Here is a 115,343-nt window from a genome sequence, read left to right as displayed (position 1 = left end):
GGTCCGGGCCAACGAGGACGGCGTGGAGATCCGCAACATCGTGGGCACCCGCTTCTACCCGTGGACCGTGATCTACGGCCTGTCCTTCCCGAAGGGCTCGCGCATGGCCCGCCTGGAGCTGCCGGAGTTCGAGTACGTGCCCATGTGGGCCATCCAGGCCGGCGACGGCCGGGACGCCATCACCGCGGTCGATGACTTCCGGGCCCTCGAGGCCAAGTACATGCCGCAGGACTGAGCGCATGGCCGACCCCATCAGCTACCGCCCGGCCGCCGGATCCATCCCGACGGAACCGGGTGTGTACAAGTTCCGGGACGACAACCGCCGGGTGGTCTACGTGGGCAAGGCCAAGAACCTCCGTGCCCGGCTGTCCAACTATTTCCAGGACGTCACGGCGCTGCACCCGCGGACCCGCCAGATGGTGTTCACCGCCTCCTCGGTGGAGTGGACGGTGGTGGCCAGTGAGGTCGAGGCGCTCCAGCTCGAGTACACGTGGATCAAGAAGTTCGATCCGCGGTTCAACGTCAAGTACCGCGACGACAAGACCTACCCCATGCTGGCCGTGTCCACCGGTGAGGACATTCCGCGGGCCTTCTTCTACCGTGGCCCACGCCGTCGCGGGGTGCGCTACTTCGGTCCGTACTCCCACGCCTGGGCGGTCCGGGAGACCCTCGACCTGCTGCTGCGCGTGTTCCCGGTGCGCACCTGCTCGAAGGGCGTGTACAACCGGCACGAGAAGCTGGGCCGTCCGTGTCTGCTCGGCTACATCGACAAGTGTTCCGCCCCGTGCGTCGGCCGGGTGAGCCCGGTGGAGCACCGGGAGATCGTCGACGGTTTTCTGTCCTTTATGTCCGGTCACACCACGCAGGTGGAACGCCAGCTGACCCGGGAGATGGAACAGGCCGCCGAGGAGCTGGAGTTCGAGCGGGCGGCGCGCCTGCGCGATGATCTCGGTGCCATCCACAAGGTCATGGAGCGGCAGGCCGTGGTCCTCGGTGACGGAACCGATGCCGATCTCGTCGCCTTCCACACCGACGAGCTCGAGGCCGCAGTCCAGATCTTCCATGTCCGTGGTGGGCGCATCCGCGGCCAGCGCGGTTGGGTGGTGGAGAAGGCCGGTGACCAGGCCAGCGACCACACCTCGCGGGACGGGGAACCGGATCCGGCGCTGCCGATGCTGCTGCAGAACTTTCTCGTGCAGTTCTACGGCGACGCGGTGGAACGCGCCCGTGCCGAGGACCGGGACGAACAGGACCGGGTGCGGCGTCGGGGCGTCGACCAGCTCTCGCACCGCCCGCCCAAGCCGGGGGATGTCGTGCCCCGGGAGATCCTGGTGCAGGTGATGCCGGATGAGGCTGATGAGGTCACCGAGGTGCTTGCGGAGATGCGCGGCGCCGGCGTCGACCTGCGCGTGCCGCAGCGCGGCGACAAACGGGCCCTCATGGAGACCGTCGAACGCAACGCGAAAGACGCCCTGCGGCAGCACAAGCTCAAGCGCGTCGGCGACCTCACCGCGCGTTCCGCCGCCCTGCAGGACATTCAGGAGGCCCTGGGGCTTGACGACGCCCCCCTGCGCATCGAGTGCACCGACATCTCCCACATCCAGGGCACCGACGTCGTCGCCTCCCTCGTCGTGTTCGAGGACGGCCTGCCACGCAAGGCCGACTACCGCCGCTACCGGGTCAAGGAGGCCGCCGGCGACGGCCGCTCCGACGACGTGGCCAGCATCGCCGAGATCACCCGCCGCCGATTCCTGCGTCACAACCAGGACAAGCTCGCCGTCCCCGACGAGACGGAGTTTCCCGACGAGCAGGTCGAGGAGATGAGCACCGACCACCGGCGCTTCGCCTACCCGCCGAACCTCTTCATTGTCGACGGCGGCCTGCCCCAGGTCAACGCCGCCCAGAAGGTGTTCGACGAGCTCGGCATCGTCGACGTCACCCTCGTCGGTCTGGCGAAACGCCTCGAGGAGATCTGGGTGCCGGGTGAGGAGGACCCCGTCATCCTCCCGCGCAACTCCCAGGGGCTGTTCCTGCTCCAGCAGATCCGCGACGAGGCGCACCGCTTCGCCATCACCTACCACCGCCAGCAGCGGTCGAAGCGGATGCGGGTCTCCGAACTCGACGCCATCCCGGGCCTCGGCGCGACGCGGCGGAACGAGCTGGTCAAGCACTTCGGTTCCGTGAAGAAGCTCAGACAGGCCAGCGTCGAGGAGATCGCCGAGGTCAGAGGATTCGGCCCGAAGCTCGCGGCCACCGTGCACAAGGGCCTGCACCCCGATTCCCCCGACGTCTAGGATGGTGGGCATGACCGAGACCGCGCCTCGCTTTTCGACGCCCCCCGTGCTCATCACCGGCATGTCCGGCGGCGGGCTGAGCACCGCCGCCCGCGTGTTCGAGGACAAGGGATTCTTCGTCGCCCACAACCTGCCGCCGCAGCTCATCGGCGACTACCTGGAACTGTGCGCCGCCGAGGAGTCACCGGTGGACAAGGTCGCCTTCGTCACCGATGTCCGCAGCCGGAAGTTCGAGGGCCGGCTCATGGACACCCTCCGCGACCTGGAGAAGCGCGGCATGCGCCCGGCGGTCCTGTACATGGACGCCCGCGATGACGTGCTCATCCGCCGCTTCGACAGCGTCCGTCGCACCCATCCGCTGCAGGCGGGCGACACCCTCCAGATCGGCATCCAGCGGGAACGGGACATCACCTCGACGCTCAAGCAGAACGCCGACATCGTCATCGACACCTCCAACCTGTCCGTCCACGACCTGCGGCGTGCCATCGAGGCCGCCTTCGGTTCGATGGCCTTCGACCAGCAGCACGTCACCCTGCAGTCCTTCGGGTTCAAGCACGGCGCCCCCCGCGACGCCGACCTCATGATCGACGTCCGTTTCCTGCCCAACCCGTTCTGGATCCCCGAGCTCCGCGGCTTCCGCGGCACGGATCAACCGGTGTCGGATTACGTCCTGTCCCGCGACGGGGCGGAGGACTTCCTGGACAAGTTCGTCGACATGTTCGACGCCATGCTCGACGGCTACCGGCACGAGGGCAAGAACTTCATCAACGTCGCCGTCGGCTGCACCGGCGGGCACCACCGTTCAGTGGCGGTGTCGGAGGAACTCGGCCGGCGCCTCGCCGCCCGCGGAGACCTCGACGTCAACGTCATCCACCGCGACATCAACCGCGACTGACCCCAGGAAAGTCACCATGAAGATCACCTCACTGGGTGGCGGCCACGGTCTGTACCAGACTCTCGTCGGCGCCCGTCTCTGCGAACCCGAGTCCATCACCGCGATCGTCACCGTCGCCGACGACGGCGGCTCCTCCGGCCGCATCCGCCGCGAACTGGGCATCATCCCGCCCGGCGACCTGCGCATGGCACTGGCCGCCCTCGCCGCCGACGACGCCCACGGCACCATGTGGGCCGAGACGCTGCAGCACCGCTTCGGCGGCAACGGGGCCCTGGCCGGCCACGCGGTGGGCAACCTCCTCATCGCCGGACTCACCAGCGTCCTCGGCAGCGAGCAGGCGGCCCTCGACGCCGTCGCCGACCTCACCCGCTCCCACGGCCGGGTCCTGCCGATGTGCAACGAACCGCTGGAGATCGAGGCCGACGTCTCCGGGCTCGACGACGACCCGCGCATCATCCGCCCCGTCCGCGGCCAGGTCGCCGTCGCCACCACCCCCGGCACCGTCCGCCGTGTCCGGCTCATCCCGGACCGCCCCGAGGCCAGCCCCGCCGCCGTCGAGGCGATTCTCGACGCCGACCTGGTCACCATCGGTCCCGGCTCCTGGTTCTCCTCGGTCATCCCGCACCTGCTCGTCCCCGGCATCGTCGACGCCCTCAACCAGACCTCCGCCCTCAAGGCCGTGCTGCTCAACCTCTCCGCCGAGCCGGGGGAGACCCAGGGATTCTCCTCCGAGCGGCACCTCCACATGCTCAGCCAGCACGCGCCGTCGCTGACCATCGACCGCATCCTCGTCGATGTCCACACCATCCCCACCGCCTCGGAACGTGCCTACCTCGACCGCGCCGCCTGCACCCTGGGCGCCAGCGTCGAACTCGTGGACGTCCGCCTCGAGGACGCCGAGGGCCGCATGACCAACCGGCACGACCCCGCCAAACTGTGTGCCACCCTCCGTCAGATCCACCGCGTCGCACGGACCCCAGGGGCAGATGACTAGACTGACCCGGACCAGCTGGACGTAGAAAGGCAGTCATACCTGTGGCGCTGACCGCAAAAGTCAAGGACGAACTCTCCCGCGTGGCCGCCGGCCGACAGTCGGCCCGCGCCGCGGAGACCGCCGCTCTCCTGCGTTTCGCCGGGCAGATGCAGGCCGTCGCCGGACGCCTGGTCATCGAGGTGGAACTCGACTCGGCCGGTGTCGCCCAACGCCTGCGGGACTCGCTCACCGAGCTCTACGGCGTCGACGTCCACGCCCACACCATCGGGCCGGGCGGGACGAGCAAGAACACCCGCCACCTGCTGCGCGTGACCGAGGGGGCGGAGGACCTCACCCGTCGCCTCGGCCTGGTCACCCGCTCGGGCCACCCCGTCGTCGGCCTGCCCCCGCAGGTCATCAGCGGCACCGTCGCCGACAGTGAGGCCGCGTGGCGGGGCGCCTTCCTCGCCCACGGCACCCTCACCGAGCCGGGCCGGTCCTCCTCCCTCGAGGTGGCCTGCCCCTGCCAGGAGGCGGCCCTCGCCCTCGTCGGCTGTGCCCGCCGGCTGGGTATCACCGCCAAGACCAAGGAGACCCGCGGCACCGACCGGGTGGTCATCCGCGACGGTGACGCCATCGGGGCACTGCTGTCCCGCATGGGCGCCCAGCAGGTCCGCCTGGAATGGGAGGACAAGCGGATGCGCCGCGAGGTCCGCTCCACCGCCAACCGGCTGGCCAACTTCGACGACGCCAACCTCCGGCGCTCGGCACGGGCCGCCGTGGCCGCCGCCGCCCGCGTGGAACGGGCCATGCAGATCCTCGGCGACGACGTGCCGGAGCATCTCGCCGAGGCCGGGCAGCTGCGCGTCCAGCACCGGCAGGCATCCCTCGAGGAGCTCGGCCGACTGGCGGACCCGCAGATGACCAAGGACGCGGTGGCCGGACGGATCCGGCGCCTGCTGTCCATGGCGGACAAGCGGGCCGAGGAGCTCGGCCTGCCCGACACCAACGAGGCCGTGACCGACGATCTCCTCGACGATGCCTGAGCGCTGCCTGACGTGACCTACTCCACACTCACCGTTCGGGGGTGAGCGTGGCGACGTTCCGGCAGGTGCAATGGTCGGGCACTACCGGTTTTCCCGCCCCGCACGGCACGGTCCACCCTGAAGGCGGGGACTTTCGGGCGGTGCCGGTTCCGCCGCGGGTGGGGGCGGGGGCGTCGATAAGCGCACGCTGCAGGAATGTGCCCTGCACGTGTCGGTGAGTGTCGCTAAACTCGGTAACGATCGACCGCGGAGAAACGCGGTCGCATCGGGACACATGAATTCAATCCGAGGAGATTATTGTGACAACCCGCGTTGGCATCAACGGCTTCGGCCGCATTGGTCGTAACTTCTACCGCGCCGTGCTCGACCGCAGCCAGGACATCGAGGTCGTCGCCGTCAATGACCTGACCGACAACAAGACCCTGTCCACGCTGCTCAAGTACGACTCCATCCTGGGCAAGATCGATGGCGAGGTCGAGTTCGACGACGAGTCGATCACCGTCGGTGGCAAGCGCATCGCCGTCTCCGCCGAGCGCGACCCGAAGAACCTCGACTGGGCCGCCCACGACGTCGACATCGTCATCGAGTCCACCGGCTTCTTCACCGACGCCGAGGCAGCCAAGGCCCACATCGACGCCGGCGCCAAGAAGGTCATCATCTCCGCCCCGGCGAAGAACGAGGACGCCACCTTCGTCTACGGCGTCAACCACCAGGACTACGACCCGGAGAACCACAACGTCATCTCCGCCGCGTCCTGCACCACCAACTGCCTCGCCCCGATGGCGAAGGTCCTGGACGAGAAGCTGGGCATCGAGAAGGGTCTCATGACCACGATCCACGCCTACACCGGTGACCAGCGTCTGCACGACGCCCCGCACAAGGACCTGCGTCGCGCCCGCGCCGCCGCCGTCAACATCGTGCCCACCTCCACCGGCGCCGCCAAGGCCGTCTCCCTGGTCCTGCCGCAGCTCAAGGGCAAGCTCGACGGCTACGCCCTCCGCGTCCCGGTGATCACCGGTTCCGCCACCGACCTCACCTTCACCGCCTCCCGCGAGACCACCGTGGAGGAGGTCAACGCCTTCATCAAGGAGGCCGCCACCGGTGAGTACGGCGAGACCCTGGCCTACACCGAGGACCCGATCGTCTCCACCGACATCGTCACCGACCCGCACGGCTCCATCTTCGACGCCGGCCTGACCAAGGTCATCGGCGACCAGGTCAAGGTCGTCGCCTGGTACGACAACGAGTGGGGCTACACCTGCCAGCTGCTGCGCCTGACCGAGCTGGTCGCCAACAAGCTCTAGGTTCCACCACCGCATTCCTCCCCGCCACGGCGACGGGGGAGTGCACCCCATGCGGCCCGGGGTGTGCCTCGGCACACACCGGGCCCCATGTCTATCCGCACCATCTCCCGAAGACCATCCCGCTGACACGCTAGGAGTCCCCATGACCGTCAAGACCCTGCAGGATCTGCTCGACGAGGGCGTCGAGGGCCGCCACATCCTCGTCCGCTCCGACTTCAACGTCCCGCTCAACGACGCCGGTGAGATCACCGACGCCGGCCGCATCACCGCCTCCCTGCCCACCCTCCAGGCACTGGTCGAGGGCGGCGCCAAGGTCATCGTCATGGCCCACCTCGGCCGCCCGAAGGGTGAGGTCAACTCCAGGTACTCCCTCGCCCCGGTCGCCGAGGCCCTGTCCGAGGCCCTCGGCCAGTACGTCGCCCTGGCCGGCGACGTCGTCGGCGAGGACGCCCACGAGCGCGCCAACGGCCTCACCGACGGTGATGTCCTCCTCCTGGAGAACGTCCGCTTCGACCCGCGCGAGACCTCCAAGGACGAGGCCGAGCGCGGCGAGTTCGCCGACCAGCTCGCCGAGCTGGCCGCCGACAACGGTGCCTTCGTCTCCGACGGCTTCGGCGTCGTCCACCGCGCCCAGGCCTCGGTCTACGACGTGGCCAAGCGCCTCCCGGCCTACGCCGGCACCCTGGTGGAGAAGGAGATCTCCGTCCTGGAGAAGACCGCCACGCAGCCGGAGCAGCCCTACGTCGTCGTCCTCGGCGGCTCCAAGGTCTCCGACAAGCTCGGCGTCATCGAGGCACTGGCCGGCAAGGCCGACAAGATCGTCATCGGCGGCGGCATGTGCTACACCTTCCTCGCCGCCCAGGGCCACAACACCCAGAAGTCGCTCCTCCAGGAGGAGATGATCGACACCTGCAAGGACCTCCTCGAGCGCTTCGGTGACAAGATCGTCCTCCCGGTCGACCTCGTCGCCGCCGCGGAATTCTCCGCAGACGCCGAGCACAAGGTCGTCGGCCTCGACGAGATCCCCGAGGGCTGGCTGTCCCCGGACATCGGCCCGGAGTCCGTGAAGAAGTTCGCCGACGTCCTCGCCACCTCCAAGACCGTGTTCTGGAACGGCCCCATGGGTGTGTTCGAGATGGAGCCCTTCTCCAAGGGCACCGAGGGTGTCGCCCGGGCCATCATCGACGCCACCGCTGACAACGGCTCCTTCTCCGTCGTCGGCGGCGGCGACTCTGCCGCCTCCGTCCGGGTCCTCGGCCTCGACGAGGACGGGTTCTCCCACATCTCCACCGGTGGCGGCGCCTCCCTCGAGTTCCTCGAGGGCAAGGAACTGCCGGGCGTCTCCGTCCTCGACCGCTAACCACACCCTCCTTCCCGAAAGGAGTGCCCCTCACATGGCACGCACCCCCCTCATCGCTGGCAACTGGAAGATGAACCTGGACTTCAAGCAGTCCATCGCCACCGTCCAGAAGCTCGACTTCGCCCTGCCGAAGGAGTACTACGAGAAGGTCGACGTCGCCGTCACCGTCCCGTTCACCAGCATCCGCTCCGTGCAGACCATCGTCGACGGCGACAAGATGAAGATCACCTACGGCGCCCAGGACGTCTCCGAGCACGCCTCCGGCGCCTACACCGGTGAGGTCTCCGCCGAGATGCTCGCCGCCCTCGGCTGCACCTGGGTGGTCGTCGGACACTCCGAGCGCCGCCAGTACCACAACGAGACCGACGAGCAAGTCGCCGCCAAGGCGGCCGCCGCCCTCGGACAGGGCATCAGCCCGATCGTCTGTGTCGGCGAGCCCCTGGAAATCCGCGAAGCCGGCACCCACGTCGACTACGTCGTGGACCAGACCCGCGCGTCACTGGCCGGCCTCGACGCCGATCAGCTGGGCAGGACCGTCATCGCCTACGAGCCCGTGTGGGCCATCGGCACCGGCAAGGTCGCCTCCGCGGCCGACGCCCAGGAGGTCTGCGCCGCCATCCGTGGCCTCGTCCGCGAGCTCGCCGGTGACGAGGTCGCCGACGGCATCCGCATCCTCTACGGCGGTTCCGTCAAGACCGACTCCGTGGCCGAGATCGTCGGCCAGCCCGACGTCGACGGCGGCCTCGTGGGCGGTGCCTCGCTCGATGGCGAGGACTTCGCCAAGCTCGCCGCCAACGCCGCTTCCACGGTCAACTAACCCGGCTCCGACCAGCAAAGGACACCCCCTCACGTGACTGACCGCGATCATCTGCAGGAAGACATCCGCTACCTCGGCCGGATCCTCGGCGAGGTGATCGCCGAGCAGGAGGGTGAGGAGGTGTTCAACCTCGTCGAGCACGCCCGCCAGCAGGCCTTCGAGGTGGCCAAGGGGAATGCGGAACTCGAGGTCCTGGTGGACCTGTTCCGCAACATCGAACCCGCCCGGGCGACCCCGGTCATCCGGGCGTTCAGCCACTTCGCCCTCATGGCCAACCTCGCCGAGGACATCCACGACGACGCGAACCGCGAGGCCATCCTCGACGAAGGTGGCCCCGCCCCTGACTCGACCCTCGCGGCGACGTGGGACAAGCTGGCGGAGGCGGGGGTCTCGGCCCACGAGGTGCGACGCGCCCTCGACGGAGCGCTCGTCGCCCCGGTCCTCACCGCCCATCCGACGGAGACCCGCCGGCGCACCGTGTTCGACGCCCAGAAGCACATCACCGACCAGATGCGTGCCCGCCACGTCATCCTCGACGCACCCGAGACCGCCCGGACACCCGCCCACCTTGCTGCCATCGAGCAGGACATCCGTCGGCGCATGACCATCCTGTGGCAGACCGCCCTCATCCGCGTCGCCCGGCCCCGCATCGAGGACGAGATCGAGGTCGGCCTGCGCTACTACGCGCTGTCCCTGCTCAAGGAGATCCCGGCCATCAACCGGGACGTCCGGGACCGGCTGCAGTCCGACTTCGGGGCTGACCCGACCCGGGCCATCGTCCGCCCCGGATCCTGGATCGGCGGCGATCACGACGGCAACCCCTTCGTCACCGCCGACACCCTCGACTACGCCTCCCGCCGTGCGTCCCAGACGGTGCTGCGGTACTACGCCACCCAGCTCCACGCCCTCGAACACGAGCTCAGCCTCTCCGACCGGATGACCGGGGTGACCGTGGAACTGGTCGCCCTGGCCAAGAAGGGCCGCAACGACGTGCCCAGCCGCGTCGACGAGCCCTACCGCCGTGCCGTCCACGGCGTCCGCGGCCGCATCCTGTCCACCACCGCCGCGCTGGTCGGAGAGGACGCCGTCGAAGGCAGCTGGCACCGCGACCACGCCCCCTACGATGACCCCGCCGCCTTTGACGCGGACCTGGCCATCATCGACGCCTCCCTGCGCGCCTCCCACGACGAGATCATCGCCGACGACCGTCTGGCACAGATCCGTTCCGCCGTGGACAGCTTCGGTTTCCACCTGTACTCCATCGACCTGCGCCAGAACTCCGAGAGCTTCGAGGCGGTCCTCGACGAGGTGTTCGCCACCGCCTACGTGCACCCCCACTACTCGGCGCTGACCGAGGAGGAGAAAGTCGAGCTGCTCACCGCCGAACTGCGCACGCCGCGTCCCCTGGTGCCACGCGGCTACCGGGACTTCAGCGAAGCCACCCAGCGCGAGCTCGACCTGTTCACCCAGGCGGCGCAGTCGGTGCGGCATTTCGGCGAGGAGATGATCCCGCACCAGATCATCTCCATGGCCACCTCCGTCAGCGACATCCTCGAGCCGATGGTCCTGCTCAAGGAGGTGGGCCTCATCCGCGCCGCCGGCGACACCCCGACCGGCAGCGTGGACATCATCCCGTTGTTCGAGACGATCGACGACCTCGAGGCCGGCGCCGGGATCCTCCGCGAACTCTGGGACCTGCCCCTCTACCGCGCCTACCTGGCGCAACGGGGTGACATCCAGGAGGTCATGCTCGGCTACTCCGACTCCAACAAGGACGGCGGTTACTTCGCCGCCAACTGGGCGCTCTACGCCGCCGAGATCGAGCTCGTCGACACCGGCCGGGACCGCGGGGTCCGGCTGCGCCTGTTCCACGGCCGCGGCGGCACCGTCGGCCGCGGTGGCGGACCCTCCTATGAGGCGATCCTCGCCCAGCCCAAGGGAGCGGTCGACGGCTCCGTCCGCATCACCGAGCAGGGCGAGATCATCTCCGCCAAGTACGGCTCCCCGCGCAGTGCCCGCCGGAACCTCGAGGCGCTTGTCTCGGCGACGCTGGAGGCGAGCCTGCTGCCCGTCGATGACCTCACAGACCGGGACCGGGCCGTGGAGATCATGACCCACCTGGCCCGTTGCAGCCGGGAGAAGTACGCCTCCCTCGTCCACGACGACCCCGGCTTCATCGAGTTCTTCACCCAGTCCACACCGCTGGGGGAGATCGGGTCGCTCAACATCGGCTCCCGCCCGTCGGCCCGCAAGCAGACCTCCGCCGTCGACGATCTACGCGCCATCCCCTGGGTGCTCGCCTGGTCCCAGTCCCGCGTCCTGCTGCCGGGCTGGTTCGGCGTCGGCACCGCACTGGCGGACTTCATCGGCGAGGGCGAGGACGCCGAACAGCGCTGCGCCGAACTGCGCAGCCTCTACGAGAACTGGCCGTTCTTCGCCTCCGTCATGTCGAACATGGCGCAGGTGATGAGCAAGGCCGGCATGGAACTCGCCGAACTCTACGCCCGGCTTGTCGACGACCGCGACATCGCCGACCGTATCCATCGCACCATCGCGGACGAGTTCGCCCTCACCCGCGCCATGTTCGCCCGCATCACCGGCAGCGAGGACCTCCTCGCCGACAACCCGATGCTCGCCCGCTCCGTGCGCCGCCGCTTCCCCTACCTGCTGCCCCTCAACATCATCCAGCTGGAGCTGCTGCGACGTCACCGGGCCGGTGACAGCCGCGACGCGGTCGCCCGTGGCATCCAGCTGACCATGAACGGACTGGCCACCGCGCTGCGCAATTCCGGCTAGGTGCTGGTGTACACTGGTCCGAGGTTTCACGCCGTCAACATCGAAGGATCTCCATGCTGCTCGCCCTCCAGATCATCCTCGTGATCACCGCCGTCCTCATGACGGTGTTCGTCCTGCTCCACAAGGGCAAGGGTGGCGGCCTGTCGAGCCTCTTCGGCGGCGGCGTCCAGTCGAATCTCTCCGGCTCCACCATCGTGGAGAAGAACCTCGACCGGTACACGATCCTCATGGCCGTCATCTGGATCGCCTGCATCGTCGCGCTCAACCTGCTGCAGGCCTACGGCGGATAACTCCCGTAACCGCAGAACAACGTCCCCCCGACATTCCCGTGTCCGGGGGACGTTCCCGTGTTGAGGGTAGGCGGTATGAGCACCTCACACCGGGACTTCCTCCGCTCGCTCCCGTCCCTGACCGCGCACGCACCCGCACTGCCGACGGTGCTGCCGGATGATCCCGTCGACCTGTTCATCGACTGGCTCCGCCGGGCGGTGGCCGCGGGCGTGCCAGAACCCCACGCCGCGACCCTGTCCACCGTGGGCGAGGGCGGGGTGCCGGACGGCCGGGTGCTCATCCTCAAGGACGTCGACGAGCGCGGGTGGGCCTTCGCCGGCACCGCGGGCAGCCGGAAGGGGCGGCAGCTCGCCGTGCACCCGGTGGCGGCGATGACGTTCTGGTGGCCGGCCCAGGTCCGGTCGGTGCGGGTCAGCGGTCGGGTGGTCGAGGCGTCGGCGGCGGAGACCGCGGCTGACCTCGCCGCCCGGAGTGAGGCCGCGCGCAGCGGGGTCGATGCGGGGGACTGGCGTCTGTGGCGCCTCGTCCCGGTCCGCATCGAGTTCTGGCAGGGCTCAGCGGATCGCCGTCACCACCGGATCATCTATGAACGGTAGGCTACAGCCGGGTGGCGGCGTCGTCCGTGACGTAGAGGACGGTCTCCTCCGAACCCTCAGCACCCGCGGCGGGCCAGACCTCCGGGTTGGCGCGGGCGACGATCTGGGCGGCGGCCTCGGCCTTGTCGGCACCGGAGACGAGCAGCCACACGCGGCGGGCGCGCGCGACGGCCGGCAGGGTGAGGGTGACGCGTCCCGGCGGGGGCTTGGGGGAGTCGTCGACACTGAGGACCAGGCGCTCGGTCTCCCGGACAGCCGGGGTGTGGGGGAACAGGGAGTTGATGTGTCCCTCATGTCCCATGCCCAACAGGTGCAGGTCGAAACCGTCCGGGGCGACGTCGCGGACGGTCTGCTCGTAGGCGGTCGCCGCCTCCGCCATGTCCACCGATCCCAGGCCGTAACCGTGGATGTGGTCGGCGGGGATGTCCACGTGGTCGAGCAGAGCCTCGCGGGCCTGGCGTTCGTTGGAGTCCTCATGGTCGAGGGGGACGTTGCGTTCGTCGCCGAAGAAGACGTGGATGCGGGACCAGTCGATCTCCTCGGCGCGTTCCCGGATCTTCTCCAGCAGGCCGATGCCGGCTCCGCCGCCGGTGAGGACCACCCGGGCGGAGGCGGTCCCGTCGGACTGGACGTCGCGGACCAGGTCGATGAAGGCTGCGGCGGCCTCGTCAAGCAGGGAGGTGAGGTTCTCGGTGCGGGCGACGGTGACCATGAGGTGTCAGTCCCTTTCGTCGGTGACGGTGACGCGCGGGAGGCCGCGCAGTGCGTTGGCGTAGGCGAGATCGGGGTCGAGGTGACGCAGTTCCTCGGAGAGGCAGTCGGCATCGGAACGGATGACCATGGACACCAGTGACTCCGGGCGACCCGGGAGGGCGACCCGGACGGTGCGGTGGTCGAGGACGTCGACGGTGAGCGGGCCGGAGGCCCGGTCGAAGCGGAGGTGGCGGACGGGGAACACGCGGTCGTCGTCAAGCGGGGCGGTGATGACGCGGGTGACGGGGACCCCGAGGCGGTCGGCGAGCCAGCCGGCGGCGATGTCCACTGACGGGGTCCCGGCGGGCCCGGAGAGGGTGACCGCCTCGACGGGCTCGTGCGGGTGGCGGTCGAGGGTGGAGGCGACGATGCCGCGCCAGCCGGTGATCTTCGACCACATCATGTCGGAGTCGCCCGGGGCGTAGGTGTCGCGCAGGCGGGTGAGGATGTCGGCGGTGACGTCGTGCGCTGCGTTGGTGATGCGACGCTGCGCCAGCTCACCGATGGGGTGCTCGGAGGGGTTGTCGGGGGCGGTGGTCGGCCACCACGCGACGACCGGGGTGTCCGGCAGCAGGAGGGGAGTGACCACCGACTCGAGGTGGTGGGTCAGCTCACCCGTGAGCCGCATGACCACCATCTCGGAGGCGCCGGCGTGGCCGCCGACACGCACCTCGGCGTCGAGGTGGGTGTCCTCGTCCGCGTCGCCGGTGAGCAGCACGATGACACGGGCGGGGTGCTCGTGGGAGGCGTCCCGGGTGACGGAGTTGATGTGGTCGACGTCGTCCTCGGCCGAGGCGACGACGATGAGGGTGAGCACACGCCCGGTGATCTGGGAGTTGGACTCCCGGGCCTCGAGGAGGCTGGCGGCGATCTTCCGGGTGGTGGTGTGCGGCAGGTTGATGATCATGGTGGCCTTTCTGCCTGATTAGGGACGGCGCCAGGTGCGGCCGGTGCGTTCGAGCATGCGGTCGGCGCTGGCCGGCCCCCAGGTGCCCGCGCGGTACCCGTCGGGGCGGCCCTGCGCGGCCCAGTAGTCGAGGATGGGGTCGAGGATCTCCCAGGAGAGCTCGACCTCCTCGTTGGTGGGGAACAGGCTGGGCTCGTCGAGGAGCACATCGAGGATGAGCCGCTCATAGGCCTCCGGGGATTCCTCGGTGAAGGCCTCCGCGTAGGAGAAGTCCATGTTGACGTCGCGGACCTCCATGGCGGAACCGGGCACCTTGGACCCGAAGCGCATGAGCACGCCCTCGTCCGGCTGGACGCGGATGACCACGGCGTTCTGGCCGAGCGAGGTGCGCTGGCTCTGGGTGAACGGCTGGTGCGGCGCCTCCTTGAACACCACGGCGATCTCGGTGACGCGGCGGCCGAGGCGCTTGCCGGTGCGCAGGTAGAACGGCACGCCCGCCCAGCGGCGGGAATGGATCTGCAGGGTGCAGGCGGCGTAGGTCTCGGTGGTGGACTCCGGGTCGAAGCCCTCCTCCTCCCGCAGGCCGATGACCGGCTGCGAGCCCTGCCAGCCGGCGGTGTACTGGCCGCGGGCGGTGGTCTTGTTCAGCGGGTACACCGGGGAGGTGGCGCGCAGGACCTTGACCTTCTCCGCCTGCAGCTCGGTCGGCTCGAAGGCGACCGGCTCCTCCATGGCGATCAGCGCCAGGAGCTGGATGAGGTGGTTCTGGATGACGTCCCGGGCGGCGCCGATGCCGTCGTAGTAGCCGGCGCGGCCACCGAGACCGATGTCCTCGGCCATGGTGATCTGTACGTGGTCGACGTAGTGGGAGTTCCACAGCGGGTCGAACAGCTGGTTGGCGAAGCGCAGCGCCAGGATGTTCTGCACCGTCTCCTTGCCCAGGTAGTGGTCGATCCGGAAGACGGCCTTCTCGGGGAAGACCGCGTTGACCACCTGGTTGAGTTCCCGGGCCGTCTCCTGGTCGTGGCCGAAGGGCTTCTCGATGATCACCCGCCGCCACGAGTCCTCGCCCGCCTCCGCGAGACCGGAACGCTGCAGCTGGTGACACACGTCGGAGAAGTAGTCCGGCGGGACCGAGAGGTAGAACGCCCAGTTCCCGGCGGTGCCGCGGGTGGTGTCCATCTCCGCGAGGGTGGCCGCCAGCCGGTCGAACCCGGCCTCGTCGAAGTTGCCCTCGACGAAGTGGGCACCCTCCGCCAGCCGCTCCCACACGTGCTCCCGGAACTTCGTGCGCGCCCCGGCCTCGACGGCCTCGCGGACGTAGTCCTCGAAGTCCTGCTTCGACCAGGTGCGGCGGCCGAAGCCGACGAGGGTGAACCCGGCGGGCAGCAGGCCGCGGTTGGCCAGGTCATAGATGGCGGGCAGCAGTTTCCGGCGCGCGAGGTCACCGGTGACGCCGAAGATGACCATGCCCGACGGGCCGGCGATCTGTGGCAGCCGTTTGTCGTCCGCGGCGCGGAGCGGGTTGACCCAGTCGGGAGTGGTGGCGGTCATCAATCAACGTCCTTGCGGTCGGGGCTGGCGGGGTGGTTACTGGAGCTGGGTGGCCATGGAGTCGAGCAGTTCCTGCCATGCGGACACGAACTTGTCGACGCCCTCCCGCTCCAGCACCGCGAACACGTCCTCCAGGTCGACGCCGACGGCCACGAGATCCTCGAAGACCTGCTGGGCCTCATCGACGGTGCCGTTGAGGGTGTCGCCGTGGAGGCCACCCTGCTCGAGCACGGCGTCGATGGTCGCCTCCGGCATGGTGTTGACGGTGTCGGGTCCGGCGAGCTCGGTGACGTACATCGTCGCCGGGTACTCGGGGTTCTTCACACCGGTGGAGGCCCACAGGGGACGCTGCACGTTGGCGCCCTCCGGCAGGTCGCTGCGGCCGATGTCCTGGAACACGGCGTAGGCGCGACGGGCGTTGGCGACACCGGCCTTGCCACGCAGGGCCAGGGCCTGCTCGGTGCCGATCTCCTCGAGGCGGCGGTCCACCTCGGTGTCGAGGCGGGAGACGAAGAAGGACGCCACGGAGTGGATGCCGGAGACGTCGTGGCCGTTCTCCTGCGCGCGGCGGACGCCCTCGCGGTAGGCGGCGATGACCTCCCGGTAGCGGGCGACGGAGAAGATGAGGGTGACGTTGACGGAGATGCCCTCGGCCAGGGCGTCGGTGATCGCCGGCAGGGAGTCCTGGGTGGCCGGGATCTTGATCATCACGTTGGGGCGGTCGACCTTCTTCCACAGCTCCTTGGCCTGGGAGAGGGTGGCGTCACGGTCGGCGGAGATACGCGGATCAACCTCGATGGAGACGCGGCCGTCACGGCCGTCGGTGTCCCGGTAGATGTCGGTGAACAGGTCGCAGGCCTCGCGCACGTCGTCGATGGTCATGGCGTAGACGGCCTCGTCGAGGGCGGCCTTGTCGGCCTTGAGGGCGGCGATCTGCTCGTCGTAGGCGGTGCCCTTGCTCATGGCGGCGGCGAAGATCGCCGGGTTGGTGGTGACACCGACGATGGACTTGGTGTCGATGACCTCCTGCAGGTTGCCGGTGCGGATGCGGTCGCGGGAGAGGTCGTCGAGCCAGGTGGAGGTGCCCAGCGAGGCGAGCTCGTCAATGTGGGTCATGGGGATGTCCTTTACAGGTGCGGGTGGGGTGTCGGGGTGGGTGCGGACAGGTTACTTCGAGGCGGCGATGGAGTCCCTGGCAGCGGTGACGACGGCGTCGTCGGTGATGCCGAACTCGCTGAACAGGGTCTCGAACGGGGCGGAGGCGCCGAAGTGCTCGAGGGAGACGTTGCGGCCGGTGGTGCCGGTCCACAGGTGCCACGGCATGGCGATGCCGGCTTCGACGGACACGCGGGCGGTGACGGCCGAGGGCAGGACCGACTCGATGTAGTCGGCGTCCTGCTCCTGGAACCACTCCATGCACGGCATGGACACGACGCGGGCGGCGATGCCCTCGTTCTCCAGGGTGGCGGCGGCGCGGACGGCCAGCTGCAGCTCGGAGCCGGTGGCCATGAGGATGACGTCCGGGGTCTCCTTCGAGCCCTCGACGAGGACGTAGGCGCCACGACGCACACCCTCGGCGGCCTTCTCCTTCGTGCCCTCCAGGACCGGGATGTTCTGGCGGGTCAGGGCCAGGCCCTTCGGGGACTCCTTGTACTCGAGGGCGGCGGCCCAGGCCTGGACGGTCTCGTTGGCGTCACCCGGGCGGATGACGGACAGGCCCGGGATGGCGCGCAGGGCGGCCAGGGTCTCCACCGGCTGGTGGGTCGGGCCGTCCTCGCCGAGGCCGATGGAGTCGTGGGTCCACACGTAGTAGACGTCGGACTCCATGAGCGAACCGAGCCGGACGGCCGGGCGCATGTAGTCGGAGAAGATGAGGAAGGTGCCGCCGTAGGGGCGAGTCGGGCCGTGCAGGGCAATGCCGTTGAGGATGGAACCCATGGCGTGCTCACGGATGCCGAAGTGCAGGTTGCGGCCGTAGGGCTCCGCGGACCAGGTCTCGGTGGAGATCTCCTCCGGGCCGAAGGACGGTGACCCCTTGATCACGGTGTTGTTGGAGCCGGCGAGGTCGGCGGAGCCGCCCCACAGCTCGGGCAGCACGGCACCGAGGGCCTGGAGGGCGGCCTCGGAGGCCTTGCGGGTGGCCAGGCCCTTCTCGTCGGCGTCCCAGGTCGGCAGCTCGTCGCGCCAGCCCTCGGGCAGCGTCCGGGCGACGAGGCGGTCGAACAGTTCCTTACGCTCCGGGTTGGCCGTCGCCCAGGCGTCGAACTTCTCCTGCCAGGCGGCGTGCTTCTCGGCGCCACGGTCGACGAGCTTGCGGGTGTGGGCCAGGACCTCGTCGTCGATGTGGAAGTGCTGCTCGGGATCGAAGCCGAGGACCTCCTTGGTGGCGGCGACCTCCTCGGCGCCGAGGGCGGCACCGTGGGAGGCGCCGGTGTTCTGCGCGTTGGGTGCCGGGTGGGCGATGACGGTGCGCACGCGGATGAAGGTCGGGCGGGTGGTGTCCGCCTTGGCGGCGACGACGGCGGCCTCGATGGCGGCGACGTCCTCACCGCCCTCGATGGTGATGGTCTGCCAGCCGTAGGCGTCGTAGCGGGCGGTGACGTCCTCGCTGAAGGCGATGTCGGTGTTGTCCTCGATGGAGATGTTGTTGTCGTCGTAGAAGACGATGAGGTTGCCCAGCTGCTGGGTGCCGGCTAGGGAACTGGCCTCGGAGGTCACGCCCTCCTGGAGGTCACCGTCGGAGGCGATGACGTAGATGAAGTGGTCGAAGGGGGACTCGCCGGCCGGGGTCTCCGTGTCGAAGAGGCCGCGCTCGCGGCGGGCGGCCATGGCCATGCCCACGGCGGAGGCCAGGCCCTGGCCGAGCGGGCCGGTGGTGATCTCGACGCCGCGGGTGTGGTGGACCTCCGGGTGGCCCGGGGTCAGGGAGCCCCAGGAGCGCAGCTCCTTGAGGTCCTTCATCTCCAGTCCGAAGCCGCCGAGGAACAGCTGCAGGTACTGGGTCAGCGAGGTGTGGCCGCAGGAGAGGACGAAACGGTCGCGTCCGACCCAGTCGACGTCGTTGGGATCGAGGTCCATGACGCGCTGGTAGAGGGTGTAGGCCAGCGGAGCCAGCGACATGGCGGTGCCCGGGTGGCCGGAGCCGCAGTTCTCGACGGCGTCGGCGGCGAGGATGCGGGTGGTGTCCACCGCGCGGGTGTCGACGTCGGTCCAGTCGGTGGGGTAGCGACGCTCGGTCAGAGCCTGCAGGTCGGGCGACAGAGTCACGGGAGTGTCCTCACTATGGGGTCGGGATCAGGGTGTTTGTGGCTACCGCACGTCGGCTCGACCCGGTGGGCGAGTGACGGCGGTTCGCGTCATCGTCCACCTTAGTGCGGATCGGCCGCCGGTTGTGTTCCACCCGGCACAATCGGAACGCAATGGTAGTACGAATCACGGTGTCAGGATGCTGCCACGGTCCTTGGGGCGGGGGATTGCGGGCCCGTGCAACCCGGGCGGTAGGATGACGGCGCTGGACCACGTCCATCGAAAGAATGATGTGGAGCGTCGGGAACTATCGGTTCGCCGCGCCCGACCAGTCTGGAGTGGCCGGGCCGCCGAGAGTGGCCCCCGCATCCTGTCGTATCGCCAAACCCCGCTGTTGGAGGAAGCTTCCTTGGAGACAATCAAGGCTTACGTTGCACTGACGAAGCCGAGGGTCATTGAGCTGCTCCTCGTCGCCACGATCCCCGCCATGCTGCAGGCCGATCGTGGAGAGAACAACATCGTCCTCATCCTGCTCACCGTCGTGGGTGGCTGGATGGGTGCGGCCGCCGCCAACACCTTCAACATGGTCGCCGACTCCGACATCGACCAGAAGATGGGACGCACCCGGGCCCGCCCGCTGGTGCGCAACAAAGTGTCCAACCGCAACGCCACCATCTTCGCGTGGACGATGCTCATCATCTCCGTCCTGTGGCTGGGCCTGTTGTGCGGATCCTGGCTCGCGGCGTTCTTCATCGTCCTGACCAACTGGTTCTACATCTTCGTCTACACCAAGTGGCTCAAGCGCAGGACCTGGCAGAACATCATCTGGGGCGGGGCCGCCGGCTGTATGCCGGTCATGGTCGGCTGGGCCGTCATCGTCGACAACCTTCCCGAGGGAGTTCCCGCCCAGTGGTGGCAGGCGATCGTGCTGTGGCTCATCGTCTTCTTCTGGACCCCGCCGCACACCTGGGCGCTGGCCATGAAGTACCGGGACGACTACGAGCGCGCGGGTGTGCCGATGCTGCCCGTCGTCCGCAAGCCGGTCGAGGTCACCCGGCAGATCGTCTGGTACACCGTCGCCACCGTCGTGGTCAGCCTGCTGATCGTGCCCGCCGCCTCCTGGATCTACCTCGGCGGCGCGCTCGTCGGCGGCCTGTACTTCCTGTGGATGGCGATCGTGCTGCACCGCGGCGTCGTCCGGGGCGAGGCCGTCAAGCCACTCAAGCTGTTCATCCTCTCGAACAACTACCTCGCGCTCGTCTTCGTCGCCCTGTCCATCGACGCCGTCCTCGGGTGGGAGACCATCGGCGAGATGCTCGGCTGGACCACCACCTTCTTCTAGCTTCTCCCGGTCACTCGCGTACCCGGAGGACGATCGAGCCGGTTGTCTTGCGGTCCTGCAGGTCCCGGTGCGCCTGTGCCGCCTCGGCCAGCGGGTAGGAGCTGGAGATCCGGAACGACAGGGTGCCGTCGACGACGGCCTGGGTCACCGCCTGCGCCCGCATGCGGAACTCGCCTTCCCCGGAGGTCCAGGCGCCTATCGACGGCCGCGTGAGAAAGATCGACCCGTGCGTGTTTAGCAGCTGCGGGTCGAACGGCAGCACCGCGCCGGAGGCCGCCCCGAACAGACACACCGTGCCCCGGGGACGGACCGCCTCCAGCGACTCGTTGAAGGTGTCCTTACCCACCCCGTCATACACCACGTCCACGCCCTGGCCGTTGTTCCGACGGCGCACGACCTCAGCGAGATTGTCTCGAGTAGCGGAACACCTCCGTCGCGCCGGCCTCGAGGGCAAGCTGCTCCTTCTCATCGGTGGAGACGACGGAGAACACCCGGGCGCCCTTCGCGGCCGCCATCTGGGTGACCAGCAGACCGACGCCGCCGGCGCCGGCGGTGATGAGACAGGAGTCCCCCTCCTGCAGGTCGTACACGCCGTGGGTGAGGTAGTGGGCGGTGATGCCCTGCAGCAGCATGGAGGCCGCCACCTCCGGGCGCACCCCCTCGGGCACCGCGACGAGTCGGTCACGGGGGACGCAGACCTGTTCCGCATAGGAGCCGAAGGCGTCGCACCAGGCGACGACGGTGCCCTCGGCGATCTCGCCGCGGGGGTCATGCACCACCCGGCCCGTGCCCTCCATGCCGGGGACGAACGGCGTCGTCGCGTGGTAGACGCCCTCGCGGTAGTACGTGTCGATGTAGTTGACGCCGGCCACCTCGACGTCGACAAGCACCTCGCTCTCGGAGGGGACAGGCGCGTCGATGTCGCGCAGCGTCAGGACCTCAGGGCCCCCGGTCTCAGTGATCTGGATTGCCTTCATGGCATCCAGGCTAGCTACCTCTCGGCGGTGACGACGGAGTTTTCCTCCGCCGGGGTGAGCCGACGCTGGCCGTGGGCGTAGAGGAACGCGGAGAAGGCGACGACGACGGACGACATCGCGATGTGGGCCGGAATGGTCCAGCGGGGGATACCCAGGTTGAACTGGATGATGCCGATGGCCCACTGGACCATGATCATGAAGACGAGCACCCAGGCGGTCCGCTTCGCCGCCTGCGACGCCGCGCCCTTGTACAGCAGCCACATCACGGCCAGGGTGGCGGCGAGATAGACGTACATCGTGCCGGCGTGGATGTAGGCCATGAGCTCGATGTCCACGTCCAGGCGGCCCTCCATGCCCACCCCGTCATCACCGGCGTGGACACCGGCACCGGTGACCATCGTGCCGGTGACCAGCACGACGGACAGGCAGACCGCGGCGACGACGGTGAGGGTGCGGATGACCGGAGCGAACATCCGCACCGGCTCCTCATGGTCCGGCTCCGCCAGCCGCATGTACAGCAGCGCGGCGATCCACACGAGGATCATCGACGGCAGGAAGTGGATGGCCACGGCCCACCACTTGAGGTCGAGCAGGACCGAGATGCCGCCGATGACGGCCTGGATCGCCACGCCGATACCGGAGACGAAGGAGTAGATGATGATCTCCCGGCGCCGGCCGGCCCGAGCACCGCCACGAACACCGCGATGGCGATGGCGGCGAGCACGAAGGTGAGCAGGCGGTTGCCGAACTCGATCGCCTGGTGCAGGGCAGGTGCCGCGCCCTGGACCGGAACGAGAGAGCCCTCGTGGCAGTTGGGCCACGTGTCGCAACCGAGACCGGAGCCGGTCACGCGGACGATGGAGCCGGTGACGGTGATCGCACCCTGGGCAAACAGCAGGATCATCGCGAGGATGCGCTGGACCTTCAGCGACGGGCCCTTCGTGCGGTCAGGGGTGGAGTTCGTGGCGGTCGAGGCGGTGGAAGTCACGGCCCTCACCCTACCTGTCAGGCCAGCGTAGGGGCCAATTCCTGGGGTGTCCCGGAGGTGGTGTATGCCACTGCCCGATCAGGAGGAGAAGCGGAACCATTTCACGGCCGCAGCCGACGCCACCACGGCCCAGCCGGTGAGGACGACGAGTTCACGCCAGGGGACGCTCCCGTCGAAGGCGAGGGTGAGCCCGGAGGCCAGCGCGACGGAGGGGATGAGGGTGTACCAGCCGGCGTCGTCCAGGCCCTGGGAGTAGAGTACCCAGCCGACGGTGCCGACCAGGATCACCCAGATGAGGTTGGCCAACGCCAGGACGAGTTCCGCCGGCAGCGTCCCGCCCATGAGCAGCCCGAGGGCGGTGAATGCGGCGACGCCGACCAGAAGCACCACCACGCCGAGCAGAAGACCGGCCGGGCTCACCCGCCACCCCAGCAGCAGGGCGGTGCCGCCGAGCAGCACGGCCTGCAGGGCCGCCATGACGGTGACGGCGATGACCTTCCCGGCGATGATCGTCGCAGCCGGAACTCCCGAGGCGCCGGTGCGCTTCAGGGCGCCGTAGCGGCGGTCGAAGGCCAACGCGATGGCCTGGCCGGTGAACCCCGAGCTGGTGGTGGCGATCGCCAGCATCATCGGGAAGATTTCGGTGACCCCGCGGTCCTCACCGAGCAACGGGATCCGGGCGGCGATGACGAGCATGGCCAACGGGATGATGATGCTCAGCAGCTGCTGCTCGCCGTGGCGGAGGAAGAGGATCGTCTCCATCCGCCCCTGGGCGGCGATCATCCGGGACCGGGTTGCCCGCTCGGGGGCGGGGGTGAAGGTGCCCGGGGTGAATCGGGTGTCGGTGATCTCCGTCATGTCAGCTCCTCAGGCTCCGGCCGGTGATGTCGAGGAAGACGTCCTCGAGGCTGCGGTGGTCGACGTCGAGTCGGCGGACGAGTACACCCTGGTCGGCCGCGGCCAGGGTGAGTGCCGAGATCAGGTCCGGGGTCGCGTCCGCGGATATCCGGTAGCTCAGGGGGCGCACGGCCTCCAGGGGTGCGGTGTCGGGCAGGGTCCGTGTCACCTCGGCCAGGGCCCGGTCGAGGTCGAGCGGGGTGTCGGTCTCGAAACTCACGCGTCCGGACGTGGCGTGACCCGCGGTGAGTTCGGCGGGCGTGCCCGAGGCGACAACGCGACCCCGGTCCATGATGACGATGCGGTCGGCGAGCGCCTCGGCCTCGTCCATGAGGTGCGTGGTGAGGATGACGGTGACGCCGTCGGCGCGCAGGGCGGTGACGAGATCCCACACCGCCAGCCTCGACTGGGCGTCGAGACCCGCGGTGGGTTCGTCGAGGAAGACCAGCTCGGGTCGGCCGATGAGCGCCAGCGCGAGGGACAGGCGCTGCTGCTGGCCACCGGAGAGGCGCCGGTACGTGGTCCGTCGTACCCCCTGCAGGCCCAGGATGTCCATGAGCCACTCGGGGTCATGGGGGTCGGCGTTGTACGCGGCCGCGAGCCGGAGCATCTCGGCGACCCGGATACCTGAGTAGGAGCCGCCACCCTGGAGCATGATCCCGATGCGGCGGCGCACCTGGTCGGGGGAGCGGACCGGGTCGATGCCCAGGACGCGGATCTCACCGGAGGTGGGGCGGGTGAAGCCCTCGCACATCTCGATGGTGGTGGTCTTGCCGGCACCGTTGGGTCCGAGCAGGGCGAGGATCTCACCGCGGGCGGCCGTCAGGCTGAGGTGGTCGACGGCGGTGGTGTCGCCGAAGGTGCGGACAACGTCGCGTAATTCCAGTGCTGCACCGTGGGCGGCAGCCGACGTGTCCGACGCCGTCGGGACAGACGTCTCCCCGGATCCATCAAAAGGTGTAGCCACGGTGAATCAGTGTAGGCCAAGCACTCTTCGCCGCCTCAACAGCCACCATCCGAGCGCGACGACGGCGGCGAAGGAGAGTGCGGAGCCGACGTAGATGGACAGGACGGTGTCGGGTGGCAGGGACAGGCCCCGGGGGAGGACGAAGAAGCTGAAGGCGGCGGAGTAGACGACCACCGCGATCCGGAACAGGGGGCGGTTGGCCCAGGCTGCCAGGGGCAGGATCGCCCAGAGCATGTACCAGGGATGGACAACGGGAAAGAGTAAGACGAGGACGAAGGTGGAGACTCCGAGTCCGCCGACGGGGTGGATGGTGCCGCGGAAGGTGGCGAAGAGCATGCGGATGAGGAAGCCGGCGGCCACGATGACCCCGGCCGCCCGGGTGAGGAGGAGAATGGCGTCGGTGTGGTCACCCAGCCCGAGCAGCATGCCGAAGAATCCCGAGACGACGCCCACATTCGTGGTCATGGACATCCAGCTGCGGATTGTCGCCGCCCCGCCCTGACCGGTCACCCAGCCGAGGCCGATGCCGGTGGCGGCGGTGATGACGGCGATGGTGGCCACGAGCAGCACCATCTGCACCGCGACGGCGATGAGGATCGCCACCGCCGGGTGGCGGCCGACCCGCAGGAGGTGCCGGGCGAGATTCATGCCCACGAACCCGAGCGCGAGGAAGCCGGTCACCTTGACCATGCCGGCGCAGGCGATGAGCACGGCCGAGACGATGATGAGCCAGGCGCCCGCCCGGGGGTCGACTGCCCGGCCGTTGCGCCCGCCGAGCAGGTCCACGCCGCGCAGGCCCAGCTCCATGCCCACGAGCATGAGGCCGAGCAGAATCGCCTCATTGTGGATACCGCCGATGAGATGGAGGATGGTCAACGGATTGAGCAGGCCCAGCCACAGCGCGGCCACGGGGTTGACCCGGCAGCGGCGCGCGAGGCGGGTGATCGCCCACCCCACGGCGATGAGGCCGACGAGGGAGAGCATCCGGTGCCCGATGACCCCGAGGATGATGGAGTCGCTGGTGATGCGGCTGATCATCGACGCCAGCCACAGTGCGACCGGGCCGTAGGGGAAGGGGAGTGCGACCAGATGAACGGCACCGACCGGGCCAGCGGATCCTCCGGGCCGAGCAGGTCGACCGGGCCGGCGGCGTAGGGGTCCATGCCCCGGGCGACGATCGAGCCCTGCGCCAGATAGGAGTAGATGTCCTGGGTGAACAGCGGCGCGGTGAACAGGATTGGCAGCACCCACGCGGCGAAGGTCCGCTTGAGGCTGGAGGTGGTCACCGTGGGTTGGGAACCGGCGCTTCTCGACGCCCCCACGAACGGCGCCATGAGCACCCACGCGAGAACGAGCAGACCGACACCGACCAGCACCAGCACGGACGAGGTCTGCAGCATCCGCGACATCAGCGTGCCCACCGGCAGGGAGCCGTAGGGGTTTCCCACCACCGGCAGCGCGCCGGCGCCGAGCGCGCCGAGTCCGATGAGCAGGGCACCGGCGGTGCCGGTCAGGCGCAGGACCTGGAAGCGGGTGAGTTCCCGGACGCCGGGCCGCCCGGCTGCCACCCGCGTGGAACCCTCCTGGTGGAGGGAGGCGGCCCGTGACCCGGCGGACCCGAGCCTCGGCAGGTCCGAGGTGAGGTCGCGGAGGATCGTCGGTCGTCGTCGTTGCACACGGTCAGTGTAGCCAGCCACTGGTTGGACAGCGGGAATGAATTAGGGAACACTTGTGTTGTCGAAAGATAGAACCCGCAGATGTGGGTTCGCTGTCGATAGACACGAGCACTCAGGAGGTGACGGCAGTGGTGGACCATCAGACCGACGGCGACACCCGACGCCAGATCACGCTCATGCTGCTCAAGCATGCACCGATCACCGCCTCGGACCTGGCGGAACGACTGGAGATGTCCGCCGCCGGTATCCGGCGTCACCTGGACATCCTCGTGGCCGAGGGCCTCGCGGAGCAGGACGCCCGCCGTCCCCGTCCGGCCGGCACCCCGAGCCGCGGACGGCCTGCGAAGGCCTTCCGTCTCACCGAACGGGGTCATGTCCAGTTCGGGCACTCCTTCGATCAGCTGGCGGCCGACGCCCTCGACTCCCTCCGGGAGGCCGGGGGCCAGGACGCGGTCCGCGCCCTGGCCCGCCGACGAATCCGGCGGATCGTGGAAGGAATCGAACCGGCGACCGACGATCCGGAATCCGTGCAGCGGGTGGCCGCCGAACTGGCGGAGGCCTTCGACCGGCACGGATACGCCGCGACGGTCAACGAGGCCGGCCACGGTGTCCAGATCTGCCAGCACCACTGCCCGGTGGCCAGCGTGGCGGCGGACCACCCGGAACTGTGCGAGGCCGAGCATGAGACAATTTCCTCTCTGGTCGGCGTGCACGTCCAACCCCTGGCCACCATCACCGGTGGGCACGGGATCTGCACCACGAACATCCCCCTGACCCCGTCTCCCACACAGACACCCACATCCCAGAAGAAAGGAGCGGATCATGACCCAGGCAACGCAGAACACCGGGATCCCCGGCGCTGACACCCCGATGAACGATGACCAGATCATCGAGTCCATCGGTCCGTACAACTACGGCTGGCACGATTCCGACGAGGCCGGCGCCTCGGCCCGCCGTGGCCTCAGCGAAGAGGTCGTCCGCGACATCTCCGGCAAGAAGAATGAGCCGCAGTGGATGCTCGACCAGCGCCTCAAGGCCCTGAGCATCTTCGACCGCAAGCCGATGCCCACCTGGGGTGCTGACCTGTCGGGGATCAACTTCGACACGATCAAGTACTTCGTCCGCTCCACCGAGGGTCAGGCGCAGTCCTGGGAGGATCTGCCCGAGGACATCAAGAACACCTACGACCGCCTGGGCATCCCGGAGGCCGAGAAGCAGCGTCTCGTCGCCGGCGTCGCCGCGCAGTACGAGTCGGAGGTGGTCTACCACCAGATCCGTGAGGATCTGGAGGAGAAGGGTGTCATCTTCGTCGACACCGACACCGCCCTCCAGGAGCACGAGGAGCTGTTCCGCGAGTACTTCGGCACCGTCATCCCGGCCGGCGACAACAAGTTCTCCGCCCTCAACACCTCTGTGTGGTCCGGTGGCTCCTTCATCTACGTGCCCAAGGGTGTCCACGTGGACATCCCGCTGCAGGCCTACTTCCGCATCAACACGGAGAACATGGGCCAGTTCGAACGCACGCTCATCATCGTCGACGAGGACGCCTACGTCCACTACGTCGAGGGTTGCACCGCCCCGATCTACAAGTCGGACTCGCTGCACTCGGCGGTCGTGGAGATCATCGTGAAGAAGGGTGGCCGCTGCCGCTACACCACGATCCAGAACTGGTCGAACAACGTCTACAACCTGGTGACCAAGCGCGCCAAGGCCGAAGAGGGCGCGACCATGGAGTGGGTCGACGGCAACATCGGCTCCAAGGTGACCATGAAGTACCCGGCCGTGTGGATGACCGGTCCGCACGCCCGCGGCGAGGTCCTCTCCGTCGCCTTCGCCGGCGAGGGACAGTTCCAGGACACCGGCGCCAAGATGACCCACATGGCGCCGTACACCTCCTCCAACGTGGTGGCCAAGTCCGTCGCCCGTGGCGGCGGCCGCTCCGCCTACCGCGGTCTGGTGCAGATCAACGCCAACGCGCATCACTCCACCTCCAATATCGAGTGTGACGCCCTGCTGGTGGACAACATCTCCCGCTCGGACACCTACCCCTACAACGACATCCGCAACGACCACGTGACCCTGGGCCACGAGGCGACGGTGTCGAAGGTCTCCGACGAGCAGTTGTTCTACCTCATGTCCCGCGGCATCGCGGAGGAGGAGGCCATGGCGATGATCGTCCGTGGTTTCGTCGAGCCCATCGCCAAGGAACTGCCGATGGAGTACGCGCTCGAGCTCAACCGACTGATCGAACTGCAGATGGAAGGATCGGTGGGCTAGAACCGATGACGACAGCACTGACCAACCCCGACACCAACCCCGTCGGAAACGCCACCCCGCACAACAACAAGGGTGACGTGTTCACCTCCTTCAATGTCGAGGACTTCCCGGTCCCCGGCGGCCGCGACGAGGTGTGGCGTTTCATCGCCCTGCGCCGCATCCGCGGCCTGCACAACGGCACCTTCGCCGAGGCCGTCGAGCAGGACGTGCGCGTCGACGTCCCGTCGTCCGCTCCCGCCGACGCCGTCACCGTGGAGACCCTGCAGCCGGGCGATGCCCGCCTCGGCCGGGCCGGCGCACCCGCCGACCGGGTCGCCGCCCAGGCCTGGACCTCCATGCCCTCCGCCCAGTTCGTCGGGTTCGCCCGCAACACCGCCGTCACCGAGCCGGTCGTCGTCACCGTCACCGGACGTGGTGAGGGGGTCACCTCCTTCGGCGCGACCGTCATCGAGGTCGCCGACGGCGCCGAGGCCACCGTGGCCCTGAACTACCGCGGCACCGGCACCCACGCCGACAACGTGGAGATCAACGTCGGCGACAACGCCCGCCTCACCCTCATCGTCGACGCCCAGTGGGACAACGACGCCGTCCATCTGTCCGGGCAGATCATCCAGCTCGGCCGCGATGCCGTCCTGCGCCACAACGTGGCCACCTTCGGCGGCGAGATCGTCCGCATCGTCCCGCGCGTGTCCTTCACCGCCCCCGGCGGCAACGCCGAGATGCTCGGCGTGTACTTCGCGGACGACGGCCAGTACTTCGAGAACCGGCTGCTCGTGGACCACTCCGTCCCGAACTGCCGCTCCAACGTCATGTACAAGGGTGCCCTGCAGGCGGATCCGTCCTCCGAGCGGACCGAGGCCCGCACCTGCTGGGTCGGTGACGTCCTCATCCGCGCCGCCGCCCACGGCACCGACACCTACGAGGTCAACCGCAACCTGCTGCTGACCGAGGGGGCCCGCGCCGACGCGATCCCGAACCTGGAGATCGAGACCGGTGAGATCGCCGGCGCCGGACACGCCGCCACCGTCGGCCGTTTCGACGATGACCAGGTCTTCTACCTCATGGCCCGCGGCATCCCGGAGGCCGAGGCACGACGCCTCATCATCCGTGGCTTCTTCTCCGAGGTCATCAACCGCATCCCGGTCGAGGCCATCCGGGAGGAACTCGAGCAGCGGGTGACCACCGAGCTCGAGTCCGTCCACGCCTAGACACGACCAGTCACGTATTCACCTCAGAACCGAAAAGAGCCTGCTCAACGATGTCCACTCTCGAAATCAAGAACCTCCACGCCCAGGTGCTCCCGGCCGACGAGACGGCCGAGCCGAAGCCGATCCTCAAGGGCGTCAACCTGACCGTCAACTCCGGTGAGACCCACGCCATCATGGGCCCGAACGGCTCCGGCAAGTCCACCCTGGCGTACACCATCGCCGGCCACCCGCGCTACGAGATCACCGAGGGCGAGGTGCTGCTCGACGGCGTCAACGTCCTCGATATGGAAGTCGACGAGCGCGCCCGCGCCGGCCTCTTCCTCGCCATGCAGTACCCGACCGAGATCCCGGGTGTGTCCTCCTCCAACTTCATGCGTTCCGCCGTCTCCGCCGTCCGCGGCGAGGCCCCGAAGCTGCGTGAGTGGGTCAAGGAGCTCAACGGTGCCCGCGAGAACCTGCAGATCGACAAGTCCTTCGGCGAGCGTTCCGTCAACGAGGGTTTCTCCGGCGGCGAGAAGAAGCGCCACGAGGTCCTTCAGCTCGGCCTGCTCAAGCCCAAGTTCGCCGTCATGGACGAGACCGACTCCGGCCTCGACGTCGACGCCCTGCGCATCGTCTCCGAGGGCATCAACCGCTACCAGGAGGAGACCGACGGTGGCATCGTCCTGATCACCCACTACAAGCGGATCCTCAACTACGTCCAGCCCGACTTCGTGCACGTCTTCGCCGACGGCCGGATCGTCACCACCGGTGGCGCGGAACTCGCCGACCAGCTCGAGGCCGACGGCTACGACCAGTTCGTCCGATGAGCCGGACCCTCAACGTCGAGGAGATCCGGGAGCAGTTCCCGATCCTGTCGCGCACGGTGCGTGACGGCCGACCCCTCGTCTACCTGGACTCCGGCGCGACGTCGCAACGCCCGCTGCCGGTGTGGCGTGCGGAGGAGCAGTTCGTGCTCCACACCTTCGCCCCCGTCCACCGTGGCGCCTACCAGCTCGCCGAGGAGGCGACCGACGCCTACGAGGACGCCCGCGACAAGATCGCGGCGTTCGTCGGGGCGCAGGGCCACGAGATCGCGTTCGTGAAGAACGCCACCGAGGGCCTCAATCTCATCGCCTACACCCTCGGCGACGACCGGGCCGGTGCATACCAGGTGACCGAGGGCGACACCGTCGTCATCACCGAACTGGAGCACCACGCCAACCTGGTGCCCTGGCAGGAACTGTGCCGCCGCACCGGTGCGACCCTGAAGTGGTACAAGGTGACCGAGGACGGTCGCATCGACCTCGATTCGCTCGAGCTCGACGAGACCGTCAAGGTCGTGGCCTTCACCCACCAGTCGAACGTCACCGGTGTCGTCGCGGACGTGCCGGAGATGGTCCGCCGGGCGAAAGAGGTCGGTGCCCTCACGGTGCTTGACGCCTGCCAGTCGGTCCCGCACATGCCCGTGGACTTCCACGAGCTCGACGTCGACTTCGCGGCGTTCTCCGGTCACAAGATGTGCGGCCCCACCGGCGTGGGCGTCGTCTACGGGAAGGCTCCGCTGCTCGACGAGCTGCCGCCCTTCCTCACCGGCGGCTCCATGATCGAGGTCGTGACGATGGAGGGCACCACCTTCGCCGCCGCGCCCCAGCGTTTCGAGGCCGGCACCCAGATGACCAGCCAGGTCGTCGGGCTCGGCGCCGCCGTGGACTTCCTCACCGAGATCGGCATGGACACCATCCACGCCCACGAGCAGGACCTGACCGCCTACGCCCTCGAACGGCTGCAGACGGTCCCCGGCCTGCGGATCGTCGGCCCCACCACCGCCGAGATGCGCGGCGCCGCCGTCGCCTTCGACGTCGAGGGGATCCACCCCCACGACCTCGGCCAGGTGCTCGACAGCCAGGGCGTGTGCATCCGCGTCGGCCACCACTGTGCCTGGCCGGCCCACCGCGCCCTGTCTGCGCAGTCGACGGCCCGGGCCAGCTTCTACCTGTACAACACGCGTGAGGAGATCGACGCCTCTCGTCGACGCCGTCCTCCACGCCCGGGACTTCTTCGGGGTGAACTAGATGAACCTGGAATCGATGTACCAGGAAGTGATCCTGGACCACTACAAGAACCCGCAGCACGCCGGGCTCCGTGACCCCTTCGAGGCAGAGGTCCACCACGTCAACCCCTCCTGTGGCGACGAGCTGACGCTGCGGGTGCAGCTGTCCGCGGACGGTTCGGTCGTCGAGGACGTCTCCTACGCCGCGCAGGGCTGTTCCATCTCGCAGGCCTCCACCTCCGTCATGGCGGAGGAGATCATCGGGCAGGACGTGGACACCGCCATGGCCAAGCTCGCCGAGTTCGAGCAGATGATCACCTCCCGCGGCACGAGGAAGGCGATGACGAGATCATCGGCGACGGCATCGCCTTCGCCGGCGTGTCCAAGTATCCGGCCCGCGTCAAGTGCGCGCTGCTGGGGTGGAAGGCCTTCCAGGCCGCCACCGCCGACGCACTCACCGAAAGGGAGAAGAAATGACCGACGAGAACACCCCTGAGACCCTCGACGTCACTGACCAGGACCAGGCCAACAGCGACGCCGCCGTCTCCTCCGGCAACTTCGACGGTGCCCGCACCAAGCCGGAGCAGACCGAGGAGCAGAAGGCGCTGGCCTTCGACATCGAGGAGTACATGCGCGATGTCATCGATCCCGAGCTCGGCATCAACGTCGTCGACCTCGGCCTCGTCTACGACATCTGGGTCGAGGACCAGGAGGGCGACAACGTCGCCGTGGTCAACATGACGCTGACCTCGCCCGCCTGCCCGCTCACCGACGTCATCGAGGACCAGGCGGAGTCCGCTGTCGTGGGCAACGGCATCGCCGACAAGCTCGAGCTCAACTGGGTGTGGATGCCGCCGTGGGGCGCCCACATGATCACCGAGGACGGCCGCGAGCAGCTCCGCGCCCTCGGCTTCGCCGTCTGACCGCCACCGCTTATCGACGCCGCCCCTCCCGCACCTTCTGCGTCAGGGGGCGGCGTTGAGGCATGCCCCGAGGAAGGCCGCGTTCTGCGGGCTCACCGGAAACCCGGTGACCTCGTCACCGAAGAACTGGTCCGCCCCGTCATTGAGGGAGCCGGCCACCCGCATGGACTCGAAACAGTGGCTGAAGGAATCGGCGCCCGACGGTACGACATAGCCGGCGAACTGACCCTCCCGCTGGGCGTCCTCCGCGGAGTAGGCGAACACACCGAAGACGAGAGCCGCGACAGCCAGGAACGTCACACAGCCTGATTCCGAGGACTTCTTCCTCGGCTGTGTGATCCCCTGCGGGCCCCGCTGCCTCGGTTGCCGCTGGGGTTTCTGCGGTGCCGCCTGCTCGGGCCACCGCGACCGGCTGAGCGTGTCATGCGCGGAATAGATGTGGTCCCACAACCTGCCCGAGTTCATCGGCCGTGCCCGGACCTCCTCGACCGCTGACGATGGCAGTCCGAAATCCTTGAGTGCCGCCCGCAACTGCTGCTCATTCGGGGTGCCCTGGAACCGCAGGACCAGGGAGCCGTTCTGGAACTGGCCGGCCCGGTACTCGACGATGAAGTCCTGGGCGGGCTGCTCGGGGGTCGGCTGTGCACTCATGCGCCCCAGTGTAGGGGTCTGTTCGACCCGCGGGCCTGGTTTGACCGGGTTGTTAGAGTGGACCCTTGTGATTGTCACCAATGATCTTGAGGTGCGCGTCGGCGCCCGAACCCTGCTCACCGCCCCCGGCCAGCACCTGCGCGTGCAGCCGGGCGACCGGATCGGGCTGGTGGGACGCAACGGCGCGGGCAAGACCACCACCATGCGGATCCTGGCGGGGGAGACCCAGCCCTACGGTGGCACGGTGACCTCCTCCGGTGACATCGGCTACCTGCCGCAGGACTCCCGCGAGGGCAACATCGAGCAGACCGCCCGCGACCGGGTGCTCTCCGCCCGTGGCCTCGACCAGATCCGCAGTTCCATGGAACGCCAGCAGGAGATCATGGAGACCGCCAGTGATGACGGCAAGCGCGACGCCGCCATCCGCAAGTACTCCCGCCTGGAGGAGCAGTTCCACGCCCTCGGAGGCTACGAGGCCGATTCCGAGGCCGCGCAGATCTGCGACAACCTCGGCCTGCCCGAGCGCATCCTCGACCAGAAGCTCACGACCCTCTCCGGCGGCCAGCGTCGCCGCGTCGAGCTCGCCCAGATCCTCTTCGCCGCGACCAACGGCTCCGGCAAGTCGCAGACCACCCTGCTTCTCGACGAGCCCACCAACCACCTCGACGCCGACTCCATCACCTGGTTGCGTGGCTTCCTGGCCAAGCACGAGGGTGGCCTCATCATGATCTCGCACGACGTCGAGCTTCTCGACGCCGTCTGCAACAAGGTGTGGTTCCTCGACGCCGTCCGCGCCGAAGCGGACGTCTACAACATGGGCTTCGCCAAGTACAAGGACGCCCGCGCCCTCGACGAGGCCCGCCGCCGTCGTGAACGCGCCAACGCCGAGAAGAAGGCCTCCGCCCTGCAGAAGCAGGCCGCCAAGCTCGGCGCGAAGGCCACCAAGGCCGCCGCCGCCAAGCAGATGCTCGCCCGCGCCGACCGCATGATGGGTTCCCTCGACGAGATCCGCGTCGCCGACCGCGTCGCCGCCATCTCCTTCCCGGAGCCCGCCCCCTGCGGCAAGACCCCGCTGTTCGCCAAGGGGCTGACCAAGATGTACGGCTCCCTCGAGGTCTTCGCCGGCGTGGATCTGGCCATCGACAAGGGCTCCCGCGTCGTGGTCCTCGGGTTCAACGGCGCCGGCAAGACCACCCTGCTCAAGCTACTTGCCGGGGTGGAGCGTACCGACGGCGAGGGCGGTATCGTCACCGGCCACGGCCTCAAGATCGGCTACTTCGCCCAGGAACACGACACCATCGACCCGGACAAGTCCGTGTGGCAGAACACCATCGAGGCCTGCCCCGAGGCCGGCGAGCAGGACCTGCGTGGACTGCTCGGTGCCTTCATGTTCTCCGGGGAACAGCTCGATCAGCCCGCCGGGACTCTCTCGGGCGGTGAGAAGACTCGCCTGGCACTGGCCGCACTGGTCTCCTCCCGCGCCAACGTCCTTCTGCTCGACGAGCCCACCAACAACCTCGACCCCATGTCCCGCGAGCAGGTCCTCGACGCCCTGCGCACCTACAACGGCGCCGTCGTCCTGGTCACCCACGATCCCGGTGCCGTCAAGGCCCTCGAGCCCGAGCGCGTCATCGTCCTGCCCGACGGCGATGAGGACCTCTGGTCGGATGCCTACATGGAGATCGTCGAGCTCGCCTGATCCTGGTAGCCTCGGCCCCATGTTCGGACGTTCAGAGGATAAGGCACGTATTGATGGACTGACCAGGCGCGTCGCCTCTCTTGAGGAGACGGTGGCGTTGCTCTGCCGCGAAGCTGGATTGCCCGAGCCGGATCCGCAGGGCATCAGCGTCTCGGATGCAGTCCGGGCTCTCGTTGCAGAGGATAAGCCGATTGCGGCGATCAAGCAGCTACGGGAGGAAACCGGGCTTGATCTTCGGTCGGCCAAAGAGGCTGTGGACCGGCTCCAGAAGCCTTAGTGTCACCTGGTCGCCGACACTGACTGCCGTATCTTTCCTCATTCCTCAATGCGCAGCGCAAGCCAAAGCACCGCGGCATCGGCGATCTTGCGTGGATCGAATGCCGTTACTTCTGCAATTCTGTTCAGCCTTCCATTGAGAGTGTTCTTATGGACGAAGAGAGCGTCCGCCGCCCTGGACAGTGAACCGTCCGCGTCGAAATAGGCCTGGAGATATCGCTTCGTCTCTGTCCGGGAGTTTGGGGGAACATCCCGGAAAACCCGCTCAGCAAAAGTTCGGCGTTCATGCTCCGGGATGGCCGCCAGCAGTAGCTCGAGGCTCAGGGAGTCAAAGCGGTGAACGTCGATCGGGGAGTGGATAGCGTGTCTGAGCGCTTTGATCGCCTGCTCGGCGGCCTCGGCCGGGGCGCGTCCCGAGCTGGAAACCCCTACCGCCAGCTTCATCGTCGAAGATTTCCGTACTCGACGAGCCGCCGAAGCCAGCCAGGAAGTCACGTCGCCCAGGTGCTGATCTGGGTGGAGAATCTCTCGGTCGGAATTTGGCGATAATGCGTCTGGCACGGGAAACAACGAAATAATGCGGCTTCCCAGCATCCCCGTCGTTGCACCGATCTCGGTGGCGTCATCGCTGAACTGTTTGCCGATCCGGTCTATCTCCTCCTGGAATGTGGCTGACGGCAGATGCGGAGGCTGCCCCGCGGAAACCACGTTCGCGGCGGCGATTATGTAGTCTCCGAGAACGTCGATACCGAAGCTCTTCCCCTGTTCGATGAACTCCGGGGTGAGCTCAGGCGTGTCTGTCAGCCAGGCTTGAAGGAACCGAGTGGAGGAGCGTTCGTGCCGTTCCGCATCTTCTCGTACTCTGGTCTCCCGAAGGAGAATCTCCGTCATCTTCTGCAGCACATGCGCCGGTGTCGTGAATGAAGCCGGATCTCCCGTGATTCCCAGAACTCCGGCAATGTTCGAGTCGACCCAGATCGGTAGGTTCAACCCCGCTCGGACCCCGGGGATGTGGTCCTCCGGGCTGACGATCAACTGGTCCAGCCGCTCGGAGATGATCTTCTCCGCGCCGGAATGGTGGTTGCCCACCCGACTGGCATCGGTGCTGGCAATGATCGCCGCAGACTGGTCCATAAGATTGACATCGGCACCGAGCACCGAGCTGATCTCTGAGACGATTCTCTGAGCATTATCGAGGGAGATCTCCACAACTCTCCTTCCTCAACAGGGCTCCGGTATGTGGCACAGGCTGATCATAGCGCCTGAATGTGCTGCGGAACACTATGAGGCGCCAATCATGTGCGGTGGACCGTCGTGGTTCTTGCGGTTGTGGTCTTAGTCTCAGATGCAACGACTGGACATTACCGAAGGAGCTGACATGACCGGCATTCCGCTGATTATCGTCTTCGCGCTCGCAATCGTTCTCATGATCCTCATGATCTCGAGATGGCGCATTCACCCGTTCATATCGATCATGCTCGTATCACTCGGGCTGGGCCTGATCGGCGGCATTCCACTGGTCAACTCGGAGGACGCTGCGGGAGAGACTATCCCGGGCATCGCCACCGTGATCGGAGAAGGTTTCTCCGGAACGTTCACGTCGATCGGTATCGTGATCATCTTTGGCGCGCTCATTGGCCTCGTCTTAGAGAAGACCGGCGGAGCGTTTCAGATCGCCGATGCGCTGGTTCGCGTGATCGGTAAGAAGCGCCCGGTGCTCGCGATGGAACTGATGGGTTGGATTGTCTCCATCCCGGTGTTCTGCGATTCCGGCTTCGTGATTCTCAACCCGATCCGGCGTGCACTGGCCCGTCGTACGGCGGCGTCCTCGGTCGCCATGACCGTGGCGCTGTCAGCGGGTCTCTACACCGCCCACGTCTTTATCCCACCCACACCAGGTCCGATCGCCGCCGCGAACACACTGGGTATCGGAGATAACCTCCTCATCGTCATCGGGCTCGGCATGCTGGTTTCTATTCCGGCACTTATCGTCGCCTACTTCTACGCCAACTACATCGGTAAGAAGGTGGATTCGAGTGAGGACGAGGACGTTCTGGACGACGGCGAGCTGGAGAACCTTTACGAGGAACTGCGTGGCTCCTATGGCAGGTTGCCCAGCGTCACAGCCTCCTTGGCTCCGATCGTGGTACCGATCATCGCCATGGCGATCGGCTCGATTGGCTCCGTGCTGGAGTGGTCTGGACTTTTCGGTGACTTCGTCGGATTCATGGGAACCCCGATCATCGCTCTAGCACTGGGCCTGGCACTGGCAGTGGCCGTCCTTGCAGGCGTCGGCCGGGCGAAGGAGTTCTACGACATCACGGAGGAGACCCTCAAGGTTGTCGGCCCGATTCTCTTCATCACGGCGGCCGGTGGCGTGCTTGGCAAGGTCATCGCGAACACCGACCTCGTCGACTTCGTCCAGGAGAACGCCACCACATTTGCCTCCGTGGGGCTGTTCTTCCCGTTCATCGTTTCCGCGATCCTCAAAACTGCCCAGGGATCCTCCACCGTGGCACTGGTGACCACCGCCGGAATCGTCGCCCCACTTCTTCCCGCACTCGGACTGGAGAGCCCGGTGCAGATCGCTCTCGCCGTCATGGCTATCGCGGCCGGTGCCATGACGGTGTCACATGCAAATGACTCCTACTTCTGGGTCGTGACCAACTTCGGCGGGATGACCCCGCAGCAGGGTTACCGAACGCAGACGGTGGTGACGCTGTTGATGGGTGTCACCTCGATCATCTTCATCTGGATCCTGGGGCTCTTTCTCATATAACTTCCCCAAGGGCTGTCCTCATTACATCCAGACCCCTTAGGACTCACTATGAACATCGTCATCATCTCCGACTCCTTCAAAGGTGCCGTGACCTCCCGAGAGGCGCACATTGCTATCGCGGCGGGGGTACGTCGAGCATTGCCCCACTCGAAGATCACTGAGATTCCCGTTGCTGATGGCGGCGAAGGAACGGTGGACGCGATGCTCGCTGCCGCCGGAGGGGATTTCACCCACGCCACAGTCTGCGGGGTGTTCCCGGGCGAGCAGGTCGAGGCCAGTTTCGGTTTCATTGACTCGCATACAGCAGTGGTGGAGATGGCGGCATGCGCCGGATTGCCACTCGCGGAGGGGAGGAAGGACACCACTGCAACAACCACCTTTGGTGTCGGAGAACTGATTCGAGCCGCCGTTGACGCCGGGGCAACTCATGTCGTCGTCGGTGCCGGCGGAAGCGCCACGACAGACCTCGGCTGTGGAGCCGCATCGGCTCTGGGAGTCAGTTTTCTTAACACTGACGGAGAAGAGTTCGTACCTGTCGGCGGCACGCTCAAGGACGTGGCGGCGATCGACACCTCCAGGGCTGAGGGTTTCCTCGCAGGCGTATCGATCACGGTGATGTCAGATATCGACAATCCGCTGGTCGGTCCAACGGGTGCTGCCCATGTGTTCGGGCCACAGAAGGGGGCGGACCGGGCGACAGTCGACGCTCTCGACGCCGGGCTCACTCAGGTGGCGGAGACCATTCACCGAGATCTCGGACTCGAGATTGCTAACGTGCCTGGCGCAGGCGCAGCTGGCGGACTGGCGGGCGGACTCATGGCGTTCTGCGGAGCGGAGATTCGACCGGGCATCGACGTGGTGCTCGATGCGGTCAACTTTCCGTCGGTGATCGCTGACGCAGACTTAGTCATCACTGGTGAGGGACAGATCGACGGCCAGTCGCTGGCAGGGAAAGTTCCAGTAGGTGTGGCTAGATGGTCACTGCGACATCGGAACGGGGAGCTGCCGGTCGTGGTTCTGGCCGGCTCCGTCGGTGCTGACGTCGATCGGGTGTATGCCGAGGGCGTGACGGCAGTGTTCCCCATCGGTAGAACCCCCGGACGGCTCGAGGACGCCATTGCACGGACGCGAGAGAACCTGGAAGCTGCTGCCCAGAACGTGGTCCGTCTGATCGCGCTGGCCGCCCAGCCCCGGGATCAGCGCCCGTAGATCCGGGCGAAGTTGCGGAGGATCCGGTCGTCGACGGTGAGGTCGACGCCTTCCGTGGTGGCGAGGATGTCGTCGAGCTCGCCGGGCTGGTAGTAGCCGGCGTCGGCGTAGATCCGCAGGCGCTGGGCGAAGGCTTCGGGGGCGAGTTCGGGGTGGAACTGGGTGGCGAAGACATTGGCGCCGTAACGGAACATCTGGATGGGGCAGTGGTCGCCGCGGACGAGGACCACGGCGGCGTCGGGAAGCACCCGGATGGCCTCCTTGTGGCCGACCATGGTGGAGAAGCGGTCGGGCATGCCCTCAAGGATTGGTTCGTGGGCTGCCTCTTCGGCGCGGGTGACGCCGATGACGCGGGGTTTTTCGCCGTAGGTCTCGTCGACGGTGGCGCCGATGGCGGTGCCGACGGTGCCCACGCCGTAGCAGGCGCCGAACAGGGGGAAGTCGCGGTCGAGGACCTCGGCCATGAGGCGGGCGAGGTCGGCTTCGACGCGCAGCTGGAGGTCGGACTTGTGCGGGTCGGAGGCGTTGAAGGGGCTGCCGCCGAGGAGGATGCCGGAGTAGTCGTCGAGGTCCAGGTCGCCGAGGGGCGTGGCCTCGAGGCGGTGTTGGATGAGCTGGTCGTCGGAAAGCCCCATCTTCTCGCGGAAGCTGACGAGTTCGGCGGCGGCGGCCTCGTCCTCGGGGCGGGTGCTCAGCAGCAGGAAGGGTCGGGTGACTCCGGGCGTACCAACGGGCATACCAAGCAGTCTAGTCGGCGGTGCGGCGGATCAGTTTGTCGGCCTCCACGGCGGCGAAGACGATGAGCCCCGCGACGGTGGGGATGGCCCAGCCGACGGGGCCGACGGCGGTCGTCGCAAAGCCGGCCTGCATGAACGGCAGGTAGCAGAACGCCAGCTGCAGGGCGAGCATGATGCCGACGCACACCCAGGACACCGGGTTGGTGGTGAACAGTTCGCGGCGCAGGGCGCTGACGCGGGCGAAACGGGCGGTGAGCAGGTAGAAGATCTGCCCGACGACGAGCGTGTTCACGGCGACGGTGCGGGCGGTGTCCAGGTCCACGCCCTCACCCACCAGGTACTGGAACACGGCGATCGTCGCGCCGCCGATGAGGACGGAGACGTAGAGGATGCGGATGATCGCCTCGGAGTCCAGCAGGGACGCCCGGGGGTCGCGGGGGCGACGGTCCATGATGCCGGGTTCGGCAGGCTCGAAGGACAGCGCCAGGGACAGGGTGACGGCGGTGATGAGGTTGACCCACAGGACCTGCAGGGGAGTGATCGGCAAGGTCATGCCGGCGAGCATGGCCACGAAGATGACCAGGCCCTGGGCGCCGTTGGTGGGCAACATGAACACGATCGCCTTGCGCAGGTTGTCGTAGATGGTCCGGCCCATCTTCATCGCCCCGGCGATGGTGGCGAAGTTGTCGTCGGCGAGGACGACGTCGGCGGCGTCCTTGGTCGCCTCGGTGCCCTTGATACCCATGGCCACGCCGACGTCGGCTTGCTTGAGGGAGGGCGCGTCGTTGATGCCGTCACCCGTCATGGCGACGACTTCCCCGTTGGCCTGCAGGGCCCGGACGAGGCGGAGCTTGTGCTCCGGGCTGGTGCGGGCAAAGATGTCGTGGTCGGCCACGAGGACACGTAGCTCATCGTCGGAGGCGGCCTCCAGTTCCGCGCCGGTGATCGCCCGATCACCTGTGAGCCCGACCTCGCGGGCGATGGCGGTGGCGGTGGAGGCGTGGTCGCCGGTGATCATCCGGACGCGGACGCCGGCGCGTTGGACGGTGGCCACCGCGTCGACGACCTCGTCGCGCGGGGGATCGATGATGCCGTAGAGGCCGAGGAACTCGAAGCCCCCGTCGTCCACGTCAGCGGTGGTGAGGGTCTGCGCCCCGGCGTCGGCGGGCCGGGAGGCGGCGGCGAGGACCCGCAGGCCGTGGCTGCCGAGCTCCTCGATCCGTTCCTCCCAGTACTCGAGGTCCAGTGGCTCGGTGCCGCCGCCGGGGGCGGACTGCCGGTCGCAGCGCGCCAGCAACCGGTCCGGAGCACCCTTGAGGTGGATGACCGTTCCCTCGTCCATGTCGTCGAGGGTGGCCATGTACTTGTACTCCGAGTCAAACGGCACCGCCGCCAGCCGCGGCCGTTCCTGCGTGACCCCGGCCTTGAGGGCGAATGTGCGGATGCCGCCGTCGGTGGGCTCGCCGGCCAGCCGCCACTGGCCGTCCTGCTTGTCGACGTCCGCGTCGTTCGCGTAGGCCGCCACCTCCGCCATGCGTGCCATGTCGGGATGCTCCGCCGGGGTGACGGGGGTGTCGGTACCGCGCAGGCAGATCTCCCCGTCCGGTGCGTAGCCGGTGCCGGTGACGGTGTAGGTGTCCTCGCGGGTGACCACGGCCCGGACGGTCATCTCGTTGCGGGTCAGCGTCCCGGTCTTGTCGGTGCAGATGGTGGTGACGGACCCCAGGGTCTCCACCGAGTTGAGGCGACGGGTGATGGCGTTACGGGCGGCCATCTTCTGCACACCGAGGGCGAGGGTGATGGCCATGACGGCCGGTAGGCCCTCGGGGATGGCGGCGACGGCGAAACCGATGGCGGACATGAGCACCTCGCCCCAGCCGGTGTCGTAGAGGACGACCGAGACGATGACCATGAGGACGGCGAGGACGACGGCGCCGACCGCGAGGATGGAGGAGAACCGGGCCATCGACTTCGTCAGCGGGGTCTCCACCTGCTCCACCTGGCCGAGCATGGCGGTGATGTGGCCGATCTCGGTGTCCGCGCCGGTGGCGGTGATGACTCCGACACCGGAACCGGCGGCCACGGTGGTGCCGGAGAACGCCATGGGGGAGCGGTCACCCAGGTCCGCGTCCGCCGCCACCGGTTCCAGCTGCTTGTCCGCGGGGAGGGATTCGCCGGTCAGTGCCGATTCCTCGATGCGCAGCGAGGTCGCCTCGATGAGACGGAGATCCGCCGGGACCTTGTCCCCGGCCCGCAGGCGGACGATGTCCCCGGGGACCAGGTCCTCGGCGTCGACCGTGAGCCAGGTGCCGCCGCGCCGGACCTCGGAGGTCGGGGAGAGCATGTCCCGGATGGAGGCGAGTGCGTCTGCGGCCTTGCCCTCCTGGAAGAAGCCGACCAGCGCGTTGATGAGGACGACGGCGGTGATGACGATGGTGTCCACCACCTGGCCGAGGACCGCGGTGGCCACCGCGGCGGCGATGAGCACGTAGATCATCGGGTCCCGGAACTGGCGCAGCAGCCGCTGGAAGGTCGTCTCCTCCTCCGCGGCCGGCAGCGTATTGCCACCATGACGCTCGAGCGCGGCGGCCGCCGCACCGGGGCTCAGGCCCTCCGGGCCGGTGTCGAATTCGTGCAGGACGTCAGGGACCGGGAGCGCGTGGGCAGGTGTCATAACAACACCCACCCTACGCCCGGTCAGACGGATTCCGCCCGGTGAGAGCTAGTTGCGGAAGCCGTGGACGGGGGCGGGGATGAACCCGCCGCGGCGGATGAACTCGCCGTTGCCCACCTGGTTGACCGGGATGATCGGGGCGTAGCCGAGCAGGCCGCCGAAGTTGACCTCGTCGCCCGGCCCGGCCCCGGGGACGGGGATGACGCGGACGGCGGTGGTCTTGTGGTTCATCACGCCGATGGCGGCCTCGTCGGCGATCATGCCGGCGATCGTCTCCGCCGAGGTCTCACCCGGCAGGGCGATCATGTCGAAGCCGACCGAGCAGATGGCGGTCATGGCCTCGAGCTTGTCCATGGTGATCGACCCGGAGCGGACGGCGTCGATCATGCCCTTGTCCTCGGAGACGGGGATGAAGGAGCCGGACAGCCCGCCGACGCGGGAGCAGGCCATCATGCCGCCCTTCTTCACCGCGTCGTTGAGCAGGGCGAGGGCGGCGGTGGTGCCGTGGGTGCCCACCTGGTCCAGGCCCATGTGCTCGAGGATGTGGGCGACGGAGTCACCCTGTTCGGCGGTCGGTGCCAGGGACAGGTCGACGATGCCGAAGGGCACGCCGAGCCGCTCGGAGGCCATGTCGCCGACGAGCTGACCGGCGCGGGTGATCTTGAAGGCGGCCTTCTTGATCTCCTCGGCAACCTGGTCCAGGGTCGCACCCGAGAGGTTGCCCAGCGCCCGGTCGACGACACCGGGGCCGGAGACACCGACGGAGACAACGGCGTCGGGTTCCTCGATGCCGTGGTACGCGCCGGCCATGAAGGGGTTGTCGCCGACGGAGTTGGCGAAGACGACGAGCTTGGCGCAGGCGATGGCGGAGCGGTCCTTCGTCAGCTCGGCGGCCTCCTTGATCACCCGGCCCATCTGGGCGGCGGCGTTCATGTTGATGCCGGCCCGCGAGGTGGCGATGTTGACCGAGGAGCACACGACGTCGGTCTCGCTCAGCGCCTCGGGGATGGAGCGGATGAGCGCCTTCTCGGAGGTGGTGGCACCCTTCTCCACGAGAGCGGAGTAACCGCCGATGAAGTTGACGCCGACCTCCTTCGCGGCCTTGTCCAGGGCGCGGGCGACGTCGGCGGGGTTGCCCTCCACCCCGGCGGTGATGAGCGCGACCGGGGTGACCGAGATGCGCTTGTTCACGATGGGGATGCCCAGCTCGGCCTCGATGCCCTCGCACACCTCGACCAGGCGGGCGGCCTGGGTGACCACGCGGTCGTGGACGGCCCGGCAGGTCTCCTCCATGGTGGAGCGGGTGCAGCTGAGCAGGGAGATGCCCATGGTCACGGTGCGGATGTCCAGGCGGTACTGCTCGATCATCTCGATCGTGTCGAGGATGTTCTGCGAATTGAGGTGGAAACTCATGACGCGCCCTAGATCTCGTTGACCGCGGTGAACAGAGCCTCGGACTGGATGCGGATGACCAGGCCCTGGGCCTTCTCCACCTCCGCCATTCGTTCCTGGAGTGCGGAGATGTCGTGGGTCTGCTCGTCGAACTCGACGCGCAGGATCATGGTGAAGTAGTTGTCCATGATCGTCTGGGAGACGTCGAGGATGTTCACCTCCTGTTCCGCGAGGGCGGTGGTGACGGCGGCGATGATGCCGGTGTGGTCGGCTCCGGTGACGGTCATGATGGCATACATGGAATCAATCCTATCGGCGCTGGCTAAAATCGAGGACATGAGCATGAACAAGCGACTCAAGAACCTGTCCACCGGCCAGAAGGCGGGAATCGCCGGCATCAGCGCCGCCGAGATCGCCGCGAAGATCTCCGCCTGGGTGGACATCTACCGCCGTCCCGCCCACCAGATCCGGGGCCCGAAGTGGGCGTGGGCACTGGCCCAGCTCATCAACGGCGTCGGTCCCGCCGCCTACTGGACCTTCGGCCGCAAATAGGTGTCCTCGCTGACCTACCCGGATCAACTGCAGCTCGCCACCCTGGCGCTTGCCGACGGTCGCGCTCCCCACGAGGTGGGCATCGACACGTCGTGGACCATCACCGACCACGCGGCGGCGCTGGGGCAGGGACCGGGGTGCCTCGCGGCGGCGTCGACCCGCCTGCTCACCTGGCGGGCCCACGCCCACGCCGGGGTCCGCGTCAGCCGGGAGGGCCGCCTGGTGCGCCTGAGCGTCGGGCCGACCCTGTCCCCGTGCCTCATCCTCCACGAGGAGACCACCCCGACCCGCACCGTGCTCGTCTACGGCACCCTGCCCGGGCACGTCGAATGCGGGGAGGAGGCGTTCATCGTCTCCATGGCGGAAAACGGCCAGGTCAGCGGCCGATGTGTCGCGTTTTCCCGGCACGCCTGGTGGCTGGCCCGCCTCGGGGCGCCCGTGGCCCGGCAGGTCCAGCGCCACGTCACCCGACGTTATGTCGACGGCATGCGACCGTGAGAATACGTAGGGTGGTGCCATGACTGACACCGCTAACAGGAACGTACTCATCATCGGCGGACACGGGAAGGTGGCCCAGCTGGCCACCCCTCGGCTTGTGTCGGCAGGACACGACGTCACCTCCCTCATCCGCAGCCCCGAGCAGGTCCCCGACATCGAGGCCCTCGGATCCACCCCCCAGGTGCGTGATCTCACCGCGCTGCGGGTGGAGGACTGGGTCGAACTGATGCGGGACATGGACGTGGTCATCTGGTCCGCCGGTAACGGCGGACGCGACGGCTCCTCCGCCACCTACGCCATCGACCGGGACGGGGCCCTGGCCCTCATCGACGCGCTGACGCAGCTCGGCGAAGATGCGCCGCGCCTGCTCATGGTCTCCTACCTCGGCTCCCTCGAACACGGGGTCAGCCCCGAAGACCCGTTCTTCCCCTACGCCGACGCCAAGGAGACGGTCGACCGTCGTCTGCTCGACTCCGACCTGGACTACCTCATCCTCGCCCCGAGCCGTCTGACCATGGAACCGGCCGGCGGGATCGAGGTCGGGGACAACGCCCGCTCGGCCGAGGACTCCTCGACCACCTCCCGCGAACTGGTGGCCATGGTGCTCACCGAGATGGCCGGCCGGGATTCGCTGCCGCAGGAGAAGATCCTGCCGTTCGTCGACGCGGATGGTGGGGCGGACGCGGCGCAGCGCGGCGTCGAGAAGCTCTAGGAGAGGTCGCCGGCGCAGTACGCGACGAAGTTGCGGAGCAGCCGGTTACTCCACGTCGTGTCGATATTCGGCAGTTCCGCGACGATCGCGTCGTAGTCGTCGGAGGAGAAGTACCCGTAGTCGTAGTAGTAGTCCATGCGCGCCCGCATGGCCACGGCGTCCATGTCCGAGTGGAACTGGGTGGCCCACACCTGTTCCCCGGTGCGGACGAACTGGATCGGACACGTCGGGCCCGTCGCCAGGACCGTGACGGCCGGGCCGACCGACTCCGAGTTCTCGGTGTGACCAGTCAGGGAGGTGAAAATGTCGGGGAAACCCGCGGTGAGCACGTCCTGCCGGCCGGCGTCGGTCAGTTCGACCACCGTCGGCCCGGACTGCTCCGGATGGGAATGGCTGACCTCACCACCCGAGGTGTGGGCCAGCCAGCTCGCGCCGTAACAGACGAGGAAGACCGGCAGCCCGGAATCCACGATGCGCTGCATCTCCGCGTGGGCGTGCAGCTGCCACTCGTCCCAATGCTCGTTGGTGATGTTGAGCGAGCTGCCACCGACGAGGATACCGTCGTAGCCGCTGAGATCCCCGGCGGAGACGTCGGGGGAGTCGATGACGATCTGGGGCAGGTCCTCCGGATCCAGACCGGTCGCCTGGAGGAAATCGCGGTGCTCCGCCATGGCGATCTGATCGGAGATGTCTCCGGCGCGGAGGGAGACGAGGAGAACTTTCGGCATGAGAAGCAATGGTATACGTTCCGGGTGATGAATCAGGAACCTCTGCGGACCGTGCCCTCCACGAGGTCGAGGACCTCGTTGAGCCCCTCCGTCGACCCGCCCGAGGCAAGCCGGGTGATGAAGCCGTCCAGGACCGTCTCCAGGTAGGTGTGGAGGACGTCGGGGGAGACGTCCGTCCGCATCCGGCCGTCCGCCGCCAACCGCGAGAGCCGCTCGTACACGGCGGAGTCGAGGACCTCCTGGTGCTCCCGCCACCGCGCCCGGAAACCGGCGTCGGTGCGCAGCATCTTGGTGATCTCCAGCCGGGTCGCCAGCCAGTCGTGGCGCTCGGGATGCGAGATCATGTCCCTCATGACCTGCACCAGTCCCTCCTCTGCGACGACCTCCGCCTGGCGGGCGGCGTCCTCTCTGGCGAGGGTGAGGAAGAGGTTCTCCTTGTCCCCGAAGTGGTGGAAGATCGCCCCACGGGACTTGCCCGTCGCCTGCTCCAGCAGGCGGACGGTCGCCCCCTCGTAACCGTGCTCGGCGAAGCAGCGGCGGGCGCCTTCGAGGATCTCGGCGCGGCGACGCGACAGCTCGGTGTCACTGACCACGGGCACGTGGATGCACCTCCTGGGAACGGGCAGGTCGGAATCGGGGGAAAAGGGGCGAGGGGGCCGCACGCCCCGGCGGGCGGAAAAGCCTACCGGGGGTGCAGCCCCCTCGCGGAGCAGTTCACACTGCGCTGATCAGCAGCTTCCTAGGAAGCGGCCATCTGACGCAGGACGTACTGCAGGATGCCGCCGTTGCGGTAGTAGTCGGCCTCGCCGGGGGTGTCGATGCGGACCTTGGCATCGAACTCCACGGTGGAGCCGTCCTCCTTGGTGGCGGTGACCTTGACGGTGGACGGGATCTCACCGTCGTTGAGGGCGGTGATGCCCTCGATGTCGAAGGTCTCGGTGCCGTCCAGGCCGAGGGACTCGTGGGACTCGCCCTCCGGGAACTGCAGCGGGATGACACCCATACCGATGAGGTTCGAGCGGTGGATGCGCTCGAAGGACTCGGTGATGACGGCCTTCACGCCGAGCAGGTTGGTGCCCTTCGCGGCCCAGTCACGGGAGGAACCGGTGCCGTACTCCTTGCCACCCAGGACGACCAGCGGGGTGCCGGCTGCCTTGTAGTTCTCGGCGGCGTCGTAGATGAAGGCCTGCGGGCCACCCTCCTGGGTGAAGTCACGGGTGTAGCCACCGGTGACGTCGACCAGCTGGTTGGCCAGGCGGATGTTGGCGAAGGTGCCGCGGACCATGACCTCGTGGTTGCCACGACGGGAGCCCAGGGAGTTGTAGTCCTTGCGCTCGACACCGTTGGCGTCCAGATACTGCGCGGCCGGGGTGCCCGGCTTGATGGAGGAGGCCGGGGAGATGTGGTCGGTGGTGACCGAGTCGCCCAGCTTCGCCAGGACGCGGGCGCCCTTGATGTCGGTGACCGGATCCGCCTCGGCGGGCATGCCGTCGAAGTAGGGGGCCTTGCGGATGTAGGTCGAGTTCTCGTCCCACTCGAAGGTCTTGCCGGTCGGGATGTCGAGCTCCTGCCACTGCTTGTCGCCCTTGAAGACGTCAGCGTAGTCGGCCTCGTAGAGCTCGCGGGAGATCGCGCCGTTGATGGTCTCCTCGATCTCCTCGGTGGACGGCCAGACGTCCTTGAGGAATACGTCGTTACCGTCCTTGTCCTGGCCCAGGGCATCCTTCTCGAAGTCGAAGTCCATGGTGCCGGCGATGGCGTAGGCGATGACCAGTGGCGGGGAAGCCAGGTAGTTCATCTTGACGTCGGGGGAGATACGACCCTCGAAGTTACGGTTACCGGAGAGCACGGCGGTGGCGGCCAGGTCGTGCTCGTTGATGGCGCCGGAGACCTCGGCCGGGAGTGGGCCGGAGTTGCCGATGCAGGAGGTGCAGCCGAAGCCCGAGAGGTAGAAGCCGAGGGCCTCCAGGTCCTTCCAGAGGTCCGCGCGCTTGAAGTAACCGTCGACGACCTGTGAACCCGGGGCGCAGATGGTCTTGACCCACGGCTTGGACTTCAGGCCCAGCTCGTTTGCCTTGCGGGCCAGCAGGCCGGCGGCGACCAGGACGGACGGGTTCGAGGTGTTGGTGCAGGAGGTGATGGAGGCGATGGCGACCATGCCGTGGTCGACGGTGTACTCGCCGCCCTGCGGGGACTCGACGATGACCGGGGTGGAGGGACGGCCCTCGGCGCCCTCGGCCGCGGACTCGCCGTTGCCGGCGAAGGACTGGTTGTAGTCGTCGCCCTCGACCTTGGTGGCGCGGACCGGCTCAGCGGACTTCTCGTCGGCGTAGGTCGGCAGGTCCTTGCGGAACTGCTCCTTGGCCGCGGAGAGCAGGATGCGGTCCTGCGGGCGCTTCGGGCCGGCGATGGACGGCACGACAGTGGACAGGTCCAGCTCGAGGTACTCGGAGTACTCGGCCTCCGGGGCGTCCTCCTCCAGCCACATGCCCTGCGCCTTGGCGTAGGCCTCGACGCGGGCGACGTCCTCCTGGGAGCGGCCGGTCAGCTCGAGGTACTTGGTGGTCTCCTCGTCGATCGGGAAGATCGCACAGGTGGAGCCGAACTCGGGCGACATGTTGCCGATGGTGGCGCGGTTGGCCAGCGGGACGGACTTGACGCCGTTGCCGTAGAACTCGACGAACTTCTGGACCACACCGTGGTTACGCAGCATCTCGGTGATGGTGAGCACCACGTCGGTGGCGGTGACGCCGGCCGGGATCTCACCGGTCAGCTTGAAGCCGACGACGCGGGGGATGAGCATGGACACCGGTTGGCCGAGCATGGCTGCCTCGGCCTCGATGCCGCCGACGCCCCAGCCCAGGATGCCCAGGCCGTTCTCCATGGTGGTGTGGGAGTCGGTGCCGATGCAGGTGTCCGGGTACGCGACACCCTCGTTGTCGAAGACGACGCGGGACAGGTACTCGATGTTGACCTGGTGGACGATGCCGGTTCCCGGGGGAACCACGCGGAAGTTGGAGAAGTTCTCGGAGCCCCAGCGCAGGAACTGGTAACGCTCCTCGTTGCGCTGGTACTCGATCTCGACGTTCTTCTCGAGGGCATCGGAGGTACCGAAGGCCTCGACGATGACGGAGTGGTCGATGACCATCTCGGCCGGGTTCAGCGGGTTGACCTTGTCCGGGTCGCCGCCCAGGGTCTTGACGGCCTCGCGCATGGTGGCGAGGTCGACGACACAGGGGACACCGGTGAAGTCCTGCATGAGGACTCGGGCCGGGGTGAACTGGATCTCGATGGAGGGCTCCGCACTCGGATCCCAGTTGGCGATCGCCTCGATGTGCTCGGTGGTGATGTTGGCACCGTCTTCGGTGCGCAGCAGGTTCTCGCCGAGAACCTTCAGGGAGTACGGCAGCTTCTCCATGCCCGGCACGGCGTCGAGGGCGTAGTAGTCATAAGACTTGTCGCCGACCTCGAGGGTGCGCTTGGCGTTGAAGGAGTTCTTGCTTTCGGTCACAGGGAGCTCCATTTCCTCTACATTGAACTGAAATGTTCGTCACCGTGAAGGTCACCCCTGGTCAAGGGCGGCGCAGGACGGCTGAACGCGATGGTTCATCCCCAGTCTATGGAAGTGAACCGCCGACTTCTCGCATTCTAACAGTACGAGCGTTATGTTTCGGGCATTTCCCGGCCGGGCGCGGCGAGCCGTCACCCCCGAATGACCGCCGACAGATATAACCGGTGGGTACATGTACTGACTCCACCTGCAGAAAGTGACCCGCCACGATGATTCCCGCCGGCGTCGACGTCCCCGATCTCGCCCAGCAGATCGACGAGGATTCCGTCGCATACGGGGGTGACGGGGGAGAGGACTTCGCCCGGGACGTCGAGCCGGGGCTTCTCGACGCCGCCGCACACGCCGAGTCCGGGGACTTCGGCAGCGTCGGCTTCGTCGTCCTGGACCGGACGCCGGAGCGGACCGCGGACCTCCGCGACATCGCGCAGGACGTCCTGTTGGCCACCGAGGTGGACACGGTCGTGGTGCGGGCGCCGGGCAGCGGGGCGATCGTCAGTGACGTCCACTCCCGCTCGGCCATCGAATCGGCCCAGTACTCCTTCCTGGGGGACCCGGATGTGGTGGGGGCTGCGCACCGGTTCATCGATGACGTGTCCGGGGCCGGGATCAACTGGGCTGTGGTGACAGTGGCCCTGCTGCTGGTCATCGCCGCGGTCGGGGCGCTGACCGCCTGGGGAGTGCGCAGCGTCCGGCATCGGCAGCCTGCCTGATCCAGGACAGTCAAGTCTCGGCGGTTGACCTTTTGGCCCTCTCATGCCTGCCCTTCCTCACGTAGTTTTGTTATCGAACTGACACCGCGACACGCCGGCGTGGCCGTAATTGTGACCAACGTCACACAAATCTAACGGTTCCATAACGTCGCTGGTCACCCGCCTTTTGTGTGGTCATGGGGCTGGCCTTTACTTCTGTGAATATTGGTAAAGATTGTGTCACGGGAGTCCCACGTGTTCTATGGTGCTCATATCGGCTCACGGGTCGATGGAAACCTTCATTTCGATCAGGAGTCACGGCATTCGGCCGACATCGTTATCGCACGGGCATGTGGGGAAGCACGCCAAGCGCGATGAGCCACCTGGACGGGATGCAAGGTCTGGATACCCGTGTGCCTGCACCGACTACATCGCGACGCTGCCTCCAACGGGTCAAGTCTGAGAGCTTGATTGTGGGGGGTTTGAGGAGTATCCGTGTCCAGATCCCGTTTCCGTGCCCGCATGCGGGTGGTGCTCGCTGCCGCAGTGTGCACCGCGACCCTGTCCGCCGTGACGCCGGCGGTGGCGCAGCCGACCGAACCTGTCGTCGGTTCCTCCGTCGCTGACCTCGTCGGCTCCGTGGCCGCCAGCCAGTCGGAGGTGGACCGCCTCGAACTCGAGGTGGGAAGCCTGCGGGAGGCCGTCAACCAGGCCCTCGTCGACCTGCATGACGCCCAGGCCGGTGCCGAACAGGCCCGCCAGGGCGTCATCGTCGCCCGAGCCGAACTCGACGAGACGCAGTCCTCCATCGAGCAGGCCCAGGCCCGCCTCGATGAGATATCCCGCTCCGCCTACCGCCGGACGGCCACCCAGCCAGCCGTGACTACGCTGGCCGGCGAGGACGCCTCCGCCGATTCCCTCGACCGGCAGACCTATCTGCGCACCAACGCTGAGAAGGAGCGGGCGGCCATCGACCGGCTCGATCGTCTGCGCACCGAGCAGGCGAACCGCGAATCCCAGCTGCGCCTGGCCCGCGACCTTGCCGAACGCCGCGAGGCCGACGCCACCGCCCGGGAGTCCGAGGCCCGGTCCGCCATCGAGGACAACTCCCGCCGCATCGCCGAGACCACCGCCGAACGTGATCGTCTCGTCGCCGAACGCGACTCCGCCCAGGAGCAGCTGGACGAGGTCCGCAACGACGCCGCCGCCACCAACGCCGCGCAGCAGGGCCAGCAGGAGCAGCGCCAGACCGACGCCGCACGCAAACAGGCCGAGAACGATGCGATCGCCGCTGCGGAGGCGCGGAAGGCGGCCGAGGAGGAGGCCGCCACCGCTGAACAGGCGCAGGCTGACGCGGACGCCGCTGCCGAACGAGCCGCCCGCGACCGGGCCGCTGCCGAGGCGGCCGCCCGGGAGCTTGCGGCGGCGGAGCAAGCCGCGGACGCGGAGGAACGCGAACGTCGTCAGGCAGCTGAAGCCGAGGCGCAGGAGGCTGCACGGGTGGCCGCCGAAGAAGCGGCTGCTGCAGAAGCGGAGGCGGCGGCACGCGCCGAGGCCCGCGAGCGTGCGGAAGCCGAGGCCCGCGAGCGCGCCCGCCAGGATGAGCAGGCCCAGGCGTACCGTGACGCCGCCACCGCCGCCGCAGTCACGGCGGCCGCGGCTGTCATCGCCGAGTCCCAGCCGGACCACACCGAACTGGCCAACCCGTACCCGCCGGTCTCCGACGAGGAGTCCGCGCCCGCCGACATCGCCGCTGTGCAGAACCCGGTGGCCGATGAGGAGATCGCGGAGGAGCCGGCCCTCGTCATCCCTGACAGTTCGGAGAGTTCTGAGAGCTCCGGGTCAACGGGAGAGTCCACTGACGTGACCACCCTTCCCACCATCGACACCATCGAGGACGTCACCGACGAGGCAGCCGGCCAGCTCACCGGTGACCGGGCGGCGACCATCGAGTCCGTCATCGCCCGAGCGCAGTCCCAGATCGGTGTCCCGTACGCGTGGGGCGGTGGCAACGCCAACGGGCCGACCCAGGGCATCCGCGACGGTGGCGTGGCCGACGCGAACGGCGACTACAACAAGATCGGGTTCGACTGCTCCGGGCTGGTGCTCTACGCCTTCGCCGGCGCGGGTATCGCCCTGCCGCACTTCACCGGTTACCAGTACAACCACGGCGAGAAGATCGATCCCAGCCAGATGGAGCGCGGTGACCTCATCTTTTACGGACCCAACGGCAACCACCACGTGGCCATCTACCTCGGCGACGGCATGATGATCGAGGCCCCGAATTCCGGCTCCCACGTGCAGACCACCCCGGTCCGCTGGTCGGGCATGGCCCCGCATGCGGTACGCCTGATCTAACCAGGTCGCCCCGTCAGGTTCAGTGCGGGCATCCATCGAACGGTTGATAAGGTCGATGTCATGCCTGCTGAGATGACTTTTGACGCCCTCCTCGTGCTCTCCTTCGGTGGTCCTGAAGGAACCGAGGAGGTCGTTCCGTTTCTGGAGAACGTCACCCGCGGTCGCGGCATCCCGCGGGAACGCCTCGCCGTGGTCGGGGAGCACTACTTCCACTTCGACGGGGTCAGCCCGCTCAACCGTCTCAACCGGGAGATCATCGCGAACCTGGAGGCGGAGATCGCGGCCCGTGGCCTCGACCTGCCGGTCTACTTCGGCAACCGTAACTGGCACCCCTTCGCCAACGACACGGCCGAGCAGATGGCCCGGGACGGGGTACGCAACGCGCTGGTCTTCGCCACCAGCGCGTGGGGCGGCTACTCCGCCTGCCTGCAGTACAACGAGGACATCCGCGGGATGATCGCCCACCTGGCCGAGCAGGGGCTCCCGGCGATCGAGTTCACCAAGCTGCGGCAGTTCTACGATCACCCCATCTTCATCAACCACATGGCCGAGGCCGTGCGGGAGGCCGTGGCGGGGGTCCCTGCCGACCGTCGGGACGCCACCCGCATGCTGTTCACCGCGCATTCCGTGCCCGTGGCCGCCGACCGGGCCGCCGGTGGGCCGGAGGACGCCCACCTCTACTCCCGGCAGGTCGCCGAGGCGTCGCGCCTGATCGCGCAGGCTGCCGGGATCGACGAGTTCGACCTGGTGTGGCAGTCCCGCTCCGGAAACCCGGCCACCCCGTGGCTGGGACCCGACATCGTCGACCACACCCGGGCGCTCGCCGCTGACGGGACCCGGGCGGTGGTGGTGTGTCCGGTCGGGTTCATCTCCGATCACATGGAGGTCATCTGGGACCTGGACACGGAGCTGGTCGCCGCCGCCGAGGAGCTCGACGTCCACGTCGAGCGCACCCGTACCGCCGGTCCGTCCCCCGAGTTCGCCGGCATGGTGCTCGACCTGGTCGCCGAGCTGGTGGACAACTCCGCCCCGGCCGGACTCGGGGAGGTCACCGTGCAGGGCTGCACGGTCAACGGCGCGCCCTGCCGCCCGGGCTGTTGTCAGGTCAGCCGACCGAACTCGCGTACCGCGTAGGCGACTCCGGCCATCCGGGCCGCCCGGATGTGGCGCCACAGGCCGAGCAGCTGCGGGTCGATGCGGTGGTCGTCGAGACGCTGGGTGACCGTCTCCACGATCGCGGCCACCCGGTCAGCGCGGGCGAACAGCTTCGCGGCCCGCGGCGGCACCGCCCCGGGCAGTCCCGGAGTGTCGTAGAAGTCCGACAGCGTCCCCACCGTCAGCCGGGGTGAGGACAACGCGTCCGTCCGGTAACCGGAGGCCTCGACCATCCGGGCCGCCTCCTCCGTGGCGCGGGTGAGCAGCTGGTCGGCCTCCCCGGGGCTCAGCCACGCCGGCGCGGGCTGCGGCAGGTCATCGGTGAACCACTGCCAGTCACCGTCGCCGTCCGGTACGAGGATGTGCGAGGTCAGCGGGTCACGGTCGCGCACCACCAGGGCACCCACCCCGCTTACCGACGCCGCCTCTGCCCCCGCACTGCCCGCCCGCAACGCCGGTGCCTCCCCGGGCCCGGAGAGCACGAGCCGCAGGACCGGCTCCTCACCGGCCACGCCGCGGGTCACCTGGCGCAGGTCCCGGAGCACGTCGGTGAGTCCGCTGCCACCGAGGTCGAGCAGGGCGTCGACAAGATCATCGGTGGGGGTCAGACCGTGCAGCCACGCACCGAGCCACACGGCGGTGTTCTGCAGCGGGGACCAGACTTCGGCGCGGATATCCATGGCGGGGCAGTGTAGCCGATAGAGTGGCCCGCCATGAGCTTCCATGATCCCTACGGTGGCGACATCCTCTCCGGCCACCGCCGCAACCAGCCGCGTTCCTACCCGCAGATCCCCGCGAAGCCGGGCCTGGTGGTGGAGATCCGGGGCGAGGACTTCGTCGGCGCTGTCGTCGGCTGGGAGCGCACCTACGACGGCGAGTTCGTCCGCCTCGAGGACCGCCGTGGCCGTCAGCGGCTGTTCCAGCTGACCCCCGGCGGCTTCCTCTACGAGGGCCAGCCGGTCTCCCTGACCCGCTACCTCCCGCCGAAGCAGACCGCGCCGAAGCGCTCCAACTCCGGGTCCCGCAAGGTGGCCAACGTCCAGGCCAAGGTCGCCGCGCCGTCGCGCATCTGGGTGGAGGGTATCCACGACGCCGCCATCGTCGAGCAGGTGTGGGGCCACGACCTGCGGGTCGAGGGTGTGGTCGTGGAGTACCTCGAGGGCCTGGACAACCTGGAGTCCCGGCTCGCCGAGTTCGGCCCCGGACCGGGCCGCCGCGTCGGTGTCCTCGCCGACCACCTGGTCACCGGCTCCAAGGAGTCGCGGCTGACCGAGTCGGTGGGGGAGCACGTCCTGGTCACCGGCCACCCGTTCATCGACATCTGGGCGGCCGTGAAGCCCGAGCGGGTCGGCCTGAAGGCCTGGCCGGAGGTGCCCTACGGCGAGGACTGGAAGACGGGTGTGTGCCGGCGCGTCGGCTGGTCGGACCCGAAGGAGGGCTGGCACCGGGTCTCCTCCGCCGTCAGCTCCTTCCGGGATCTCGACTCCACCCTCATCGGGGCGGTGGAGCGCCTCGTCGACTTCGTCACCACGCCCGAACTGAGCAAGTCCGACCTCATGTAGGGCAGGTCCGGTACGTTGGGGCACGTGGGAGCAATAGTCTGGTTCATCGCAGCCCTGGTACTCGCCGGTCTCGAACTCGCGGTCGGCGAGTTCACCCTGCTCATGCTCGCCGGCGCCGCACTCGCCGCCGCCGGGGTGTCCCTGGCCGGGGCACCGCTGTGGGGGTCCGTCATCGCGTTCGCCGTCTCGGCCTTCGCGCTGCTGGTGTTCCTGCGGCCGTACCTCAAGCGTCGGCTGCACCAGCCGAAGGCGCTGGACACCTCCGTCAACGCCCTCATCGGCTCCAGTGCCGTGGTCATTGACCCGGTCGCCGCCCACGGCGGGCAGATCCGCCTGGACGGTTCGATCTGGTCGGCCCGCTCCCTCGACCCGTCCCACACGTTCGCCGAGGGCGAGCGTGTCTCCGTGATCAGCATCGACGGCGCCACCGCAGTCGTCTGGAAGGAAGAGTGACCCGTGGCCGGACTGATACTTCTCGTCGTCCTCCTCGTTTTCGTCGCCGTCGTCGTCATCAAATCTATCGCGCTCATCCCGCAGGGTGAGGCGGCGGTCATTGAACGTCTGGGCAGCTACACCCGGACCGTCTCCGGCGGTCTGACGCTGCTGGTGCCGTTCATCGACCGGGTGCGTGCCCGGATCGACACCCGTGAACGCGTCGTGTCCTTCCCGCCGCAGGCCGTGATCACCCAGGACAACCTGACGGTGGCGATCGACATCGTGGTCACCTTCCAGATCAACGACCCGGCGAAGGCCATCTACGGCGTCGACAACTACATCGTCGGTGTCGAGCAGATCTCCGTGGCCACGCTCCGTGACGTCGTCGGTGGCATGACCCTGGAGGAGACCCTGACCTCCCGTGAGACCATCAACCGCCGTCTGCGCGGCGAACTGGATGCGGCGACCTCCAAGTGGGGTCTGCGCATCAGCCGAGTGGAGCTCAAGGCGATTGATCCGCCGCCGTCCATCCAGCAGTCGATGGAGATGCAGATGAAGGCGGACCGCGAGAAGCGCGCCATGATCCTCACCGCCGAAGGTCGCCGCGAGTCCGACATCAAGACCGCTGAGGGTGAGAAGCAGGCCCGCATCCTCTCCGCCGAGGGTGACAAGCACGCCGCGATTCTCTCCGCCGAGGCGGAGCGACAGGCGATGATCCTGCGCGCCGAGGGTGAGCGGGCCTCCCGTTACCTGCAGGCACAGGGTGAGGCCCGTGCCATCCAGAAGGTCAACGCCGCCATCAAGTCCGCGAAGCTCACGCCCGAGGTGCTGGCGTACCAGTACCTGGAGAAGCTCCCGCAGCTGGCCGAGGGCCAGGCATCCACCATGTGGATGATCCCCTCCCAGTTCGGTGACTCCCTCGAGCAGTTCGCCCGCGCCTTCGCCCAGAAGGATGAGGAGGGTGTCTTCCGCTACGAGCCCGCCCACGTCGACGAGGAGACCCGGGAGATGGCCGAGCCGGAGAACACCGACGACTGGTTCTCCACCGCCTCGGACCCGGAGATCGCCGCCGCCGTCGCCGCCGCCAATGCGGTGGCCAACAAGCCGGTGGATCCGGAGCTGCACGAACTGGCCGGTTCCGACAAGCCTGCTCCCCGGCGTCGCCCGGAAACCCCCGCATCCTCCGAGACCGACACCGCCCGCGCGCAGCTGGAGGGCTCCTCCCCGGCGTCCGCCGTCGAGCATATCGGGATGGATTCCACCCCGGAGCAGCCGGCCGAGACGCCCTACGAGGGGCCGTACACCGACCGGAACTAGTGTCCTGATCCCGCGTCAGCACGGGTGATGAGGTTGACCGCCAGCTGCCAGCCGGCGGTCTCCGCCTGCCACCCGGCCGCCTGGAGCCGTTGCGACATCGCCTGTTTGGAGATGCCGAGCTCCTCGGCGGCCTCGTTCTGATTCAGCCCCGACCTCACCAGGGACGTGGCCTCGCGGCCCTCCAGGGTGCGTTTGGCCAGCACGTGGCCCAGCAGGGAGAACACCGCGGCGATATCCGCTGCGAGGGTGGATCCCGCCGGGCGGAGCCGGACCTTGACCGCACCGGCGCGGGCGCCCGACGACAATGACGCGGTGGCCGCGACCCGCGCGGTATCCTCGTCGCCTGCCGGGGCGACCCCGATCCCGATGGCCCAGCTGCCGTCCGACAGCAGTGCCATGGCCGTGTCACACAGTGCTTCCGGGGAGGCCACGTCAGCGCAGATGTCCTCGACTCCCAGCGAACGGAACTCCCCGACGCCCTCCAGAGTGGACAGGGCGCGGGCGGAGCGGCGGACCAGTTCGGCGCGCCGGATCTCGCGACCCCGGTACCGGGCATGAATGGCCAACATGACGTCGAGTCTACGCCACAGACTTGACCGGAAGGCGATGGTCGACGGCGAGTCCCGCGACTCCGATGAGCGCCAGCACCACCGTGAGGATGATCGCCGCGGGATGGGACTGCCCGGTCAGTGCGTCACCGAGGATCACCGTGAGGATCGTCCCCGGCGCCGAGCCCACGAAGGTGGACACCGTGAACGCCCACAACGGCACCGCCGACAGCGCAGCCGCGTAGTTGAGGACGGAGAACGGCACACCCGCGATCATCCGCAGGCTCGTCACCGCCAGCCAGCCCCGCTGCTCGAGCCGGGCGTTGATTCCCGCGACCGCCGGGTGTCGCAGCCTCGGACGCATCCAGTCGCCGAGCAGCCGGCGGACCACGAGCAGGGACACCGCCGCCGCCACCGTCGTCGCCGTCAACGAGACGATAATGCCCGGCACCGGGCCGAACAGCACCCCGCTGGCCAGAGTCAGCAGCGTGCGGGGGATCGGGAACTGGGTGATGAGGACGTAGCCGAACCAGAACGCCACCACGAACGCGGGCCCCGCCGCCTCCGCCCAGTCGCGGAGCGTGGCAATGGGCGGCACGTCCACCAGCACCGTCACCGCGAGGAAAGCGACGGCTCCGGCAATGACCACCATTCGACGGGCCGGGGACCAGCCACGGACCGCAGCCACCGCATCGTGGACCAGGCCGCCGATGAACTCCCCGAAACGCTTCACGGGCAATGAGTCTACGCCCCGGCTTAGGTCCGACTTCCTGGCCGTTGGCACGGCGCGTCACTAGACTCGGTGGCTGACAGACCGCCACCAGTGAAGGAGAGATCATGGCAGACCTGCGCACCGATCACGGACCGAAGCCCTACGTCCTGGACATCGAGAAGGTGACCACCGACAACGAGGCGTTCCGCGACACCCTGTGGACCGGCAAGTTCCTCCAGATGACCGTCATGGCGATCCCCGCCGGCGGAGAGATCGGCGCTGAGGTCCACGACGATCATGACCAGTTCCTCCGCCTGGAGGCCGGCAAGGGCCGCATCATGATCGGTGACTCCGAGGACAAGCTCGATGTGGACCAGGTCGTCGAGGATGATTTCGCGGTGTTCGTCCCGGCCGGCAAGTGGCACAACATGGTCAATGAGGGCGAGGAGACCATCAAGCTGTACTCCATTTACGCCGCACCGGACCACGTTCCGGGGACCTACCACGAGACCAAGGACGACGCGGACAACGATCCGAACGAGCAGCACTAGGAGCTCCCGACTCCTCCGCGCCCGCCTGCCCATTCAGGGGTCGGCGGGCGTTACTCATGTCCGGACCCGGGCCTGGACCCGGGCCACGTGGCGCCAGGCGAACCAGAAGTGGCGGAAAAACCCTGTTTCCGCGCGCTTCCTGGAGTGCTGGGAGCCACCGCGGCCGGAATAAAGAAGGTCCCGCGACATCGTGACAACGATGTCGCGGGACCTTCGGTTTGTGCCCGGAGGGGGACTTGAACCCCCACGTCCGTTAATAGGACACTAGCACCTCAAGCTAGCGCGTCTGCCATTCCGCCACCCGGGCCGGGTGTCATTCACTTGTTCTGTGCTCACCCTCTCGGCTGGGCACTCGCATTACTGTAGCGGGTGTTCCGGCAAACACACAAATCCGCATGTCAACCGTAGTTACAGCGATGTAACTGATAGCTTGGTGAACCATCATGAAACGAGCTTATTCGCCGCCGTCCCGGATGCCCACGTGGTCGTGGTTCGTTCCGGTGAACCCGCCGGCCGATGATCCGGCGGTGGCGCCGGAGACGTGGGTGTCCCGGCGGCAGGGCACGCTGACGCTCCTGGGGCTCCACGGGCGGGCGGTGGCGGTGCTGCTGGCGGGCGTGGTCGCCGGGATGGGGGCCTCGGTGCTCATCTCGGTGGTTGTGGGCCGGGGGTCCACGGCGGCGTTTGAGACGGTATCGGCGCAGGTGGCCCTGGTGACGGTCATGGCGACGGCAGGTTTGGCCGCCGCGTCGTGGGTGGCGGAGTCGACGGGTGATGCGTTGACGGACCTAGCGTCGGGGCGGACGGTGCATTCGGTGCGGATGTCGTTGACGTCTCGTCTGGTGGGTGCGGTGCCGACGTCGCAGACGCCGGGTGAGGTGCTCAACACGGTGGATGCGGATCTCGTATCAGGCCGGTGAGCTCAAGGAGATCGTCAACTGGCCGGTGATGATGGTGGCGTATCTGCTGGGATCGGCGGTGGTGGTCGGGGTGGCACATCCGGTGCTGGGGGTGCTCATGCTGGCCGGTGGCGTGGTGACCACGGCGGCGACGCTGGTGACGGCGGGGCCGCTGGCGCGGGTGGCGGAGCGGCGTCGGCACGCGGAGGGTGTGGCGATGTCCCTGGCGACGGATCTGGCGCAGGGGTCGCGGGTGGTCAAGGGCCTCGGTGCGGTCGAGGGGTCGATGGGCCGGTTCCACGAGGCCACGCAGCGGGCCCTGGACGTGATGCTGCGGGAGGCGCGGTTGACGGGCTGGCTGACGCTGGTGCGGCAGCTGGTGCCGACGGCCGCGGTGATCATCGTGCTGGTGGTGGCGTTGGTGATGACGCGTCGGTCGGCGATCTCGACGGCGGACCTGGTCACGGCGACCCTGGTGGTGCCGCCGGCGTTGACGTGGCTGGGGTACTCGTTGAGTTTCGCTGTGGACTACTGGGCACGGGGGCTGGTGTCCACACAGCGGATCCGGGATCTGGTCGCCGACCTGGAGGCACCGGCGCCGGCGACCGGTTCCACGGCGGTCCCGGCTCCGGGGTTGACGGTGTGGTCGAGTACCACGGCGGCGGGGCAGGAGAAGATCCGCCGGCGCCTCGACGACCTGCGTGACTCGGGCAACCCCGGCGTGGTCGTGGCCCCGCATGCGGTGGCGGTGTTCGAGGGCTCGTTGGCGGACAACATCGACCCGTTGCGCGACGCGGATCCGGAGCGGGTGCAGGCGGCGTTGTCCGCGGCGGCGTGCGGGGACATCATCACCCGTCTGGGCGGGGCGGACGGTGAGACCCTGCCGGATGCGCCGATCGGGGAGGCGGGGCTCAACCTGTCCGGTGGGCAGCGCCAGCGGGTGGCTCTGGCGCGGTGGCTGGTCCGGGACCCGGAGGTGCTGGTTCTCGACGAACCGACGACGGGCCTGGACGCGGTGACCCTCGACGCCGTGGCGCAGCAGGTGGCGCGCCTGCGGCGGGGGAGGGTCACCGTGGTGGTGACCACCTCCGCGGCGTGGGTGGGCGTGGCTGACCGGGTGGAGGTGATCCCGTGAACGCCTGGGTCCCGGATGACCGGGAGGATGCGCTGGCGCCGGCGACGGTGCGTGAGTCCCTGGCTCTGATCTGGTCGCTGCCGTCGAATCCCGGCGCCTGCTGGTATGTCGGTGCAGCCCTGATCTTCGGACTGACGGTGGGTGCCATGACGGTGTCGGCGGCGTTGCTGGGTCTGGCGGTGGACGTCATCGACGGCCCGGCGGAGACGTTCGTGTGGCTGCTCGTGGCGGTCGGGGTGGCCATGCTGGTGGAGACGGCGGGTCGCGCCGCCGGTGGGTGGCTGCTGCTGGCCCGGACCCGGATGCTGTCGGTGGACCTGCGGCGTGCGGCGCTGGCGGCGACGCTCCGGGCCCCGGTCCCGGATGTCCTGGAGCTGGGTACGGGCACGGTGATCACGCGGATCACGCACGACATCGACACGGTGGTGCGGATGCTCTCGGCGACGGGTACCCGCATCGTGGTCACCGTCCTCATGTTCCCGGTGACGTTGGTGGCGTTGCTGCTCCTCCACTGGTCGTTCGCGCTGTCCCTGGGGCTGACTCTGGTGGTGATCGTGCCGTTGCTGCGCCGGGTGTTGCCGCGGATGCCGCAGGCGGCGAACATCGTGGCCTCGGCTGAGGCGCGTCGCAACGCGGTCCTGCTGGACACGGTCCGGGGTCTGCCGACGCTGCGCGCTCTGCGTCTGGGCCCGTGGGCGGTGGGGCGGACCCGGACGGCGTCCTGGGCGGCGGTCCAGGCCCGTGCGGACCGCGCGCCGTTGTTCGTCCACCTGCTCGGTTACGGCAACATCGCCTACCTCACGCTGCTCGCGGGCACGCTAGGTCTGGCGACGTGGCTGGTGGGCCGCGACCTCATCACCATCGGCGCGGCGACCGCCGCCATGGTGCTCGTCGTTCGCCTCGAGGGCCATGTGTTCAACCTGCTGTTCTTCGCCGGTGACATCCAGGAGGCCGGCACCTCCCTCGGCCGCGCGGTGGCACTCGCGCAGATGGTGCGTGACGACGCCCGCCCGTCCCCGGCCGACCTGCCCACCGCCCCGGACATCATCATCGACTCCCTCCGCTTCTCCTATCCCGGAGGTGCTGTCATCCTGCCTGATGTGACCGTCACCCTCCCGGCGGGGAGCACCACGGCCCTGGTCGGCGCGTCCGGCGCCGGCAAGTCGACCCTGGCGGGACTCCTCGCCGGGCTGCAGCGCCCCGACTCCGGGCGCATCATCCTCGGCGGGTATGACACCGCGGGGGTCGCCGACGCCTGGGTGACCCGGCAGGTGACGCTGCTGACCCAGGACGTGCACCTTTTCTCCGGGCCCCTGCGGGACGATCTGCGCATGGCGGCACCGACGGCCACGGACGATGAGTTCATCACCGCACTGTCCGCCACCGGCCTGTCGCCGACCTCCGCCGCCTGGGCGCGCAGTCTGCCCGATGGCCTGGACACCGCCGTCGGGGCCGGGGCCGACCCGTTGCCACCCGAGGTGGCGCAGCAGATCGCCCTCACCCGGATCATCCTCCGGGACCCGCCGGTGCTCATCATGGACGAGGCCACGTCCGAGGCGGGCAGCGAGGACGCCCGGGCCCTGGAGGCGGCCGCCGCGGCCGCCGCCCGGGGTCGCACCAGCCTCATCGTCGCCCACCGGCTGGACCAGGCCATGGTCGCCGACCGGATCCTCGTCATGGACCTCGGCCGGATCGTCGAGAGCGGCACCCACGAGGAGCTCGTCGCCGCGGGTGGGCGGTACGCGCAGCTCTACGAGCGGTGGAGCGCGGGAGAGGGGCCCCTGTGAGCGGGGCGGTCGTGGCATCCCTCATGTGATCTCGGGTACAACGGGAGACATGACCTCCTATTCAGATGATTCCCGTTTCCCCGGCCCCGACCCCTACGCCCCGCTCAAGGACCTGCCGTCCTTCCCGCTCACCTCCACCGACCTCAACGACGGCGACGAGCTCGCCGAGGCGCAGCGTGCCCCGGCGAACGTCTCGCCGCAGCTGTCCTGGTCGGATCTGCCCGAGGGCACGAAGTCCCTCGCCGTGACCTGCTTCGATCCGGATGCCCCGACCGCGTCCGGTTTCTGGCACTGGGCGGCGTTCAACATCCCGGTCGACGTCACGGAGCTGCCCACCGGTGCGGGCTCGGATGAGACCCTCGGCGGTCTGGACGGTGTGGTCACCCTCGCGGGTGATCCCGGTGAAAAGGCCTACTACGGCGCCAACCCGCCGGCCGGGCATGCGCCGCACCGGTACCTCTACGCGGTGCACGCCGTGGATGTGGAGAAGCTCGACGTCGACCCGGACGCCACGGCCACCGTCCTCGGGTTCAACCTCTACTTCCACTCCATCGGGCGGGCCATCCTCTGGGGCTGGTACGAGGCCAAGTAGGCTCTGGAGACCATGAGCTCCAAGAAGCAGCGCGACGGCGCCTATCACGTCCCCCTGGCACTCCGCGTCGGCGGTGCCTTCATGGCGCTGGCCGTCGCGCTGCTCGTGTTCACCGTCATCGCCGTGTTCGGCGACGGCTGGATGGCGCCGTTCGCGGTCACCCCGCGCGTGCTGGTCATCCTCGTCGCGGCAATGATCCTCGGCGCCTTCGCCACCATCCGAAGGGACCAGGCCGCCAGCCGCACCCAGGTCATCTCGCTGGTCGTCGCCGTGGCGTTGATCATCTTCGCCCGCCTGCTGCCGAGTGAGCCTCTCTACGTCATGGCCCAGTACTGGCTGCCCATGTACGCCGTGTTCGCGTTCCTCTGCGCGCTGGTCATCCGCCGCTCGCTCATCCCGAAGGGGTAGGGGCACCGCACACACTGCCGGTCGACGACGGGCGGGCCGCAGCGATCACTGCTGTGGCCCGCCCGTGGTGTTTCCGGAGAAGGGTCAGTGCTCCGGGTTGGCCAGCCACTCCAGATCGGAGCCGATCGCCTCGGTGATCGAGCTCAGACCGTGGCGGTGGATCTGGTCGGCAATCCCGCGGTGGATGTCCCGGATCCAGTCGGGGCCACCGTAGATCAGGCCGGTGTAACCCTGCAGGAGGGTGGCACCGGACGTGATCCGTTCCCAGGCCTGCTCCGGGGTGGTGATGCCGCCCACGGAAATGAGCACCAGACGGTCGCCCACGCGTGCGTGCAGGCGCCGGAGGACGGCGAGCGCACGGTCCGCGACCGGGGGTCCCGAGATGCCGCCCGCGCCGAGGGCCTCGACATCGGCGGCCGGGGTGGACAGACCCTCCCGGGAGATGGTGGTGTTCGTGGCCACGATACCCGCCAGGCCCAGGTCGAGGGCGAGGTCGGCGACGGCGTCGACGTCCTCGTCGGACAGGTCGGGGGCGATCTTGACCAGGACCGGGGTGGTGGTGGACTCCTGGACGGCGGTGAGGATGGGCCGCAGGGACTCCACGGCCTGCAGGTCGCGCAGACCCGGGGTGTTGGGGGAGGAGACGTTGACCACCAGGTAGTCGGCGAGGTCACCGAGCAGCGTGGCGGAGCGGCGGTAGTCGCCGACGGCGTCCTCGGCGGCCACGACCTTGGTCTTGCCGATGTTGATGCCGATGACGTCATCGGAGCTGCGGCGGCGCAGGTTACCGGCCACCTCCGCGGCGCCGGCGTTGTTGAAGCCCATGCGGTTGAGGATCGCCTTGTCGGCCGGCAGGCGGAACAGTCGCGGGGTGGGGTTGCCGGGCTGCGGGGAGGCGGTGACGGTACCCAGCTCCGAGTAGCCGAAGCCGACGGAGGTCCACGTGTCGGCGGCGGTGGCGTTCTTGTCGAAACCGGCCGCCAGCCCCAGCGGGCGCGGGATCGTCCGGCCGAAGACCTCCTGGGCCAGCACCGGGTCGGAGACCGGCACCACCTTCGAGAGGATGCGGTTGGCCGGGCCGACGGCCTGGAGCAGCCCGAGGCCGTCGTGGATGACGCCGTGGATGCGCTCCGGGCGCAGGGTGAACATGCCCTTGAGGGCGAGGCGGTAGGCGGCGGTGCGCAGCGACATGGGGATGACTCCTGGGGGGATGTTAGGCGGCGTCGGGATCGTCGATGACCTGGAGGCCGTCGCCGGTGGCGGAGACCGCGACGAGAGTGCCGTCCGGCAGCACGGCGATGTGGTGGGCGTCGGCGACGGAGTTCAGGGTGTGGACCTGCTCCGGGACGCCGGAGGAGATGTCGTAGGAGGCCAGCACGTTGTCGGCGGTCGAAGCCACCCACGCGAGGTCGCGGTCGGGGTCCCACGCCACGCCCCAGGGGCTGGCGTCGACGGGGGCGGTCTGGTGGAGGCGGATGACGTCGGTCGCGGTGTAGACGGCGATCTGGTCGCCGAGGGTGTCGGAGGCGATGACCAGGCCGTCCTCACCGGCGGCGATCTGGCCGACGCCGACACCGACGCGGAGGGTGCCGCCCTGCTCGCCGTCCTCCCAGTGGATGTCCTGGACGGTGGTGTTGGCGATGTTCGAACGCACGGCGACGTCCTGGGCGCCGTTGATCGGCACGGCCAGCAGCTGGTCGGTGGTGCCGGCGACGTCGATGGTGTCGGCGTCCTCGCCGTCCCGGTGGACCGAGACGACCGATTCCTCGGCGTTGCCCACCAGCAGCTCACCGGTGGTGGTCAGCGACGCGGAGGAGGCGGGGGCGTTGTCGGAGACGTCGCGGGAGGTGGGGATGGTGGGGGAGGCGGCATCGACCAGCAGGACCTCGGAGCCGCAGGCCAGCACGAACGTGTCAGCGGAGGCGGTGAGGTCGGCGCAGGCGGCGGGGATCTCCACGGTCTCGGCCTCGCCGGCGTCGAAGTCGGCGAGGGTGCCCACCTGCAGTGACTCGGCGGACCGGAGGGCGATCGTCTCCCCGGCGACCGCGAGGTCGATGACCTCGGTGTCGACGTCGATGACGCGGCCGGCCGGGTCGACGGACTCTGGGGAGGCAGCGGCGACGGCGTTCCCCATCTCCGGGCCCGGTTCCGGAGCGGAGCCGGTCTGACAGGCGGTCAGTCCGAGCGAGGCGAGCGCGGTGGTGGCCGCGAGGGCGGTGAGGCGTCCGGTTTTCACGTCTACCGAGCCTATCAGCCGCCTATCAGCCGGTCAGCGCGGGTCAGCGGGGGACATCACCGGGGACGTCACCGGGACACGTCGTCGAGCGCCTTGATGATCGCCCGGGGCAGGACGGTGCCACCGAGCCGGAACAGTTCCTCGGCCTGGGTGGGGGAGGACGGGCCCACCACGGCCGCCGCCACGCCGGGGCGGTCACGCACCCAGGCCAGGGCCACGACGGCCGGCGGGAGACCGAGCCCCTCAGCGGCGGTGGTCACGGCGTCGACGACGACGTCGGAGGTGGTGCCCAGCAGGGCGTGGATCTCCGCTCGCGCACCGGCGGGTTGCCCGGTGGAACGGTAGCGGCCGGGCAGGACCCCGTGGGCCAGGGGTGCGGCGGCGAGAACTCCGACCCCGAGATGCCCGGCGGCGGGGATGACCTCCTCCTCGATGCCGCGGACCAGGAGGGAGTACTCGCGCTGGGCGGCGACGAGTGCCGGGCCGGTCATGGCGGCGTGGGTGACGGCGAGCTGCCAGCCGCTGTAGTCCCGGACCCCGGCGTAGCGGGCGCGACCGGTGCGCACCGCCCAGTCGAGGGTGTCGGCGACCTCCGCCGGCGGGGTCTTCTCGTCCCAGTAGCCCACCGACCACAGGTCGAGGTGGTCGGTGCCCAGGGCGGTCAGGGTCCGGTCGAGTTGGCGCATGAGCGCCCGGCGGGAACAGTCGACGCGGTGGCCCACCGGCGAGTGCGGGGCAACTCCCGCCGAGGAGGAGAGGACGAGGTCCTCGCGGTCGACGGCGGCGTCGGCAAGCACGGCGCCGAGCATCTCCTGCGAGGTACCGGCCGCATAGGCGGGGGAGGAGTCCACGAGAGTGCCACCATGGGCGGTGAAGGTGCGCAGGATCGACGCCGCGTCGTCACGCGTCACGTGGCTGCCCCAGGTCGCCGTTCCCAGACCGAGGTCGGAGACCCGTAGTCCGCTGACACCCACTCGACGTTGCTTCACCTCGACCACACTAGTAGTACGGTAATCCGCGTGAATGACGTGACGTATGCAGTTGCCGCCGCCGACAACATGACCTGGATGCAGGTCATCGTCCTGTCCATCGTGCAGGGACTGACCGAGTTCCTGCCGGTCAGCTCCTCGGGGCATCTGCGGATCGTCTCCGAGCTGTTCTGGGGGCAGGACGCCGGCGCCTCCTTCACCGCCGTCGTCCAGCTGGGTACCGAGCTGGCGGTGCTGGTCTTCTTCGCCAAGGAGATCTGGCAGATCCTCACCGGCTGGTTCCGCGGCCTGTTCAACAAGGAACTGCGCGGCTTCGACTACCGGATGGGCTGGATGGTCATCGTCGGCACCCTGCCGGTGGCGATCATCGGTTTCTTCGGCCGTGACCTCATCCGCGAGGGCCTGCGGAACCTGTGGATCACCGCCACCGTGCTCGTCCTGTTCTCCTTCGTGTTCATCATCGCGGAGAAGTTCGGTAAGAAGCAGCGCTCCTTCGACGAACTGACCATGAAGGACGCCGTGGTCATGGGCTTCGCGCAGTGCCTGGCCCTTATCCCCGGCGTCTCCCGCTCCGGCGGCACCGTCTCCGCCGGCCTGTTCATGAACCTCGACCGGGAGGTGGCCACCCGTTTCAGCTTCCTGCTCGCCATCCCCGCCGTCCTCGCCTCCGGACTGTTCTCCCTGCCCGACGCCTTCGCACCGCAGGCCGGGCAGGCGGCCTCTGCCGGGCAGCTGGTCCTCGGCGTGATCATCACCTTCGTCCTCGGTTACGCGTCGATCGCCTGGCTGCTCAAGTTCGTCGCCCACCACTCCTTCGCCTGGTTCGCCGCCTACCGCATCCCGGCCGGTCTCCTCGTCATGGCGCTGCTGGCGTTCGGGGTCCTCCAGCCTGTCTGATCGGCCCGCACGCTGACGCGTTAGAGTGTGGGACATGCGTTCCTGGCCCACCCCCGATGTCCCGCGTATCGACGGCGCGTCCGTCCCCCTCGCTCTCTTCGACACCGCCGACGAGGTCATCCGCCCCGTCGGCACCTTCGGCGCCGACGGCACCGCGGGGCTCTACGTCTGCGGCATCACCCCGTACGACTCCACCCACCTGGGCCATGCGGCCACCTACGTCACCTTCGACATCATCCACCGGGTGCTGCTGGACAACGGCCATCCCGTCCATTACGTGCAGAACATCACCGACGTCGACGACCCGCTGTTCGAGCGGGCCGAGCGCGACGGGGTGGGCTGGCGTGACCTGGGGGAGAGCCAGACCGACCTGTTCCGTTCCGACATGGAGCAGCTCAGCGTCATCCCGCCGCGCGACTACATCGGCGCGATGGAATCCGTCGACGAGGTCATCGCGCTGGTCCAGCGGCTGCTGGACAACGGGTCCGCCTACGTCGTCGACGATGCCGAGCACCCCGACGTCTACGCCTCGATCACGGCCACCGAGCAGTTCGGTTACGAGTCCAACTACGACCGGGAGACGATGGAGCGCTTCTTCGCCGAGCGCGGCGGTGACCCCGACCGACGCGGCAAGCGTGACCCGCTCGACGCTCTCATCTGGCGGGCCCACCGCGACGGGGAACCCGCCTGGGAATCCCCCTTCGGACCGGGGCGTCCCGGCTGGCACATCGAATGCTCCGCCATCGCTCTCAACCGCATCGGCGACTACTTCAGCATCCAGGGCGGTGGCAGCGACCTCATCTTCCCGCACCACGAGTTCTCCGCCGCCCACGCCGAGGCCGGCTGCGGCATCGAGCGCATGGCCGGCCACTACGTCCACTCCGGGATGATCGGGCTGGACGGCGTGAAGATGAGCAAGTCCCTGGGCAACCTCGTGTTCGTGTCCAAGCTCACCGATGCAGGCTACGACCCCTCCGCCATCCGCCTGGCCCTGCTCGACTCCCACTACCGCGCCGACCGGGACTTCTCCGACGAGATCCTCACCGACGCCGTGGGGCGTCTCGACGCCTGGCGGGTCGCCCTTCGCACCCCCGGCACCCTCGCCGGGGCACAGGCCCTGGTCCAGGAGATCCGGACCCACCTCGCCTCCGACCTGGACACCCCCGGGGCACTGGCCGACGTGGACACCTGGGCACGGGAGTACCGGGGCGAGAACGAGGCCGGCGCGGGAGAACTCGTCTCGACGGCCCTCGACGCACTGCTGGGCGTGCGCCTGTGAACGTTTTCGGTGACAATGAGTGCCATGACCATTCGCGCTGAGTTCCAACCGACTGTCGACGAGTTCATCACCACCCTCACCGACTTCTCCACCGGCAGTTACCTCAAGGAGGACGAGAAGGAGTTCTGGGACCAGCCCTTCGACCCGGCGGTCCTGCCCGAACTCACGGCGATCCTCGAACGCCTCCTCGACGCCCTGGACGTTCTCCCGGACGACCCCACCGGTGAGATGCTCAGCTCCGTGGTCCAGGTCTCGGTCGATGAACTCGAGGAGTTCAACTCTCGCCACGCCGGCGCCGTCCTCGAGCCCGAGGAGAAGCAGGAACTCAACGAGCTCATCCACGACGCCTCCGCCGCCACCGGTGCCGACGACGAGGCCCTGTCCTCTCTTCCCGAACTTGACTGAGCCGCACACGCCGCCCCGAGCGATCTTCTGGGACATGGACGGCACCCTCGTGGACACCGAACCCCTGTGGGGGATCGCCACCTACGACATGAGCGAACGCCTCGGCCGTCGCCTCACGCCGGAGCTGCGGGCCACCACCGTCGGCGGGAGTTTCCGCAACACCCTCGACGTGTGCGCCCGCCACGCCGGGGTGCAGGTGGCTGAGGAGGACTACCCACGTCACAAACGGGTCATGTTCGACCAGATGGCCGGCCTGCTCGCCGAGCATCTCACCCCCAACCCCGGGGTGACCGAGCTGCTCTCGCAGCTGCGGGGGGCCGGGGTCCCCATGCTGGTGACCACCAACACCGAACGCGAACTGGCCGCCCCCTGCATCAGTGCCGTCGGCGGGCACTTCTTCACCGACTCGGTGACCGGGGATGAGGTGCCCGCCCCCAAACCGGCACCCGACATGTACCTCGAGGCCGCCCGCCGGGTGGGTCACGACCCGGCCGACTGCCTGGTGTTCGAGGACTCGTGGGCCGGCATGACCGCCGCTGTCGACGCCGGCTGCCGCGTCATCGGCCTGGCCGACCGGGCGCCCGCCGGGGTGGTCACCCTGACCGAGCTTCACGGGCGCAACGACTTCGTGGGGGTCACCGCCGACTCCGTGGCCGAGTGGTTCGCACGACTTCCGCCCCGGTGAGTTACTCTGATCGCTTGTGAAGAACTTTGACTCCCTCTACGCCGAACTGTCCGCCCGAGCACAGGAGCGCCCCGACGGCTCCGGAACCGTCGCCGCCCTCGACGCGGGCGTGCATCACATCGGCAAGAAGGTCATCGAGGAAGCCGGCGAGGTCTGGATCGCCGCCGAGTACCAGTCCGACGAGGAGCTGGCCGAGGAAATGTCCCAGCTCATCTACTGGACCCAGGTCATGATGGTCGCCCGCGGGCTGACCCCGGACGACATCTACAAGTACCTCTAGGAGCCCTCCTGCCATGATCAAGATCGCCGTACCCAACAAGGGCTCCCTGTCCGAGGCCGCCGTCGAGATCCTCTCCGAGGCCGGTTATAAGGGCCGGGGTGACACGAAGGCCTTGGCCGTCTACGACAAGGCCAATGACGTGGAGTTCTTCTTCCTCCGCCCGAAGGACATCGCCATCTACGTCGCCGCCGGCATGCTCGACCTGGGCATCACCGGCCGTGACCTGGCCCGCGACTCCCGGGCCGAGGTCCAGGAGGTCCTCTCCCTCGGCTTCGGCGGGTCTACCTTCCGTTACGCCGCGCCGGCGGACGAGGAGTGGCGTGTCGAGGACCTGGCGGGCAAGCGCATCGCCACCTCCTACCCGAACCTCGTCCGCGACGACCTCGCCGCCCGCGGCCTGGAGGCCGAGGTCATCCGTCTCGACGGCGCGGTGGAGATCTCCATCAAGCTGGGTGTGGCCGACGCCATCGCCGACGTGGTATCCACCGGCAACACCCTGCGCCGCCAGGGTCTGGCACCCTTCGGCGAGTCCATCGTCGACTCCGAGGCCGTCATCGTCTCCCGCGCCGGTGCCGAGCTCACCGACGACCAGCGCGTCCTGCTCGCCCGCATCGAGGGCATCCTGCACGCGCAGAACTACCTCATGCTCGACTACAACGTCTCCCGCGACCGGCTCGAGCAGGCCAGCGAGATCACCCCGGGCCTGTCGGGCCCCACCGTCTCCCCGCTGGCCCGCGAGGACATGGTCGCTGTCCGTGCCCTCGTGCCCATCAAGCAGGCCAACTCGGTGATGGACCAGCTCTCCCAGCTCGGTGCCCAGGCCATCCTGGCCTCCGAGCTGCGGATCGTGCGCCTGTAGGGGCACCGGCGGGTTCCGCCGACGTTGAGCAACTCCGCAGGGATTGATCCCGGCGGAGTTGCGCGTTTCCGGCGCCTCCCGGGCGCGGCCTCGGCGAGGAACACGGGTGGGGGATCGGTGGCTACCATGGATGTGGACAGACTCACAGGTTCGTCCCAGAACGTCGACCACATCAGGAGATGTACCCATGGCGAAGACTCAGAACGAGTCCAGCAACACCGAATCCACCACTGAATCCGGCACCACCTCCGCCGAGCAGCAGGCCCGGACCGCCCCGCAGGAGGCGAAGCAGAACCTCGACGAGGGGCAGGCGAAGAAGAGCCGGACCGGCACCGCCGTCGCCCGCGCCACCCGCATCGAGGAGGACCTGCTCGGCCAGCTCGAGGTCCCCGCGGACGCCTATTACGGCGTGCACACCCTGCGCGCGATGGACAACTTCCAGATCTCGCGTACCACGATCAACCAGGTGCCCGAGTTCATCCGGGGCATGGTGCAGGTGAAGAAGGCGGCGGCGATGGCCAACCGCCGACTCCACACCTTGCCCTCGGAGAAGTACGAGGCGATCATGTGGGCCTGCGACCAGATCCTCGAGGAGGGTCGGTGCATGGACCAGTTCCCGCTCGACGTGTTCCAGGGTGGTGCCGGCACCAGCCTCAACATGAACACCAACGAGGTCGTGGCGAACCTCGCCCTGGAGTACCTGGGCAAGGAGAAGGGTGAGTACGACGTCATCAACCCCAACGACGACGTCAACATGTCCCAGTCCACCAACGACGCGTACCCGACCGGCTTCCGCCTCGGCCTGTACACGGCGATGTCCACGCTCATCGAGCAGATGGATGACCTGCAGAAGGCCTTCCTGGAGAAGGGCAGGGAGTTCCAGGACATCCTCAAGATGGGGCGCACCCAGCTGCAGGACGCGGTGCCCATGACCCTGGGAGACGAGTTCGTCGGCTTCGCCCACAACCTCGCCGAGGAGCAGGCCGTGCTGCGCAACGCCGCCGACCGTCTCCTGGAGGTCAACCTCGGCGCCACCGCGATCGGCACGGGTGTGAACACCCCGTCGGGTTACCGTCACCAGGTGACCGCCTCGCTGGCCGAGATCACCGGCCTGGAAGTCAAGTCCGCGATGGACCTCATCGAGGCCACCAGCGACACCGGCGCCTACGTCCACGCCCATTCCGCGGTCAAGCGCGCGGCGATGAAGCTGTCGAAGATCTGCAACGACCTGCGACTGCTGTCCTCCGGACCGCGCGCCGGCCTCAACGAGATCAACCTGCCGCCACGTCAGGCCGGTTCCTCGATCATGCCGGGCAAGGTCAACCCGGTCATCCCCGAGGTGGTCAACCAGGTGTGCTTCAAGGTATTCGGTAATGACCTGACCGTCACCATGGCCGCGGAGGCCGGCCAGCTCCAGCTCAACGTCATGGAGCCGGTCATCGGCGAGTCGCTGTTCCAGTCGATCCGCATCCTCGGTAACGCGGCCGTCGCGCTGCGCGAGAAGTGCGTCGTGGGCATCACCGCCAACGAGGAGGTGTGCCGTGCCTACGTGGAGAACTCCATCGGCATCATCACCTACCTCAACCCCTTCATCGGCCACCACAACGGTGACCTGGTGGCCAAGGAGGCCCTGCAGACCGGCCGTGGCGTCAAGGAGCTCATCCTGGAGAAGGGTCTGCTCGATGAGGACACCCTCAACCGGGTGCTGTCGGCGGAGAACCTCATGCATCCGCAGTTCCGCGGGAAGCTCTACCTGGACCAGTAGCGCCCCCGGCCGGGCAGGGTGACCCGGCGCCATGATGTCCACTTGTGTGTGTTCTCACACAAGTGGACATTGCATTCTCCGGGGAGGATACTCAAAGATGACATGTTTCATCCACCGTGAGCGGCCCCACCAAACGGCCCTCACCACCGACCGAAAGTGAAGATCAGCCGTGTTACTGGCTCTTCAGATCCTCATCGTCCTCGGCGCCATCGTCCTGGGTGCCCGCCTCGGTTCCATCGCCATCGGCTTCGCCGGCGGCCTCGGCGTCCTCCTGCTCGGCGTGACCGGTGTGCCCGTGACCGCGGAGGACATCCCCTTCGACGTCATCGGCATCATCATGTGTGTCATCGCGGCCATCTCCGCGATGCAGCGCGCCGGCGGCATGGACTACCTCGTCCACCTTGCCGAGAAGTTCCTGCGCCGCAACCCGAAGCAGATCACCCTGTGGGCCCCGGTGGTCACCTGGCTGATGACTGTGTTCGCCGGCACCGGCCACACCGCCTTCTCCACCCTCCCGGTCATCGTCGAGGTGGCCAAGGAGGGGCGGATCCGCCCGTCCCGCCCGCTGTCGGTGGCGGTCATCGCCTCCCAGATGGCCATCGTGGCCTCGCCGATCTCCGCCGCGGTGGTCTTCATGGCGTCGATCCTCGAGCCGTTGGGCGTCAGCTACCTCACCCTGCTGGGCATCATGATTCCGGCGACCTTCCTCGCCATCATCCCCACTTCGCTGCTGACCAACCGGCTGGGCAAGGAACTCGAGGACGACCCGGTATTCCAGGACCGCCTGGCCAAGGGCCTGGTCCGCGAACCTGTCGCCCAGTCCACCTGGGTGCCGCCGAAGGGTGCGAGGGCATCCGTGTGGATCTTCCTCGTCGCCATCATCGGCGTCATGCTCTACGCCACCGCGATCTCCGAGCAGGTGGGCCTGATCACCGACCCGGCGCTGCCGCGCAACGAGGCGATCATGACCATCATGCTCGCCGCCGCCACCGTCATGGTGCTCATCACCCGGATCCCGGCGGACGAGATCATCAAGACCCAGGTCTTCCGGTCGGGCATGTCCGCCTCGGTGTGTGTCCTCGGTGTCGCGTGGCTGGGCACGACCTTCATCAACCACTACATCGAGGACATCCAGGTCCTCGCCGGCGACGTGCTCCAGACCAGCCCGTGGCTGCTGGCCGTGGTCCTCTTCTTCGCCGCCGCGCTGCTGTACTCGCAGGCGGCCACCGCCAAGGCCCTCATCCCCGCGGCCCTGGCCATCGGTGTCAGCCCGCTCACCGCGGTCGCCGCGTTCCCGGCCGTCTCCGCCCTCTTCGTGCTTCCGACCTATCCGACTCTGCTGGCTGCCGTAGAGATGGACGACACCGGTTCGACCCGCATCGGCAAGTACGTCTTCGACCACCCGTTCCTCGTCCCCGGTGTGGTCAACATCGTCACCTCGGTCGTGCTGGCCTACCTCATCGGTGCGGTCCTGATCTAGCGGGGATCCGCCGCCCCGGCGGCGATGACCAGATCCTGCCAGCCCATGCCGACAGTCTTGACCACCGTCGGCCGATCGACCGGGGCAGTGATCTCGCCCAGGACGACCTCCCGCAGCGTCCGCAGGGACGCCCGGTCGAGGTGCCCCTCGTCGATCGCCCTGACCACATCGCCCGCCTCCCGCAGGGCCGTGTCGACGTCCTCGACGACCACCAGGGAGCGGGACATGAGCTCGCCGGTGAGTTCCCGCCGGTCCGGCTCATGGGAGCCGATGGCGACGATACAGGTGCCGTCGGCGACCCAGTCCGACTCCAGCACCGGCTCGGCGGTGGAGGTCGCGCAGATGATCAGCTGCGAGGCGCGGGCCGCGGACGGCAGGTCCGCAGCCTCGACCACCTCGCAGGGAATCCCCAGCTCGGTGATCCGCGCCGCGGTGGCCGCGGCGCGTTCGGCGTTGCGGGCGGAGAGGACGGCGCGGGCGGGGCGTCGCAACGCGAGCAGGGCCTCGGCATGAGCCACGGTCTGCGGCCCGCTGCCGATGAACAGCACCTGGTCCACCTGTTCAGGGCACAGGTACTCGACACCGAGCATGGACACGGCGGGGGTACGGATGGTGGTCAGCGCGGTGCCGTCGAGAAGCACGGTGGGGGTGAGCGTGTCGCTGTCCATGAGGATGTACCAGCCCTGGATCCGGGGAAAACCGCGGGCCGGGTTGTCGGGGGAGACGGACAGAAGTTTGACGCCAGTGGCAGCGCCCACGGTCGACGGCATGAACAGCAGGTGTCCGTCGGCGGCGTCGGCCGCGGTGCGCGGTGGCTCCCCGGTCGGGTCGAACCCGTCGGTCAGGGCCTGCCCCAGGAGACGGCGGGCCCGGTCGTGGGAGACACGGCGGGTGATCTCGTCATGGTCGATCCATTCAGGTGCGGTCATGGCGCCCACCTTACAAACCGATGAGCCGGGGCAGGCTGCGCGGTAGTGTCGGTGACATGACACTCACGGACGTCGACATCGCCCAGGCCCACACCCTCGAGCCGATCACCGAGATCGCGGACCGCGCCGGCATCCCGGCGGACGCGCTCATCCCCTACGGCACCACCAAGGCGAAAGTCGACATCACCCGTCTCGATGACACCGCCCCCACCGGCAAACTCGTCCTGGTCACCGGCATTTCCCCGACACCGGCGGGAGAGGGCAAGTCCACCGTCCTCATCGGCCTGACGGACGGTCTGGCCCGCCTGGGTGTCAAGGCCGCCGCAGCGCTGCGTGAGCCCTCGCAGGGCCCGGTGATGGGCATCAAGGGTGGCGCCGCCGGCGGCGGCTACTCGCAGATCGTGCCCATGGAGGAGATCAACCTCCACTTCACCGGCGACTTCCACGCCATCGCCGCGGCCACCAACACCCTGGCGGCGCTCATCGACAACCACATCCAGCAGGGCAACGCCCTCGGCATCGACCCCCGCCGGGTGACCTGGCAGCGCTGCCTCGACGTCAACGACCGGGCCCTGCGCTCCGTGATCACCGGCCTCGGGGGTCCTGTCCACGGCACCCCGCGCGAGACCGGGTTCACCATCACCGCCGCCTCCGAGATCATGGCCGTGCTCTGCCTGGCCACCGGCCTGGAGGACCTCAAACGCCGCATCGAGAGCATCACCGTGGGTTTCACCTACGACCAGCGTCCCGTGACCGCCGGGGAACTCGGCGGCACCGGGGCGCTCGCGGCCCTGATGAAGGAGGCAATCAACCCCAATCTCGTGCAGACCCTGGGCGGCACCCCCGCCTACGTCCACGGCGGGCCCTTCGCCAACATCGCCCACGGCTGCAACTCGCTCATCGCCACCCGCGTCGCGCTCCAGCATGCCGACGTCGTCTGCACCGAGGCCGGGTTCGGCTCCGACCTCGGCGCGGAGAAGTTCCTCGACATCAAGGCCCGTTCCGGCGACCTCGATGTCGCCGGCGCCGTCGTCGTGGCCACGATCCGCTCGCTGAAGTACAACGGTGGCGTGGCCCGGGAGGACCTGACCACCGAGAACCTTGACGCCCTCAAGGCCGGCGTGGTCAACCTCGCCCGCCATGTCTCCAACATCCAGCAGTTCGGCATCACCCCGGTCGTCGCCCTCAACCTGTTCACCTCCGACACCACCGCGGAACGGGAGTTCATGCGGACCTGGGCGAAGGACTTCCAGGTGCTGCTCGCCGAGGCCGAGGTGTGGGCGAAGGGCGGCGAAGGCGCCGAGGAGCTGGCCCGCACCGTCCTGGACAACCTCACGGGCACGTCCACCCAGCTCTACGACCCGGCGCGCGGGGTGGAGAAGTCCATCGAGACCATCGCCAAGCGGATCTACCGCGCCGGTGCGGTCGAGTACTCCCCGAAGGCGCTCAAGGATCTGCAGCTCATCCGCGACAACGGCTGGGACGACCTGCCGGTGTGCATCTCCAAGACGCAGTACTCCTTCAGCGACGACCCCACCGCCCTCGGCGCCCCCTCCGGCCACACCCTCCACGTCCGGGAGCTGCTGCCGCGCACCGGCGCGGGCTTCATCGTCGCGCTCACCGGCGCGGTGATGACCATGCCGGGCCTGCCGAAGAAGCCGGCCGCCGACAACATCGACATCGGCGCCGACGGCCGGATCTCCGGGCTGTTCTAATCCTGCTGGTCCTGCTGGTCAGCCGTGGACCCGGGCCAGCCCGGGTACTCCGGCGGCGTGCCGCCGAACTCGGGGCACAGGGACTGGAACGAGCACCAGCCGCACAGCTTCGACGTCTTCGGGCGGAAGGTCCCCGCCTTGCCGTCGCCCTCGATCTTCGCCCACAGGTCCCCGAGGTCGCGTTCGAAGTACTCCAGTTCCTCCTTCGACGGGGTGAGGAACATCGAGTCGATGACCTTGAGGTACATCAGCCGCAGCTGGTCCGGGATGGTGTGGAACAACCGCCAGTAGACCAGGGCGTAGAAGCGCATCTGGAACTGCGCGTCGTGGGCGTAGCGGGGGATGGGCTTCTTGCCCGTCTTGTAGTCGACCACCCGCACCTCGCCGGTGGGGGCGACGTCCACCCGGTCGATGAACCCGCGGACCGGGACACCGTTGGGCAGCACCGTGTCCACGTACATCTCCACGGCGTGCGCGTCGAAACCCTGCGGGTTCTCCATGGAGAAGTAGCCGCGCAGCAGCGTGCGGCACTCGACGAGGAAGTCATGGAGCTGGACCTCGGGCACCAGCTCGTCAAGCTCCGGGTCCGCCGCCCGCATCTTCTCCCAGTGGGGCTTGAGCTTCTTCACCGCTGCCGGGTAGGACCGCTGCTCCCGAGGCAGACCGTGCATCTCCTCGAGTACCGCGTGCACGAGCGTCCCCTTCACCTGGGCCACCGTCGACGGCTCCGGTAGCCGGTCGATCGCCCGGAAACGGTAGAGCAGCGGGCACTGCTTGTAGTCGGAGGCACGAGACGGAGACAGGGCGAGCGGTCGGGGAGTACGGGGCGTGGCGGCAGGAGAAGACATGATGCCACCAGCCTAACGGGTGGGACACCTGGCACAGTGGAGGCCATGAACCAGACAACCGACTTCCTCGACTTCGTCGCCGCCTCCCCGAGCTCGTACCACGCCGCCGCGGAGGTGGCCGAGCGGTTGGCCGCCGACGGCTTCGCCCGGCAGGACGAGACCGCAGCATGGGACGCACGCCCCGGCGGGCATGTGCTGGTACGCGGTGGCGCGGTCCTGGCCTGGTGGGTGCCGGAGGACGCGTCCCCGGAATCCGGATCCCGGATCATCGGTTCCCACACCGATTCCCCCGGTTTCACCCTCAAGCCGAATCCGGAGACCACCGCCTTCGGCTGGCAGCAGGCGGCCGTCGAGGTGTACGGCGGCCCGATCCTCCATTCCTGGTTCGACCGGGAACTGACCTTCGCCGGCCGGGTCGTCCTCGCCGACGGCTCCCAGCGGCTGGTGTCCACCGGGCCAGTCGCCCGCATCCCCAACCTGGCCATCCATCTCGACCGTTCGACCGAACTGAAGGTCGACCGGCAGCAGCACACCCAGCCGATCGTGGCCACCACCGGCACGACGGTCCTGGATGCTGTCGCGGAGGCCGCGGGGGTTGACGCCCAGGACATCTACGGCCATGACCTCATCACCTGTGACGCCCAGCGAGGCGAGGTGTTCGGCACGGATGCGGAGTTCCTCGCCGCGGGACGCCTGGACAACCTCACCTCTGTCCATGCTTCGCTCATCGCCCTGCAACGCGCCATCGCCTCCGGTGACACCGGCAGCGATGTCCTCGTCCTTGCCGCCTTCGACCATGAGGAGGTGGGGTCCGCCTCCGTCAACGGGGCCGCGGGCCCTGTCCTGGAACAGGTGCTCACCCGCACCGCCACCGCCCTCGGCGCCGACGAGGATGCCCGACACCGGATGATCGCGCGTTCCACCTGTGTCTCGGCGGATGCGGCCCATGCCGTCCATCCCGCCCACGCGGGCAAGCATGATCCCACGCACCAGCCGATGATCGGCCGTGGCCCGGTGACCAAGATCAACGGTAACCAGCGCTACGCGTCCTCGCCCGACACCGTCGCCTGGTGGGAGGTGGCCTGCCGGGCCGCCGGAGTGTCCTCCCAGACTTTCGTGGGCAACAACTCGGTGCCCTGCGGATCGACGATCGGCCCGATCACCGCGACCCGGTTGGGGATCCCCACGGTCGATGTGGGCGTGCCGCTGCTGTCCATGCACTCCGCCCGCGAACTGGTCGGGGTGCAGGACCAGCTGTGGTTCGCCGATGCGCTTGAGGCATACTTGATCAACCGTTAACCACCCCCGAACTCCCAGGAGCACCCCCGACATGGCCTATTCCGGCCCGTTCCAGCCCGGCGACCGCGTGCAGCTCACCGACGCGAAGCGCCGACACTTCACCCTCAACCTGGTGCCGGGAGGTAAGTTCCACTCCCACAAGGGCATCGTCGAGCACGACCAGATCATCGGCATGGACGAGGGCTCGGTGGTCACCTCGACCATGGGGTCGGACTTCCTGCTGTTCCGCCACCTCATGGTCGATCATGTGCTCTCCATGCCGCGTGGTGCTGCGGTGATCTACCCCAAGGACACGGCCCAGATCCTCGTCGAGGGTGACATCTTCCCCGGAGCCCGGGTCCTTGAGGCCGGCGCCGGATCGGGTGCCCTGTCCATGAACCTCCTGCGGGCGGTGGGGGAGAAGGGCAAGGTCATCTCCTACGAGATCCGCGAGGACCACCTCGAGTACGCCCAGGCCAACGTCGACGAGTACTTCGGCGGCCGGCCGGACACGTGGGATCCCCGGCTCGGGGACCTCAAGGACGTCACCGTCGACGATCTGGGCGGGCCCGTCGACCGGGTCATCCTCGACATGGTCGAGCCGTGGGACTGCCTGCCCGTCGTCCGGGACGTGCTCATCCCGGGCGGGGTGTTCATGACCTACGTGGCCACCGTCCCCCAGCTGATGAACATCATGGAGGGCATCCGTGAGCTGCAGTGCTTCACCGAGCCGCGTGCCTGGGAATCCCTGGTCCGGGAGTGGAAGGTCGAGGGTCTGGCGACCCGCCCGGAGCACCGGATGAATGCGCACACCGCCTTCCTCGTCCTCGCCCGCCGCCTGGCCGACGGAGTCACCCCGCCGCGCCCGCAGCGTCGCGCCCGCCGCTGACGCCGGCGATCAGCCGGGGTAGATCGGCGCCCGAGGTGGTGCGGGTTACAGTTGGGGTATGGAACCCGACACCACCACCAGCCTCCGACGGGAGATCCAGACGCTGAGCAGCCGCAACGCGAAGCTCTCCCAGCTGCTCAAGGCCTCCCGTGACAAGCTCAAGGACCTGTCCGCCCAGGTTGATCTGCTGGCGGAGCCGGCGTCGACCTACGGGGTGTTCCTCGAGCACGGGGAGAAGGGTGCGGATGCGGAGGTGTTCACCGCCGGCCGGCACATGCGGCTGAAGGTGTCACCGAACGTCGACCCGGCGGAGCTGGTCCCGGGCACCCTGGTGCGGCTCGGCGACGGCACAATCGTCGTGGAGGCCTGCGGATTCACCACGACGGGTGAGTTGGCGATGGTCACCGAACGCATCGACCACACCCGTGCCCTGGTGAGCACGCACACCGGGGACGAGAAGCTCATCAGCCTCGCGGCGCCGCTCATCGACACCGCCCGGGCGGGGGACACCCTGCTCGTGGACACGAAGGCCGGGGTGGCGTTCGAGCGGATCCCCAAGACGGAGGTCTCCCAGCTCTCGTTGGAGGAGGTGCCGGACGTCACCTACGAGGACATCGGTGGGCTGGACGAGCAGATCGACCAGATCCGGGACGCCGTCGAGCTGCCGTTCTCCCATCCGGACCTCTACCGGCGCTATCAGCTGCACCCGCCCAAGGGTGTGCTGCTCTACGGGCCGCCGGGCTGCGGCAAGACGCTCATCGCCAAGGCGGTGGCCAACTCGTTGTCGGCCCGGGTGGGCGACGGTTCGGCCAGTTACTTCCTCAACGTCAAGGGCCCGGAACTGCTCAACAAGTTCGTCGGCGAGACGGAGCGTCGCATCCGGCTCATCTTCGAACGCGCCCGGGAGCTGGCGGGGGACGGCCGCCCGGTGATCATCTTCTTCGACGAGATGGAGTCCATCTTCCGCACCCGTGGGTCGGGTGTGTCCTCGGACATGGAGACCACCGTCGTCCCGCAGCTGCTCACGGAGCTCGACGGTGTGGAGAACCTCTCCAACGTCATCATCATCGGTGCGACCAACCGCGAGGAGCTCATCGACCCGGCGCTGCTGCGCCCGGGTCGCCTGGACGTGAAGATCCGGGTGCAGCGTCCCACCCGGGACGGTGCCCGGGACATCTTCCGCCGCTACCTCACCGAGGACGTGCCCCACGCCGCGGAGACGACGGAGCTGATCGAGGCGGGCGTCGAGAAGCTCTTTGAGCCCCGTGCCTACGTGGAGCTCACGCTCGTTGACGGGGAGACGGAGACGCTGTACTACTCGGACTTCGTGTCCGGGGCGATGATCGCCAACATCGTCGACCGGGCGAAGAAGCTGGCCATCAAGGACCATCTCGCCGGGGTGAGCGAGGCGGGCGTGACCGTCGCGCACATCCACGAGGCGGTCGCCGCCGAGCAGTTCGAGAGCGAGGACCTGCCCAACACCGCGAATCCGGACGAGTGGAGCCGGATCACCGGCCGACACGGCAAGCGTGTCGTCCAGGCCCGCGTGGTGGGTGAGGGTCGGTTAGGGTGACACTTATGACCAGATACATGGGCACTGAGACGGAGTACGGCATCTCGACCCCCTCGGATCCGGGGTTGAGCCCCATCGTCACCTCGACGCATGCGGTGGTCGCGTACGCCGCGATGAACACCGGCGCGCGCTCGCGGTGGGACTATGAGGAGGAGTCGCCGCTCAAGGACTCCCGCGGTTTCGACCTGCGCCGCTATCACACGGTCCCGGTCGTGGAGCCGGACGCGGTGGGCATCGCCAACGTGGTCACCGCCAACGGCGCGCGTTTCTACGTCGACCATGCGCACCCCGAGTACTCCTCGCCGGAGTGCTCGAACGCCTATGACGCGATGGTGTATGACGCCGCCGGCGACCTGGTCCTGCTCAAGGCCGCCGCCGACGTGCAGAGCCTGTACGAGGAGGGGGTGAGCATCCTCAAACACCATGACCCGTGCCCGCCGCTGAAGATCTACAAGAACAACGTCGACGGCAAGGGTGCGTCCTACGGCGCGCACGAGAACTATCAGTACTCGCGGAAGACAGACTTCGACGTGCTCACGCAGGCCCTCATCCCCTTCTTCGTCACCCGCAACATCATCATCGGTGCGGGCCGGCTCGGCATCGGCGAGGCGGGCGAGCAGGAGGGCTTCCAGATCTCCCAGCGGGCGGACTACTTCCACCAGGAGATCTCCCTGGAGACCACGCTCAACCGCGGCATCGTCAACACCCGCGACGAGCCGCACGCCAACGCCGTCCACTTCCGGCGCCTGCACACCATCGTCGGTGATGCGAACATGTCGCAGACCTCGACGTTCCTCAAGCTCGGCATGACCAAGCTGGTCATCGACGCCATCGAGGCCGGGGTCGACTTCTCCGATCTGCGGCTGACCGACCCTGTCGCGGAGATCAAGAACGTCTCCCACGACCTCACCCTCACCCACGAGCTCTCGCTTGCCGACGGCCGTCGGCTCACCGCCGGCGACATCCTGCGGGTCTACCTCGACCGCGTCGACCCGATCGACCAGGTCGACGAGCGGGTGATGACCCTGTGGGGCGAGGTCCTCGACCTGCTCGCCGACGACCCCATGACGACCACCCACCTGCTCGACTGGACCGCCAAATGGGCCCTGATCAAGGGCTACGTCGACCGGGGCGTGCCGCTGTCCGACCCGAAGCTCAAGCTCATCGACCTGCAGTACCACGACATCGACCCGACGAAGTCCCTGTACCACGCCCTGGTGCGCAAGGGCCGGATGCTCACGATGGCCTCCGAGGAGGAGATCGAGAACGCCGTGCTCACCCCGCCGGCCGACTCCCGTGCCTGGTTCCGTGGGGCGGTGTCCGCGAAGTTCGGTGAGGACGTCATCGCCGCCAGCTGGCAGACGATGATCCTCAAGGCCGGCGAGGGCACCGCTCGCCTGGCCACCAACGACGTCGACGGCATGACCCGCGAGACGGTGGGCGCCATCATCGACGACGCCTCGACCACCGAGGAGCTGCTCACCGGCCTCCAGGGGATCGGCGTGGAGCCCGCGCACTACGTCACCCACCACAACAAGAACCACATCAACAAGCCCCACCAGCACTAGTTGCAAGGAGAATCCATCATGACCGGACCCCAGACCCAGGTTTCCGCCGGCGGCGGCGACGACCACTCCGACGACCAGGCCGCCGCGGCGGGCCAGGCACAGCTCAACACCACCGGCACCGACGACCTGCTCGACGAGATCGACGGCCTGCTGGAGACCAACGCCGAGGAGTTCGTCCGCTCCTACGTCCAGAAGGGCGGGCAGTAGACCCCCATGACTGCACCTGAGTCGCCGGTGTTCGCCCGCCGCATCGTCGGCGTGGAGACGGAGTACGGCATCACCGCCGTGTCGAACGATCCGGGAAGCCACCTCACCCCGGACGAGATCGCCCGCTACCTGTTCCGCCCCATCGTGGCGCGCTACTCCAGCTCGAACATCTTCACCCCCAACGGCTCCCGTCTCTACCTCGACGTCGGCTCCCACCCGGAGATCGCCACCGCCGAGTGCGACAGCCTCACCCAGGTGCTCAACTACGACAGGGCCGGCGACCAGATGGTCGACGACCTCGCCCGCAACGCCGAACAGGCGCTGCTCGCCGACGGCCACGACGCCAAGGTGTTCCTGTTCAAGAACAACGTCGACTCCGTGGGCAACTCCTACGGCTGCCACGAGAACTACCTCGTCGGCCGTCAGCTGCCGCTGCGCAACCTGGGCAAGCAGCTGCTGCCGTTCATGGTCACCCGCCAGCTCATCTGCGGCGCCGGCATGATCGGCCGGGCCGGGGAGGCTTCCCGCCCGGGTTCCTCATCGCCCAGCGCTCGGACCAGGTGTGGGAGGGCATCTCCTCCGCCACGACCCGCTCGCGGCCGATCATCAACACCCGCGACGAACCGCACGGCGACTCCGAACGCTTCCGCCGCATGCACGTCATCGTCGGTGACTCCAACCTCGCCGAGCCGACCTTCGCCCTCAAGATCGGTTCCACCCTGCTCGTCCTCGAGATGATCGAGGCCGGCATCGGCCTGCCCGACTTCGAGCTGGAGAACCCGATCGCGCACATGCGCGACATCGCCCGCGACACCACCGGCTCCACCGAACTGATCCTCAAGGACGGCGGCACGGTCACCGCCCTCGAGGTGCAGGAGGCCATCTGCGCGGCCGCCACCTCCTGGCTGGACCAGCGCCCCGACGAGGGCACCCCGACCGAGGAACTGCGCCGGGTGGTCGACCTGTGGACCCGGCAGCTCGACGCCATCCGCACCCAGGACTTCTCGCAGGTGGACCGGGAGATCGACTGGGTGATCAAACGTAATCTTCTCGACCGCTACCGCGACCGCCTCGGCGAGGACTGGACCAACCCGCGCCTGGCACAGATCGACCTGACCTACCACGACATCCGCCCCGGCCGCGGGCTGTTCCCGCTGCTGCAGGCCAAGGGCCTGGTGGATCGGTGGACCACCGACGAGGACATCGCCGCCGCCGTGCTCGAACCCCCGGTGACCACCCGCGCGCACCTGCGCGGACGCTTCATCACCCACGCCGAACGCCTCGGCGCACCCATCACCACCGACTGGGTCCACCTCAAGGTCAACGAGCCCGAACCGCAGCTGGTGGAACTGTCCGACCCCTTCGCCGCCGTGGACTCCCGGGTCGACGACCTGCTCGACTACCTCGACGCCCACGCCGGAGAGTACGGGGAGCACTGATGCCGGCCGCCGAGCACGCCGTCCAGCGCCTGACCCGACTGGTCTTCGCGCTTCTCGACGCCGACCGTCAGGGCGGCCGCATGCTCACCCCCGCGTGGATCCGCACCCACGTCGACGGGTACCAGGACATCAGCGACGACGCCTTCCTCACCAAACTCCACCGCGACATCGACACCCTCGCCCGGGCCGGCGTCCCCCTGGAATCCCGGCAGTCCCGCGACGGGGAGGGCACGAGCTACCGCCTCCAGTCCGACCAGTACGAGCTGCCCGAGGTCACCTTCACCCCGGAGGAGGCCGCCGTCCTCGGACTCGCCGGTGAGATGGGGCAGACCAGTGAGCTCGGCGTGTTCGCCCGTTCCGGCTGGACCAAGCTCGCCGCCTCCGGGGTCAGCCGCGACCTGTCCCAGGCACCGGTGTTCGCCGCGGTCAACGACCTGACCTCCCTCTCACCCGCGGTACTCACCGACATCCTCACCATCGTCCGGGCCGGGTACCGGATGACCTTCGACTACGCCGCCACCCCGACCGCGGAGCCGGTGCGCCGGGTGATGGACCCGTGGGGTCTGGTCACCCTGCACGACCGGCTCTACCTCGTCGGACACGACATCGACCGGGACGCACCCCGGTCCTTCCGCATCCGCCGCATCAACAACGTCCGCGCCCGGCGGGAGAAGGCGACCCACCCCACGCCGCCGACGTCTCTGCAGCACATCGTCGAGGAGTCCCTGAGGTACGGCCGCCAACGCGTCGACGCCGTGCTCACCATTCCCGAGGGCACCGCGCACGAACTCGCCGCCGCCGGACACCGGCGGACAGACGGGCGAGTCGAGCTTGTCGACGTCGACCGGGACTGGCTCGCCCGCACCGCGGCCGGCTTCGCCCCGGCCGTCATCGTCCACGAGCCCGCGGACATCCGCCACGACATCGTCGAGCTGCTGAGGAAGGCCGACTGAGATGGCACGACACAAGGACTCCCCGGCGAAGATCGACACCCTCGTCCGCTCCCTCAACCTCATCCCGTACTTCCAGTCCCATCCGGACCGCACCGTCATGGAGGCGGCGAAGGACCTGGGACGCGACCCCGGCGAGCTGCTCGCTGACCTGCACCGGCTGTCCCTGTGCGGCGTCGGCTCCTGGCCCGAGGAACTCGTCGACCTCACCGCCGACTACCGCGAGGTCCGCATCACCAACTCCCAGGGCATGGACCGGGCACTGAGGCTGACCCCGACCGAGGCCGGAGCGCTGCTGCTCACCCTCGAATCCCTCGAGGGCATCCCCGGGCTCACCGACCGGGAGGCCGTCGTCTCCGCCGCGGCGAAACTGCGTTCCATCCTCGACCCCCGGGCCGTGGCGATCTTCGACTCCCTGGCCACCGACGACCCGGCCGAATCCACCGCTCAAGTCATCCTCCGGGAGGCCATGCAGTCCGACCGGCGGGTGCGGTTCACCTACCGTTCCGCCTCCTCCGACACCGAGACCGTCCGCACCGTCGACCCGGTGCGCATCTTCGTCAACGGCGGCGAGACCTACCTGGCCGGCTGGGAGGAGGCGTCCGGACGCCACAAGAACTTCCGCGCCGACCGGATGAGCGACATGACCGTCCTCGACGAGCAGGCCACCCCGCACCTCGACCGGATGCCCTTCGACGCCGACGACCCCTTCAGCTTCCGGACCGTCGCCGAGCACGCCCACCTTCTCGTACGTGCCGACGCCACCTGGCTCGCCGACTACTACCCCCTCGAGCTGGGTCAGGACCGGGGCGACGGGATGGTCGAGGCCCGCATGCCCGTCGGCTCCGCCGAGTGGTTCATCCGCTTCGTCATCGGCCAGTCCGACCGCCTCACCGTCACCGCGCCGGCCGACCTCGTCGAGCAGGTGCGCCACCGCGCGGAGGCCGGTCTCACCGCGTATGATGAACGGCCAGACCGGTAGTTCACCCGAACCACCAGCCCGTTGACACACCCGTCACACCCGAAAGGTCCCCATGCCCAACCTTGGTGCCACCGAGCTCATCATCATCGCCGTCGTCCTGGTCCTGCTCTTCGGGGCGAAGAAGCTCCCGGACGCGGCCCGTTCCATCGGCCGCTCCATGCGCATCTTCAAGTCCGAGGTCAAGGAGATGGGCAACGACGACCAGCCGCAGAACCAGCAGCCCCAGCAGGGACAGCTCGCCCCGGGCCAGCAGGGTTACTGGGACCAGCCGCAGAATCAGCCGAACCCGCAGTACCATTCCCCACAGCCGCCGCAGGCCGGCTCCACCCCGGCCGGGCAGCAGCCGCCGCAGCCGGGGTACCCACAGCCCCAGCAGCCCGGCAACCCGCCGGCCGGCTACCAGCAGCCGGGTAACCCGCAGGGCTACCAGGGCCCGCAGCAGTCGAACCAGTAGGCGGGCCACCCTCTGATGTCCGACACCACAGGCGTCAAGCGTTCCCGGCGATTCCTGGGCAGGAAGCCGGGCGCGAAGAAGGAGAAGTCCCCGACCGGGGACATGTCGCTCGTCGAGCACCTGCAGGAGCTGCGACGCCGCGTCATCATCTCCATCCTCGCCCTGGTGGGCGGCACCATCATCGGATTCCTCTGGTACCAGCACGGGGCCCTGGGACTGCCGCCGCTCGGTGAGATCCTCCGCGGACCCTACTGTTCGCTCCCGGCCGAACGCCGCGCCGACTTCTCCCACGACGGTGAATGCCGCCTGCTGGCGACCGCGCCGATGGAGATGTTCATGCTCCGCCTCAAGGTCGGTGCCCTGGCCGGCGCGGTGCTCTCCTCGCCGGTGTGGCTGTACCAGATCTGGGCCTTCATCGTCCCCGGCCTGCACAAGCAGGAGCGGCGGGCGACCTTCGTCTTCGTCACCCTCGCTGTCCTGCTGTTCACCGCCGGCGCTGTCCTGGCCTACTTCGTCGTCCACTTCGGCCTGGAGTTCCTCATGGGCATCGGCGACGAGTTCCAGGCCGCCGCCCTCACCGGTGAGCGCTACTACAACTTCCTGCTCGTTCTCCTGCTCATCTTCGGCGTGAGTTTCGAGGTCCCGCTCATCCTGGTCATGCTCAACATCGTGGGCGTCCTGGAGTACGCGACCATCAAGGACAAGCGACGGATCATCATCCTCGTCATCTTCATCTTCGCGGCGTTCATGACCCCGGGCCAGGACCCGGTGTCCATGGTCGCCCTGGCCGTCGCACTCACTCTGCTCGTCGAGATGGCGCTGCAGTTCGCCCGGTGGAACGACAAGCGCCGGCAGAAGCAGCGCCCGGAGTGGCTCGACCTGGACGATGAGGCGGCCTCACCGTTGTCCACCGGGCCCGGGGAGTGGACGCCCCGCAGCCGGTCGCCCCGGCTGCCCCGGTCGGCGAACCGACCCACCGAACCACCGGATCGGCCACCACCTCCCTCGACCAGGCCGCCCGCCGCCCGGGCACCTTCGACGACGTGCTGTAGCCCCGCTCACCACGCACGTTTTTCAGTAGCGTGGTGGCATGAACGAACAGGCCTACACGCATCTGGCGGAGTTCACCGCCGACCTCGGATTCCCGCTCGATGACTTCCAGATCGAGGGGTGCCGGGCCGTCGAGGAGGGCCACGGGGTCCTCGTGTGCGCGCCCACCGGCGCCGGCAAGACCATCGTCGGCGAGTTCGCGGTGTCCCTGGCCCTGTCCCGGGGCACCAAGTGCTTCTACACCACGCCGATCAAGGCGCTGAGCAACCAGAAGTACCACGACCTGGTGACCGCTCACGGTGAGGACGCCGTGGGGCTGCTCACCGGTGACGTGTCCATCAACAGCAACGCCGAAATCGTCGTCATGACCACCGAGGTCCTGCGCAACATGATCTACGCCGGGTCCTTCGCCCTCGACCGGCTCAGCCACGTGGTCATGGATGAGATCCACTACCTGGCGGACCTGTCTCGCGGCGCGGTGTGGGAGGAGGTCATCCTCAACCTCGACGAGTCGGTGAAGATCATCGGCCTGTCGGCCACCGTGTCCAACTCGGAGGAGTTCGGCAACTGGCTCACCACCGTCCGCGGTGACACCACGGTCATCGTCTCCGAGCACCGTCCCGTCCCGCTGGAGCAGTGGATGATGGTGGGCCGGAAGATCTTCCCGCTGTTCGAGCCGGGCACCGGGGGAGAGGTCAACCACGAGCTGGAACGTCGCATCGAACGCCTCGAGGCGGCCGACGCGTCGGAGGGGCGCGACGACTGGGAGTCCGGACGTGGGTTCCGGGCCCGGGCGGCGGGGCGTCGCTCGGGTGCGCAGCGGCCCGCGGACAAGCAGCGCCCGGTCGGCCGACCGGATGTCATCCGTCTGCTGCAGGGTCAGCAGATGCTGCCGGCCATCACGTTCATCTTCTCCCGGGCCGGCTGTGACGGCGCGATGTTCCAGTGCCTGCGCTCCAACCTGGTGCTCACCTCCCAGGAGGAGGGGGAGCGTATCGGGGAGATTGTCGACGCCGGGGTGGAGGGCATCCCGGAGGAGGACCTCCAGGTGCTGCAGTTCGCCCAGTGGAAAGGGGCGCTCAAGCGCGGTTTCGCGGCGCATCACGCGGGCATGCTGCCGGCCTTCAAGCACATCGTGGAGGACCTGTTCGTCCAGGGCCTGGTCCGGGCGGTGTTCGCCACCGAGACCCTCGCCCTGGGTATCAACATGCCGGCCCGCACGGTGGTGCTGGAGAAGCTGGTGAAGTTCAACGGTGAGGCCCACGTGGAACTGACCCCGGGCCAGTACACGCAGCTGACCGGCCGGGCGGGCCGACGAGGTATCGACGTCATCGGCCACGCCGTGGTCCAGTGGGCGCCGGCCATGGACCCGCGCGCTGTGGCGGGCCTGGCGTCGACGCGGACCTATCCGCTCATCTCCACCTTCGCCCCCGGTTACAACATGGCCGTCAACCTTCTCAACATGATCGGTTTCGAGCCCTCCCTGCGTCTGCTGGAGAAGTCCTTCGCGCAGTACCAGGCCGACGGTTCCGTCGTCGATGAGATCCGGGAGATCGAGCGCGCCGAGCACCGCGTCCGAGAGCTGCGCCTGCAGCTCAACCGGGACATCGCCACGTTCAATCCGCCCGCAGCTGACGGGGAGGACGCGGCCGAGCTGCTCATGGAGTACATGCGCCTGCGCCGCGAACTCAGCGACGAGGAGAAGTCCGCGCGCCAGCATTCGCTCCAGCAGCGTGCGGAGGAGACCGCCACCATCTTGGGCAAACTCCAGCTCGGCGACGTCATCGCCATCCCGGGCCGCAAACACCCGGTACTGGCCGTGGTGGTCACCCCGGCCAACCAGATGCGCGATCCCCGCCCATGGGTGACCACCGAGCAGGGCTGGTCCGGGCGTATCGACGCCGCCGGGTTCCAGAATCCCCCCATCGTCCTGGGGCACATGCGCGTGCCCCGCAACGTGACCAAAGCGCCGCGCAAGAACACCCGGTATGTGGTTCAGCAGTTCCAGCGTCACAGCTTCGGTCGGCCGAAGAAGATGAAGCAGTCCGCCCGCGTCCGCGACTCGAAGAAGGTCATCGCCCTGCGGGAGGCACTGCGCAACCACCCGGTGCATTCCTGGCCGTCCACCGACCGGGAGCAGCTGGCCCGGGTGGGGGAGAAGCTCGCCCGCCGCGAGCGCGATCTGCACCGCCTGGAGACCCGGGTGGAACGAGCCACCGACACCCTGGGCAAGCACTTCGAGCGCATCATCGGGCTCCTGTCGGAGATGGACTACGTGGAGTTCGAGGGCACCGGTGCCGACCGCGTGCCGGTGATCACCGACGAGGGTGAGCGTCTGGCCCAGATCCACAACGAATCCGACCTGCTGGTCGCGCAGTGCCTGCGGCGTGGCATCTGGAACGAGCTGGACCCGGCGGAACTGGCCGGCGTGGTGTCCATGTGCACCTTCGAGAACCGCAAGGCCACCGGCGGGGAGGCCCAGGCGGCCACCGAACGGATGGCCACGGCGATGGATGCGACGACGAGCATCTGGACGGAACTGGCCGCCGACGAGCGCCGCCACAACCTGCCCGTCACCCGCGAACCGGAGGCGGGGTTCGCCCTGGCGATCCACCAGTGGGCCGCCGGTGCACCGCTCGGCTACAGCCTGGCGGCGTCCGCCGACTCGGGTGCGGAGATGACCCCGGGTGATTTCGTCCGCTGGTGCCGGCAGGTCATCGACCTGCTCGAGCAGGTGGCCAAGACCGGTTACACCGACGAGGTCCGGGGCACTGCCCGCCGGTCGATCGACGCGATCCGTCGGGGTGTGGTGGCCATCGGCAGTTAGTAGCGGTCCCGCAGGGCGTCGATGGCGGAGGTGATCTGGCGGTGGTAGGGCGCGACCTGCTGGATCGTGGCGATACGCAGGTTCTTCCCGAAGGGGTCGGTGATGAGCGACTGCACGCCGACGACCTCGCCGTCGACGATGACCGGCCCGCCGGAATCCCCCGGACCGCGGGCGGGTTGTTGTAGATCAGGGCGCCGGAGCGGACGACGGTGGCCAGGTTCCGGGAGAACCCGAAGGGGGTGTACCCGACCACCCGGCCGTATCGCTCCTGCGGGGAGAGGTAGCTTCCCCCGAAGCCCCGGGTGAGGGTGCGGGCGAGGAAGGGGGCACGGGACGTCGATACGCGCGGCAGATCCTTGGGCGGGGAGAGCCGGTCGAGGCGGACCACGGCGAGATCCGTCAGCGGGATGGTCACCGCACCCAGGACGGTGGCGTGGAAGTTGGCGCCGCCGACCTTGAGGGGAGCCTCCTTCTCCCGGAAGAAGTGCGCGCAGGTCAGCGCGAACTCGGTGCGGGTCTTGAGGGCGGCGTCGAGGTCGGGACTGATGAGCACACCGGAGCAGTAGGTGCGGCCGGCGGCGATGCGCAGGGTGAAGGAGGTGGACACGCGGCCCAGGCTACCGGGCTTCTCTACCATGGCGGGCATGGCTGAACTGTTCTCCCCCGATGTCTACGCCCGTCGCCTCACCGATGCCGCCGTGCTGGCGGCCCGGGCCGGGTTGGCCGGTCTCATCGTCGGCTCCGGCCCGGAGCTGGCGTACCTCACCGGGTCCTGGGTCTCCTCCCACGAACGGCTCACCGCGCTCGTCGTGCCCGCCCACGGCACACCCCGGCTGGTGGTCCCGGCCACCGACGCCGGGGATCTCGCCGATTCCGCGGTGCCGGAGCTGAACATCGAGGTTTCCGGCTGGGTCGACGGCGACGACGCCCACGCTCTCGCCGTCGCCGCGCTACCCGCCGGCCCGGTGGCGCTGGGGTCGAGCCTGACCACGCTGCACGTCCTGCGCCTTCAGGAGCTGGTGGGTGCCCCGACAGTGCCCGCCGCGACCACCCTGTCCGAGCTGTTCATGCGCAAGGACCCCGCGGAGATCGACCAGCTGCGGCGTGCAGCCCACGCCATTGACGCGGTCCACGCGCGCGTGCCCTCGCTCCTGCGGGAAGGACGCACCGAAGCGGAGGTGGCCGCCGAGGTCGACGCCCTCATCCTGGACGGGCACGACTCGGTGGACTTCGTCATCGTCGGTTCCGGCGCCAACGGCGCGAACCCGCACCACAGCTTCTCTGACCGTCAGCTCACGCGTGGCGACGTCGTCGTGGTCGACCTCGGCGGCACCCTCGGCCCCGGTTACCACTCCGACTCCACCCGCACCTACGTCGTCGGCGGGGCGGGGGAGGCCGACCCGGAGGTGGTCGGCGCCTACGAGGTACTGCACCGCGCGCATGCGGCGGCGGTGGCGGCGGTGCGGCCGGGGGTGACGGCGGCGTCGATAGACGCGGCAGCGCGCGAGGCGATCACGGACGCCGGGTACGGCGAGCTGTTCATCCACCGCACCGGCCACGGCATCGGCCTGTCCACCCACGAGGAACCGTTCATCATGGCCGGCAACGATCTCGTCCTCGAGGAGGGGATGTGCTTCTCCATTGAGCCGGGCATCTACCGGTCCGGGCGGTGGGGGATGCGGCTGGAGGACATCGTCACCGTCACCGCCGACGGCGTCGAACTGTTGACGCGTCAACCACGTGAGCTACACTAAGCCCATGAACACGACAGCCCTGTTCGTCGGCCACGGCTCACCGATGAACGCCCTCGAGGACAACGACTTCACCCGCACCTGGTCCGACCTGGGCGACAGCATCACCCCCTCGGCACCGCGGGCCATCCTCTCGGTCTCCGCACACTGGTACACCCGCGGCACCGGCGTCACCGCGATGACCAACCCGCGCACCATCCACGACTTCTGGGGCTTCCCGCCCGAGCTGTCCGCCGTCTCCTACGACGCCCCCGGTGACCCCGAGATCGCTGAACTGGTCCGCGACGTGGCCAAACCCACCCTGGTCCACAACGACCAGGAGTGGGGACTGGACCACGGCACCTGGTCCGTGCTCAAGCACATGTTCCCCGACGCCTCCATCCCGGTGGTCCAGCTGTCCATCGACGGCACGAAACCGCTGTCCGAGCATCTCGACCTGGGCACCCGCCTGGCGCGGCTGGCCACCGAGCATGACGTGCTCATCGTCGGCTCCGGCAACGTCGTCCACAACCTCTCCATGGTCGACTGGACGGCCGGGAACACCGGCACCGCCTGGGCCGACAGCTTCGACGAGGCCGCCCGGGACATCATGCTGTCTGATCCCTCCCGCCTGGAGACCCTCACCGAGCACCCCGGATTCACCCGGGCCGTGCCCACCCCGGACCACTTTCTGCCCCTGGCCTACATCGCCGGCGTCACCGCCGCCCTCGGTTCCACGGAGGTGGGCGTGTTCAACGAACAGCGCACCATGGGCTCGCTGTCGATGACGGGATATCAGGTAGCCTCCTGAGCATGAACGGCATCCTTCTGCTCGGTGGACACAGCGACATCGGCGGCGACCTGCTCACCCGACTGTGCGCCGGACGCCCGGTCGTCCTCGCCGCCCGCCGCGCCTGGACCCTGACCGAGGTCGCCGAACGCGCCACGGCCGCCGGCGCCACCGAGGTCCACACCCTCGACTTCGAGGCCACCGACCTCGCGTCGCACCGCGCGCTGGTGGACCGGGCGGCAGATCTGACCGGGGGACTGGGCACCGCGATCGTCGCCTTCGGCATCCTCGGCGAGCAGCGTCGCGCGGAGACGGATGAGGCCCACGCCGTGGAGATCGCCACCGTCGACTACACCGCCCAGGTGAGCATGCTCACCATCCTCGCCGACACCATGACCCGTGGGGAGATCATCGCGTTCTCCTCCATCGCCGGCTGGCGGGCCAGGCGCGCCAACTACGTCTACGGCTCCACCAAGGCCGGCCTCGACGCCTTCTGCCAGGGCCTGGCCGACCGCCTGCACGGCACCCCGCTGCGGCTGATCACCGCCCGGCCCGGCTTCGTCATCGGCTCCATGACCGAGGGCATGGACCCGGCCCCCATGTCGGTCACCCCGGCGGAGGTGGCCGACGCCGTGGCCACCGAGATCACCGACGGCAAGGGGAGTACCACCCTGTGGATCCCCCGACGCCTCCGCCTGCTCGCGTGGATCATGGCCGCCGTGCCACGGCCGATCTGGCGGAAAATGCCCCGCTGATCTCCGCCGGCTACCGGGCGGTGACCTCATACTCTCCGTCGCCGGTGGCCAGGTACTCCACGTGGGCCCCGGCGGGCCTGCCGCAGGCGTGGGCGCAACCGACGACATGCACCCGTTGATCCGCGGGGATAGCCCCGGTGTGCACCGCCTGCGTGGCGTCGGCGTGGACGTCCGAGACCGCCAGGTGGCAGGCCTGACAGGCGGTGACCGCCAGCCAGGGGGAGGCGGCGTCGAAGACCAGGCCCAGGGGAGCGAGCACCCGCACCACCTGTTCCGCCACTCCGTCTGACAGGCCGATCATGGTCACCGTCGCCGCACCTACCTGCACCTCGCAGCCGATGACGTCGAGCATGCGGGCCACCTGGGCCGTCAGCCGCCCCAGCCGTAGACCGGCCCCCAGATCCACCAGTTCGTCCGACCGCTCGTGCCAGCCGATGGAGGAGTCCGACACCCCGTCACCGTGGTCCGCGCTCAGCCGGGACACCCGCTCGCCCAGTCCCACCGGGTCGCTGACCCCGGCGAAGCCGATCACGCCGGGAACGAGGAGATGGAGGTGGCCGTCGGCGAGGTCGTCGGCGGCGTCGGCAAGCAGGGCGAGGTCGCCGGGACGCAGGACGTGGGGGACGGGGACATCCACGAGCTCTGGGACATGCGCTGGTACCTCGGTCATAGGAGCGCATTCTAGTTAGAGTGGGGCAATGCGCTTCACCAGGACCCCGGGACCCGCCGTGCACCGTGCCGGTCTGCGCTCCACGCTGTTCCGCACGCTCGCCCCGCTGGCGCACGAATCGGCGCAGCGCAACGTCCGGCGCCTGGCCGGGCGCACCCGTCCGCCGACGCGGGCAGGGGAGAACCCCGCCTGGGAGGGCGAGCCGGGTTTCGGTGACGCGACATGGGTCCTCGGGCAGGACGCCGGCACCCTGCTCAAGTCCACGCCGATGTGGCTGCTGGGGACGCGGGGGCGGCTCAACCCCGCCACCGCGTACCGGATCGAGTACGTCACCACCGACGCCCGGGAACGCGCCATCACCGCCACCGGTGCCTACTTCCACTCGCACAGCCCGTGGCGGGGCGGTGCCCGGCCCGTCATCGCGTTCGCCCCCTCGACGCAGGGGGTGGCCCAGCACTGCGACCCCTCCTACACGTGCACGGTGGGCACCAACGTGTTCCTCACCCGGCCGTACGACGCCATCGCGGCGTACGAGCTGCCGGTGATCAACCTCTTCCTCGCCGCCGGCTGCCACGTCGTGCTCACCGACTACCCCCGCGACCCGGACCTGGAGCTCCAGCTCTACTGCGATCACCCCTCCGGTGCCCGCGCGCTTGTCGACGCCGTCCGCGCCGCCCGCCACCTCGGCCTCCCGGCCGACGCGCCCCTCGGGTTCTGGGGCTTCTCCCAGGGCGGCGGCACCGTCGGGACGGCGCTGGAACGCACCGACTACGCCCCGGACGTCACCCCCTCCGCCGCGGTCGTGGGGGCACCACCCGCCCAACTGGACGCGGTCCTGCGCCACGCCGACGGCACCCTGGTCACCGGGGTCATCGCCTACGCCACGGCCGGACTCATGGTCACCTCCCCGGAGATCCGCGATGAGATCCTCGCCGTCCTGACCAAGGACGGCCTCCGCACCCTCGTGGACAATCTCACCACCTGCGCCGGTGGTTCCCTGCTCGCCTCTGGGTGGCGTTCCACCGCCTCATGGACCCGGTCCGGGATGCCCCTCGGCGCGATCCTCGACGACCTGCCCGCCGTCGACGACGAGTTCGCCCGCCGCCGCCTCGGCCAGGGCGCCCCGGACGTCCCTGTCCTCCTGTGGGGCTCCACCCACGACGACGTCATCCCCATCGGCCCCGTCCGCCAGCTGCAGATCGACTGGCAGCGACAGGGCGCGGACGTCACCTGGCGGGAGAACCGCTTCCCCCGGGTTCCCGGGCGCACCGGCCTCAACCACTTCGGGCCCTACTACCGCACGCTCACCGACGATGTCGGGTGGTTGCTCGACCTGCTGCGCCGGTAGGGTGGCAGACGTGCCTTTTCTACTCGCAGTCGTCCCGTACCTGCTGATCGAGGCGGTGACCTTCTGGGCCGTCGCCACCTGGATCGGCGTCGGCTGGGCCCTGCTCACCGTGTTCATCCTCATGGCCGTGGGCATTGTCGCCGCCGGCGTGGAGATGCAGCGCGTCGGCCGGTCCGCCGCCGCCCGCCGGATCACCCCCGGCCGCATGGCCGGTGACTACGGCCTGCTCACCGTCGGCGCCATCCTCGCCGGCCTGCCCGGCATCGCATCCTCCGTCCTCGGACTGCTGCTCATCTTCCCGCCCTCCCGGGCCATCGCCCGGAAGGTCCTGGCGAAGAAGCTGGTCAAGAGCGTCGAGGACTTCGGCGTCCGCAGCTTCGAGGCCACCAACGCCTACCGCACCGGCGCCAGCTACGGCACCTTCGGCGACCCCGAGGAAGCCCATCCGGCGGTGGATCCGACAGCTCCGGTTCCCGGGGCACGATCATCGACGAGGACGAGATCGACGAATGGACCCGCACCCTGCGCCCGGAGGACTTCCGGGACCCGGGCGATGACCGGGGTGACACTCCCGGTGGGAAGCGGTGATCCTGCTTCTCCGGTTGCTGCTTGCCGCGGCATCCGGCCTGCTCGTCTTCGCCTCCAATGAGCCGCTCGGCTGGTGGATCGCCGGCATCGTGGCCATGGGCCTGCTCTATGTCGCGCTCATGCCGTGGGGGCGGCGACCCGGCCCCGGGATGTGGTCGGGCGCGCTCATCGGATTCCTCCAGGCCCTGGTGGCCTACCTGCTGCTGTTGCCGTGGATTGGCGAGTTCGTGGGGAATCTGCCGTACATCGCCCTCGCGGTCGTGTGTGCGCTCTACGCACTGGCCACCGGCGCCGGGGGAGTGGCCATCGCCCGCTGGCGGTTTGGTTTCCTCGCCTTCCCCTTCTTCTACCTGCTCGTCGAATGGGCCCGCAGTTCCTTCCCCTTCGGCGGATTCTCCTGGGTCCGGCTGGCCTGGGGCCAGGTCAACGGCCCCCTGGCCAACCTCGCCGTGTGGGGTGGCCCCGCGCTAGTGACCTTCGCCGCGGTGCTCGTCGGCGCCGCCCTGGTCGGTCTGGCGTTCCGCCGCACCCGCTGGGTGGCCCTCTCAGCCGCCCTACTGCCGCTGGCCGCTGGTCTGATCACCGGTCTGACCGTGGTCAACCGCGATGAACCGACAGTCGGCGAGGTCGAGGTCGCCGCCATCCAGGGCAACGTCCCCCGCATGGGGCTCGACTTCAACGCCCAGCGGCGCGCCGTCCTGGCCAACCACGCCCGCGTCACCGAATCGCTGGAAGCCACCCCGGACATCGTCATCTGGCCGGAGAACTCCTCCGACGTCAACCCCTTCACCGACCCGCAGGCCCGCGCGCTTATCGACGCCGCCGTGGCCGACGTCGGCGCCCCCGTCCTGGTGGGCACCATCACCCGCGACGAGGTGGGACCGCGCAACACCATGGTCGTCTTCGACCCGGAGAGCGGGCCCGCCACCGACCCGGACGGCTACCACCACAAGCACTTCCTCCAGCCCTTCGGCGAGTACATGCCCATGCGCGAGTTCTTCCGCCTGTTCTCCCCGTATGTGGACCAGGCGGGCAACTTCCAGCCCGGTGAACGCGACTTCACCGTCGACATCGGCGACATCGTCCTCGGTGTGGCCACCTGCTACGAGGTAGCCTTCGACCCCGCCTACCGCGACGCCGTCCTCGACGGGGCTCAGCTGCTGAGCACCCCGACCAACAACGCCACCTTCGGCTTCACCGACATGACCTACCAGCAGCTGGCCATGAGCCGCATGCGGGCCATCGAGGTCGACCGGGCGCTCGTCGTGGCCGCCACCTCCGGGGTCTCGGCGATCGTCCATCCGGACGGATCCGTCTCCCAGCGCACCGGCATCTTCGAGGCAGGTACCCTCGTGGAGACCCTGCCGTTGCGGGACTCCATCACGTTCGCCGCCCGGTACGGTTTCGTCGTGCAGTTGGCGCTGATTATTATTGGTGGCGTTCTGGCTGTCGCAGCCGTTGTCACCACCTCTGCATTCCCGGCGTCGCGGACCAGGCGACGTTGACCCTGTCCCGGCCCGGCCCACCGCCGGCCGGTGCCTCACCTAGGAGAACTACTTGAACAAGCCCAGTGACGCGACTCTGGTGATCATCCCGACCTACAACGAGCTGGAGAACCTCCCACTCATCGTCGGCCGGGTGCGTGAGGCCACCCCGGAGGTCGACATCCTCGTCGTCGACGACAACAGCCCCGACGGCACCGGTGACAAGGCCGACGAGCTCGCCGCCGGCGACGGCCACATCAATGTCCTGCACCGCGAGGGCAAGGGCGGCCTGCTGGGCGCCTACCTCGCCGGCTTCGAGTGGGGCCTGGAGCGCGACTACGCCGTCCTGTGCGAGATGGACGCCGACGGCTCCCACGCCCCGGAACAGCTGCACCTGCTGCTGTCCGAGATCGACGCGGGCGCTGACCTGGTCATCGGTTCCCGCTACATCGACGGCGGCAAGGTGGTCAACTGGCCGAAGAAGCGCTGGATCCTGTCCAAGGGCGGCAACATGTACATCTCGCTCGCTCTCGGTGCCGGCCTGTCCGACATGACCGCCGGGTACCGCGCCATCCGCCGCGAGGTCCTCGAGGCCCTCGACTTCGCAGAGCTCTCCGACGCCGGTTACATCTTCCAGGTCGACCTTGCCCGTCGTGCCGTCACCGAGGGGTTCGACGTCCGCGAGGTGCCCATCACCTTCACCGAGCGTGAGATCGGCGAGTCCAAGCTCGACGGCAGCTTTGTCAAGGACTCCCTGCTCGAGGTCACCCGCTGGGGTGTCACCCACCGCGTCGGCCAGGCTACCGAGCTGGCCAAGGAATTGAAAAAGCTTGCGGCGCACGAACTGAAGTCCATGCGCCGCAAGCGGTCCCGCCAGTAACCGGCGGGCGGGGAGAGGGGCTACTCAGCCTGCTGGGCCTGCTGCTCCTTGAGCAGACGGGCTGCGGAACGGCGGCGCTTACGCAGCTGCTCCACCCGCTCCTCGAGGAGCACATCCAGCTCCTCGATGGAGCGGCGCTCCCGCAGCATGTCCCAGTGGGTACGCGGCGGCTTGGTCGGCTTGGACTCCACGCCCTCGCCCTCGACGAGGGTGCCGAGCTGGCCGTTCTTGCACATCCACTCCTCGGGGATCTCGGCGTCCTCCGCGAAGGGGACGTCGAAGATCTCTCCGCTCTCGGTGCGGTACTTGACCATCTGGCGCGGAGCGAGATCATGGTCACGGTCAGTTTCGTAGCTGACAGCGCCCATGCGGCTGCCGCGGAGTACGCGATCTGCCATGCGGCATCATCCTTTTCGTTGCAATACGGGGGAAGCGGGCCCGATGACCGAGTCTCCGCTTCGCGTGTAGACGTACCAGTATAACGGACGGGTGCACGGAAATGTTCCCGCCCTCGAGCAGCCTCCGGCGGAGCAACGGCGATGGACTAGGGTAGGTCACGTGACGATATCCCGAACCGTTTCCGCACCGACCTGTGCGTGGTGCGGCAAGGAACTGGCCGTCTCCGGGCGGGGGAGGCCCCGGAAATACTGCAGCCAGTCCTGCAAACAACGCGCCTACGAGCAACGACACAATGTCACGGGTACCAGTATTCCGCAGGAAGCGGTTATCATTCACCCAGACCGCGCCGCAGCTCTGCGGGACTCCCTGTTCGAGCTGCGGTGCGCCGCTGAGGACATAGCCACCGCGACGTCGGAAGGCGCCGAGCCGGACGAGGTCCGTGACCTGTGCAATGAACTGGTCACCCTCGCTCGGGCGATCGAGAAGTTGAGGTAGAAACGCAATGCCGCAGAACAAGCCCGGCGTGAACAAGATGGTCATTGCCGTGTTCATCGTGCTCATCGTCATCCTGGCCCTGGTCGCCGTCGTGCCGATGATCGCCTCCATGGTCATGGGGCCCGGCGTGCGCACCGAGGGCCTGTCCGCAGAGGACGCAGAGCCGGCGACCACCGACCTCAACGGCGAGTGGCAGGTCGCCCGCATCCGGGACGAGAACACCACCTCCGTCGGCTTCACCTTCTTCGAGATTCTCCCGGGCGAGCGTAAGCACACCTCAGGCTCCACCCAGAACGTCGAGGGTTTCGCGGAGATCGAGGGCGGCAGCCTCACCGCCGGCGAAGTCGTCGTCGACATGGCCTCGGTGTCCACCGACAATGAACGCCGCGACATCAACGTCCGCAACAAGATCCTCAGCATCGACGAGTACCCGACGGCGACGTTCACCATCACCGAGCCTGCCGACGTCTCCGCAGTCCCGGACGACGGCACCGTCGGCACAGTGACCCTCACCGGTGACCTCGAGGTCCGCGGTGTCTCCAAGCCTGTCACCCATGAGTTCGATGTCCTGCGCGACGGCGAGCACGTCATCGTCGCCGGCGACATCCCGATCAACCGCCACGAGTACGGTGTGGAGTCCCCGGATTTCGTCGCCGCGTCCATCGACGATGAAGGCGAGCTGAACATCCGGCTGTCTCTGGAGAAGACGGAATGATCGCCTCCCGGATGATCCCGGCGATCTGGTTCCGTCTCGTCGTCCTCATCGGCTTCGTCGCGTTCATGATCTATCAGGGGATGTGGATCTTCGGCGTCATCACCGGTCTGCTCATCGCGTTGACCGTCTGGCAGTTGGTGTACGCGTACCGGGAGCGGGCCCGGGAACGCGATCTTTAACGTCACAGTGACTAATTAAATCCATTCACGGGGTTGGGGAGAAGGGGCCTTCTGGGGCCGGGATTCGGACTTTGATGCCGTCGGCCGAACGTCAGCGCCTTGCCTGACCCGTGAGGGCACCACAGGACAGGCGGTCTGCGACCGGGACGACGGAGCATCAGGCGGCCGGACATGACGACGACAACGGGCCCACGGCCGAACGTCCACGAAACGACGGCAACGAACCCAGATTCATCACCGAAGCGTGTGCACTTGGGCGGAGCCGTCAGCAGGCCACTGCCGCCGGCCAGGCCGACTTTCCCTAGTGTCCGATAATGTACATTATGTCATTTAAGGTTGGGCTGGTTCTCCCCTCCGTCACACATCGCCGACAGAACCTACACTGGCCCGCATGCATCTCGACATCGCCCAGTACGACTCCTTCACCGACACGGTCTTCGGCGGCAACCCCGCGGCCGTCGTGGTGCTGCCGCGCTGGCTGGACGTGGCCACGCTCCAGAACATCGCCGCGGAGAACAATCTCTCGGAGACGGCCTTTCTCGTCGCAGAGCTTCCCACCGGAGCGGTCACTCCGCCCTCGGATGCCCCGGCCTACCACCTGAAGTGGTTCACGCCGACCACGGAAATCGAGCTGTGTGGACACGGGACACTCGCGGCGGCGGCCCATCTGTTCGCCACCGCCCATCCCGAGGCGCAGCGCCTGGAGTTCTGGACGCTGTCCGGCTGGTTGAGTGTCACCCGTGACGGCGACCTCTACACCCTCGACTTCCCTGCCGACCATCCGGCCGAGCTTCCCGAGGCTGACGCGGACGCCTTCGCTGCGGCCCTGGTCATCGACCGGGACCACATCGTGGAGATCCGCAAGGGCAGCTCCAAGCACGTCGTCGTCGTGGACTCCCCTGACCTGGTCAGATCCGTTCGTCCTGACTTCGGAAAGATCGCTGACCTGGTCGAACACGGGATCATCCTCACCGCCGACGCCTCCGGTGACGGGTCGGACCATGACATCGTCTCCCGGTGCTTCGCCCCCGGCGTCGGCATCGACGAGGACCCGGTCACCGGTTCCGCCCACACCGTCGTCGGCCCCTACTGGATGGACCAGCTCGGCCGGACGACGTTGTCCGCGTTCCAGGCCTCGGCCCGGGGCGGACGGCTGGAGCTGGAACAACGCGACGACCGGGTGCTCATCTCAGGCCACGTCGCGCTCTATCTCACCGGCACCATCACCGTCCCTGACACCCACCTCAACTGACACCGACACCTAAGGACTACTCTCATGACTTCTGTACTCATGGTTCTCACCGCCGCCGCCCACTGGACCCTCAAGGACGGTTCCACCCACCCCACCGGTTTCTGGGCGGAGGAGTTCCTCGTGCCCTACCGGGTGTTCAGCGACGCCGGCTGGGACATCACGGTGGCCACCCCGGGAGGGGTCCGGCCGACGGTCGATGAAACCAGCCTCGGGGTGATGGGTGGTCTCCCCCACACCAATCGTCGTCGCCGGGAGGAGCTGGAGCGCCTGGCCCCGGTCCTCGATCACCCGGCCAGCCTGGGGGAGGTCGCAGGGCGCGAGTTTGACGTGGTCTTCTACCCCGGTGGCCACGGGCCGATGGAGGATCTGGCCTATGACGCCACTTCCGCGGGCATCCTCACCGCCCAGCTCGAGTCGGGCCGACCGGTGGCGCTGCTGTGTCACTCCCCTGCCGCCGTGGTGGCCACCGCCGATGATGCGGGCCGGACGCCGTTCGCCGGTTACCGCATGACCGGGCTGTCCAACCGGGAGGAACTGGGCACCCCGGCGGCGAGGAAGGCGACGTGGCTGCTGGAGGACAAGCTCATCGAGCTGGGGATCAACTACGACCGCAACCCGGTCCCCTTCCGCCCGCACGTGGTCCGGGACCGCAACGTGTACTCGGGCCAGAACCCGCAGTCCTCGGAGGATCTCGCCCGGCTCATCGTTGCCGAGGTCAACTCTCAGCCGGAGTAGTGCCCGGTGAGGGCCGGGTGGAACTCGGCCCAGTCGACGGTGTCGGGGTCCCCACCGTCAAGGGCGACGGCGAGCCGCTCGAGGTAGTACTCCCAGCCCGGCCCGAGATCACCGGTGGGCTCGGTCATGCCGGTGAGGTCGTGGTCGAACTCGATCCGGGTGGAGTCCTCGGGCCCGGGTGACAGGGAGACGGCGAGCTGCCAGGCGGCGCCTCCGGGGCCGGCGACGGCTACCGACAGCAGGTGATGCCGGTCATCGCACCGGCGGATGGTCACCGGGCCCGGATGATCCGGCGCCTCGACCATCGTCAGTTCCACTTCCCCACTGGCCGGATCACCGGTGAAGGTGCCGTACCAGCGGCCGAGGAGATCGGAGTCGGTGAGGTGCCGCCACACTGTGGCCGGCGGGTGCGGGAGGCTGCGGATGAGGAGGAGTCGTCTACCGTCCGGGGTGGTCTCCACCCGGCCGTGGGGCTGCCGTGTCGTCATGGGGCCAGCGTAGACGGCCAACAGTTACCCTGCCGCTCAGCGACGGCCCCGGCGGTTGCGGTGGGTGAGGGTGAGTTGGACGGCGTCGAGCATGCCCAGTCGGAACAGGGCCTGGCGGAGTGCGAACTGGTAGTCCCACAGGCGGCGGAAGACCACGTCGAATCCGGCGGCGGCGGCTTCTCGGGCGTGGGCGTCGAACAGCGAGTGCTGCATGGCCAGCGACAGTGCGGTATGGCTGCCCAGGTGTGTCTGTCCCACGACGCGGAGGCCGGATTCGCGGTCGACGAGGCGGTGGATGTCGGTGGCGGTGGGGTAGTCCAGGTCGGGCCAGATGTAGGCGCGCAATGCCTCGACGGCAGCCCGGCCGGAGGGGGTCATCGCGTCAGTGGCCACGACGGTCTGCAGGCCGATGTTGCCTCCGACGGTGAGCAGCCGGTCGAAGCCACGCACGAGGGCGACGCGGTCGCGGGGGGCGAGGACGTGGAACTTGTCCACGCTGACGATGGCGTCGAAACGCCCGCGGACGTCGCGGGGTCCGGGAACGGGATGGTCGATGACCTGGGTGCTCACCGAATCGTCGACACCGGCGAGCGTGAGGCGCTCCCCCACGACGTGGGCCTGCTCCGGGTCCGCGGTGAGCGTGTCGACGGTCGCCCGCCGCGCCGAGGCGCCGATCGCCACCGCACCCCCGGTGCTGGGGAACTCCAGCAGGTGGGTGCCGGCGGTGACCCGGGCGGCGTCGAGAAGCATCGTGACGGCGCGGGCCTGCGCGTCGCCCAGGTCGTCGCGTTCGGCGCTGGTCGGTTCGGAAATGGTGGTCAGGTCGATGAAGTGGGTGTCCGGCCCGCGCCCGCCGGGGACGTGGGAGGGCACGGCGGTGCGGACCGTGGTGGGCACACCGGTGGCGAAGACCCCGCCGAACGCGCTCATCCCGTCGCCGGAACTCAGCCGCACCAGTTCCGTGGGCAGTTCCCCGCCCGTGTAGGCACCGAGGGACCGTCCCCGCGGCAGTCCCGCGCGCGGCCGGTAACCGGTGGCGAGCAGGGCGGCGAGAACGTCGACGAGATCGTCGGCGTGCCACTCCCCCGCCAGATAACTCTCGGCCAGTCCCAGCCAGCCGGCCACGGCGAGGCGGGCGAACAGTCCCTCGTGTTCGACGACGAGGTCCGGTTCACCGGTCGGATCCAGATCGAGCCCCGCGGCGTCACAGGCGCGGGCGAAGGCGGCCTCGGCGAGGCGGGCACGCACGCTGACCAGGCGACCGGCGGGGACGGTGGCGACGCCGGGCCAGGCGTCGGCGTCGATGGCCGACGATCGGGGATGTCTCACAACCGGACATGCTAACCCCCCGCCGGAGTGGAATCCCGCAGGCGCGTCCGAGTCGATCCCGGAAACCGGGGTTACCGGTGAGGGCACCCTGTCCCCGCGCGCGGTGCTCGAGGCCCCGACGGTCTACGATTGGTGAAAGTTGAAGCCCGAAGTGACAAGTTGAGGAAACCAATTCATGACCATCACCCCTTTCCGTCCTGAGAGTGGCCGTCACCATGTCGTCATCATCGGCTCCGGTTTCGGTGGCCTGTTCGCGGCCAAGGAACTGAAGAACGCCGACGTCGACGTCACCATCATCGACCGCACCAACCACCACCTCTTCCAGCCGCTGCTGTACCAGGTGGCCACCGGCATCCTCTCCTCCGGCGAGATCGCCCCGTCCACCCGCCAGGTCCTCAAGGACCAGGAGAACGTCAACGTGGTCAAGGCGGAGGTGACCGACATCGACGTGGAGAAGCGTCTGGTCACCACCTCCCTCGGCGCCTATGACCGGGTCTTCGAGTACGACTCGCTCATTGTCGCCGCGGGTGCCTCCCAGTCCTACTTCGGCAACGACCACTTCGCCGAGCACGCCCCGGGCATGAAGACCATCGACGACGCCCTGGAGATCCGCGCCCGCGTCGTCGGCGCCTTCGAGCGCGCCGAGCTGGCCAAGGACGCCGCGCAGCGCGAGCGCCTGCTCACCTTCGTCATCGTCGGTGCCGGCCCCACCGGTGTGGAGCTGGCCGGCCAGCTCGCCGAGCTGGCTCACCGCACCCTCGTCGGCGAGTACTCCAACTTCTCCACCTCCGCCGCGAAGATCATCCTGCTCGACGGCGCGCCGCAGGTGCTGCCGCCCTTCGGCAAGCGTCTCGGCCGCAACGCCCAGCGCGAGCTCGAGCGCCTCGGCGTCGACGTGCGCCTCAACGCGATGGTCACCGACGTCAACGACAAGACCGTCACCTACAAGAACTCCACCGACGACTCCGAGACCACCATCGAGGCGTTCACCAAGATCTGGTCCGCCGGTGTCGCGGCCTCCCCGCTGGGCAAGCTCATCGCCGACCAGACCGGTGCCGAGATCGACCGTGCCGGCCGCGTCCAGGTCAACCCGGACCTCACCGTCGGTGAGCTGAAGAACGTCTTCGTCATCGGCGACATGATGAACTACCAGAACCTCCCCGGCGTGGCCCAGACCGCCATCCAGGGTGGCCAGTACGCCGCCGAGCTCATCGCCGACGAGATCGCCGGCCGCTCCACCCCGGAGCAGCGCGAGCCCTTCGAGTACTTCGACAAGGGTTCCATGGCCATCGTCTCCCGCTTCAACGCCGTGGTGAAGATGGGCAAGGTCGAGGTGACCGGCTTCGTCGGCTGGGTCCTGTGGCTGGCCGTCCACGTCCTGTTCCTCGTCGGCTTCCGCAACCGCCTGGTCTCCATGCTCAACTGGGGCCTCAACAGCGTGTCGCGTACCCGCTACAACCTGGCCACCACCCGCCAGCAGCTGCATTCGCGCACCGCGCTGATGAAGCTGTCGCAGTTCACCTCCGAGATCGAGGGTGACACCCCCATCGAGCTGCGCGACACCACCAAGTTCACCGGCAAGAAGCAGCTCCGCTGACTTCTCCCCCGCTGATCTGATCCTCCCCGACTCGGCTCCACCGTCATGTGGTGCCGGGTCGGGTGATTCCGGGCCTGGAACGGCCCGAAAGCTGGTCAAAGATCACACCTATACACCGGATCGTTACCGTCCGGGCGCTGGCAGATTGTGGTCAGACCACTTATACTGGGCGCATACGTGGCGCAGGAGCTTCGCCGTCGCGTCGCCGGGTCACAGCGCCGGCGGTGCGGAAGTAAAGCAGCCGGGAGCTTGACGTGCCACCGCACCCCGTTCACCACCGACGAACACCCTGAGAGGTTCCACCCGTGACCACTGCCACCACACCGCAGGCCGACGCCACCAACGCCTGGGAGGGTTTCCAGGACGGCCCCTGGCTCGAGTCCATCGACGTCCGCGACTTCATCGCCCGCAACTTCACCCCCTACACCGGGGACGCCTCGTTCCTGGCCGGGCCGACCGAGAAGACCCTGCGCACCTGGCAGCACCTGGAGGACAACTACCTGTCGGTGGAGCGCCAGCGCCGGGTGTTCGACGTGGACACCGACACCCCGGCCGACATCGACGCCTTCGGCCCCGGCTTCATCTCCGACGACGATGACGTCATCGTCGGCCTGCAGACGGACACCCCCCTCAAGCGCGCGATGATGCCCTACGGCGGCTGGCGCATGGTGGAGACCGCGATCCGCGAGTCGGGCCGGGAGCCGAACGAGGACATGAAGAAGATCTTCACCCGTTACCGCAAGACCCACAACGACGCGGTCTTCGACATCTACACCCCGCGCATCCGGGCCGCCCGCTCCTCCCACATCATCACCGGCCTGCCCGACGCCTACGGCCGCGGCCGCATCATCGGCGACTACCGCCGTGTCGCCCTCTACGGCGTCGACCGCCTCATCGCCGACAAGGAGGCCGCGAAGCACGCCGCCGGCCCCCAGGGTTTCTCCGAGCACTGGGCCCGCTTCCGCGAGGAGCATGCCGAGCAGATCAAGGCACTGAAGAAGCTCAAGGCGATGGCCGCCGACTACGGCTTCGACATCTCCGGCCCGGCCACCACCGCCCAGGAGGCCGTGCAGTGGACCTACTTCGGCTACCTCGGTGCCGTGAAGTCCCAGGACGGCGCCGCCATGTCCTTCGGCCGCCTGTCCTCCTTCTTCGACATCTACATCGAGCGTGATCTGCAGGCCGGCCGCATCGACGAGTCCTTCGCCCAGGAGCTCATCGACGCCCTGGTGATCAAGCTGCGCATCGTCCGCTTCCTGCGCACCGAGGACTACGACCAGATCTTCTCCGGCGACCCCTACTGGGCCACCTGGTCCGACGCCGGCTTCATGTCCGACGGCCGCCCCCAGGTGACCAAGACGTCCTTCCGCCTGCTGCAGACCCTGCGCAACCTGGGCCCCGCCCCGGAGCCGAACATCACCATCTTCTGGGACGATCAGCTGCCGGAGGGCTACAAGGAGTTCTGCGCCGCCATCTCCATCGAGACCTCGTCCATCCAGTACGAGTCGGACAAGCAGATCCGCGAGCGCTGGGGCGACGACTCCGCCATCGCCTGTTGTGTCTCGCCCATGGCCGTGGGCAAGCAGATGCAGTTCTTCGGCGCCCGCGTCAACGCCGCCAAGTCCCTGCTCTACGCCATCAACGGCGGCCGCGACGAGATGACCGGCAAGCAGATCACCAGGGAAGGCCAGTTCACCCCCATCGAGGGCGACGGACCGCTCGACTTCGACGAGGTGTGGACCAAGTACGAGGAGATGCTCGACTGGGTCGTCGGCACCTACGTCGAGGCGCTCAACATCATCCACTGGTGCCACGACAAGTACGCCTACGAGGCCATCGAGATGGCCCTGCACGACTCGGACATCGTCCGCTCCATGGGCTGCGGCATCGCCGGTCTGTCCATCGTCGCCGACTCCCTGTCCGCCATCAGGTACGCCAAGGTCACCCCCGTGCGCGACGACTCGGGGCTCATCGTCGACTACATCACCGAGGGTGAGTTCCCCACCTACGGCAACGACGACGACCGGGCCGACGACATCGCCGCCACCATCGTCCACACCGTCATGGCCAAGATCAAGGAGATCCCTATGTACCGGGACGCCATCCCGACCCAGTCGGTGCTGACGATCACCTCCAACGTGGTCTACGGCAAGGCCACCGGAAACTTCCCCTCCGGCCACCGCGCGGGTACCCCCTTCGCCCCGGGCGCAAACCCGGAGAACGGCGCCGACAACCACGGCATGGTCGCCTCCATGCTCTCGGTGGGCAAGCTCGACTACCACGACGCCCTCGACGGCATCTCCCTGACCAACACCATCACCCCGTCCGGACTCGGCCGCACGAAGGACGAGCAGGTGACCAACCTGGTCGGCATCCTCGACGCCGGCTTCATCATGGACGAGAACTGACCCACCCCAAACCCCGGAACCAACCCCGAATCACCCGAGGAGCACATCACATGTCCACCAAGACCTTCGACGAGCGCATGGCCGACATGAAGGCCAACCGCACCGCCCACAACATGGAGTCCGGTCTCTACCACGCCAACATCAACGTCCTCGACCAGTCGACGCTGGAGGATGCGATGGAGCACCCGGAGAACTACCCCAATCTCACGGTGCGGGTGTCCGGCTACGCCGTCAACTTCGTCAAACTGACCAGGGAACAGCAGGCCGACGTCATCTCCCGTACCTTCCACCACGGGGCGTAGATGGCCTCCACTGACGGCATCACCGGCGTCGTCCAGCTGACCCCGGAACTCGGCGAACGGGTCCGGGGTGTGGCCGGCGGCATCGGTGGCACCGCCGAAGACCTCACCCGCCCGGAGCTCATGGCGGCCCGCCACACCGGTGACGTCGCCCTGGTGCACTCCTGGGAGATGGTCACCGCCGTCGACGGCCCCGGCACCCGGATGACGCTGTTCCTCTCCGGCTGCCCGCTGCGCTGCCAGTTCTGCCACAACCCGGACACGATGGAGATGCGCACCGGCACCCTCGAGAAGGTCGAGGACGTGGTCACACGCATCCGCCGCTACAAGCGGGTCTTCGGCGCCTCCGGCGGCGGACTGACCATCTCCGGCGGCGAGCCGTTGTTCCAGATCGCCTTCACCCGTCGGGTGCTGCAGGAGGTCCATGACGCCGGCATCCACACCGCGATCGACACCTCCGGCTATCTCGGGGCCCGGCTCACGGATGAGGACCTGGCCAACATCGACCTGGTCCTGCTGGACATCAAGTCCGGCGACGAGGAGACCTACACGGAGGTCACGACCCGGGAGCTGCAGCCGACGATCGACTTCGGCGACCGGCTCGCCGCCGCCGGCAAGCCGGTGTGGGTGCGCTTTGTCCTCGTCCCCGGGTTGACCGACGCGACGGAGAACGTGGAGAGTGTCGCGGACATCGTCGCCCGCTGGCCCAACGTCGAACGAGTGGAGGTCCTGCCCTTCCACAACATGGGCGCGGACAAGTGGCGTGAGCTGGGAATGAACTACCGGCTCGCCGACACGAAGCCGCCGACGGCGGAGTCCCTGGCCGCCACCCGCGATATCTTCCGCTCGCGGGGGATCACCACCTACTGACCCGCGTTCTGCTACTGTCTGCCGTTACGACATGGGGTGCGCGCTTCGACAGCGCGCTGAGATCACACCCATTGAACCTGCTCTAGCTTGTACTAGCGAAGGGATTGTCATGGCAGTTTTCCGTGCGCTCAGCGCACTCCGGGAGGCGACTCCCCTGGTCCAGTGTCTGACCAATTCGGTGGTCATGGAGACCACCGCCAATGTCCTCCTCGCCGCCGGCGCCTCGCCCGCGATGGTGGACACGCTCGAGGAATCCGCGGAGTTCGCGGCGATAGCCAGCGGTGTCCTCATCAACGCGGGCACCCCCTCCGCCGAGCGCTACGCCGGGATGCGGGAAGCCGTGCGCGGGGCCACCGCGGCCGGCACCCCCTGGGTCGTCGATCCCGTCGGTGCCGGCGGGCTGGCACACCGCACGCGGTTCCTGCTCTCGCTTGTCGACGCCTCCCCCACCGCCGTCCGCGGCAACGCCTCGGAGATCACGGCCCTGGCCGGCCTGGGGGCCGGCGGGCGGGGCGTGGATGCCACCGAGACCGTGGCCGACGCGCTGCCCGCCGCCCGGGCACTGGTCGAGCAGACCGGTGGGGTCGTTGCCGTGTCCGGCGACGTCGACGCTCCCTCGGGGCGCTGACGGCCGCCTACCTCTCCGTCGAGGGTGTCGACGACCATGACGCGGTGCTGGCCGCCCACGCCCATGTCGGCGCCGCCGGGCAGCTCGCCGCCCACCGGTCCAACGGACCGGGCAGCTTCGCGGTCGCCTGGCTCGACGCCCTCGCCGAGGTCGACGATGCCCGGATCGCCGAGCTGGTCAGCGTGGAGGAGGCATGAGCGGAGCAATGGGCACGGTGGACTGGAGCCTGTACCTGGTCACCGACCCCGTGCTCGGCGGCGGGCCGGACCGCGTCGTCGACATCGCCACCCGGGCAGTGGCCGGCGGGGCGACCGTGGTCCAGCTGCGCGACAAACACGCCACCGACGCCGAGGTCGAGGCGACCGCGGCGGCCCTGCTCGATGCGGTGGACGTGCCGGTGTTCCTCAATGACCGCGTCGAGGTGGCCCGCCGACTGCGCTGCCACCTGCACATCGGCCAGATCGACATCCCCTTCCCCCGGGCCCGGGCGCTCCTGCGGGATGACCAGATGATCGGCCTGTCCGTCGGCTCGGACACCGAACTCGACGCCGTCATCGCCCTCGATGGCCGGGGCCCGGACGTCATCGGCATCGGCCCCGCCTTCGACACCACCACCAAGGCCAACGCCCCGGCCGGCCTCGGGGTCGAGCGCGTTCACGCCCTCGCCGACCGGGCCCGCACCGCCGACCTGCCCTCCGTGGCCATCGGCGGCATCGACGCCGACCGGGCCGGACTGTTCACCGACACCGCCGTCGACGGCATCTGTGTCGTCTCCGCCATCATGGCCGCCGCCGATCCCGCCGCGGCTGCCAGGGACCTCAAGGAGGCCTACACCCGATGATCCCCCGCATTCTCTCCATTGCCGGCACCGATCCCACCGGCGGGGCCGGCATCCAGGCCGACCTCAAGTCCATCACCGCCGCCGGCGGCTACGGCATGAGTGCGGTCACCGCGCTGGTGTCCCAGAACACCCGGGGTGTCCGCGCCGTCCACACCCCGCCGCGGGAGTTCCTCGCCGAACAGCTGGCGGCCGTGTTCGAGGACGTGGCCGTCGACGCGGTGAAGATCGGCATGCTCGGCGACGCCGACACCGTCGCCGTCGTCACCGATGCGCTGGCCGCCTACGGTGGCACCATTCCGGTGGTGCTCGACCCCGTCATGGTCGCCAGCTCCGGCGACCGGCTCCTCGACGAGAACGCCGAACAGGCCGTCCGCGAGCTGGTCCACCGCGTCGACGTGGTCACCCCCAACCTCCGGGAACTGGCCGTGCTCACCGGGCAGAAGACGGCACAGGACTTCGAGTCCGCCGCGACCCAGGCCGTTGACCTCGCCCGGCACTTTGACGTCACCGTGATTGTCAAAGGTGGCCACCTGACCGGACCCGTCGCCGACAACGCCGTCGTACACCCGGACGGGCAGGTCCACCGGGTGCCCAGCCCGCGGATCGACACGACCAACACCCACGGCACCGGCTGTTCCCTCTCCTCCGCCCTGGCCACCCGGCTGGCGCTCGGCGAACCTGTCGAACGGGCCCTGGCATGGGCCACCCGCTGGCTCCATGAGGCGATCACCCACGCCGATGACTTGAACGTCGGTGACGGCAACGGACCCGTCGATCACGGGCACCGCGCCCGACGCCTCGAACGGGCCGCGTCCACGCGACCCTGGCCGCATCTGCGCGGCGACATGCCCACCACCCCGGCACCCGTTCCGCGGCTGACCCCCGCCGGGCCACACACCGCCGCACTGTGGGAACGCACCGGCCAGGTGTGGGCCGAGATCATGGCGCTGCCGTTCATCCGGGGGCTGCGCGACGGTTCGCTGCGGAACGCCGACTTCGCCTTCTACCTTGACCAGGACGCCCAGTACCCCAGCAGGTACTCCCGCGCGCTGGCGCTACTGTCCGCCGCGGCCCCGGATCATGAGGGCCAGGTCGCGTGGACCGCTGGCGCCCTCGAATGCGTCGTCGTCGAGGCGGAACTGCACCGCGACTGGCTCAACGGACAGGAACTGGCGGTGAGCTCCCCGTCGCCGGTGACGATGGCCTACACCGACTTCCTCATCGCATCCGTCGCGGTGGAGGACTACGTCGTGGGCACCGCCGCCGTGCTGCCCTGCTACTGGCTCTACGCCGAAATCGGGCTCGACCTGGCGGCCGACAATCATCCGGGGCACCCGTACCACGCCTGGCTCAGCACCTACGCGGGGGAGGATTTCCTCGCCGGGGCACAGGCCGCCATCCAACGGGTGGAAACCGCCCTCGACCAGGCGTCGCCGTTGCAGCGGGAGGCGGCCACCCGGGCCTACCTCACCGCGTGCGTCCATGAGCGGGAGTTCTTCGACCAGGCCGACCGGGCCTGGTGACGGGCAGGTCACCCGTCGGCGTCGTTGCGGAAGATGGCCACGAGGAAGTCAGAGTCCGCCGTGAACGGGTGCAGATCCCAGGACTCGAAGACGTTCTCCAGCTCCAGGCCGACGCGCTCGGCGGTGGCGATGAAGTCGTCGAAGCCCCACCCGCGGCCCGCGCCGAATCCGACGACGAAACGCCCGTCCGCGGCGAGTGAGCCGGCGATGTTGCGCAGGGCGGCCTCCCGGCCCTCCGGGGCGAGGAAGCCCATGACGTTGCCGGCACTGACGGCCACATCGACGTCGCTGACCGGGACGGGGTCGACGGACAGGTCCCCGACCTCCCACCGGGCGTCCGGGTGGTCGCGCCGGGCATGCTCGATGAGGACCGGGTCGATGTCGGTGCCCACGACGTCATGGCCGCGGGCGGTGAGGTAACCGCCGAGGCGGCCGGTGCCGCAGCCGGCGTCGAGGATGCGTGCGGCGCGGGGCGAGAGGGCGTCGACAAGCCGGGCCTCGCCGTCGATGTCCTCCCCCTGCTCCGCCATCATCCTCCATCGGCGGGCATAGTTCTCCGAGTGGGCGGGATTGGCGGCGGTGACTTCTTTCCAGGTGGGCATGCCTTCAGTTTATGCTGATGGGGTTCCCTTCCCGGCCACCCAGGAGTCAGACCATCGTGCAGACACCGTTCGACCGCACCCGTCCCTCCCGGCCGAAACGACCGGAGCCACGCACCACCTCGCGGATCTCGGTACCGGTCGAGCGGGCCATCGACCACTGCCGGGTGGTCACCGACGGCCGGCGACGCCCCGGCGAGTACACGCTGTCCTCGGCACTGGCGGAGGTGCGGGAAGCCGACAACGGGTTCGTGTGGCTCGGGTTGTGCGAACCAGATGAGACGCAGATGGCCAAGGTCGCCGCGGAGTTCGGGATCCACGACCTCATCGTCGAGGACGCCGTCACCGCCCACCAGCGACCGAAGGTGGAGCGGTATGACGACCAGCTCTTCCTCGTCGTCCGCTCCGTCCGCTACGACGCGGAGGCCTCCGAACAGAATTCCCGGGAGATCATCTCCACCGGTGAGGTGCAGATGCTCGTCGGCCCCGACTTCATCATCACCATCCGCCACGGCGCCGATCTTCCCGAACTGTCCACGGTCCTCGACGACAACCCCACCCTCATCGCCATGGGGCCAGCCGCGCTCGCCTGGCGGGTCGCCGACCACCTCGTCGACGAGTACGGCCGCATCGCCGTCGCCCTGGAGGAGGTCGTGGACTCCCTCGAGGAGCGCGTATTCACCCCCGGCACCCGCTTCACCATCGAGGAGATCTACCTGTACAAACGAGAGATCCTGGAGATGCGGCACTCCACCGACCCGCTCGCCCCCGCGCTGCGGTCGCTGATCACCGACAACAAGGACATCCTGGGCAAACAGCTGCGCAGCTACTTCCGCGACGTCCTCGACCACGAGATGAGTGTGCGCGACCAGATCGCCTCCTACGACGAACGCCTCTCCGCCCTCATCGACGCCTCCGCCGCCAAGATCTCGCTGCAGCAGAACACCGACATGCGCACCATCTCCGCGGTCGTCGGCATGGTCGCCGCCCCCACCCTCATCGCCGGCATCTACGGGATGAACTTCGACCACATGCCCGAACTGCACTGGGAGTACGGCTACTTCGCGGCCCTCGGGGTCATGGCCGCCCTCGTCGCGCTGATGTGGTGGTGGTTCCGCCGCAACAACTGGCTGTAGACCTGTCCCGGTAGCCTGGCCGTATGCGTGACTTCGACATCATCGTCCACGGCGCCACCGGCTTCGTCGGCAGGCTCACTGCGGCTCAGCTGGCCGCCGCCCACCCCGACCTGACCATCGCGTTGTCGGGACGCTCGGAGTCCAGGCTGGCCGAGGTGCAGCGTGCCCACGCCCCGTCAGCTGCGCTCCTCGTCGCCGATTCCCTCGACCCGGCCGACATGGCCTCCCTGGCGGCACGCGCCCGGGTCATCATCTCCTGCGTCGGCCCCTACTCCC

At 68.4% G+C, this 115,343-nt stretch carries 101 protein-coding genes, 1 tRNA gene, 9 pseudogenes and 1 riboswitch (2 of these 112 only partly in view); of the genes and pseudogenes, 77 read left to right on the top strand and 34 right to left on the bottom strand.

Going from position 1 to position 115,343, the window contains the following annotated elements; genetic code table 11:
- From QP029_RS11365 to QP029_RS11315, 11 genes are all read left to right on the top strand, one after another.
- Nucleotides 1-235, top strand: the 3' portion of a protein-coding gene (locus QP029_RS11365; RefSeq protein ID WP_284874398.1) for a PH domain-containing protein. 293 nt of this gene lie to the left of the window's left edge; 235 of the gene's 528 nt are visible here — the last part of the coding sequence; the start codon falls outside the window, past its left edge; it ends in the stop codon at nt 233-235.
- A 4-nt stretch (nt 236-239) separates the two neighbouring features.
- A complete protein-coding gene (gene uvrC, locus QP029_RS11360; RefSeq protein WP_284874397.1) occupies nt 240-2,294 on the top strand; it encodes an excinuclease ABC subunit UvrC in 2,055 nt (684 codons plus the stop codon).
- 10 nt (nt 2,295-2,304) lie between these two features.
- Nucleotides 2,305-3,189, top strand: coding sequence for an RNase adapter RapZ (gene rapZ, locus QP029_RS11355; protein ID WP_284874396.1), 885 nt, complete (start codon nt 2,305-2,307; stop codon nt 3,187-3,189).
- A 16-nt stretch (nt 3,190-3,205) separates the two neighbouring features.
- Entirely contained in the window at nt 3,206-4,183 is a 978-nt protein-coding gene (locus tag QP029_RS11350) for a gluconeogenesis factor YvcK family protein (protein WP_284874395.1), read from the top strand.
- A 35-nt stretch (nt 4,184-4,218) separates the two neighbouring features.
- Nucleotides 4,219-5,208: a DNA-binding protein WhiA gene (gene whiA, locus QP029_RS11345; RefSeq protein ID WP_432418732.1), complete on the top strand. Its 990-nt coding sequence runs from the start codon at nt 4,219-4,221 to the stop codon at nt 5,206-5,208.
- Nucleotides 5,209-5,507: 299 nt separating this feature from the next.
- The gene (gene gap, locus QP029_RS11340; RefSeq protein WP_284874393.1) at nt 5,508-6,512 is read left to right on the top strand and encodes a type I glyceraldehyde-3-phosphate dehydrogenase; all 1,005 of its coding nucleotides are present in this window, start codon (nt 5,508-5,510) and stop codon (nt 6,510-6,512) included.
- A 142-nt stretch (nt 6,513-6,654) separates the two neighbouring features.
- Entirely contained in the window at nt 6,655-7,872 is a 1,218-nt protein-coding gene (gene pgk / locus QP029_RS11335) for a phosphoglycerate kinase (RefSeq protein WP_284874392.1), read from the top strand.
- Nucleotides 7,873-7,906: 34 nt separating this feature from the next.
- A complete protein-coding gene (gene tpiA, locus QP029_RS11330) occupies nt 7,907-8,689 on the top strand; it encodes a triose-phosphate isomerase (RefSeq protein ID WP_284874391.1) in 783 nt (260 codons plus the stop codon).
- Between the two features lie 33 nt (nt 8,690-8,722).
- Nucleotides 8,723-11,485 carry a phosphoenolpyruvate carboxylase gene (gene ppc, locus QP029_RS11325; RefSeq protein WP_284874390.1) on the top strand — a complete coding sequence of 921 codons (2,763 nt, stop codon included), beginning with the start codon at nt 8,723-8,725 and terminating at the stop codon, nt 11,483-11,485.
- Nucleotides 11,486-11,538: 53 nt separating this feature from the next.
- A complete protein-coding gene (gene secG / locus QP029_RS11320) occupies nt 11,539-11,775 on the top strand; it encodes a preprotein translocase subunit SecG (protein ID WP_284874389.1) in 237 nt (78 codons plus the stop codon).
- 75 nt (nt 11,776-11,850) lie between these two features.
- Nucleotides 11,851-12,372 carry a pyridoxine/pyridoxamine 5'-phosphate oxidase gene (locus QP029_RS11315; protein ID WP_284874388.1) on the top strand — a complete coding sequence of 174 codons (522 nt, stop codon included), beginning with the start codon at nt 11,851-11,853 and terminating at the stop codon, nt 12,370-12,372.
- Nucleotide 12,373: 1 nt separating this feature from the next.
- Here QP029_RS11315 and pgl read toward each other — a convergent pair whose 3' ends face one another.
- The 5 genes from pgl to tkt are packed head-to-tail and all read right to left on the bottom strand — an operon-like array spanning nt 12,374 to nt 18,853.
- A complete protein-coding gene (gene pgl, locus QP029_RS11310; RefSeq protein ID WP_284874387.1) occupies nt 12,374-13,084 on the bottom strand; it encodes a 6-phosphogluconolactonase in 711 nt (236 codons plus the stop codon).
- Nucleotides 13,085-13,090: 6 nt separating this feature from the next.
- On the bottom strand, nt 13,091-14,032 hold the full coding sequence (locus QP029_RS11305; RefSeq protein WP_284874386.1) for a glucose-6-phosphate dehydrogenase assembly protein OpcA: 942 nt from the start codon (nt 14,030-14,032) through the stop codon (nt 13,091-13,093).
- A gap of 18 nt (nt 14,033-14,050) precedes the next feature.
- A complete protein-coding gene (gene zwf / locus QP029_RS11300) occupies nt 14,051-15,586 on the bottom strand; it encodes a glucose-6-phosphate dehydrogenase (protein WP_284874385.1) in 1,536 nt (511 codons plus the stop codon).
- A 36-nt stretch (nt 15,587-15,622) separates the two neighbouring features.
- Nucleotides 15,623-16,702 (bottom strand): transaldolase, encoded by a 1,080-nt coding sequence (gene tal / locus QP029_RS11295; RefSeq protein WP_284874384.1) that lies wholly within the window; start codon nt 16,700-16,702, stop codon nt 15,623-15,625.
- Nucleotides 16,703-16,753: 51 nt separating this feature from the next.
- On the bottom strand, nt 16,754-18,853 hold the full coding sequence (gene tkt / locus QP029_RS11290) for a transketolase (RefSeq protein ID WP_284874383.1): 2,100 nt from the start codon (nt 18,851-18,853) through the stop codon (nt 16,754-16,756).
- Nucleotides 18,854-19,241: 388 nt separating this feature from the next.
- Between tkt and QP029_RS11285 the strand changes: the two genes are divergently transcribed.
- A complete protein-coding gene (locus QP029_RS11285) occupies nt 19,242-20,174 on the top strand; it encodes a heme o synthase (protein ID WP_284874382.1) in 933 nt (310 codons plus the stop codon).
- A gap of 10 nt (nt 20,175-20,184) precedes the next feature.
- On the opposite strand, the pseudogene QP029_RS11280 reads toward QP029_RS11285, so the two are convergent.
- The 5 genes and pseudogenes from QP029_RS11280 to mptB all read right to left on the bottom strand — a co-directional run bounded on the left by QP029_RS11280 (nt 20,185) and on the right by mptB (nt 25,679).
- Nucleotides 20,185-21,151 (bottom strand): annotated as a pseudogene (locus tag QP029_RS11280) (quinone oxidoreductase family protein).
- Nucleotides 21,152-21,165: 14 nt separating this feature from the next.
- Nucleotides 21,166-22,055, bottom strand: a pseudogene (locus QP029_RS11275) (COX15/CtaA family protein).
- 162 nt (nt 22,056-22,217) lie between these two features.
- Nucleotides 22,218-22,997, bottom strand: a complete 780-nt coding sequence (locus QP029_RS11270) for an ABC transporter permease (RefSeq protein ID WP_284874381.1) — start codon at nt 22,995-22,997, stop codon at nt 22,218-22,220.
- Nucleotide 22,998: 1 nt separating this feature from the next.
- Nucleotides 22,999-24,003 carry an ABC transporter ATP-binding protein gene (locus QP029_RS11265; protein WP_432418680.1) on the bottom strand — a complete coding sequence of 335 codons (1,005 nt, stop codon included), beginning with the start codon at nt 24,001-24,003 and terminating at the stop codon, nt 22,999-23,001.
- Between the two features lie 6 nt (nt 24,004-24,009).
- Nucleotides 24,010-25,679, bottom strand: a pseudogene (gene mptB / locus QP029_RS11260) (polyprenol phosphomannose-dependent alpha 1,6 mannosyltransferase MptB).
- Nucleotides 25,680-25,855: 176 nt separating this feature from the next.
- On the opposite strand from mptB, the gene QP029_RS11255 reads away from it, so the two are divergent.
- From QP029_RS11255 to QP029_RS11225, 7 genes and pseudogenes are all read left to right on the top strand, one after another.
- On the top strand, nt 25,856-26,542 hold the full coding sequence (locus QP029_RS11255) for a helix-turn-helix transcriptional regulator (protein ID WP_284876235.1): 687 nt from the start codon (nt 25,856-25,858) through the stop codon (nt 26,540-26,542).
- On the top strand, nt 26,502-27,956 hold the full coding sequence (gene sufB / locus QP029_RS11250) for a Fe-S cluster assembly protein SufB (RefSeq protein ID WP_284874380.1): 1,455 nt from the start codon (nt 26,502-26,504) through the stop codon (nt 27,954-27,956). The genes QP029_RS11255 and sufB overlap by 41 nt, the downstream gene beginning before the upstream one ends.
- Nucleotides 27,957-27,961: 5 nt before the next feature.
- Complete coding sequence (sufD, locus tag QP029_RS11245) at nt 27,962-29,164, top strand: Fe-S cluster assembly protein SufD (protein ID WP_284874379.1); 1,203 nt, start codon at nt 27,962-27,964, stop codon at nt 29,162-29,164.
- A 50-nt stretch (nt 29,165-29,214) separates the two neighbouring features.
- Nucleotides 29,215-29,973 carry a Fe-S cluster assembly ATPase SufC gene (gene sufC, locus QP029_RS11240; protein ID WP_284874378.1) on the top strand — a complete coding sequence of 253 codons (759 nt, stop codon included), beginning with the start codon at nt 29,215-29,217 and terminating at the stop codon, nt 29,971-29,973.
- A pseudogene (locus QP029_RS11235) lies at nt 29,970-31,218 on the top strand (cysteine desulfurase). The gene sufC and the pseudogene QP029_RS11235 overlap by 4 nt, the downstream one beginning before the upstream one ends.
- Nucleotides 31,219-31,673, top strand: a pseudogene (sufU, locus tag QP029_RS11230) (Fe-S cluster assembly sulfur transfer protein SufU).
- The gene (locus QP029_RS11225) at nt 31,670-32,119 is read left to right on the top strand and encodes a metal-sulfur cluster assembly factor (protein WP_284874377.1); all 450 of its coding nucleotides are present in this window, start codon (nt 31,670-31,672) and stop codon (nt 32,117-32,119) included. Before sufU ends, QP029_RS11225 begins: the two are co-directional and overlap by 4 nt.
- A 42-nt stretch (nt 32,120-32,161) precedes the next feature.
- Here the strand turns inward: QP029_RS11225 and QP029_RS11220 are convergent, their stop codons facing one another.
- Nucleotides 32,162-32,770, bottom strand: coding sequence for an SDR family oxidoreductase (locus QP029_RS11220; protein WP_284874376.1), 609 nt, complete (start codon nt 32,768-32,770; stop codon nt 32,162-32,164).
- Between the two features lie 67 nt (nt 32,771-32,837).
- Between QP029_RS11220 and QP029_RS11215 the strand changes: the two genes are divergently transcribed.
- Together QP029_RS11215 and QP029_RS11210 are read left to right on the top strand one after the other, a co-directional pair.
- The gene (locus QP029_RS11215) at nt 32,838-34,469 is read left to right on the top strand and encodes an ABC-F family ATP-binding cassette domain-containing protein (RefSeq protein WP_284874375.1); all 1,632 of its coding nucleotides are present in this window, start codon (nt 32,838-32,840) and stop codon (nt 34,467-34,469) included.
- A 19-nt stretch (nt 34,470-34,488) separates the two neighbouring features.
- Nucleotides 34,489-34,746 (top strand): hypothetical protein, encoded by a 258-nt coding sequence (locus QP029_RS11210; protein ID WP_284874374.1) that lies wholly within the window; start codon nt 34,489-34,491, stop codon nt 34,744-34,746.
- 38 nt (nt 34,747-34,784) lie between these two features.
- On the opposite strand, the gene QP029_RS11205 is transcribed toward QP029_RS11210, so the two are convergent.
- The gene (locus QP029_RS11205; RefSeq protein ID WP_284874373.1) at nt 34,785-35,954 is read right to left on the bottom strand and encodes a CdaR family transcriptional regulator; all 1,170 of its coding nucleotides are present in this window, start codon (nt 35,952-35,954) and stop codon (nt 34,785-34,787) included.
- A gap of 169 nt (nt 35,955-36,123) precedes the next feature.
- On the opposite strand from QP029_RS11205, the gene QP029_RS11200 reads away from it, so the two are divergent.
- Nucleotides 36,124-37,524, top strand: a complete 1,401-nt coding sequence (locus QP029_RS11200) for a GntP family permease (protein WP_284874372.1) — start codon at nt 36,124-36,126, stop codon at nt 37,522-37,524.
- A gap of 48 nt (nt 37,525-37,572) precedes the next feature.
- On the top strand, nt 37,573-38,733 hold the full coding sequence (locus QP029_RS11195) for a glycerate kinase family protein (RefSeq protein ID WP_284874371.1): 1,161 nt from the start codon (nt 37,573-37,575) through the stop codon (nt 38,731-38,733).
- Here QP029_RS11195 and QP029_RS11190 read toward each other — a convergent pair.
- From QP029_RS11190 to QP029_RS11175, 4 genes are read right to left on the bottom strand one after another with little or no spacing between them, the layout of a single operon-like run.
- Nucleotides 38,721-39,470, bottom strand: coding sequence for a glutamine amidotransferase (locus tag QP029_RS11190; protein WP_284874370.1), 750 nt, complete (start codon nt 39,468-39,470; stop codon nt 38,721-38,723). The two genes, QP029_RS11195 and QP029_RS11190, sit on opposite strands and share 13 nt — an antisense overlap.
- Before the next feature lie 10 nt (nt 39,471-39,480).
- Complete coding sequence (locus tag QP029_RS11185) at nt 39,481-42,144, bottom strand: cation-transporting P-type ATPase (RefSeq protein WP_284874369.1); 2,664 nt, start codon at nt 42,142-42,144, stop codon at nt 39,481-39,483.
- Between the two features lie 48 nt (nt 42,145-42,192).
- A complete protein-coding gene (locus QP029_RS11180; protein ID WP_284874368.1) occupies nt 42,193-43,557 on the bottom strand; it encodes a PFL family protein in 1,365 nt (454 codons plus the stop codon).
- Nucleotides 43,558-43,565: 8 nt separating this feature from the next.
- The gene (locus tag QP029_RS11175) at nt 43,566-43,835 is read right to left on the bottom strand and encodes an ACT domain-containing protein (protein ID WP_284874367.1); all 270 of its coding nucleotides are present in this window, start codon (nt 43,833-43,835) and stop codon (nt 43,566-43,568) included.
- Nucleotides 43,836-43,872: 37 nt separating this feature from the next.
- On the opposite strand from QP029_RS11175, the gene QP029_RS11170 reads away from it, so the two are divergent.
- Genes QP029_RS11170 through QP029_RS11160 form a run of 3 tightly spaced genes read left to right on the top strand, consistent with a single transcriptional unit; the run spans nt 43,873 to nt 45,298 of the window.
- Complete coding sequence (locus QP029_RS11170) at nt 43,873-44,088, top strand: PLD nuclease N-terminal domain-containing protein (protein WP_284874366.1); 216 nt, start codon at nt 43,873-43,875, stop codon at nt 44,086-44,088.
- Nucleotides 44,089-44,586: a DUF1990 domain-containing protein gene (locus QP029_RS11165; RefSeq protein ID WP_284874365.1), complete on the top strand. Its 498-nt coding sequence runs from the start codon at nt 44,089-44,091 to the stop codon at nt 44,584-44,586.
- Between the two features lie 19 nt (nt 44,587-44,605).
- Nucleotides 44,606-45,298, top strand: coding sequence for an SDR family oxidoreductase (locus QP029_RS11160; RefSeq protein WP_284874364.1), 693 nt, complete (start codon nt 44,606-44,608; stop codon nt 45,296-45,298).
- Here the strand turns inward: QP029_RS11160 and QP029_RS11155 are convergent.
- The 3 genes from QP029_RS11155 to acnA all read right to left on the bottom strand — a co-directional run bounded on the left by QP029_RS11155 (nt 45,295) and on the right by acnA (nt 49,537).
- Entirely contained in the window at nt 45,295-46,026 is a 732-nt protein-coding gene (locus QP029_RS11155; protein WP_284874363.1) for a glutamine amidotransferase, read from the bottom strand. The genes QP029_RS11160 and QP029_RS11155 overlap by 4 nt on opposite strands.
- 32 nt (nt 46,027-46,058) lie before the next feature.
- On the bottom strand, nt 46,059-46,625 hold the full coding sequence (locus tag QP029_RS11150) for a TetR/AcrR family transcriptional regulator (protein ID WP_284874362.1): 567 nt from the start codon (nt 46,623-46,625) through the stop codon (nt 46,059-46,061).
- 140 nt (nt 46,626-46,765) lie between these two features.
- A complete protein-coding gene (acnA, locus tag QP029_RS11145) occupies nt 46,766-49,537 on the bottom strand; it encodes an aconitate hydratase AcnA (protein WP_284874361.1) in 2,772 nt (923 codons plus the stop codon).
- A gap of 269 nt (nt 49,538-49,806) precedes the next feature.
- Here acnA and QP029_RS11140 point away from each other — a divergent pair, with 269 nt between their 5' ends.
- From QP029_RS11140 to QP029_RS11130, 3 genes are all read left to right on the top strand, one after another.
- Nucleotides 49,807-50,307, top strand: coding sequence for an Rv1476 family membrane protein (locus QP029_RS11140; RefSeq protein ID WP_284874360.1), 501 nt, complete (start codon nt 49,807-49,809; stop codon nt 50,305-50,307).
- Between the two features lie 501 nt (nt 50,308-50,808).
- Complete coding sequence (locus tag QP029_RS11135; RefSeq protein WP_349293727.1) at nt 50,809-52,644, top strand: DIP1281 family NlpC/P60 protein; 1,836 nt, start codon at nt 50,809-50,811, stop codon at nt 52,642-52,644.
- Nucleotides 52,645-52,704: 60 nt separating this feature from the next.
- The gene (locus tag QP029_RS11130) at nt 52,705-53,778 is read left to right on the top strand and encodes a ferrochelatase (protein WP_284874358.1); all 1,074 of its coding nucleotides are present in this window, start codon (nt 52,705-52,707) and stop codon (nt 53,776-53,778) included.
- On the opposite strand, the gene QP029_RS11125 is transcribed toward QP029_RS11130, so the two are convergent.
- Nucleotides 53,745-54,479, bottom strand: a complete 735-nt coding sequence (locus QP029_RS11125; RefSeq protein WP_284874357.1) for an Rv1486c family protein — start codon at nt 54,477-54,479, stop codon at nt 53,745-53,747. The two genes, QP029_RS11130 and QP029_RS11125, sit on opposite strands and share 34 nt — an antisense overlap.
- Before the next feature lie 33 nt (nt 54,480-54,512).
- Here QP029_RS11125 and QP029_RS11120 point away from each other — a divergent pair, with 33 nt between their 5' ends.
- The 3 genes from QP029_RS11120 to QP029_RS11110 are packed head-to-tail and all read left to right on the top strand — an operon-like array spanning nt 54,513 to nt 57,113.
- The gene (locus QP029_RS11120; RefSeq protein WP_284874356.1) at nt 54,513-55,361 is read left to right on the top strand and encodes a DUF3097 domain-containing protein; all 849 of its coding nucleotides are present in this window, start codon (nt 54,513-54,515) and stop codon (nt 55,359-55,361) included.
- A 24-nt stretch (nt 55,362-55,385) separates the two neighbouring features.
- The gene (locus QP029_RS11115) at nt 55,386-55,814 is read left to right on the top strand and encodes an NfeD family protein (RefSeq protein ID WP_284874355.1); all 429 of its coding nucleotides are present in this window, start codon (nt 55,386-55,388) and stop codon (nt 55,812-55,814) included.
- Between the two features lie 3 nt (nt 55,815-55,817).
- A complete protein-coding gene (locus QP029_RS11110; RefSeq protein WP_284874354.1) occupies nt 55,818-57,113 on the top strand; it encodes an SPFH domain-containing protein in 1,296 nt (431 codons plus the stop codon).
- Here QP029_RS11110 and QP029_RS11105 read toward each other — a convergent pair.
- Together QP029_RS11105 and QP029_RS11100 are read right to left on the bottom strand one after the other, a co-directional pair.
- Nucleotides 57,110-57,682 carry a MarR family transcriptional regulator gene (locus QP029_RS11105; RefSeq protein ID WP_284874353.1) on the bottom strand — a complete coding sequence of 191 codons (573 nt, stop codon included), beginning with the start codon at nt 57,680-57,682 and terminating at the stop codon, nt 57,110-57,112. The genes QP029_RS11110 and QP029_RS11105 overlap by 4 nt on opposite strands.
- A 10-nt stretch (nt 57,683-57,692) precedes the next feature.
- On the bottom strand, nt 57,693-58,394 hold the full coding sequence (locus QP029_RS11100; RefSeq protein ID WP_284874352.1) for a TVP38/TMEM64 family protein: 702 nt from the start codon (nt 58,392-58,394) through the stop codon (nt 57,693-57,695).
- A gap of 104 nt (nt 58,395-58,498) precedes the next feature.
- On the opposite strand from QP029_RS11100, the gene QP029_RS11095 reads away from it, so the two are divergent.
- Nucleotides 58,499-58,924: a cupin domain-containing protein gene (locus QP029_RS11095; RefSeq protein WP_284874351.1), complete on the top strand. Its 426-nt coding sequence runs from the start codon at nt 58,499-58,501 to the stop codon at nt 58,922-58,924.
- Nucleotides 58,925-59,145: 221 nt separating this feature from the next.
- Here QP029_RS11095 and QP029_RS11090 read toward each other — a convergent pair.
- Nucleotides 59,146-59,231: transfer RNA gene (locus QP029_RS11090), tRNA-Leu, on the bottom strand.
- A gap of 147 nt (nt 59,232-59,378) precedes the next feature.
- The gene (locus QP029_RS11085; RefSeq protein WP_284874350.1) at nt 59,379-59,810 is read right to left on the bottom strand and encodes a hypothetical protein; all 432 of its coding nucleotides are present in this window, start codon (nt 59,808-59,810) and stop codon (nt 59,379-59,381) included.
- A gap of 8 nt (nt 59,811-59,818) precedes the next feature.
- Here QP029_RS11085 and QP029_RS11080 point away from each other — a divergent pair, with 8 nt between their 5' ends.
- The 4 genes from QP029_RS11080 to QP029_RS11065 are packed head-to-tail and all read left to right on the top strand — an operon-like array spanning nt 59,819 to nt 63,745.
- Nucleotides 59,819-60,958, top strand: a complete 1,140-nt coding sequence (locus tag QP029_RS11080; protein ID WP_284874349.1) for an ATP-binding cassette domain-containing protein — start codon at nt 59,819-59,821, stop codon at nt 60,956-60,958.
- Nucleotides 60,955-62,745, top strand: coding sequence for an ABC transporter ATP-binding protein (locus QP029_RS11075; RefSeq protein ID WP_284874348.1), 1,791 nt, complete (start codon nt 60,955-60,957; stop codon nt 62,743-62,745). Before QP029_RS11080 ends, QP029_RS11075 begins: the two co-directional genes overlap by 4 nt.
- A gap of 49 nt (nt 62,746-62,794) precedes the next feature.
- On the top strand, nt 62,795-63,337 hold the full coding sequence (locus QP029_RS11070) for a YbhB/YbcL family Raf kinase inhibitor-like protein (RefSeq protein WP_284874347.1): 543 nt from the start codon (nt 62,795-62,797) through the stop codon (nt 63,335-63,337).
- A 12-nt stretch (nt 63,338-63,349) separates the two neighbouring features.
- Complete coding sequence (locus QP029_RS11065; RefSeq protein WP_273055178.1) at nt 63,350-63,745, top strand: hypothetical protein; 396 nt, start codon at nt 63,350-63,352, stop codon at nt 63,743-63,745.
- 84 nt (nt 63,746-63,829) lie between these two features.
- Here QP029_RS11065 and QP029_RS11060 read toward each other — a convergent pair whose 3' ends face one another.
- The 3 genes from QP029_RS11060 to QP029_RS11050 all read right to left on the bottom strand — a co-directional run bounded on the left by QP029_RS11060 (nt 63,830) and on the right by QP029_RS11050 (nt 66,970).
- Nucleotides 63,830-64,936 carry a quinone-dependent dihydroorotate dehydrogenase gene (locus tag QP029_RS11060; protein ID WP_284874346.1) on the bottom strand — a complete coding sequence of 369 codons (1,107 nt, stop codon included), beginning with the start codon at nt 64,934-64,936 and terminating at the stop codon, nt 63,830-63,832.
- A 22-nt stretch (nt 64,937-64,958) separates the two neighbouring features.
- Entirely contained in the window at nt 64,959-65,981 is a 1,023-nt protein-coding gene (locus QP029_RS11055) for a YncE family protein (protein WP_284874345.1), read from the bottom strand.
- A 68-nt stretch (nt 65,982-66,049) separates the two neighbouring features.
- On the bottom strand, nt 66,050-66,970 hold the full coding sequence (locus tag QP029_RS11050; RefSeq protein WP_284874344.1) for an aldo/keto reductase: 921 nt from the start codon (nt 66,968-66,970) through the stop codon (nt 66,050-66,052).
- 69 nt (nt 66,971-67,039) lie between these two features.
- Here QP029_RS11050 and QP029_RS11045 point away from each other — a divergent pair, with 69 nt between their 5' ends.
- The 8 genes from QP029_RS11045 (at nt 67,040) to QP029_RS11010 (ending at nt 74,620) form a co-directional block, all read left to right on the top strand.
- Nucleotides 67,040-67,867 (top strand): undecaprenyl-diphosphate phosphatase, encoded by an 828-nt coding sequence (locus QP029_RS11045; RefSeq protein WP_284876234.1) that lies wholly within the window; start codon nt 67,040-67,042, stop codon nt 67,865-67,867.
- 34 nt (nt 67,868-67,901) lie between these two features.
- Nucleotides 67,902-69,146 carry a cysteine--1-D-myo-inosityl 2-amino-2-deoxy-alpha-D-glucopyranoside ligase gene (mshC, locus tag QP029_RS11040; RefSeq protein WP_284874343.1) on the top strand — a complete coding sequence of 415 codons (1,245 nt, stop codon included), beginning with the start codon at nt 67,902-67,904 and terminating at the stop codon, nt 69,144-69,146.
- A 24-nt stretch (nt 69,147-69,170) separates the two neighbouring features.
- The gene (locus QP029_RS11035; protein ID WP_284874342.1) at nt 69,171-69,551 is read left to right on the top strand and encodes a hypothetical protein; all 381 of its coding nucleotides are present in this window, start codon (nt 69,171-69,173) and stop codon (nt 69,549-69,551) included.
- 34 nt (nt 69,552-69,585) lie between these two features.
- Nucleotides 69,586-70,236 (top strand): HAD family hydrolase, encoded by a 651-nt coding sequence (locus QP029_RS11030; RefSeq protein WP_284874341.1) that lies wholly within the window; start codon nt 69,586-69,588, stop codon nt 70,234-70,236.
- 16 nt (nt 70,237-70,252) lie between these two features.
- Nucleotides 70,253-70,516, top strand: a complete 264-nt coding sequence (locus QP029_RS11025) for a phosphoribosyl-ATP diphosphatase (protein WP_284874340.1) — start codon at nt 70,253-70,255, stop codon at nt 70,514-70,516.
- 13 nt (nt 70,517-70,529) lie between these two features.
- The gene (gene hisG, locus QP029_RS11020; protein ID WP_284874339.1) at nt 70,530-71,375 is read left to right on the top strand and encodes an ATP phosphoribosyltransferase; all 846 of its coding nucleotides are present in this window, start codon (nt 70,530-70,532) and stop codon (nt 71,373-71,375) included.
- A gap of 187 nt (nt 71,376-71,562) precedes the next feature.
- The gene (aspA, locus tag QP029_RS11015) at nt 71,563-73,140 is read left to right on the top strand and encodes an aspartate ammonia-lyase (RefSeq protein WP_284874338.1); all 1,578 of its coding nucleotides are present in this window, start codon (nt 71,563-71,565) and stop codon (nt 73,138-73,140) included.
- Nucleotides 73,141-73,309: 169 nt separating this feature from the next.
- The gene (locus QP029_RS11010; RefSeq protein ID WP_284874337.1) at nt 73,310-74,620 is read left to right on the top strand and encodes an anaerobic C4-dicarboxylate transporter; all 1,311 of its coding nucleotides are present in this window, start codon (nt 73,310-73,312) and stop codon (nt 74,618-74,620) included.
- Here QP029_RS11010 and QP029_RS11005 read toward each other — a convergent pair.
- Complete coding sequence (locus tag QP029_RS11005; RefSeq protein ID WP_284874336.1) at nt 74,617-75,549, bottom strand: ornithine cyclodeaminase family protein; 933 nt, start codon at nt 75,547-75,549, stop codon at nt 74,617-74,619. The two genes, QP029_RS11010 and QP029_RS11005, sit on opposite strands and share 4 nt — an antisense overlap.
- Before the next feature lie 56 nt (nt 75,550-75,605).
- Here QP029_RS11005 and QP029_RS11000 point away from each other — a divergent pair, with 56 nt between their 5' ends.
- A complete protein-coding gene (locus QP029_RS11000) occupies nt 75,606-77,264 on the top strand; it encodes a formate--tetrahydrofolate ligase (RefSeq protein WP_284874335.1) in 1,659 nt (552 codons plus the stop codon).
- On the opposite strand, the gene QP029_RS10995 is transcribed toward QP029_RS11000, so the two are convergent.
- On the bottom strand, nt 77,261-78,112 hold the full coding sequence (locus QP029_RS10995; RefSeq protein WP_284874334.1) for a RecB family exonuclease: 852 nt from the start codon (nt 78,110-78,112) through the stop codon (nt 77,261-77,263). The two genes, QP029_RS11000 and QP029_RS10995, sit on opposite strands and share 4 nt — an antisense overlap.
- A gap of 45 nt (nt 78,113-78,157) precedes the next feature.
- Between QP029_RS10995 and QP029_RS10990 the strand changes: the two genes are divergently transcribed.
- The 14 genes and pseudogenes from QP029_RS10990 (at nt 78,158) to QP029_RS10925 (ending at nt 94,604) form a co-directional block, all read left to right on the top strand.
- Nucleotides 78,158-79,411, top strand: a complete 1,254-nt coding sequence (locus tag QP029_RS10990; RefSeq protein WP_284874333.1) for a M18 family aminopeptidase — start codon at nt 78,158-78,160, stop codon at nt 79,409-79,411.
- 31 nt (nt 79,412-79,442) lie between these two features.
- Nucleotides 79,443-80,279, top strand: a complete 837-nt coding sequence (locus QP029_RS10985) for a tRNA (adenine-N1)-methyltransferase (protein ID WP_284874332.1) — start codon at nt 79,443-79,445, stop codon at nt 80,277-80,279.
- Nucleotides 80,280-80,337: 58 nt separating this feature from the next.
- The gene (arc, locus tag QP029_RS10980) at nt 80,338-81,852 is read left to right on the top strand and encodes a proteasome ATPase (RefSeq protein ID WP_284874331.1); all 1,515 of its coding nucleotides are present in this window, start codon (nt 80,338-80,340) and stop codon (nt 81,850-81,852) included.
- 5 nt (nt 81,853-81,857) lie between these two features.
- Complete coding sequence (gene dop, locus QP029_RS10975; RefSeq protein WP_284874330.1) at nt 81,858-83,420, top strand: depupylase/deamidase Dop; 1,563 nt, start codon at nt 81,858-81,860, stop codon at nt 83,418-83,420.
- Nucleotides 83,421-83,438: 18 nt separating this feature from the next.
- Nucleotides 83,439-83,627, top strand: a complete 189-nt coding sequence (locus QP029_RS10970; protein ID WP_284874329.1) for a ubiquitin-like protein Pup — start codon at nt 83,439-83,441, stop codon at nt 83,625-83,627.
- Between the two features lie 6 nt (nt 83,628-83,633).
- Nucleotides 83,634-85,066 (top strand): annotated as a pseudogene (pafA, locus tag QP029_RS10965) (Pup--protein ligase).
- The gene (locus QP029_RS10960) at nt 85,066-86,019 is read left to right on the top strand and encodes a helix-turn-helix transcriptional regulator (protein ID WP_284874328.1); all 954 of its coding nucleotides are present in this window, start codon (nt 85,066-85,068) and stop codon (nt 86,017-86,019) included. Before pafA ends, QP029_RS10960 begins: the two are co-directional and overlap by 1 nt.
- 1 nt (nt 86,020) lies before the next feature.
- Nucleotides 86,021-86,998, top strand: a complete 978-nt coding sequence (locus QP029_RS10955; protein ID WP_284874327.1) for a helix-turn-helix transcriptional regulator — start codon at nt 86,021-86,023, stop codon at nt 86,996-86,998.
- A gap of 52 nt (nt 86,999-87,050) precedes the next feature.
- Nucleotides 87,051-87,452: a Sec-independent protein translocase subunit TatA gene (gene tatA / locus QP029_RS10950; protein WP_284874326.1), complete on the top strand. Its 402-nt coding sequence runs from the start codon at nt 87,051-87,053 to the stop codon at nt 87,450-87,452.
- 15 nt (nt 87,453-87,467) lie between these two features.
- A pseudogene (tatC, locus tag QP029_RS10945) lies at nt 87,468-88,504 on the top strand (twin-arginine translocase subunit TatC).
- Between the two features lie 38 nt (nt 88,505-88,542).
- Nucleotides 88,543-91,329: a DEAD/DEAH box helicase gene (locus QP029_RS10940; RefSeq protein WP_284874325.1), complete on the top strand. Its 2,787-nt coding sequence runs from the start codon at nt 88,543-88,545 to the stop codon at nt 91,327-91,329.
- 635 nt (nt 91,330-91,964) lie between these two features.
- Nucleotides 91,965-93,083 carry a M24 family metallopeptidase gene (locus QP029_RS10935; RefSeq protein ID WP_432418731.1) on the top strand — a complete coding sequence of 373 codons (1,119 nt, stop codon included), beginning with the start codon at nt 91,965-91,967 and terminating at the stop codon, nt 93,081-93,083.
- A gap of 4 nt (nt 93,084-93,087) precedes the next feature.
- A complete protein-coding gene (ygiD, locus tag QP029_RS10930; protein ID WP_284874323.1) occupies nt 93,088-93,870 on the top strand; it encodes a 4,5-DOPA-extradiol-dioxygenase in 783 nt (260 codons plus the stop codon).
- A 2-nt stretch (nt 93,871-93,872) separates the two neighbouring features.
- Nucleotides 93,873-94,604 carry an SDR family oxidoreductase gene (locus QP029_RS10925; protein WP_284874322.1) on the top strand — a complete coding sequence of 244 codons (732 nt, stop codon included), beginning with the start codon at nt 93,873-93,875 and terminating at the stop codon, nt 94,602-94,604.
- A gap of 10 nt (nt 94,605-94,614) precedes the next feature.
- Here QP029_RS10925 and QP029_RS10920 read toward each other — a convergent pair whose 3' ends face one another.
- Nucleotides 94,615-95,274, bottom strand: a complete 660-nt coding sequence (locus QP029_RS10920) for a hypothetical protein (RefSeq protein WP_284874321.1) — start codon at nt 95,272-95,274, stop codon at nt 94,615-94,617.
- Nucleotides 95,275-95,302: 28 nt separating this feature from the next.
- Between QP029_RS10920 and QP029_RS10915 the strand changes: the two genes are divergently transcribed.
- The 4 genes from QP029_RS10915 to QP029_RS10900 are packed head-to-tail and all read left to right on the top strand — an operon-like array spanning nt 95,303 to nt 99,574.
- Complete coding sequence (locus QP029_RS10915; RefSeq protein ID WP_284874320.1) at nt 95,303-96,622, top strand: lipase family protein; 1,320 nt, start codon at nt 95,303-95,305, stop codon at nt 96,620-96,622.
- 10 nt (nt 96,623-96,632) lie between these two features.
- A complete protein-coding gene (locus tag QP029_RS10910) occupies nt 96,633-97,271 on the top strand; it encodes an FxsA family protein (RefSeq protein ID WP_284874319.1) in 639 nt (212 codons plus the stop codon).
- On the top strand, nt 97,207-98,715 hold the full coding sequence (lnt, locus tag QP029_RS10905) for an apolipoprotein N-acyltransferase (protein ID WP_284874318.1): 1,509 nt from the start codon (nt 97,207-97,209) through the stop codon (nt 98,713-98,715). The genes QP029_RS10910 and lnt overlap by 65 nt, the downstream gene beginning before the upstream one ends.
- A 52-nt stretch (nt 98,716-98,767) precedes the next feature.
- Complete coding sequence (locus QP029_RS10900) at nt 98,768-99,574, top strand: polyprenol monophosphomannose synthase (RefSeq protein WP_284874317.1); 807 nt, start codon at nt 98,768-98,770, stop codon at nt 99,572-99,574.
- Nucleotides 99,575-99,594: 20 nt separating this feature from the next.
- Here the strand turns inward: QP029_RS10900 and QP029_RS10895 are convergent, their stop codons facing one another.
- Nucleotides 99,595-99,972, bottom strand: coding sequence for an RNA polymerase-binding protein RbpA (locus QP029_RS10895; RefSeq protein ID WP_284874316.1), 378 nt, complete (start codon nt 99,970-99,972; stop codon nt 99,595-99,597).
- 166 nt (nt 99,973-100,138) lie between these two features.
- On the opposite strand from QP029_RS10895, the gene QP029_RS10890 reads away from it, so the two are divergent.
- From QP029_RS10890 to QP029_RS10870, 5 genes are all read left to right on the top strand, one after another.
- Nucleotides 100,139-100,468 carry a hypothetical protein gene (locus QP029_RS10890; RefSeq protein WP_284876233.1) on the top strand — a complete coding sequence of 110 codons (330 nt, stop codon included), beginning with the start codon at nt 100,139-100,141 and terminating at the stop codon, nt 100,466-100,468.
- Nucleotides 100,469-100,475: 7 nt separating this feature from the next.
- Complete coding sequence (locus tag QP029_RS10885) at nt 100,476-101,183, top strand: YceI family protein (protein WP_284874315.1); 708 nt, start codon at nt 100,476-100,478, stop codon at nt 101,181-101,183.
- The gene (locus tag QP029_RS10880; RefSeq protein ID WP_284874314.1) at nt 101,180-101,362 is read left to right on the top strand and encodes a hypothetical protein; all 183 of its coding nucleotides are present in this window, start codon (nt 101,180-101,182) and stop codon (nt 101,360-101,362) included. Before QP029_RS10885 ends, QP029_RS10880 begins: the two co-directional genes overlap by 4 nt.
- A gap of 391 nt (nt 101,363-101,753) precedes the next feature.
- Nucleotides 101,754-102,614, top strand: coding sequence for a PhzF family phenazine biosynthesis protein (locus QP029_RS10875; RefSeq protein ID WP_284874313.1), 861 nt, complete (start codon nt 101,754-101,756; stop codon nt 102,612-102,614).
- A gap of 24 nt (nt 102,615-102,638) precedes the next feature.
- Complete coding sequence (locus QP029_RS10870) at nt 102,639-103,349, top strand: type 1 glutamine amidotransferase domain-containing protein (RefSeq protein ID WP_284874312.1); 711 nt, start codon at nt 102,639-102,641, stop codon at nt 103,347-103,349.
- Here the strand turns inward: QP029_RS10870 and QP029_RS10865 are convergent.
- Nucleotides 103,337-103,837 (bottom strand): SRPBCC domain-containing protein, encoded by a 501-nt coding sequence (locus QP029_RS10865; RefSeq protein ID WP_284874311.1) that lies wholly within the window; start codon nt 103,835-103,837, stop codon nt 103,337-103,339. The two genes, QP029_RS10870 and QP029_RS10865, sit on opposite strands and share 13 nt — an antisense overlap.
- A 36-nt stretch (nt 103,838-103,873) precedes the next feature.
- Nucleotides 103,874-105,166, bottom strand: coding sequence for an SAM-dependent methyltransferase (locus QP029_RS10860; protein ID WP_284874310.1), 1,293 nt, complete (start codon nt 105,164-105,166; stop codon nt 103,874-103,876).
- A gap of 175 nt (nt 105,167-105,341) precedes the next feature.
- Between QP029_RS10860 and QP029_RS10855 the strand changes: the two genes are divergently transcribed.
- From QP029_RS10855 to QP029_RS10825, 6 genes and pseudogenes are all read left to right on the top strand, one after another.
- Nucleotides 105,342-106,763, top strand: coding sequence for an NAD(P)/FAD-dependent oxidoreductase (locus QP029_RS10855; RefSeq protein ID WP_284874309.1), 1,422 nt, complete (start codon nt 105,342-105,344; stop codon nt 106,761-106,763).
- A gap of 305 nt (nt 106,764-107,068) precedes the next feature.
- Nucleotides 107,069-109,171, top strand: coding sequence for a pyruvate formate lyase family protein (locus QP029_RS10850; protein ID WP_284874308.1), 2,103 nt, complete (start codon nt 107,069-107,071; stop codon nt 109,169-109,171).
- Between the two features lie 50 nt (nt 109,172-109,221).
- Nucleotides 109,222-109,473, top strand: coding sequence for an autonomous glycyl radical cofactor GrcA2 (grcA2, locus tag QP029_RS10845; protein ID WP_284874307.1), 252 nt, complete (start codon nt 109,222-109,224; stop codon nt 109,471-109,473).
- Entirely contained in the window at nt 109,474-110,340 is an 867-nt protein-coding gene (gene pflA, locus QP029_RS10840; RefSeq protein ID WP_284874306.1) for a pyruvate formate-lyase-activating protein, read from the top strand.
- Between the two features lie 22 nt (nt 110,341-110,362).
- Nucleotides 110,363-110,462, top strand: a riboswitch (TPP riboswitch).
- A pseudogene (gene thiM, locus QP029_RS10835) lies at nt 110,444-111,165 on the top strand (hydroxyethylthiazole kinase). (Overlaps the previous riboswitch by 19 nt.)
- A gap of 8 nt (nt 111,166-111,173) precedes the next feature.
- Nucleotides 111,174-113,332, top strand: a pseudogene (locus tag QP029_RS10825) (bifunctional hydroxymethylpyrimidine kinase/phosphomethylpyrimidine kinase).
- Nucleotides 113,333-113,340: 8 nt separating this feature from the next.
- Here the strand turns inward: QP029_RS10825 and QP029_RS10820 are convergent.
- A complete protein-coding gene (locus QP029_RS10820; RefSeq protein WP_284874303.1) occupies nt 113,341-113,934 on the bottom strand; it encodes a class I SAM-dependent methyltransferase in 594 nt (197 codons plus the stop codon).
- A gap of 11 nt (nt 113,935-113,945) precedes the next feature.
- Between QP029_RS10820 and corA the strand changes: the two genes are divergently transcribed.
- Both corA and QP029_RS10810 read left to right on the top strand, forming a co-directional pair.
- Nucleotides 113,946-115,067, top strand: coding sequence for a magnesium/cobalt transporter CorA (gene corA, locus QP029_RS10815; protein WP_432418679.1), 1,122 nt, complete (start codon nt 113,946-113,948; stop codon nt 115,065-115,067).
- Nucleotides 115,068-115,090: 23 nt separating this feature from the next.
- Nucleotides 115,091-115,343, top strand: the start of a protein-coding gene (locus tag QP029_RS10810; RefSeq protein ID WP_284874301.1) for a saccharopine dehydrogenase family protein. It continues 911 nt past the right edge of the window; 253 of the gene's 1,164 nt are visible here — the first part of the coding sequence; its start codon is at nt 115,091-115,093; the stop codon falls past the right edge of the window.

Origin of the sequence: Corynebacterium suedekumii (assembly GCF_030252185.1) — a bacterium.
Lineage (GTDB): Bacteria > Actinomycetota > Actinomycetes > Mycobacteriales > Mycobacteriaceae > Corynebacterium > Corynebacterium suedekumii.
The sequence above is the reverse complement of the archived record's forward strand: the minus strand, read 5'-3'. Positions and strand labels throughout refer to the sequence as shown.

Bases quoted from the DNA above. Each gene is read 5' to 3' on its own strand.
- uvrC (WP_284874397.1), top strand. From the start codon at position 240: ATGGCCGACCCCATCAGCTACCGCCCGGCCGCCGGATCCATCCCGACG.
- rapZ (WP_284874396.1), top strand. From the start codon at position 2,305: ATGACCGAGACCGCGCCTCGCTTTTCGACGCCCCCCGTGCTCATCACC.
- QP029_RS11350 (WP_284874395.1), top strand. From the start codon at position 3,206: ATGAAGATCACCTCACTGGGTGGCGGCCACGGTCTGTACCAGACTCTC.
- pgk (WP_284874392.1), top strand. From the start codon at position 6,655: ATGACCGTCAAGACCCTGCAGGATCTGCTCGACGAGGGCGTCGAGGGC.
- tpiA (WP_284874391.1), top strand. From the start codon at position 7,907: ATGGCACGCACCCCCCTCATCGCTGGCAACTGGAAGATGAACCTGGAC.
- secG (WP_284874389.1), top strand. From the start codon at position 11,539: ATGCTGCTCGCCCTCCAGATCATCCTCGTGATCACCGCCGTCCTCATG.
- QP029_RS11315 (WP_284874388.1), top strand. From the start codon at position 11,851: ATGAGCACCTCACACCGGGACTTCCTCCGCTCGCTCCCGTCCCTGACC.
- pgl (WP_284874387.1), bottom strand. From the start codon at position 13,084: ATGGTCACCGTCGCCCGCACCGAGAACCTCACCTCCCTGCTTGACGAG.
- QP029_RS11305 (WP_284874386.1), bottom strand. From the start codon at position 14,032: ATGATCATCAACCTGCCGCACACCACCACCCGGAAGATCGCCGCCAGC.
- zwf (WP_284874385.1), bottom strand. From the start codon at position 15,586: ATGACCGCCACCACTCCCGACTGGGTCAACCCGCTCCGCGCCGCGGAC.
- tal (WP_284874384.1), bottom strand. From the start codon at position 16,702: ATGACCCACATTGACGAGCTCGCCTCGCTGGGCACCTCCACCTGGCTC.
- QP029_RS11270 (WP_284874381.1), bottom strand. From the start codon at position 22,997: ATGACGGAGATCACCGACACCCGATTCACCCCGGGCACCTTCACCCCC.
- QP029_RS11255 (WP_284876235.1), top strand. From the start codon at position 25,856: ATGCTGCTCAAGCATGCACCGATCACCGCCTCGGACCTGGCGGAACGA.
- sufB (WP_284874380.1), top strand. From the start codon at position 26,502: ATGACCCAGGCAACGCAGAACACCGGGATCCCCGGCGCTGACACCCCG.
- sufD (WP_284874379.1), top strand. From the start codon at position 27,962: ATGACGACAGCACTGACCAACCCCGACACCAACCCCGTCGGAAACGCC.
- sufC (WP_284874378.1), top strand. From the start codon at position 29,215: ATGTCCACTCTCGAAATCAAGAACCTCCACGCCCAGGTGCTCCCGGCC.
- QP029_RS11225 (WP_284874377.1), top strand. From the start codon at position 31,670: ATGACCGACGAGAACACCCCTGAGACCCTCGACGTCACTGACCAGGAC.
- QP029_RS11220 (WP_284874376.1), bottom strand. From the start codon at position 32,770: ATGAGTGCACAGCCGACCCCCGAGCAGCCCGCCCAGGACTTCATCGTC.
- QP029_RS11210 (WP_284874374.1), top strand. From the start codon at position 34,489: ATGTTCGGACGTTCAGAGGATAAGGCACGTATTGATGGACTGACCAGG.
- QP029_RS11200 (WP_284874372.1), top strand. From the start codon at position 36,124: ATGACCGGCATTCCGCTGATTATCGTCTTCGCGCTCGCAATCGTTCTC.
- QP029_RS11195 (WP_284874371.1), top strand. From the start codon at position 37,573: ATGAACATCGTCATCATCTCCGACTCCTTCAAAGGTGCCGTGACCTCC.
- QP029_RS11190 (WP_284874370.1), bottom strand. From the start codon at position 39,470: ATGCCCGTTGGTACGCCCGGAGTCACCCGACCCTTCCTGCTGCTGAGC.
- QP029_RS11185 (WP_284874369.1), bottom strand. From the start codon at position 42,144: ATGACACCTGCCCACGCGCTCCCGGTCCCTGACGTCCTGCACGAATTC.
- QP029_RS11180 (WP_284874368.1), bottom strand. From the start codon at position 43,557: ATGAGTTTCCACCTCAATTCGCAGAACATCCTCGACACGATCGAGATG.
- QP029_RS11175 (WP_284874367.1), bottom strand. From the start codon at position 43,835: ATGTATGCCATCATGACCGTCACCGGAGCCGACCACACCGGCATCATC.
- QP029_RS11170 (WP_284874366.1), top strand. From the start codon at position 43,873: ATGAGCATGAACAAGCGACTCAAGAACCTGTCCACCGGCCAGAAGGCG.
- QP029_RS11160 (WP_284874364.1), top strand. From the start codon at position 44,606: ATGACTGACACCGCTAACAGGAACGTACTCATCATCGGCGGACACGGG.
- QP029_RS11155 (WP_284874363.1), bottom strand. From the start codon at position 46,026: ATGCCGAAAGTTCTCCTCGTCTCCCTCCGCGCCGGAGACATCTCCGAT.
- QP029_RS11140 (WP_284874360.1), top strand. From the start codon at position 49,807: ATGATTCCCGCCGGCGTCGACGTCCCCGATCTCGCCCAGCAGATCGAC.
- QP029_RS11135 (WP_349293727.1), top strand. From the start codon at position 50,809: ATGCGGGTGGTGCTCGCTGCCGCAGTGTGCACCGCGACCCTGTCCGCC.
- QP029_RS11130 (WP_284874358.1), top strand. From the start codon at position 52,705: ATGCCTGCTGAGATGACTTTTGACGCCCTCCTCGTGCTCTCCTTCGGT.
- QP029_RS11125 (WP_284874357.1), bottom strand. From the start codon at position 54,479: ATGGATATCCGCGCCGAAGTCTGGTCCCCGCTGCAGAACACCGCCGTG.
- QP029_RS11120 (WP_284874356.1), top strand. From the start codon at position 54,513: ATGAGCTTCCATGATCCCTACGGTGGCGACATCCTCTCCGGCCACCGC.
- QP029_RS11105 (WP_284874353.1), bottom strand. From the start codon at position 57,682: ATGTTGGCCATTCATGCCCGGTACCGGGGTCGCGAGATCCGGCGCGCC.
- QP029_RS11095 (WP_284874351.1), top strand. From the start codon at position 58,499: ATGGCAGACCTGCGCACCGATCACGGACCGAAGCCCTACGTCCTGGAC.
- QP029_RS11080 (WP_284874349.1), top strand. From the start codon at position 59,819: ATGCGGATCTCGTATCAGGCCGGTGAGCTCAAGGAGATCGTCAACTGG.
- QP029_RS11070 (WP_284874347.1), top strand. From the start codon at position 62,795: ATGACCTCCTATTCAGATGATTCCCGTTTCCCCGGCCCCGACCCCTAC.
- QP029_RS11065 (WP_273055178.1), top strand. From the start codon at position 63,350: ATGAGCTCCAAGAAGCAGCGCGACGGCGCCTATCACGTCCCCCTGGCA.
- QP029_RS11060 (WP_284874346.1), bottom strand. From the start codon at position 64,936: ATGTCGCTGCGCACCGCCGCCTACCGCCTCGCCCTCAAGGGCATGTTC.
- QP029_RS11045 (WP_284876234.1), top strand. From the start codon at position 67,040: ATGACCTGGATGCAGGTCATCGTCCTGTCCATCGTGCAGGGACTGACC.
- mshC (WP_284874343.1), top strand. From the start codon at position 67,902: ATGCGTTCCTGGCCCACCCCCGATGTCCCGCGTATCGACGGCGCGTCC.
- QP029_RS11035 (WP_284874342.1), top strand. From the start codon at position 69,171: ATGACCATTCGCGCTGAGTTCCAACCGACTGTCGACGAGTTCATCACC.
- QP029_RS11030 (WP_284874341.1), top strand. From the start codon at position 69,586: ATGGACGGCACCCTCGTGGACACCGAACCCCTGTGGGGGATCGCCACC.
- hisG (WP_284874339.1), top strand. From the start codon at position 70,530: ATGATCAAGATCGCCGTACCCAACAAGGGCTCCCTGTCCGAGGCCGCC.
- aspA (WP_284874338.1), top strand. From the start codon at position 71,563: ATGGCGAAGACTCAGAACGAGTCCAGCAACACCGAATCCACCACTGAA.
- QP029_RS11005 (WP_284874336.1), bottom strand. From the start codon at position 75,549: ATGACCGCACCTGAATGGATCGACCATGACGAGATCACCCGCCGTGTC.
- QP029_RS11000 (WP_284874335.1), top strand. From the start codon at position 75,606: ATGACACTCACGGACGTCGACATCGCCCAGGCCCACACCCTCGAGCCG.
- QP029_RS10995 (WP_284874334.1), bottom strand. From the start codon at position 78,112: ATGTCTTCTCCTGCCGCCACGCCCCGTACTCCCCGACCGCTCGCCCTG.
- QP029_RS10990 (WP_284874333.1), top strand. From the start codon at position 78,158: ATGAACCAGACAACCGACTTCCTCGACTTCGTCGCCGCCTCCCCGAGC.
- QP029_RS10985 (WP_284874332.1), top strand. From the start codon at position 79,443: ATGGCCTATTCCGGCCCGTTCCAGCCCGGCGACCGCGTGCAGCTCACC.
- arc (WP_284874331.1), top strand. From the start codon at position 80,338: ATGGAACCCGACACCACCACCAGCCTCCGACGGGAGATCCAGACGCTG.
- dop (WP_284874330.1), top strand. From the start codon at position 81,858: ATGACCAGATACATGGGCACTGAGACGGAGTACGGCATCTCGACCCCC.
- QP029_RS10970 (WP_284874329.1), top strand. From the start codon at position 83,439: ATGACCGGACCCCAGACCCAGGTTTCCGCCGGCGGCGGCGACGACCAC.
- QP029_RS10960 (WP_284874328.1), top strand. From the start codon at position 85,066: ATGCCGGCCGCCGAGCACGCCGTCCAGCGCCTGACCCGACTGGTCTTC.
- QP029_RS10955 (WP_284874327.1), top strand. From the start codon at position 86,021: ATGGCACGACACAAGGACTCCCCGGCGAAGATCGACACCCTCGTCCGC.
- tatA (WP_284874326.1), top strand. From the start codon at position 87,051: ATGCCCAACCTTGGTGCCACCGAGCTCATCATCATCGCCGTCGTCCTG.
- QP029_RS10940 (WP_284874325.1), top strand. From the start codon at position 88,543: ATGAACGAACAGGCCTACACGCATCTGGCGGAGTTCACCGCCGACCTC.
- QP029_RS10935 (WP_432418731.1), top strand. From the start codon at position 91,965: ATGGCGGGCATGGCTGAACTGTTCTCCCCCGATGTCTACGCCCGTCGC.
- ygiD (WP_284874323.1), top strand. From the start codon at position 93,088: ATGAACACGACAGCCCTGTTCGTCGGCCACGGCTCACCGATGAACGCC.
- QP029_RS10925 (WP_284874322.1), top strand. From the start codon at position 93,873: ATGAACGGCATCCTTCTGCTCGGTGGACACAGCGACATCGGCGGCGAC.
- QP029_RS10920 (WP_284874321.1), bottom strand. From the start codon at position 95,274: ATGACCGAGGTACCAGCGCATGTCCCAGAGCTCGTGGATGTCCCCGTC.
- QP029_RS10915 (WP_284874320.1), top strand. From the start codon at position 95,303: ATGCGCTTCACCAGGACCCCGGGACCCGCCGTGCACCGTGCCGGTCTG.
- QP029_RS10895 (WP_284874316.1), bottom strand. From the start codon at position 99,972: ATGGCAGATCGCGTACTCCGCGGCAGCCGCATGGGCGCTGTCAGCTAC.
- QP029_RS10885 (WP_284874315.1), top strand. From the start codon at position 100,476: ATGCCGCAGAACAAGCCCGGCGTGAACAAGATGGTCATTGCCGTGTTC.
- QP029_RS10880 (WP_284874314.1), top strand. From the start codon at position 101,180: ATGATCGCCTCCCGGATGATCCCGGCGATCTGGTTCCGTCTCGTCGTC.
- QP029_RS10875 (WP_284874313.1), top strand. From the start codon at position 101,754: ATGCATCTCGACATCGCCCAGTACGACTCCTTCACCGACACGGTCTTC.
- QP029_RS10870 (WP_284874312.1), top strand. From the start codon at position 102,639: ATGACTTCTGTACTCATGGTTCTCACCGCCGCCGCCCACTGGACCCTC.
- QP029_RS10865 (WP_284874311.1), bottom strand. From the start codon at position 103,837: ATGACGACACGGCAGCCCCACGGCCGGGTGGAGACCACCCCGGACGGT.
- QP029_RS10855 (WP_284874309.1), top strand. From the start codon at position 105,342: ATGACCATCACCCCTTTCCGTCCTGAGAGTGGCCGTCACCATGTCGTC.
- grcA2 (WP_284874307.1), top strand. From the start codon at position 109,222: ATGTCCACCAAGACCTTCGACGAGCGCATGGCCGACATGAAGGCCAAC.
- pflA (WP_284874306.1), top strand. From the start codon at position 109,474: ATGGCCTCCACTGACGGCATCACCGGCGTCGTCCAGCTGACCCCGGAA.
- QP029_RS10820 (WP_284874303.1), bottom strand. From the start codon at position 113,934: ATGCCCACCTGGAAAGAAGTCACCGCCGCCAATCCCGCCCACTCGGAG.
- corA (WP_432418679.1), top strand. From the start codon at position 113,946: ATGCTGATGGGGTTCCCTTCCCGGCCACCCAGGAGTCAGACCATCGTG.